Genomic DNA, 115343 nt, shown 5'->3' on the forward strand with positions numbered 1-115343 from the left:
TGGGGTGGATTACGCCACTTGGTTCCAGTGTCATCGGGCTTCTGTTCCAGATGCTGGATCGCAGTGGCCGTGACCTGCAGGAACCGTTTATTGCCAGCGTTCATGCCCTCCCGATGCACACGATGGCGCGGACAATCGAGCGTGACCTGCTTCAGCCGATTGGTGAGCCTGCTCCTGGCATCATTCAGTCCAAGCACGGCGTTCAGCCCTGATTGGACATGATAGTGCAGGACAGGAGGGGGTTTTTCTGGTATCATCCGTGGCTATGAACACCTTCAAGACCCCCCCGAAGGGCGGCATGACCGACGAAATGGCTCGTGCCGCAGCCAAGTACACCGCCCGTCAAACCGACCCTGAACACGGCACTGACCCGTTCAGCGAAGGTGACTCCATCGTCTATGCCGCCCATGGCGTAGGCCGCGTGGAAAAGATTGGTATGGTCGAAGTGGCCGATACCATGATCGAGATGATCCAGATCTCGTTCCCCGGCAATCAGATGATGCTCCGCATTCCGCTTGCGAAGGCCCGTAAGGCTGGCCTCCGCAAGATCGTGACGCGGGATATCGTGGACAAGGCGATGACGGTCATCAAGGGCAAGCCGCATGTCAGCAAAGGCATGTGGGCCCGCCGTGCTGTCGCCTATCAGGAAAAGATCAACTCCGGTGATCTGATCCAGATTGCGGAAGTTCTTCGTGACCTGCGTCGTAACGTCGACAGCCTTGATGGCAGCTTCTCCGAGCGTAAGCTTTTCGAAGCTGCACAGGAGCGCTTTGTTGCGGAAGTTGCCGTTCTCGAAAATACGGACCCCGCAACGGTCCTCGAGAGCCTGACCAAGACCATGAAGGCCGCCTGAGCCTTCCAGAATTCTGTGATGTTTTCGCGTAATTACGAAAACATCACAGTTTGAAAAGCATCCTTCAGGCCGTTTCCGCGTTGGCGACACGGAAGGCCGCTCCCGGATGCCCTATCCCATCTTTAAATCACTGACGTTCAAGGAGAGGTGAGGACCTATGCCCGCCCCTTACAGCAATCGTTTCGCCGGCAAGAAAGTACTCGTTACGGGTGCGTCCCAAGGTATTGGTGAGGCAACAGCCTTACGCTTTGCAGAAGAAGGCGCTCAGGTTGCGCTGAATGGCCGCAAGGAAGACAAGCTGATTGCTGTCCGCGACAAGCTTCCAAAGGTTTCTGGCGGTGAACATCCGATCGCCACGGGTGACATCTCCAAGGAAGAAGACGTCCGCCGCCTGATGCGCGAAAGCATTGAGGCCATGGGTGGACTGGATGTGCTGGTTTGCAATGCAGGCTATCAGATTCCTTCCCCGTCTGAAGACATCAAGCTGGAAGACTTTGAAGGCGTGATGGCCGTCAATGTGACGGGCGTAATGCTTCCCTGCCGCGAAGCCATCAAGTACTGGCTCGAAAACGGCATTCAGGGCGCGATCATCGTGAACTCCTCTGTGCACCAGATCATCCCGAAGCCTCATTATCTTGGTTATTCCGCCTCCAAGGGCGCCGTGGGCAACATCGTCCGCACGCTGGCTCTGGAATATGCAAGCCGTGGCATCCGCGTAAATGCTGTTGCGCCTGGCGCAATCGTGACGCCGATCAACATGTCCTGGATCAACGATCCAGAGCAGTACAAGAACGTGGCTGACCACATTCCGATGAAGCGCCCGGGTGAAGGACGTGAGATCGCGGATGCCGTCACATTCCTGGCCGCCGAAGACAGCACCTACATCACGGGTCAAACCCTCTTTGTTGATGGCGGCCTGACGTTGTATGGTGACTTTGAAAAGAACTGGTCCTCGTAATTTATGACATCTTCCCTCACTGTTCTCATCATTGAAGATGATTTTCTGATCCGGACCTGTCTTGTGGAGTTTCTGCAAGACAGTGGGATTACAGTGAGGGAAGCCAGTAACTGCGCGGAAGCCATTGCCTGTATTTCCGCTGAACGCAGCCTTGATGCTCTCGTGGCAGATATGTCTCTTCCTGATGGGGACGGCATGAGCCTTAGCCATCAGGCCAGAGAAAAATGGCCTGATCTCCCCGTGATTTACATTAGTGGTCATGGGGACCTTCGGCGGGATGAAGCCTCTGACAATCCGGCTCTGGCCCGTTTTATCTCCAAGCCTTATTCGCTTGCAGCCATTCTGAAAGCACTTCGGGAGATGGCTGAACCTGTTTCAGGATAACACTGTGACGGCTAGCCAAAGTACTTCTACGACGGATGGTGAGGCCCTCACCCGCGCTGAAAACGCCATACAGGCGGGCAATCCGAAACAGGCACTGGACATTCTGCGGCCACTCCCCCCGAGTGACGCCGTTCATCTGGCGAAGGGGCGTGCCTTTTTCCGTTCCGCTCAGTACGCGCAGGCTGCGATAGAACTTGAAGCAGCGAGCAAGCCTTTCGGCGGCCATGCCATCACTGCCCTCATTGAAGAAGCAGCTTCCCTTCGGCGCCGGGCTGATCTGCTCCTGCTTATCAAGGAGTGCCGTCGCCTCTCCCCGCAAGACACACGTCTTCTGGATGCCTACGGCACAATTCTGATGCATATGGGGCGCTTCAATGAAGCCGATGTCGCCTTCCGCGAGAGCCTGCAAAGACGCCCTAACGATAAAAATACCCTTAATCTTCTCGTCATGAACCTGACGGAACAGGGCCGGTTTGACGAAGCGTTGTCCATTATGGATGACCTGCGCCGCCAGCATCCGGAAGATTGGAAGATCGGCTGCAATACAGCTGCGATCCTCAACAATATCGGTAGGCTGGAAGAGTCAGCTAACGTCTATCGAGAGACCATTCCGCTCGCTCCATACGAACCAGCCCTGCGACTGAACCATTCCATTGCCATGCTCAAGAGCGGTCGAATGGCGCAAGGATGGACAGAACATGAGTGGCGCTTTGGCGTCCCCGGGCACACCAACCTGCCCAAAGACACCCTCCTGCCCAACATTTCCCCGACTCTCAATCTTCAGGGCAAGCGCGTGCTCGTCACGCAGGAGGAAGGACTGGGTGATACGTTGATGTATCTTCGGTACATCCCTGCGCTGGCACGAACAGGTGCAGTTGTGCACATCTGGGGATCTTCAACACTGGCAGATCTGTGCCGTCGCGTTGAAGGGGTAGCCGTTGTTCAGCATGGCGGCGAGGCCCCTGCTTTTGACTATCACTGCCCCTTCATCAGTCTTCCCCGCGCATTTTCGGCCACACCTGACGCCATGGGCGCTCCCGTTCCTTATCTGACGGCTGATCCAGGCAAAGCGTCTCAGTGGAAGAAATCCCTGAAAGCTGATCGTAATCTGCGTGTTGGTCTGGTCTGGGCCGGAGGGGCACGCCCGGAAAACACTGGCGCGCAGATGGTGGACCGTCAGCGATCAATGCCTCTTGTGGCGCTGGCACCCCTCGCGGATGTAGAAGGCGTTACGTTCTACTCCCTGCAGAAAGATGACGCAGCGCTTCAATGCCTGGATTTCCCGGCCCCGCTGGTGGACTTCATGCCCCAGTGTCTGGACATGGACGACACAGCCGCCCTGGTGTCGTGCCTTGATCTGATTATCTCCGTGGATACGTCCATGGTTCACTTGGCTGGGGCGTTAGGTAAACCGGTCATCATGATGGACCGCTTCAACAATTGCTGGCGTTGGCTCCACGAGCGCGAAGACAGTCCGTGGTATCCACAGATGCGGATCGTCCGCCAGACCCGTTTCCGGGAATGGTCGGACGTCGTGACCCGCGTGAAGGTCCTTCTGGAAGACGCCGTTCAGGCTCAGTAATCAAACCCGTAAGACAGACCCACACTTGAGCCGGGATCGTTCTCGGGCGTGGTAAAGCCTGTCACCTGGCCGCCCGTCCCGACTGTCGTATTGAGCTTCAGCCGCTTGGTCAGATCAATCTGGACCTGAGCCTGCGTACCGGAGCCAGAGGTGGCCTGTTTTGCGCCAACATACACGCCCTTCATAACGTATTTGCCCGCTTCCACGCTGGTCCCACCGTTATCAACGCCACCACCGCCACCGACAGCTAGTCGGTCCAGACCAAGGGCATTCCGCACCTTTCCAAGTGGATCAAATGATGACCCGCCGGCAAGCTGTGCGACGGCAGCAGCAAGCTCTGCAAGCTGCGTTGTAGAAAGTGAATGGGCATCCGTTCCGAACAGCAGAATAGCCATGACTTCATCGCGAGGCTGAGTCGGTACAGACGAGAAGTCGATCTTCGGCGCACTGGCATAACCCGTGACAAGAAGGCTGGCGAGCGTTCCCTTGGCATTACGGTCCGCGCGGAAATCCAGTGTCGGGTCCAGCTTGTGATTGACGCCCGTTCCGTTGAACGCGACGCGACCATGCGTGAAGTTCAGATTAATTCCGGCCAGATTGAAGTTGCCCCGCTTGAGATCGAACCCCCCTGTAATGGACGGAGCACTACTCGTGCCGCGCACATGCAAGCGGCCCTGCATTTCCGCATCCAGGCCATGCCCCTGGACCACAAACTGTCCCGGCGAAATTACATCAATCCCCAGCCCGATGATGAGGCTGCTAGTATTGTCCGGCGCTTTCTGCCCGGGCCGGACTACGTCAAGCTGCGCGACCGATGCTGGCATCGAGTTCGGAATATTGACCGTCACGCTTGGCAGGACAATCTTTCCGTCCACATCCACACGCGTTGTGGCCTGACCGTGGATGTGCAGGTCCGTGTTGATGACGGCTGTTACAAGATCACTTGAGACAGGGCGGGCCTTGTCGGAAATAACCTTGATGTCCACCGGCAGACCGGGACGGAAAATTCCAACCGTTCCATCAAGTGCGATCGTTCCGGGCCCGGCGTGAGCCAGAACGTGCTCCAGCGTGAGGCTATCTCCCGAAGCAACAACAGCACCATTGATGTCCGTCAGACGAACACCCTGTGCATAGTGGTCAAATGAAACGTTCTGGAGCTCAACACGTCCCGTTGCCCGTGGCTGGCTGGCCGTGCCTGCGACGTTCAGATTGATGCCAACCTGCCCTTTCGTTGCCATTCCACTCGCACCAAGCACGCCATTGGCAACGGAAAGATCGACATGACCTGTTGTGGCCAGTGCAATCGCTCCTTCCTTGGAAAGAGGCGCTGTTCCTCGAACAGCCAAGGCAACTTTCGGCCCGGCTCCAAGCGTCACATCAACTTTAGCCGTTTTTCCGGCAAGACCGATATTGGCCAGAATTTCGGCTGCTGGCAGTGATGCTGCGGGGCCTGTCTGCATTTTCAGGCCATGCGCCGTCAGAGCGACAGTCCCGGTAGGAGCGTCAATCGTTCCCGCCAGATTGGCCTTCGCAGAAATGACACCACTGGCAGCAAGTTCGGGGGCAAAAGGCTTGGCTATGGCAGGCGTCAGTCGGTCAACTGTCGCCGTCAGAGCCAGACGAGGTTTGATGGACCCGGCAATATCAATCGTTGCAGGCGCAACACCTTGTGGGGCCAGTGTCGCCCGCAGATGATCGACCCCCATGACATCTCCGAAAGAGACATTCGCAGGGCCACCCAGTCGGATATACTCTTCCTTGGCCATGGCCGTCAGACGGTCCACACGCACCGTCTTCTTGGGCAGGTTGAGCAGAACAGCTGTATCCACATTGGCCGGAGAACCCATGACGTTCTGAAAGGCGCCATTCAGGGTCACCGCCATGGCGGACTGAGGACCTTTGACTGTGGCATGAGCCTTGCCGGTGATGTCCTGAGAGCGGACACCCGTTAGATCCAGCGCCAGATCTGGAGCAGGATCATCAATCGGGTTGGAAATCGTTCCTTTTAGATTGAGAGCCTGCACACTGGCCTGAGCCATACCGAGTGCACCGTCCAGTCCCAGCTTAACCTGTGGAGGCGCGCCCTGCGGTTCAGTTGTATGAATGGACAGCGCCAGATGGCCTTTGATGGCCTGCCCGATCAGTCGCTGGAAATCCGAAAGATTTTTGATGCTGACGTCCAGATCACCCAGCGGCACTTTGGCGCCATTCGGAAGGCGGAGTTTTCCCTGCCCCGTCAGGCTGTTCCAACTCAATTTGTTCAGATCGAGATGGAAAGCACCGTCATCCGTTTTCTGAACAGCTGTATCCAGCTCCAGCGGGGCATGATCCAGTGTTCCATGTGCCGTCAGGGTACCTTGCGGCCGGCCGGGCAAATGCTGGAAATCAGCATCCAGCGCGACCGGGCCCTTGGCGACATCCTTCGTACCGAACTCACCCTCAAGCCCTGCTTTGACAGCCAGATCATCGGTAGGGCCATCGGCGGTTGCCGTCAGGGTCATGTTGCCCAGAAGCGCCGGGCTGGCCTGCCGCAGATCAGGAAGAGCAACCGTTGCTTTGGTTTGCATCGTGTTGCCATGCGCCAGATCAACAACGGCAGACACCAGAAGATGCAGCGCCTGACCGTCCAGACCAAAGCTCTTCACCGTTAGAACATTGGCGGATGACTTGCTGAGCTGAAGCGCCAGATGACCATCCTTGCCAATCAGATGGAGAGCCTGTGGCTGACCATCCGTAACAGAGATCGTGCCTGAGCTCTCAAGTGTCAGATCATCATGATCGGTCACTGGCATGGCGAAGTCAGCCGCAAGGGCCGCACTACCACTCAGATCCGTACTTCCGATCGCGGCAAGAGGATGCAGATCTGGCAGCGCCAGTGTCACATGGCCCTTGGCCGCTGGCTTGACATCAACATTGGCTGCGACGTGCATCAAAGGATGGTCAATCTTGGCGACAACCGGAAGTGTCGCTGCCAGAGGATGAGCCGTCACATCCAGTGTCAGAGGCGCCGAAGCCAGAAGTGTTGGCTGGCTTCCGGGAATCCGCAGGCCATCCAGAGCGGCTTGCAGATGGGCAACGGTATCTTCTGGCTTTGCGGTTTCCGTGCCATCGAACGTCGCGTGCAGATGGCCGATGGATGCGCCGCCAGCAGTCAGAGCATCAATATCCAGCAGCCCCTGTCCGGCAGGAGCCTTGAGCGGACCGTGCAGATCCGTGTTCAGGGCAATCGCATTCCAGCCAATGCCAGGCTTCAATGTCATCGCAGGGGCATTTGCCTTGACGTGCAGGTTTGCGATGTTGGTGTAGAGATTGATCTGCCCTGTTGAAGATGCCGTGATCGGTCCAGCACTCAGGCCGAAATCAAGGGCCGCCGCCGTGCGGGGGCCTGCAAGGTTCAGATGCATGTCCACAGGATCAAGCTGCGGAAGCTGTCCGAGTGTGGTTGCAAAGCCGTTGACACCTTCCTTGAAGGTAACGGCGAGAGCCAAACGATCTTTCGGTGTCTGGGCTGAAAGCGTAAGTCCCCCTGCCGCATCCAGACGGGCCAGTTGCAGGGCAATGTCCATCTTGGGCAATGACTGCATCGTCACGCCATTCAGGAATGGCGCGATAGACGCAATATGAGCGTGACCGTTCAGGCTGAATAGCGTTGCCTTGCCCGTGAAATCAGGACCAATTTCGATCCGACTGACTTTCAGGGCATCCAGATCAACTTGGATATTCAGCTTTGATGGGCTGGAACTGGCTTGGGTTTCAGTCGGCTCTGCCGTTGTGTCAGAAATTGGTTTGCGCAGAAGAGCGAGGCGCTCAGCGCTCAGAACCTTGACGTGCGCATCCATGCCCACAAGGGACAGGGGCGACCAGCGCAGTTCAAAGTTATCCAGCTCGAGCCAGACGCCCTTGCTGTCCTTCACTGCAAGCCGGACAAGCTTCAAATGCTGCGGAAGCGCACCGGACAGACCGGAGATCTGCACCATTCCACCTGTGAGTGGACTGACCTTCTGTTCAATCAGGCGTTGGCCCGGACCGATATTGATCCCGACAAGAACGACAACCAGCGCCAGAACAACCAGCCCGAGCGGAACGCCAATGACGAGAGAGACGATCCAGAGAATAATCCTGCGGGCGCGCATCAGAATGTCTCTCCAAGACCAATATACAGTTCCCATTTGTCGCCGTAGGCCGGTCTGTTCATCGGCAGCGCGACATCGACACGAATTGGCCCGATAGGAGTGAAATAGCGCACCCCTCCGCCATAACCCACGCGAAGTGTTCCCTGTCCGGGGCGAGAACCTGTGCCGACCTGTCCGGCGTCCACGAACCCTGCCAAACCGAGGTTCATGGGCAGTCTCTGCCTGAACTCAACTGTGCCGGCATCCAGTGACGTGCCACCGATCGCATATTTCGTATGACCGTATTGCGGGCCTACACCCTGATATCGGAAACCACGCACTGTCGCCGGTCCACCGGCATAGAGCCGTTGATCTGGCGGGATCTGATAAGTCGATGCGCCCTGCACAGACCCAACTGTTCCACGAACCGCGATAACGCTCTTGCCCGGCTTCGTCAGGCCGATCTTGGCCAGATCGAAATATGTAGAGACCTGCGCGGACAGTAGTGTGAAGAACGATGTTCCGTTCTCCAGCGACACAGAAGGTGTGGCAGACAGAGAGGCCCGAACGCCATGTGTGGCCGGGTCAATCGGATTTTCCAGCTGAGTGCTATCGTAGGCCGCACTGAGAGGCGCCGATACGATGAAGTAGCTCCGTGTATCGCCGAACTGCTGGATCTGCTCCTGCATGCCCATCAGGCCGCCGGACACATACCAGAACTTGCCGAGACGACGTCCGATGCCACCACGGATGAGGAAGGCGGTCTGATGATAGGAGTACAGAAGCTGACGAATAGCTTCGACACGTAGACTCAGGTTTTGGTTCTTATGCAGGAAGTCCGGTTTGCTGAAGTCCGCGTAAACGTCATAGCCCAGCCCCTGCTGCGCTGATCCTCCAAGACCCGTAATAAGAGCTGTGAGCTTGAGCTGCTCTGCATTGCCCAGCAGATTATGGTGCGTCCAGGTTGCACCGGCACGTCCACCGAGATCTGTCGAATACCCGGCCTGCACCGCAACAGTGCGTCTTTTTGCTTCCTTGAAGCTGAAATTGACCGGCATGGCCTGAAGAACGCCAGGCATGAGCGTCTGGCTTGCGGGAAGTGTGATGATGGGCGGCGCGTTATGCACCTGAACGGAAGAGAACACGCCGACTGCTGCCAGATCCTGACGGGCCGCTTCAATCTTGGAGGGCTGGTAAAGCTGCCCTTCCCGGATCGTCAGACGCCGCCGCAGAAAGGACTGATGCACACGCTTGAGGTCATCCATCCCGATTGGACCGATGACAACCTTCGGCCCTTTCCCCACACGGAAGACGATATCAAGGGTCTCATCATGCGGTTGGAGATAGGCCAGCGGCGTAGAGACATCCGCGACGGCGTAACCCTCTTCCTGCAACTGGGTCAGCAGGTTGCCTTGGGCAGCCAGAACGTCCGAAGCAATCGCAGGCTGGCCTGCCTTGAGCTTAAAGGCTTTCTGTTCATCAGATGTAAGCTCGACCGGCACTCCCTGCCCCGCGGCCTGCCCGGAAGTATCAACCGCCCCCATCTTATCGGCAGTCTGAGCTTTACTCGAGACCGGCGCCGCACTTCCTTTGGGGGATGGCGCTGTTTTCGGAGCGCCGGAAACGTCCGGTTGAGGCTCTACTTTCGATGGCGGTGTCGTCAGGATAATTTTACCAAGGCGGAACTGGTTCCCCTTGGTGACGGAAATCGTGATGGTGACTTTGGCGTCTTTGGGAAGAGTGTTCAGCACGTCCGGCACGGCCGGATCACGTCCGTCTAACTCTCGTGCTCCCGCCTTGATAAGAATTGTAACCGTCCCGGCATAATACCCCTGAGACTGCAGTGCCGTGTCCACACGGTCATAATCTGACCTGATACGACCAGCGAGAGCATAGGGCCCGACGGCATGCGTATTCTGAAGCGATTGCAGCTGGGAGGACGCATTTACAGCGGCATCAAGGTCAGCATTTTTCGTTGGCTGTATCGTGACCTTGTAGGGAACAGCCTGTTCAGCAGTTTCGCCGGCGACAGGCGCCGTATCTGCCTTGGCCCTGGGCGCATGGCAGCAGACTGCCATTGCCCCGATGGCAAGAGAAAGGGAAACAGCAGATGAGCGACCGCGTGACTTCACCGGAGGTCCTGATAATCCGTTTTGAGAAATGATCGACCCCGAAGAGGCCGAACCACGAAAAGCGAACCGATCGGATGTGGCCGCATACCCTTGTGGCAGTACCCCACGACGCACTGTCAAGTCCATGACAGAAAGACCTTTCGAGGCAGGTATACAATGTTCGTAAGACAAACGAGATTGTCTCCAGCGCCTGAAATCCTTATCACTCAGCACCCATGCCCCATCCTGATGCTCAGCCACCACTCGGCCGCCGTCGCCATAACCGACCGATCATTGACGAAAGTGTCAATTTTCCGGCCGAACAGGCAACGACCCAGTTCTCTGCTTTCAGCCGCACTGCCTGTGTGGCAAGGCTTGCAGCTGTTCTGATCTGGGCATTCTGGGTCTCTATCATCCAGTTCGTACTCATTCGCCTTCCTGGCTCCGGCAAGATTCGGGTGCCTCGGATTTTCTGGCGCATGATCAGCCGTATTCTCGGCTTGCAGATCCGCATCGTCGGCACGAGAGCCGGAAAAATCCTGAACGCCAAGGACGTCCAGCGCGGAGAGCGCCCTATCATTTATGTCGCGAACCATTGCTCGTGGCTGGATATCCCTGTTGTTGGCGGCACGCTTCACACTGTCTTTGTTGCGAAAGGTGAAGTTGGCTCCTGGCCACTGATTGGCACCATCTCGCGGCTGGGCAGAACAATATTTGTAAGCCGCAACAGGCAGAATACTGGCAAAGAGCTACAGGAAATGACCGAACATCTCTGGAATGGAGATGACATCGTTCTGTTCCCTGAAGGAACATCGACGGACGGCTCCCGTGTTCTGCCATTTCTGTCCTCGTTCTTTGCTGTCGCAAAGCCTGGACGGCTTGATCAGGCTGGCATGCCAAAGCCTCCACCAACGCTCGTCCAGCCTGTGTCTATCGTTTATGATCGCCTGGAAGGGCTGCCAGTCGGCCGCAGCCGCCGATCCGTTTTCTCCTGGTACGGAGACATGGATCTGACGCCTCACCTGTGGTCTTTCTGCCAATGGCGCTCGATGCGGGCTACAATTCTGCTGCATCCACCACTGGATCCGGAAAATTTCCGTTCCCGGAAAGAGCTGGCAAACGCCACCTTCCAAGCCGTCAGCGAGGGCGCTGCAAAGCTCAGACAGGGACTTGTTCCTGACGACCAGAACTGAGCCCGAGTTATCTTTGGATCAACCCAAGGTTTGTCTTGACTTGCAGGCGAGCGCCGCGTCACTTTCAGTTTCATTGATGGGAGCAATTCAGCGTCCATCCGGAGATGGTGATGCCGCTTCAGGCCAGTCTGACATGCCGGTCCAGTCTCATGTTTGACCTTTCCTCTGTCAGGATGGGCTTGACCCCGCTGCCCGCAGCCCTGATGTGTGTGCCTGATATTGCCAGCCCCGGATTGAAACCTTGACCACCGAGACTTCCGCCTCCGCGCCCGCCCCTGCCGAACGTGCCCGTCATGGCCTGCATGTCATTACATGGGGTTGTCAGATGAACGTCTATGACAGCGCGCGCATGGCCGATGTTCTGCGCCCTCTGGGATATGGTCCTGTCGACACACCTGAGGCTGCTGACATGGTGATTCTCAACACCTGTCATATCCGTGAACGGGCTACGGAAAAGGTTTTCTCCGAGCTTGGACGGCTGCGCAAAATTCGTGATGAACGAATTGAGAATGGTCAGGATCGCAGCATCATTGCTGTCGCTGGATGTGTGGCACAGGCCGAAGGAGAAGAAATCCTTCGCCGTGCGCCGTACGTCGATCTGGTGCTTGGACCTCAGACGTACCATCGCCTTCCGGAAATGGTGGCTCGGGCCGCACGCGCTGGTGGCGCTGTCATCGAAACAGACTTCCCGGCCGAACAGAAGTTTGACTTCCTGCCCGCCGAAGCTGCGCCGCAATCTTCAGGCAATCTCACTGCCTTTCTGACCATTCAGGAAGGCTGCGACAAATTTTGCTCCTTCTGCGTCGTTCCTTACACGCGAGGCGCGGAAACCAGCCGCCCCGTTGCATCGGTTATGGCAGAAGCCCGCCGGATGGTTGCTGCAGGCGTTCGGGAAATCACCCTGCTGGGCCAGAACGTCAACGCCTATCACGGTGACAATGGCCAGGGCGGAAGCGCAACACTGGCTGAGCTGGCTGCCGAGCTGGGCCAGTTGGATCGGCTGGATCGCATCCGATATATGACTTCACACCCGCGCGATGTAGACCAGAGCCTCATTGACGCGCACCGTGATAACCGTGCCCTGATGCCTTTCCTCCATCTGCCGGTTCAAAGTGGTTCGGACCGCATCCTGAAAGCCATGAACCGTGGCCACACGGCGGATGAATATCGCGAGAGTGTCCGTCGCCTGAGGGAAGCTCGTCCAGACCTGGCACTGTCTTCTGATTTTATCGTGGGACATCCCGGTGAGACAGAGGAAGACTTTGAAGCGACAATGCAGCTTGTCCGCGATATCGGCTTCGCCATGGCCTACAGCTTCACATATTCCCCCCGTCCCGGCACCCCAGCCGCTGGCCAGCCTTTTCAGGTGGCCGAAGACGTGAAGACCCGTCGGCTGGCAGAGCTTCAGGCCCTTCTGCGTGAACAGCAGGATGCGTTCAATGCAGACATGGTCGGCACGGTTCAGGATATTCTCATTACGGGGAAAGGCCGCAAGCCAGGACAGCTCTCCGGCCGGTCTCCGTATCTCCAGCCCGTTCATTTCGAAGGGCCGGACCATTTGATTGGCACCATCGCCAAGGTCGCCATCACCACTCGCATGACCAACTCACTTGGTGGAACCCTCATCCGGGAGACAGCCTCCGCTTGCTGACAACACCCCCGACGCGCTCCGTCGCCGCCCCTGGTGGTACCGAAGGCAATCGCACCGTCGCATTGCGCTTCAATGACAATATTCTCCTTCAGAGACTTCTGGGAGATCATGACAGACACCTCGTCCAGCTTGAGGAGGGGTTCAATGTCAGGCTTTCATGCCGCGGCAACAAAATCGCCATTTCAGGCGAAACGGATGCCGTAGGCCGCGCTCAGGCGGCTATCGTTGCGCTGTACAATCAGCTCGAACAGGGCGGCACCATCGACAGCTCGCAGGTTGATGGTGTGATCCGAATGACTGCGCTGCCTACACGGCATCACGAACGCCAACGCGCTGCTGTTCCCCCGGCCCCACCCTCCAGGCAGCAACAGCCTCGTCGCGAAGCAGGTCAGCACAAACCTGCTCCTCAAAATTTCCAGACCTCTCCGACGTCTGCTCCTCTGACCGATCTTCCGGCCATTCGCACCAAGCGCGGTGTGATTGCTCCGCGATCTCATGGGCAGGCCGCATACATGGAAATGTTGGGTCGGACTGATCTGGTTTTCGGAATTGGGCCTGCCGGAACCGGCAAAACCTATCTGGCTGTTGCTCAGGGCGTTGCCATGCTTCTTGCCGGACAGGTGGACCGGATCATTCTTTCCCGCCCGGCTGTTGAAGCCGGCGAGCGTCTGGGCTTCCTGCCCGGCGATATGCGGGAAAAGATCGACCCCTATCTTCGTCCGCTTTACGATGCCCTAAATGACATGATGCCGGGTGACCAGGTCGTGCGACGGATGGGCACGGGCGAGATCGAAGTTGCGCCCTTGGCTTTCATGCGCGGCAGAACGCTCGCCCACTCTTTCGTCATTCTGGATGAAGCCCAGAACACGACCCCAGCCCAGATGAAGATGTTCCTGACCCGCATGGGTGAAGGCACACGCATGGCTGTTACAGGTGACCTCAGTCAGATTGATCTGCCCAACGGGGTATCATCTGGGCTAAGGGAAGCCGTCGAGACCCTGGAAGGTATCAAGGGAATCGGCATCACTCGCTTTACATCCGTTGATGTGGTGCGCCATCCGCTGGTCGCCCGTATCGTCGATGCCTATGAACAGAAAGCGCCTGCCCCCCTGGATAATTTCCGGGATCGGCCGCGCCGGGATAACAATGGAACCTCCAAGTCGTCACGCCGGTACTGACATCATCATCGAGGACGCCAGATGGCGTTCCTCGGTCTCTGATACAGAGCGCACGATCCATCGTGCGCTCACCGCCGTCGCCCGTCAGGGTGGCCCGGATTTCAGCCGGTCTCCTGCTCCGTCGATTCTTCTCTCGACAGATCGGATCGTAAAGCGGCTCAATGCCCGCTTCCGCAACAAGAACAAACCCACGAACGTTCTGACGTTCGAGCCGGTCTCTCCCCTTCACGGCGGAGATATCATTCTGGGTTACGAGACAGTCCGGAAAGAAGCGGATGCTGCCCATCGCAGCATGCGCGCTCATCTGTCCCATCTCGTGGTTCATGGGGCCCTGCATCTTGCAGGATACGATCATTATCTTCCCGGCGAAGCCCGGGACATGGAAGGGGTTGAAACCCGCACGATGCGCCAGCTTGGTTTTGGCGATCCATGGCGACAGGCAGGAAGACGGGCATGAGCGAAGACATTACTGACCGTTCAGACGACGGTAGAAAGAATTCCCGCGGATTGTTCGGACTGTTTGGCCGCCGCAACCGTGATCAGGGTTTACGCGAGTCCATCGCTACACTTGTCCACGAAGCCGCCCAGCCGTTCGAAGAGACGGGAGATGAGCCGGAACTGGACAGGCAGGAACGTGCCCTCATCATGAATGTCCTGCGCCTGCGAGACATCACGGCGGATGACGTGATGATTCCACGAGCAGATATCATTGCCATGTCCGAAAGCATCTCCTTCAACGATGCCCTGGATCACATGCGTCGGGAAAACCATTCCCGTATGCCGGTCTATCGCGGCCAGCTCGACGATATCGCGGGCATGATCCATGTGAAGGATCTGGTGGCGTATGTTGATGATCCTGAGGCGTTCGACATCCGCCCGCTTCTTCGTCAGCCTCTGATGATTGCTCCGACCATTCCGGTGCTTGATTTGCTGCTACAGATGCGTCAGCGGCGGATGCACATGGCCCTTGTCATTGATGAATACGGCAGCATCGACGGCCTCGTCACGATTGAAGATCTGATCGAGACGATTGTCGGTGATATCTCGGACGAACACGACGACCCGGTAACGACCCCGTGGGTAGAGCGCGCGGATGGCTCTTTCGATATTGATGCCCGTCTGCCCGTCCGCCAGCTTGAGGAACGGCTAGGGGCTGTTCTCACGGATGCCGAGCGCGAAGCCGAGATCGAGACAGTTGGTGGACTTGTCTTCCGTCTCGCGGAGCACGTTCCGGCAAAAGACGAAGTTCTGACCCATGAGAGCGGGCTGGAATTCCGCGTTCTGGATGCGGATGCGCGCCATATTCGAGCCTTGCGGATGCGGGTGCCGGAAGGCTGGGAAAAGAAGCCCCTGCCCGATACGGGACAGCAGGACGACGAACGCGGGTCTTGACGTCTGAGCCAGATCAGCGTTGTGAGTAGGACATCTTGTCCGTAGTGGAGCCTTGTCCATGACCCTTGGCCGTCGTGCATTTCTCGTTGCCGGGCCTGCCCTTGCGGCAGTTGCGTCATTTTCTTCCGCGCATGCAGAAGAAAATGGACTTCCCTCGACTGATCCCCGGATGGGTCCGCGCGTTCTGGGATCGCCAGATGCCAAGGTTCAGGTCGATGAGTGGTTTTCGCTCACCTGTTCTCACTGTGCTCACTTCGCACAGACCATCTTTCCCCAGATCAAGACCAACCTGATCGATACCGGAAAAATCCGGTATCGCTATCATGACTTCCCCTTGGATCAGGTCGCGCTTCTGGCCGCAATGCTAGCCCGGTCTCTTCCTGCAGATCGCTACGCCCCTTTTGTGGACGATCTCCTGCGGACACAGGATCAGTGGGCATTCGCTCAAAACATCGATCCCATGCAGGAACTGAAAAAGCGCGCTGTCCTTGCTGGCATCTCAGCGGCTGAATTCGACAAGATCAATGCCGACAATGCCCTGCGTGAAGCCATTGTGAACCGTCAGGACCGCGATGGTGCTTTCCTTCAGATCCAGGGTACTCCTTATTTCCGCATCAATGACGTTCCGGCACCGGATGTCGTCTCCAGCTATGATGCGTTCGCCAAAGCAGTTGCAAAGGCTTCCTGAATGACCCGTCCCATGATTTCCCGCCGTTTCATCCTGTCCGCAGCACCAGCGCTGGCCGTTGCTGGTACGGCAGCCCGTGCAGCAGATGCGCCGCCGGCCCTGCCTGCCAATGACCCGCGCATGGGACCGCGCATCATTGGCAATCCGAATGCCAAGGTGCTGGTGCAAGAATGGTTTTCCCTGACCTGCACGCATTGCGCCCATTTCGGAACGGAAGAATTCCCGAAGATCAAGGAACAGCTCATTGATACCGGCAAGATCCGCTATCAGTTCCATGATTTCTGTGGCGACCGCGTCGGTCTGACTGCCGCCATGGTAGCCCGCTCACTGCCGGAAGACCGTTACGTGCCTTTCATTGGCGCCCTGCTCTCCAGCCAGATGCAGTGGGCGTTCGCTTCGGGTGGCGACCCGATGCAGCGGCTTCAGCAGATGTCCGCTCTGGCAGGCGTCTCAGCCTCGCAGTTCAAGAGCATCAGCGAAGACACGACGTTCATGCAGGCCATGTTCAATCAGGTGCAGAAGGATGCGGACACCTACAGCATCCAGGGCACGCCGTATTTTCGCTTCAACAACACGCACTACGATCAGGACCCGGAAACCTACGAGAAGTTTGCCGATCTGGTCTCCAAGGCGTCCTGACCTCTTTTCAGGGCGTTTCATAAACACCGATGTCAACACACACCACGACGATCAGCCGCCTGACGATCGGCGGCTTCAAAAGCTTCGCTGATGAGGTGCGCGTTGACATCCTTCCGGGCCTGACGGGCATTATCGGCCCTAATGGCTGTGGCAAATCCAACGTCGTCGAAGGCCTGCGTTGGGCAATGGGCGAGACCTCAGCCCGCGCCCTTCGGGGCGGCGAGCTGGACGATCTCATCTTTGCCGGAACAGGCGCACGTTCCGCCCGGAACATCGCTCAGGTCACGCTGCATCTGACCGGCGCGAAGGGTCTTGGCCCTGCTCCGTTTCAGGATGCTGAAGACCTCGAAATCACGCGTCGGGCAGAGCGTGGCTCGGGCAGCGAATACCGTATCAATGGCCGCGTCATGCGTGCGCGTGACGTACAGACGCTTTTTGCTGATCTGGCGTCCGGTGCGCGCAGTTCCGCCATCGTCAGCCAGAACCGTGTCGGCCAGCTTATCGCGGCCAAGCCGGAAGAGCGTCGCCTTCTGCTGGAAGAAGCCGCTGGCATCACCGGCCTTCATGCCCGCCGTCATGACGCGGAACTGAAACTCCGTCAGACCGAAACCAACCTGTCCCGTGCGGAAGACCTTCGCCTTCAGATTGAAGAACGCCTTGGCAGTCTCGAAGAACAGACCGTTCAGGCCCGGAAATATCGTGAGCTCTCCGAGAAGCTGCGGGAAGCCGAGGTTCAGCTTCATGCCCTCCTGCACGCCCGCGCCAACCTCGCCGTACAACGCAGCAAAGATGATCTGGCCAAAGCCCGCGAGGCTCTTCGTAGAGCCGAGCAGGAAGCCGAACACGCGACTATCGCGGAGTTCGAAGCCCGCAAGGCCACGCCACAGGCCAGAGAAGAAACAGACCGTCTTCGCAGTGCTCTGGAACGTCTGAAAGTCCAGTCCGAAACGGCACGAGTGGACGTCACACGTGCGCGGGAAGCAGAGGCCGAAGCACTGGCGCGCTTCCAGCAGGCCGAAGCAGATTTTACCCGAAGCACGGAACGGCTCTCGCAGGATCAAGCCGCCCAGGCGGCCGCTCTTGTTGATCTGGAAACGCAGGAAAAGGAACACGCCCAGCTTCCTGAACAGCGCGCTCAAACCACAGAAGAGCAGAACCGGCTCGCAGCACTTGAGCGAACTCAGGCAGCATCTCTGGAAGAAGCGGTCCGTCTGCGGGACGCAGAAGCGATCCGTCGCGATGGGCTGAGAAGTGCTCTGGATGCTCTGACAACGCGGCTTGATGCTGAAACAGGCGCTCTTCAGGCACTTGAAACAGAACTGACTGCGCTGGAAAAAGATCGGCCGGACGATGATGCTCTGGAGAGCCTGCGCCAACAGGTCGATGTCGCCATCAGTGAGGCTGAAGACGCCAGACAGATCGAAGCTGCTGCTCTTGCCACGCTTCAGGATGCGCGTCTGGCAATGGAATTGCAGGGCCGCACCCTCGAAGACGGACGGCAACGGCTGACGGTTTTGGAAAAGACCGAGGCGGATCTGAAGCGCCGCCTTCAGGCCGCGACAGACCGCCTGTCTCAGGACCGCACCGCTCATGCCCAGACGGCAACCGCTCTTCTGACGGATGCACAGCGCGCCGAGCTTCAGGCTCAGCGTGAAAAGACCATGCAGGCATTGGAAGATATTTCTGCTCGGGAACGCGCAGCGCGGCAAGCTCTGGATGAGGCCAATAGCGCATGGCTGGAAGCACGCGCGAAGGCTGAGGAAGGCGTTCAGCGCCATAAGGGTCTTCTGCGTGCGAAAGAAAGCGCACAGCAGGCCGCCAATCAGGCGACCCAGCGCGTAGAAACGGCTCTTCGAGAGCGGGATACCGCCGCGAAAGCTCTCGTACCGGACACTGACGTAGCAGCCCTTCGAGCAGCCGTCACGGATCTGGAAGCAAGACTGGACGCCCTTCAGCGCGCTCTTTCCGAGGCCGAAAAGGCTCTTTCTTCCGCGTCAGAAGCAGAGCGCTCTACCCGTGAGGCTCTGACCCGCACAGAAAACACGATCCTGCGCCTTCGTTCGGAATGTGAGGGGCTGGAACAGACACTCGCAGCCGTCGCCGCGCAGCCGGACCCGTTGGAAGACAGACTTGATATTCCGGCGGATCTGGCACGGGCCGTCGCTGCGGCATTGGCGGATGGGCTCGATGCCTCGCTCGCGCCCACGACCGTCGCAGCCGACCGTCGATGGCTTACTCTCACAGCACTAGCCAGCCCACAGATTGATTCCTGCCCGCCCCTCTCATCCCTGGTTGCGGCTCCAGATGCTGTTAAACGCTGTCTGGACGCTGTTTTCCTGCTGGATGATCCCGGTAGAGGTGCCGCTCTTCAAACGCATCTCCAGCCCGGCCAGGCGCTTGTCTGCCGGAATGGCGCCCTGTGGAGATGGGACGGTTTCATTCGCTCTGGAGACGCGCCTGATGCCGGAGCCGCCCGTCTGGAGCAGAGACAGCGCCTAACGGAGGCTCGTGCCCTTCTCACGGAGAAGGAAAAAGGTCTTACTGCTGCACAAAATGCTTTTCAGGACGCCCAGCGCACTCGGGTTGAAGCAGAGCAGACATTGCAGCGTCTGCGATCGGAACGTTCGGGGCTGGAGCCTGAACTGAGCAAGGCCCGCACGCAGCTCTCTCGTCACGCGAACAGCAGGCTGCACTGGCAAAAGGTCGATGGGACGAAGCAGAACGTCGTTTGTCAGACGCCGAGGCCGTTGCGAAAAGCGCACGCTTGGACGCTGACAAGGCGGCGGCCGATTATGACGCTCATCCTTCTCCGGCAGCTCTGACGGACACGGCTGAGCAGGCGGCTCAGGTCGTGGAGGGGGCTCGAACGGCTCTCACGGCACTGATGCGGGATCTCCAGACAGCCCGGACAGAGGCTGAACAGGCTGATCGCACGTTGGATCAGGCCGTTCTGCGTCATGAGACAGCGCAGACACGCCTTCAGGAACTGGAAGAGGCCCTGAAAAGGCTGGAGCGGGACATCGACGGTCTTCAGACTGAGCTTGAAACCGCAAGAACCACGATAGACCGGCCGGACCTTCCGGATCTGGAGCGCCGTGAAGCTGTAGCCCGTCAGCAGCATCAGGATGCCCGGCAGAAACTTGAAGCCGCGAGCAAGACCACGAGCGATCTCCGCAAAAAAGCGGATCGCCTTTCTGCCGAATTGCAAACCCTGGACCAGTCCGCCACGGCAGCCCTCGCCCGGCGCACGGCACTTGCTCCACGTGCGGCGGAGCTCAAAGCGCTCGTCGAGAAGCTCACAAAGGACCATCAGGCGCAGGACGCTGCCATTGCAGAGCGTCCAGACCCGGCGCTTCTGGAACAAAACGTACTAGGTGGCACTGCGGAACTGCAAGAAACCCGGAAGGCGCTTCAGGCGGTTCGAGAGAGCCTGTCTCGTCTTGCGCTGGAAGATATGCGCCTGAACGGGAGTATTGCGGCGCTCAGAGGACGACTATCCGACCTTGAGGGACAGATTTCTCTGGCCGTTCAATCCCATGCGGAACTGGAAGACCGCCGGAACACGCTCGAAAACGCTTGGAACAAAGCAGCCCATAGTCCGGTTCGCCTCGAAGCTGCCTTGAAGCAGCAGGATCTGGATCTCGATAAGGCTCAAGCGGCTTATGATGAAGCCCGCGCCAAAGACGAAGCCACCGATCAGGCTGGTCAGGCTGCGCAGGAGCGTCGTCGGGAGGCTGATCTGGCTCTTTCTTCCGCACGCGAAGCCATTGCCCGCCACACGGAACGCGCTGAACAGGCCGTGGCAGCGCGTGAGCGTCTGTTGACGGAAAGCGACCCGCCAGAAGGGGGCGTTTATCCCTCTGATCTGTCCGAGCAGGCTGAAACGTCCACGCGCCGTCGTCTCTCCCGACTCACCCGGGAACGGGATGATCTGGGGGCCGTCAATCTACGGGCCGAGACAGAGTATCAGGACGCCAAGCAGACCGCCGAGACCATCGCCCGCGAGCATGAAGAACTCACGGCCGCCATCAATCGGCTACGTGGCGGCATCGGAACCATCAACCGTGAAGGGCGCGAGAGGCTTCTGGCCGTCTTCACGGAAGTGGACCGGCATTTCCAGTCGCTGTTCTCACGGATGTTCGGAGGCGGTCGCGCGCATCTGGGTATGGTCGGCAGTGATGATCCGCTGGAAGCTGGTCTGGAAATCTTTGCCCAACCGCCGGGGAAGAAGCTCTCCACCCTGTCCTTGCTGTCCGGCGGCGAACAGGCTCTGACAGCACTGTCTCTCATCTTTGCGACGTTCCGCTGTAACCCTGCGCCAATCTGTGTGCTGGATGAAGTAGATGCTCCACTCGATGACGCCAATGTGGAACGCTTCTGTTCCCTTCTGGCAGATATGACCAAAGAAGCGGGCACGCGCTTCCTTGTCGTGACCCATCATCAGCTCACCATGGCGCATATGGACAGGCTTTATGGTGTTACGATGCAGGAACGTGGTGTAAGCCGGGTATTGTCGGTTGATCTGGGGCGTGCTGCCGCTCTTGTCGAAGGCTGAAGTCTTTTTTCTTCAATCGAAAATTGACGTTAAGGCGTTGAAGCCTTTTGATAGACAAAACGCCTTGAAAGACCGAACCCATTTTCGTCGAACCACCTCTCCCCGCCCCAATCATGACGCGAATCCGTGAACACGGTCTTCGTGTGGTGGGAGACGTGCACGGTGATCTCAACGCTTTCCGTCACGCGACAGCGACGGAACGTTTTATCATTCAGCTTGGGGATCTGGTGGATCATGGGCCGGACAGCGCAGGTGTGATGGAGCTCATGCTCGACCTGCTTGAAACACAGCGTGGCCTCTTCATTCTCGGCAATCACGATCGGAAGCTCGGTCGTGCCCTGGAAGGGCGGCGTCTGCGCCGAGACCCACCGCTTGAAGAAACGCTGCGCCAATTTGCCCTTCCCGAGTACGAAGGGCTTCAACAGCGCACTTATGACGCCATCGCGGCGGCCCCGACATGGCTTCAGCTCGGCCGCGCGCTGTTCGTACACGGCGGCTTCCATACAGCGATGCTCTCAGAACCCGCAGTCCCGGGACTGGGCGAAATGTCCGCGCCCCTGTCCCGCGCCCTTTTTGGCGAAACCACCGGCCGCATGCAGCCGGACGGATATCCCGAACGCCGCCTGACCTGGATCAACCGCATTCCGGACGGAATGACGGTCTATGTCGGCCATGACCGCCGCTCGACTGACGGACGCCCCTGGCGCCGGACGGGGCGTCTTGGCGGCACGGCTGTCTTCACGGATCTAGGCGCAGGAAAAGGCGGCCACCTTGCATGGATCGATATCAATGACTTCTGACAGCTCTTCCGCCCTCGCAGAACTTGAGCGCCTGCGTGCCAGCATCGACAATATCGACGCCGCCCTGATTCATATGCTGGCAGAGCGGTTCCGCTGCACCAAGGCTGTTGGCGAACTCAAGGCGCGTTCCAGCCTGCCCGCCGCAGACCCTAATCGGGAAGCCCGGCAAATCGAACGCCTGCGCCAGTTGGCACGAGACGCGCATCTGGACCCCGATTTTGCTGAAAAATTTCTCGCATTTGTCATTCGTGAGGTCATTCGCCACCACGAGGCCATCGCTGCCCAAGCCAACGGTACCCACTGAATGACCGAACGCCTGCTCCTCATCCTGCGGCATGCTGAAGCAGGCCCGCACCTTTATTCAGGATCGGGTGATATTGAGCGGCCACTGACACCAATGGGCCATCAACAGGCGGCCAGAATTGGTGCCCAGCTTGCAAAGCTGGAGTTACCAGGGCCTGTCCACGTGCTTTGCAGCCCTGCACGCCGAACACAGGAAACGGCAGAGGGCGTGCTCTCTGCTCTTCCAGACGCGGCTGTTCCGCAGCTTGAGAGCAACCTCTATGGGGCTGGCCTCGACACCCTTTATGGCTTCATTCACGCCACACCAGAAGATATCCGGACGCTACTCCTGATTGGGCACAACCCGGCCATAGGAACACTGGCTCACGACCTTGCTGGGCCGGCTCTCCAGAGTGATACTTTTGCGGCTTTGAGACATGGTTACGCACCCGCAACCCTAACCGTTTTTCAGACACAGGAAGACTGGATGAATATCCGGCCTTCCACTGTCAAAGCCAGTCAGGTTCTTATCCCTTGACTGGCGTACCAGCCTCGCTCAGGCGCAAAGAAGGCTGATGCGTTTTTCAGCGGCCTGAGGTTTTACATAGGGGCCAGCCTCAAGAATTTCGACTTCCAGAACACCGGCGTCAGTGGCCGAACGCGCCCCGAGTTCGAGAAGAGCATTGCCATTCGTCCAACGGATTCCTGACGGATCTGCTGGATACCATCCCTCAGCATCTGCGGGCTGGCGCGCCATAAGCTTTTGCATTCCATCTCCATCCCAAAGACGGATCGTTCGCGTCAGAACGCCGAGCATCCGGCGGTCATCCAGATAGGGACCAACCGAATCACACAGCCGAGACGCGCGTGACACCAGACGAACCGTGCGCGCACCCGTCGGAAGTGAAAAGAGGAGCCTTCCTCCGACCTGACGCATAGGAGCAATATGTTGCCCCGAACGTGTTTCAAGATGGAGATCATGTTCACCCGTGGTCTCAGATTCAGACGCCACGTTCAGGCCAAGCTGTTCAGAGCGCTGTGCCAAACGAGCATGGACAGGCTCTACGACTGCCCGATCCGTCTCCAGTGGTGCAGATGCGTCGTGCTCCCAGCTTTTTGCAACAGTCGAGAAGTGAGCAATGCTTCCTGGCTGAGCAAAGCTGTTGCGATTTCCTGTGTCGAGATAGCTCTCTGTCGTCAGACCGTTCGCCACAATCACATCATGGTTGGCTGTCTCGACATGGTAGTAGTCATAGGACGTGATGTCAGTTGCGTAGGCAATGCTGCCGCCATTCACGAGCATACGCACTGGAATGAAAACACCATTGAGATAAAGGCAATGCTCTGGCGTCAACAGCAGATCCGTATGAGGAACGCGCTCAGACACGGCCCCTTTGCAGATGCGGACCGGATAGCCAGCTTCATCCAGATGCGGCCCTTTACGAACCTGTGCTTTCTTGCGTCCCACCCAATTCAGACGCTCAACCTGCTCGGCGCCGTCCCGGATGACCACAACTTCATCCCCCGCACGCAGGTCTTCAACAACGACCTCACCAGTCGGTGTCTGGATAAGGCTTCCTCCAAGAAAGCAGACCGGGCCTAGCGAAGCGATTGTTGAACCGTCATCATCTTTCGTCAGGGTCACACCATTGCTGCTGTAATCGCCCTGCATCCGCGTGGAATAAACGACATTTCCACCAGAAGTGACGTTCAGATAATAAGCGCCCCCACTACTGACAAAGGTCGCTGTTTCCCCGTCTGAATAGCTCAGTCCATCCAGGTCAATCCGTCCGCCTGACGACAGGATCGTCTCGGTCAGGATGCCCCCGCTTTGCAGCGTCAGGACAGCACCGGACGAAATAACGGTCGTATCTGCAACCGCTCCGGATGCAACGTAGAACGACGCTCCACTGCGAACTTCAGCATGGTCAACAATCGAGCCAGACAGAGCCGAGAGGGTAGCGCCGGGGTTCAGCTGTGTATGGGTCAACTTACCGCCCGAAGACGTAACCTGCATTCCCCCGCTGCTGACGGCTACATTGTAGGCATGACCGCCGTTCGTAACAGCCTGAAGCCCCCCGGACAAAACAGTCGCGTTGTAGGAATTACCTGCGGACCCGACTGTCAGGGTTCCACCATTGCTGATGGTCAGAAAACGATCTTCCCCTGCGTTAGAAACAGCACCACCGCTCACAACGGTCACCCTTTGAATAGAGCCACCATTTTCAACGGTCAGAATGTTACCCTCTCCGCTGACGGTACCCCCGGAGACTGCCTGACCTGAAGAAACTATCTGAGACATGAAGATCCTGTTTTGACGGAAAAAGAAATCGTAGATTTTCTAAACCTGACGACGTGAAGAGCGCGGGTTGTAGCCGAAACGCATTCAAAAACACAATTTTATTAACAAAAACTTTAAGACGCGCAGTTTCACTGCTGCTTTTAGGTTTTTCCGCTTTTTTTGGGGCCATCGACAGCATGACAGATGGTGTCTCTGGACAGGGAAAACCCCTACACCCTAGACTTTAGTCCTTTCCGTCACTCTGCCAGACAGGCGCCTGTTCCATGCACGATCCAAAGTCCGAAACTGCTACCCTTCATGCTGGCGGCGCTTCCATGCAGGCGCCCCTCCTGAAAGGCACCATGGGGCCGGACGTCGCAGACCTGCGTGGAATCCAACAGAATCTGGGTATTTTTTCCTTTGATCCGGGCCTGACGGGAACGGCAACCTGCACCAGCAAAATCACATTCATTGATGGCGATGCAGGAACGCTTCTTCACCGCGGCTATCCCATTGAAGACCTCGCCCTGAATGCAAGCTTCACGGAAACAGCCTACCTGCTGCTTTATGGAGAACTGCCGACCACTCCGCAGTATCAGGCGTTTCAAGCTGACATGAACACCCATCGGCTGCTCAATGAGCAGATCCGCAATTTTTTCAACGGTTTCCGCCGTGATGCCCACCCGATGGCCATTCTATGCGGGACTGTTGGTGCGCTGTCCGCGTTTTATCATGATGGTCTGGATATTTCACAGGCAGAAGACCGGGATCTCTCTGCCCGCAGGCTCATTGCCAAAGTCCCGACGATTGCAGCGTGGGCCTACAAATATTCCATCGGAGAGCCTTTCATCTATCCAGATGAAGAGATGTCGTTCTCCGAGAATTTCCTGCACATGCTTTTTGCCCGCCCCGGCAATCACTACCGGGTCAATCCGGTTCTGGCGCGCGCCATGGACCGTATCCTGCTCCTGCACGCCGATCATGAGCAGAACGCATCAACCACGACGGTTCGACTTGTTGGTTCTACCGGCGCGAACCCTTACGCCTGCATCTCTGCCGGCATTGCTGCGCTCTGGGGACCAGCTCACGGGGGAGCCAACGAAGCGGCATTGAACATGCTTCAGTCTATCGGAACACGTGAGGGCATCCCTGCTTTCTTGGAGCAGGTTAAAGATAAAAATTCCAGCGTTCGTCTGATGGGCTTTGGCCATCGCGTCTACAAGAATTTTGATCCCCGCGCGAAAATCCTACAGGCGACGTGCCATGAAGTAATTTCCGAGCTTGGCCTGGAGCGCGATCCGCTGCTCGACTTGGCCAAGGAACTGGAAAGAGTGGCCACAGAAGACGATTATTTCGTCAGCCGTAAGCTCTATCCGAATGTGGATTTCTACTCAGGGCTGATCCTGAAAGCTCTCGGGATTCCGACAAGCATGTTCACCGTTCTATTCGCGGTTGCGCGGACAGTGGGGTGGGTCAGCCAATGGAAAGAAATGATTGAAGATCCGGCCGGGCGGATTACGCGCCCTCGCCAGCTTTATGTAGGGGAAACAAAGCGGGAGTTTGTTTCCATGAGTGACCGGGGCTGAAAGGCCCCTGTCACACGGGCTGGATTAGCAATCGCAGCCCGGAGTCTGGCCATCAGCCTTGCGGACAACGTGATGGTCGATCCATTCCGCAACAAGGCGACGTGCTTCCGTGATGGAAGATTCAGGATGATGGATGCGGTAAAGCGTCGTGCATGCAGCAAAGGCCTGCATGTCCGGCTGACCGACCTCACGCAGTTCCTGATAGGCTGTGACAACGGCACGTTCGCATTTCCGGCCGATCCGGCTGGTTTCGATGCTCACTTTTGATCCTGCTTCAGAAGAGGAAAAACGGTCTTACTCCTTAGGGGGCAAGGCCTGACTGCGCAAGCATAGATTGGGTCTCCCTATAACAGCAACAAGTGCGTACGAATTTGGCACTACCCTTTGTGTCTTGTGGCCGGTAAACCACAGAAAACGACGTCAGTGGAGAGCAGCATGACACAACATGGAGAGAGCCCGATCGCGGGTCGCACCCAGTGGGACCGGGACGCAGCCCTGACCACCGCCCGCATCCTTCTGGAGATCAAGGCCGTCAACTTCCGTCCGGAAGAGCCTTACACCCTGACGTCAGGCTGGAAGTCCCCGGTCTATATCGACTGCCGCAAGATCATCTTCTTCCCCCGCGCCCGGACCAAGATCATGGAACTGGCCGTCGAGAAGATCGGCCGCCACATCGGCTATGAGAGCATTGATGCGGTTGTCGGCGGCGAGACAGCAGGTATTCCGTTCGCTGCGTGGATCGCAGACCGCATGATGACGCCGATGGCGTATGTCCGCAAAAAGCCAAAAGGCTTCGGCCGCAATGCGCAGATCGAAGGTGATGTACCCGATGGCATGCGCACCCTGCTGGTCGAAGACCTGACGACAGACGGCGCATCCAAGATCCGATTCGCCAACGCTCTGCGCGATGCAGGCGCCATCGTGAACCACACCTTCGTCGTGTTCTTCTACGGAGTCTTCCCAGGCGCCCACAAAACACTGGCAGACATGGACATCTCTCTGCACGCGCTGTGCACCTGGTGGGATGTTTTGGAAGCCTGCGCAGGCGGCGATTATTTCTCTGAAAAGGACAGTGCCGAGGTTCGTCGCTTCCTTGAAGATCCCTGTGGCTGGTCCCGCAAGCACGGCGGTGTTGGCAGCGCCGAAGAAGCGCTGGCGCTCAAGGCCAAAGCAGAAGGCTGACGCCCGTGGGCTCTCCTGCCCTTTTGTCCCGATGCCTTGTTTTTGACTCGGGCATCGGAGGGATGGGTGTCGTTCAGGCTCTGCGCGACATCCTCCCCGCCCTCACGATCGACTATCTGGCTGACACCGCGCTGTTTCCATATGGGGAACAACCTGATGACCGCTTGACCGGCCGCATCGTCAGCCTGCTCGAAGCAGCCTGCCGTGACGTTCAGCCAGACGTCTTGGTGATTGCCTGCAATACGGCGAGCACCATTGCGTTGCCGGCGCTCCGGGAACGTCTCTCCATCCCCGTTGTCGGATGCGTCCCTCCTATCCGCTGGGCTGGACGTGTTTCCACAACACGGACCGTTGGCCTGCTGTCCACGTCAGCAACGGCCCGGCGCCCCTATGTTCTGGAACTGCATCGGCAGTTTGCTTCGGATTGCCGTCTCATCACTCACGGTGCGCGTGGACTGGCTGACCTGGCCGAACGCGCCTTTCTGGGCGATGCCATTCCGGATGCGGACGTCGAACGCGAACTGACCTGCCTGTTCGAACAGCCTCATGGCGAGGCCATCGATACGGTCGGGCTTGGCTGCACACATTACACGTTTCTGATGCCAGCTTTTCAGCGCCTTGCACGCCCAAACCTGAACTGGCTCGACCCGGCACCAGCCGTCGCGCGACAGGTTCGCACTGTTCTCGAAACCCTAGCACCCATCACAACAGACAAAGTTTCAGCCCCGCCCCGGCTTTTCATGACAAGCGCACCATTCAATGCGCCACGCCTGGAAGCCGCCGTAAGCCGTTTAGGTTTTTCGGAATGGTCTCTTTTCAGCCCGCTCGCACTGACGGCCTGAAAGCGAAGTCTGCGCCAGCCCTAAGCGGACTGCCGCAAAACAGAGCTTTTTAGCGGGCCCGGTTCACCGTGAACTGAACCGTCTCGATCAGGAGGCGACGCAATTCGCTATCCGGGAAAATGGACAGGGCTTCAACAGCCGCATCTGCATAGACCTGCGCCCGGGCGATCGTCGTATTGATCGCACCTGTTTTCGCAATCAGGTTCAGAGCATGAGGCAGATCTTCCTCAGTCTGCTCACCTTCCCCGATAACGCGCTCCCAGAACACACGCTCTTCCGGTGAGCCGGCCTCATAGGCGGCCAGGACCGGCAGAGTGATCTTGCCTTCCCGCATGTCATCGCCAACGGTCTTGCCCAGAACCTGCTGGTCCGCGGCATAATCCAGGGCGTCATCAACAAGCTGGAACGCCATACCCAGATTGGTGCCAAACTGCTCCAGAGCATCCTCTTCGGCATCGGGACGCTCGGCCACAACAGCACCGACGCGGCAGGCCGCCGCAAACAGTGCGGCCGTCTTGCCGTGAATGACTTCGAGATACCGCTCAACAGGCGTCGTGAGATCGTTCTGCACAACCATCTGAAGGACTTCGCCTTCAGCAATCGTTGCAGACGCATCTGACAGGATCGCCATGACCTTCAGGGAGCCGTCTGCCGTCATAAGCTGGAACGAACGGGCGAACAGGAAGTCCCCCACCAGAACGGACGCCTTGTTGCCGAACACGGCATTGGCCGAAGCCAGACCGCGACGCAGCGTGCTCTCGTCCACCACATCATCATGCAGCAGAGTTGCGGTGTGAATGAACTCCACGCAGGCTGCGAGCCCGACATGACGCTGATGATCAGGGCCTGGCTGATAACCACACAGCCGTGCTGAAGCGAGCGTCAGAAGGGGACGAAGGCGCTTGCCGCCAGCAGCCACCAGGTGAGCGCCAAGCTGCGGGATCAGGGGGACAGGGCTCTCCATCCGCGCGATAATGGCGCGGTTGCAAGCCAGCATGTCCTCTTCGAGATAGGCTGACAGCGCTGACAGTGCGCTTTCGCCACCTGTACCCTGAACCACAGCTTTATCAACGGTCACGGCAGCATCCGGTGCGGCAGAATCCAAGGGTCTTTACTCCAGTTCCTGCACACTATCCCAGGACTGCCCAGGACCGTGCAGGCACGATATGATGTGGCGTATCCCTGCTCGTTCTTCCTGTCTGGAAAAGCGACCAGGCCATATTAACGCCGGACGACAGGTTGGAATGACCATATGAGCGGCAGCAGGAAGGTGGTCAACCCATTGCAGCCCCCTAAGGCCCATCTGAAGAGCACTTCCCCCCTTTCTGAAAACGAAAGGGACGGAACATTGCTCAACGGACGACTCCACTACCGACAATTTCGGAAGGGCTATCGCACGGGGCTTGAGCCCGTCCTGATGGCGGCAGCGGTCCCTGCACGAGCTGGAGAGACTGTTCTGGAGGCAGGATGCGGTGCAGGAGCAGGCTTGCTATGCCTTGCAGCACGTGTTGCTGGCGTGAGCGGCATTGGGCTAGAGGCCGATGCGGATACAGTACAATTGGCAGCTCACAATTTCCTGAACAACCCGTTTCCAGACCCGCGAACATCGCTTTCGGCTCTTCAGGCCGTGCTCCCGACAATCCCATCATCCTTGCGAGCTCTGGCTCCGACAGCCAATGGTCGCTTCCATCACGTGATGGCCAATCCTCCTTGGCACAGCGCGCATGGTACGCCCTCCCCCGACGAACGGCGGCGGCTGGCCCTCAGCGCAGAAGACACCGACCCACAGGCCTGGATCCGCAGCCTCACCCGCTGGGTTCTACCCGGTGGAACACTGACGTTCATCATATCCGCAGCGATCACGGACAGAGCCTGCCAGACGCTTTTGGAAAACGGGTGCGGTTCACTCCAGCTCTACCCCTTCTGGCCCAAACAGGGACGGGAAGCGAAACTGGTGCTGATCCAGGCCATCCACGGCGGCAAAGGCATCTTTCGCCTGCGTCCGGGACTGATTTTGCATGAAGAGGATGGCCGCTTTACCGATGCGGCCGAACGGGTTCTGCGACAGGGAGAGAGCCTGCCCGAAAGCTGACTCCTCCCCCAAAAGCAGATTATTCGAAGACGCTGCCTTCGAAGGCTTCTTCCCAGGTGCCGGACGTAGAGGCACGGGAGTATTCCGTGGAACGGTTTTCGAAGAAGTTGGCGTGCTCAACAGCGTTCAGCATGTCATCAATCCATGGGAGCGGATTTTCTTCCTCACCATAAACCGGATCAAGACCAAGCTGCGTCAGACGACGATCCGCAATGAAGCGGATGTAACGCTTGACGTCTTCCGAGGACATTCCTTCAACCGGGCCCATTTCAAAGGCCAGATCAATGAACGCGTCTTCATGCTCAACGGTCGTGCGGCAGATTTCCTTCAGTTCTTCACGGAAATCTTCCGTCCACAGTTCCGGATTCTCACGAATGAACGTGCGGAACAGACGGATCATGGACAGGCAGTGCAGCGTTTCATCACGCACGGACCAAGAGACAATCTGCCCCATGCCCTTGAGCTTGTTGAAGCGCGGGAAGTTCAGCAGGATCGCGAACGATGCGAAAAGCTGAAGCCCTTCCATGAAGGCGCCAAATGCCGCCATGGTCTTCGCAATTTCACGCTTGTTGTCGATGTTAAACGACTGCATGAAATCGTATTTGTCCTTCATCTCCTTGTACTTCAGGAAGGCCGAATACTCTGTTTCGGGCATCCCGATGGTGTCGAGAAGATGGGAATAGGCCGCAATGTGGATCGTCTCGATGTTCGAGAACGATGACAGCATCATCAGCACTTCAGTCGGCTTGAAGACCTGGCTATAATATTTCATGTACGCGGAATTCACTTCCACGTCGGCCTGCGTGAAGAAGCGGAAGATCTGCGTCACGAGATGCTGCTCGGCTTCCGTCAACGTACGATGCCAATCCTTCACGTCATCAGCCAGCGGCACTTCTTCCGGGAGCCAGTGAACGCGCTGCTGGGTTAGCCAGGCATCATAGGCCCACGGGTAGCGAAACGGTTTGTACACCGGGTTCGCAGTCATCAGGTCATAATGCTGCTCGGTCGCTGGCGTTTCGCCAGCATTCGGGGTCGTGTTGCTCATGACCTTACTTTCCTCAAAGACACGTTCTTCCTGTGGCCGCGTTTCATCCGATCCGGACGAGACAGACACGTGAAAATTCGTGTTTTTCAATACCTTAGTCCGACTGAAGACCATCGCAGGGGCGCAGCGACGCACAACCCAGGTCATCCAGAATCATTCTGAGGCAGATCATAACGTCCGACGCTGCATCAGTCGACAATCCATTCGCTTGTGGGACGAAAACACGGGGGTTATGCAATCAACACAACCCTCCACCTGGAGCTTCCATGCCCCCGAAAATGCGTCGCTTCTGGCCTCGCTCTCACCTTCTCGCGCTGATCCTCCTGCCAATCTGCATCTATCTGCCGGAATGGCTCGGCTTACGCTCCAGCGACCCAATGATGACGACGTCACTGATGGTGCAGAATTCCGCCAGTGCCGCGAAGGGACTGATGCCGGGACACCCAGGCTGGATCGACGGTTGTGCGGGCGTTTTCGTAGAAGCCCTTGGCCGACTTGTGGCGCACGACTGGGTGCATGGTGTCATTCCCTGGTGGAACCCCTACAGCGGTGTTGGTATGCCTTTGGCGGGCGAATATCAGCCTGCCGCATTTTTTCTACCATTCGTGCTGTTTCTTGGGCTGCCGAATGGTCTCCTGATGATGAAGTGCGCTCTGCAGATCATTGCGGGTCTGTCCACATATGCATTCTTGAAACAGCTGCGCCTCGATCCTCGCGCCGCGCTGATCGGTGGCCTGCTCTATGCTTTCAACGGCACCTATGCATGGGCGTCCGACGGCCCGTCTGAACCCCTCGCCTTTCTGCCTCTCGCTCTCTATGGCGTGGAACGTGCCCGAACCGGGAATTGGGGCTGGCTTGCTCTAAGCCTGACCTATCTCCTGTTGGCAGGCTTCCCCGAAACTGCCTTTCTTTTAGGACTGATCGCGCTCGGGCTTGCCGTTCTGCGCTTTTTCCAGACTGCTCCTGACAGCAGGTCCCGCTTTGCCCTTCACATCTGCCTTGGGGGCTTCACAGCAGGTTTGATTGCCGCCCCGCAACTCCTCGCTTTTCTGACATTCCTACCCCATGCTGACATCGGCGTTCACGGCGGGATCAATGATGAGACCCTGCCGCATCAGGCATGGTCGATGCTGCTATTCCCCTACATCAACGGCCCCATATTCTACGGCTCCGAATTGGATGCATGGTATGCCCTAGGAGGCTATTGCGGGCTTACTCTTCCGTTTCTGGCTTTATGCGCCATCGGGGGCAACAACGAGCGAGGGCTGCGCTTCCTGCTGCTCGGCATTTTCCTTGCTGTCGTGGGAAAACAGGCCGGTGTTTCGGGGCTCACTCAACTCGTCGATCTGATGCCAGGACTTGGGCACACCGTATTCTTTCGCCTTTGCGAACCCATGGTGGAAAGCTGTCTGATCTTTCTTGCAGCCTTCGCCCTGGATGACATGTTCCGTGGTGTGTGGCACCGCAGAGCAATCATCCTGTCTGCTTGTGTGATGGGCGCCCTGATTGTCACGACCTATGGTCTGGATCATCAGTTCCTGACTAAACTTCGTTCAGTTTCCGAAGGACCAGTTTCCTCCCACATCTATGCAGTAGGATCGCTGACTTTTGGCAGCTTCTGCTTGGCTGTTGTGGTTTTTCTTGCAACGAGCAGGAAACATCCGAAAATTATTGGAACGGTTCTCTTTTGTGAGACCCTTTTATTGTTCGGATTTCCTCTTCTAAGCGCCTATTCGGAACAACCCCATCCAGACCAACGCCTTATTACGGCACTACAGGGTGAAGCCGGCCTACAGCGATTCGTGACCATTGGCCCGATTGAGCCAAATTATGGTGCTTATCTGCGGATCGCCTCTATCAATCACAACGCCATTCCCACGCCGAAAGCATGGATCAAGCGCCTGAAACAGGACTTCGGCTCAAAAGTCGACGCCGTAACCTTTAATGGCTCCTATCCTTTTGCTGAAAATGGGGATGCCTTTCTGGAAGCCTCCTTGGCCCGTCGTCCTGATCTGTTCGCCAAACTCGGCGTATCAGCCCTGCTGGTTCCTCCGGGTCATGGCATACCAAGCATCGCGCCCTATCCTCTAGAAAACCGCCAGCCAAACGGCTTTCCTCTGACGCCAAACGCCCCAGAAGTCACAATCGATATTTCATCATGGGAAAAGCCGGTCAGCCGCCTGGCAACGCTTCAATTGGGCACTTACGCTGGAAACTCGAACGGAATTCTGATCCTGTCCATTTGTTCCGACACGCAATGCGCAACGGGTCAGACACGGTTGAAAGAGGCAACAGACAACGGTCTGACGTCGATCGAACTGGATAAAATCATTCCTGCCGATGCCCATACCCTGACGTTAAGCCTCAAAGAGGCCACCACAGACGTTATGATCTGGTCCACCGTGAAGGATCATGTGGCTTGGCCGCGCATCCGCTTTGAAACAGAGGCTGTGCACGAAGCCATGACACCCGTCCTGCACACGGGAACCGGAGATCTTATCCGGCTGAAGAACGCTGCCCCCTATTTTGAGACTGAAGCAGCCTGCACCCTTACTCTGAAAGACCGGGAGACGCTTGCCGCAAACTGCCCGGCGCCGACTTATCTTATCCGTCGCGAGGTGATGCTGCCGGGATGGACGGCCGAGGTGAATGGCACTTTCATCGTTCCGGAAGTGTGGGACGGATTATTTGAACGTATCCCGCTTCCTGCAGGACCAACCCGGATCCACTTTCATTTTGCACCTCCCGGCGCAACATTCGGATGGATCGCTACAGCACTGGGGCTTATCCTGCTCTGGCTGGGTTTCCGTCGCGTTAGAGCGTCTGACACGCCCTGAGAACATAAAAAAAGTCCGGCTCCCAAAACGAGGAGCCGGGCTTTTCAAACCGATAGTCCCAACCTGCCTTACTGACAGGCGAGGCACTCGTCGTAATCGCCACTGCTCATTTTGCCACGCGGGGCAGCCTGCACGGTAGCTTCGTACTTCTCGTCGTCCAGAATGTCACTCTTCACGGCCAGCGTGGAGACCGCATCGGCACGCTGCACCGACAGGGAACGGCAATAATACAGAGACTTCAGGCCTTTCTTCCAGGCCTGGAAGTGGATCTGATGCAGGTCGCGCTTATGAACATCCGCCGGCAGGAAGAGGTTGACCGACTGTGCCTGACAGATGAACGGCGCACGGTCTGCGGCATGCTCGACAACCCAGCGCTGATCCAGTTCGAAGGCCGTCTTGAAGACGTCTTTCTCATCCTGCGTCAGGAAGTCCAGATGCTGAACGGAGCCTTTGCTCAGGGTAATGTCAGACCACACCTTATCCGTATTCTGACCGCGCTCTTCAAGGATCGTGGTCAGATGGCGGTTACGGACCGAGAAGGAACCAGACAGGGTCTTCTGAAGGAAGACGTTGGCACTGATCGGCTCGATGCCGGGGCTGGCATTACCCGTGATGATGGAAATGGACGCCGTCGGAGCAATCGCCAGCTTGTGCGAGAAACGCTCCATAAAGCCGTATTCTTCGGCATCTGGGCAAGGACCACGCAGTTCCGCCAGCTTCTTTGAAGCCGCATCGGCCTGAGCGCGGATGTGCTGGAAGATCTTTTTGTTCCAGACCTTCGCCATCACGCTCTCGAACGGGATCATCCGGGCCTGAAGGAAGGAATGGTATCCCATCACGCCAAGACCGACAGAGCGCTCACGGGCAGCCGCATACTTGGCACGCGCCATGTCGTCCGGGGCACGGTCAATGAAGTCCTGCAGAACGTTGTCAAGGAACAGCATGACGTCCTCGATGAACTGCGGATCGTCCTTCCACTCGTCCCAGGTTTCCAGGTTCAGGGAAGACAGGCAGCAGACAGCCGTCCGGTTCTTGCCATGGTGGTCGATACCGGTTGGCAGCGTGATCTCGGCGCAGAGATTGGAGGTCTTGACCTCAAGACCGGCCAGCTTGTGATGTTCTGGACGGGCACGGTTCACATGATCCGAGTAGATAACGTACGGCTCACCCTGCTCCATACGGGCCGTCAGGATGCGGATCCAAAGCCCACGAGCAGACACCTTGCGGATGATGCTGTGATCCTTCGGGGACAGCAGAGGCCATTCCTCGTCCGCCTCAACAGCGCGCATGAAGGCGTCTGTGATCAGAACGCCATGATGCAGGTTCAGGGCCTTACGGTTTGGGTCACCGCCCGTTGGGCGGCGCATTTCCGTGAATTCTTCGATTTCAGGATGCCAGACCGGCAGATACACAGCCGCAGACCCACGACGCAGGGACCCCTGCGAGATGGCGAGTGTCAGGCTGTCCATAACGCGGATGAACGGAATGACGCCGGACGTCTTACCGTTACGACCGATGTTCTCGCCGATTGAGCGCAGATTGCCCCAATACGACCCGATACCGCCGCCCTTGGATGCCAGCCAGACGTTTTCGTTCCAGAGGCCGACGATACCTTCCAGGCTATCTTCGGCTTCGTTCAGGAAGCAGGAAATCGGCAGACCGCGGGACGTTCCACCGTTAGACAGAATCGGTGTAGCTGGCATGAACCAGTGGCGCGAAATGTAATCATAAATACGCTGGGCATGGCCCTGATCCGCCCCGTAATAGGACGCAACGCGCGCAAACAGATCCTGATAATGCTCGCCCGGCAGAAGGTAGCGGTTGTTTAGTGTCGCCTTGCCAAAATCCGTCAAAAGCGAATCACGTGAACGATCCACACGGACGGCATGATGACCCGGAAGCTGCACGACATCATCGAACATGTCCGGCGTTTCTTCCCCCTCCCCAACAGCACGCTCGCCAACAGGATGGTCAACAGGCGGAAGCACGTCATGCGGGCGGTCGGCCGTATGTGGCGTGTCCATCGTCACGTCATGAAGTGTCATTGCGCTCTGCTCCGGCAGTCTGATTTTTTCGATTTGATGACCCTCCAATTCCACACCCGCGCCCGTCACTGCAAGCGAACTCTTCTCTTGCAAATTGGAAAGAGCTGTGAATTTGGAGTCATCCATATCTAGGGGCATAAACGATCCACACCCCTATATATTGGGGCAATCGCAGAAAACCGCCATAGGTTCCCATTCATCCCCAAGGGGGCTTTTCCTGAGTGGCATCACAACCACACCACACGGTTTTTTCACGGCAACGTTTCCTGTCTGGTCACGTTGGAGACAACATCCCCCAACACGCGGAGAGCGTCTCATGACCATCAACAAGAAAGCTTCGGCCCACTGGAGCGGTACCATCAAGGAAGGCAAGGGAACCATCTCAACGCAGAGCGGCGCCCTTCAGGACCAGCCTTATGGTTTCAACACGCGATTCGAAGACAAGCCCGGCACCAACCCGGAAGAACTGCTCGGCGCGGCCCACGCCAGCTGCTTCACAATGGCGCTATCTCTGATCCTTGGTGATGCTGGCTTTACAGCCGACTCCCTCGATACGGAGTCGACAATTTCCCTGGATAAGGTTGGTGATGGCTTTGCCGTTACGAAGGCCCATCTGACGCTTCGTGGCGTGGTTCCGAACGCAACTGAGGCCGACTTCTTGGATGCTGCCAACAAGGCTAAGATCGGCTGTCCGATGTCCAAGGTTCTCAATACAGAGATCACCTTGGACGCCAAGCTTGCCAGCTAAAATTTAAAGGCTGGGATTAGTTGTCCCAGCCACACTGGGCATGATTACGCAGCAGATGGTCTGCCAGAACGCAAGCCATCATGGCTTCCGCCACGGGCACGGCACGGATACCGATGCACGGATCGTGTCGTCCCTTGGTGCGAACCTCCACCGGATCCCCTGCACTATTAATGCTGGGCACTGGGGTCAGGATCGAACTGGTTGGCTTGATGGCGAAGCGGGCCACGATCGGTTGCCCCGTGGAGATGCCTCCCAGGATGCCACCGGCATGGTTCGATGCGAACTGCGGCCCTGGTGCGATCGGATCAGCATTTTGCTCACCGCGAAGAGCCGCGACGGCAAAACCATCGCCGATCTCAACGCCCTTCACGCCATTGATGCCCATCAAAGCACCAGCGAGATCAGCATCGAGCTTCCCATAGACTGGCGCGCCAAGACCCGGCGGCAGGCCTTCCGCAACAACCTCAACAGTCGCCCCGATGGATGAGCCATCCTTGCGAATGGAGTCGAGCAGCTCTTCCCAAGGACCGACGCTCGCAGCGTCCGGACACCAGAGCGGGTTGCGCTCCACTTCGTCCCAGTCCCAGCGGGTTGGATCAATGGTCTGACCGCCAATCCCTGTCAGGGCCGCGCGAATCTTCACGCCTTCCCCGACCAGAGTTTTCAGAAGCACACGGGCCACAGCACCAGCCGCGACACGCATGGCTGTTTCACGCGCGGACGAGCGACCACCGCCACGGTAATCACGGATGCCATATTTCAGATCGTAGGCAATGTCCGCATGACCCGGACGGTAGCTCTGGGCAATCTCACCATAGTCTTTCGACCGCTGGTCGGTGTTTTCGATCATGAGCGAGATGGGCGTGCCTGTCGTCTGGCCTTCAAACACCCCCGACAGGATCCGGACCTGATCCGGTTCCCGACGCTGGGTCGTGAAGCGGGACTGCCCGGGCCGACGGCGATCAAGCCAAGGCTGGATGTCCGCTTCGGACAGCTTCAGGCGGGGTGGACAGCCATCTACGACGCAGCCAATGGCTGGTCCGTGGCTTTCACCCCAGGTGGTAACGCGAAAGAGTTGCCCGAAGCTGTTGTCTGACATGTCAGTCCCCGGAGCTGACAGCTGCGATGTCCGGAGCTGCCGGGTTCTTCATGCCAACCGTATGGTAGCCGCAATCCACATGATGGATTTCGCCCGTCACGCCGCTGGAGAGGTCGGAGAGCAGGTACATGCCTGAACCGCCAACGTCCTTCAGCGTCACGTTACGCTCCATCGGGGCGTTGAGCTGGTTCCAGCGCAGGATGTAGCGGAAGTCGCTGATGCCGTTGGCGGCCAGCGTCATGATCGGGCCTGCGGAGATGCCGTTCACGCGGATATCGTCACGGCCGAGATCAGCGGCCATGTAACGCACGGAGGCTTCTAGAGCCGCCTTGGCAACACCCATGACGTTGTAATGTGGCATGACGCGCTCGGCACCGAGATAGGTCATGCTCAGGAACGAACCGCCAGCATTCATCATGGCAGATGCACGACGGGCAACGGACACGAAGGAATAGCAGGAAATGTCCATGGCCTGCAGGAACGCATCACGCGGCGTGTCGATGTAACGGCCGCGCAGGTACTGCTTGTCAGCAAAAGCGATGGCGTGAAGCACGAAGTCGATCTTGCCCCACACCTTTTCGATTTCATCGAACGTCGCATCGATTGCTGCATCATCGCTGACATCACACGGCAGAACCAGATCAGAGCCAACGCTTTCTGCGAGGGGACGCACGCGCTTGCCAAGAGCTTCACCCTGGTAGGTGAAAGCAAGTTCCGCGCCCTGTGCAGCACAGGCGCTCGCGATAGCCCAAGCGATGGAATGCTTGTTGGCGACACCCATGATAACACCGCGCTTACCCTTCATGAGGGTGCCGGTCACGGGAGCCGGGATGTTGTCTTCTGTTTCAGACATTGAAGGTTTCCTGAATCGCGTTGGCGTGTTAGCGCCGTGGTCGCACAAGAGATGCCAGCAAACAAGAGTAACACGACACTCAATGCCTCTTGGACGGCAGTTTCCAGCCGTAGTGTGGATTTCAGGCCCATGAGGCAGGTCAAGGCGACTGCTCCTGCTTCCTCTATATAATGCCTCTGACGCCATAATTCGGAACCGGAACCTGACAGGGTCTGTTCCGGGACCCGGACAGAGCCGCTATGGTTCTCACATCGCCCTTTCGGGCTGTCCCCGCTGCTTCAGGAGACTTCCATGCCCTCTCTGCCCCTCATCGATCTGACTTCTGATCCATTTGCCCTGTTTGCAGCCTGGATGTCAGACGCGGAAGCGTCTGAGCCCAATGATCCGAACGCCATGGCCGTTGCAACATCCACGCCAGATGGCCGCCCTTCCGTTCGCATGCTGTTGCTCAAGGGCGCGGACGAGGGCGGATTTGTCTTCTATACCAACGTGGAGAGCCGCAAAGGTGGCGACCTGCTGGCCAATCCGCATGTCGCCTTGCTGTTCCACTGGAAGTCCCTGCGTCGGCAGATCCGGATCGAAGGACCGGTTACGCAGGTCAGTGACGAAGAAGCAGATGCTTATTTCGCCAGCCGGTCGCCCATGTCCCGCCTAGGGGCTATTGCATCTGACCAGTCACGCCCTCTGGATGAGCGCAGTACCTTTGAAGAGCGCCTGAAGGCCGCAGAAGAAAAATATGGCAATGGCCCTATTCCGCGCCCGAACAACTGGACAGGTTTCCGCGTTGCTCCAGACGCCATAGAGTTCTGGCAGGACCGGCCTTTCCGCCTCCATGACCGAGCATTATGGACTCGTGATGGATCTGAATGGAACGTCACGCGTCTTTATCCGTAAAGATAGAGAACACCCTTTTCCCAAGGTGGGGAGCCTTACGTTATGCTTATCGAAATCAAGAACATCCTTCTCCCCCTCACCGGGGCCGACGATCTGGATTCAGTCATGTCGGTGGCCCTGGATTTTGCCCGTCGTTTTGATGCACACCTGTCTGCTGTCGTGGTCGGATCAGACCCGACCGAAGTTGCCACACTCGCTGGCGAAGGCATTTCTGCCGGAATGGTGACGGAAATGATTGATGCGGCGGCCACGGAAGCTCACCGCCGCGCCATCAGGATCCGACACAGCTTCGACAGCTTCGTGCATAATAACGGACTTCGCCGCGTCGAAGCCTCCAAGATCGGCATGTCGATTGGCGGTGGTGTCAGTGCCAGCCTCGAAGTGCTGGACGGCACGGAACATGATGCTCTGACATGGCGCTCACGTCTGGCAGACATGACGCTCGTGCCCAATCTCATTTCAGCCACTGACCCACGCGCATCAGAAACACTGCATGCCATTCTTTTTGACAGTGGGCGTCCTCTGGTCATTGCTCCGCCAATTGCTCCCAAAACGGTAGGCAGCCGCATTGCCATTGCCTGGAACGGAACGCCCGAGTCTTCGCTTGCACTCCGCTGCATCCTGCCATGGGCGCATACCGCGGAAGGCGTTCAGGTTTTGACATGCCAGGAATATCAGCGTCGCGGCCCTACGGGCGACGATGTTGTCCGTTATCTGCGTCTGCATGGCATTTCCGCTACGACACGCGCCTGCGACCCCATCAATAAGGATGTCGGTGCCGGCCTGTTGAAGGGGGCTGAAGATTTTGGTGCCGATATGCTGAGCATGGGGGCCTACTCCCACTCCCGTCTTCGCCAGATGATTCTGGGGGGCGTGACCCGTCATATTCTTGAGAACATGAAACTCACGGTTCTCATGAGCCGCTAATCATGCGTCCTTTTCGGGAGTTCTGCGTTGAAACAGTCATCTGACGTCACAACCAGAACCCCGGAAGGACACATTATGATCTCCCGACTTGCTGGCCCAGCTTTTTGCCTGAGTGCTTTGATCGCCATGCCGGTGCATGCCATGGATGTCCCGCAAGCGCCGGATATTTCGGCTTTTACACTTCAGGAGCCTGCCAAGCGTCTGGGCCTGCATCTTGTTCCGTCCACGACACTCGGCTCTGGCTACAACACAGCTTTTTATTCCCGTGATCAGCAGACAGGTGCCCTGACACTCACGACTGACGGCCTCCAGCCAGTCATTCGTGGAAAGGTCGCTCCGGAGACGCTTTTGCGAGAAAATACCGCATGGTATTTTCAGCAAACGAATTCTGACATGACGGCGGCCCTACACATTGATCAGCTTCCGCGAAATGGAAAAGTGGTCATTGGCCGCTTGGCAAGCACACAACACCCAGTCGCAGAGCTAAGTGTTCAGGGCGACCGGGTCTTTGCACTTGTGGATAATGGCACATCCAAGCAGAGCGTTGTGGTCGGCACGGTCTATCCGCATCAGACCATTCGCTACGAAATTCATACGTCTCTGAATGGTCTGATGCGCATCATCGTCAACGGAACAGAAAATCACTTCTCGTTGCCCTCTGCCGCGATAGCACAGGGTGTATGGTTCGAAGCTGTGGCTGGCGAACAGGGTTGGCACGCGCCAACTCACTCCGATATGGCCCGGGTAACCTTCACCGGCCTTCAGGTTCATCACGAAGCAGCCTGACAGTCTGTCACAAAGTTTTGCGAGCGCCATCTGACCATGCTACCCGACTGCTCATGATATCGCCCGCTCGCATGATCCATGTCTGGTTAGGTGCCTGTCTGCGCTCCACCCACTGGAATGTCGGAGGCACCAAACAGGCAAGAGCACTTCTGACGCAAGCTGATCACGGAACAGTTCTTGCCCTCTGGCACCGTTCCCTGACACTGGCTCCAGCGCTCTGGTTCTGGGCCCGGGCGATCGAACCACGGGTGAAGCTGCGGGTTCTGATTTCCCGCAACGCGGATGGACGCCTTATCGCGGACGCTATTCGTCCGTGGGAAATCATTGGCATTCATGGCTCCACGTCCCGCAAAGGGAAGGACAAAGGCGGCGCGGCGGCACTGAGAGTCGCTCTCCGGGAGCTGAAGCAGGGTGCTTTTGTCGCCATTACTCCAGATGGACCGCGCGGCCCGGCAGAGGAGGTTCAGCCGGGCATTCTCGTGCTATCGCGGATTTCCAGACGCCCCATTATTCCGCTGGGTATGGCCTGTAACAGCATTCGCCTGCCCTCGTGGGACGGCCTTACATTTCCACTTCCCTTTGGGCGCGGGTCTGTCGTGGTCGGTGAACCGCTTATTGAACCGGATACCGAGACGCTCCGTGTTGCACTCAATGCCGTTGCGAAGCAGGCGGAAGCTAACGTCCGCAATCAAAATCTTTCCGTCATGGATCGGTTGTGGGGGGGCGTTGGCAGCCTTCTGGCTCCTGCTCTGACGATCATGCTGCGGGTACGTCTGAAGCGAGGACGGGAGCTGCCAGACCGTCTTCGTGAAAGAATGGGTCTAGGGGGCGGTCATCGCCCAAAAGGCACACTTCTCTGGATACATGCTGCCAGCGTGGGGGAAACCCTGTGTGCGCGACCATTGCTTGATGATCTTCTGAAGAAGCGCCCGGATCTACATGTCCTGTTTACAACCGCCACGGTGACGGGCGCAGAAATTGTCAGCCGCCATCCAGAATTCGGGCGCCGTGTCTCTCATCGTTTTATTCCTCACGATGTGCCGCGCTGGTTTGGCCGATTTCTCAAGCGTTGGCAGCCGGACGGTGCTGTCTTTGTAGAAAGTGAACTCTGGCCCGGTATTATTGCAGCCTGCTACCGCAAGGCTATTCCCGTCATGCTGGTCAACGGTCGCCTCTCGGATCGCTCGGCTCGCCGGTGGAAAAAAGCCGCCAGCCTGACTGGACGCATGTTTTCCCGCCTTTCCTGGGCTGCAGCCCGAGGCCCGGAAGATGCGGCACACTTCCGCTCCCTAGGCACACAAGCCGTTTATGAAGATGGAGACCTCAAACAGGACGCTCCTCCTCTGTCATGCGACTTCGCGGAATTGGAGCGACTTCAGGCCGTGATTGGAAATCGTCCGGTTTTCGTCGCGGCTTCGACACATCCCGGTGAAGAAGAACTGGTGCTGGCAGCAGCAGCACTTGCCAGAGAAAAACAACCCGACCTTCTGACCATCCTTATTCCTCGGCATCCAAAACGTGGCGAGGAACTGGCTTCGCGCTTCGATCTGCCCCGACGATCCGTTGGGCATGAGCCGAACAACAAGACACATGGCTGGATTGCCGACACATTAGGGGAACTGGGCCTGTTCTACAGACTCGCGAATTGCTGCTTCCTCGGCAACTCTCTCGCGGGAAAAGGCGGTGGCCACAATCCTTTCGAGCCACTTCGCCTGGGCGTTCCAACGGCAACCGGCCCTCTTATGGAAAACTGGCGGGAAGCGGTTAGCCTGCTGCACGATTATCTTCACATCGTTAAGGATATCGATAGTCTGAGCCAGTGGATCACTGGACCTCATGTTACGCCTTCACCCGCAGTGCTTCAGCGCTCCGTGGTGTCCAGACTAAGCCCCCGCATTCTGGAGACACTTGAACGATGAGACTACGGGCTCCGCGATTCTGGTCCGTCCCGAGGGTAGGCCCTGCGGCCTTCATGCTGCGCCCTTTGGCAGGAGTCGCGACCCGTCTGACCCGTCGCCGCATGACCCGGGAAGGCTATCGAGCCATAGTCCCGGTACTATGTTGCGGCAACGTGACTGCTGGAGGCACGGGAAAAACACCCCTGACACTGGATCTGGTCCAAAGACTGAAAGATCGTGGACATTCTCCCCATATTCTCAGCCGCGGTCATGGTGGCAGAGAGAAAGGGCCGCTGGAGGTCAATCCGGGGCGTTCGAGCGCCCGCGATGTCGGCGATGAGCCTCTTCTTCTGGCAAAAGCCGCGCCAACATGGGTCGGAGCAGACCGTGCCCAGACCGCGAGACTGGCGGTTGGCCAAGGCGCTGATTGTCTTGTGATGGATGATGGTTTCCAGAACCCAGGACTTCACAAGGACCTCTCGGTGCTGGTCGTGGATGGCGTCGTGGGGTTTGGCAACGGGCAGGTCATGCCCGCCGGTCCTCTGCGTGAACCGGTGCTGGATGCTCTGAAGCGTGCGCAGTGTGTGGTCATCATCGGAGAAGACCGCCACGGCCTGCTGCTCACCCTTCCCCCATTTCTCTTCAAAGCTCAGGCCAGACTGGTTCCCGGCCCTGAAATCCGCGGTCTGCAAGGCCGGAGAGTTGTCGCTTTCGCGGGAATTGGCCGCCCCGATAAATTTTTCACCATGCTGCAGGACGCAGGTGTCTCCCCTGTTCGCTGCCTTCCCTTTCCGGATCATCATGCCTACTCGGCCAATGACATCCAGCGCCTTGAAACGCTGCGTCGGGAATCCGGAACCACGCTCGTGACCACAGCCAAGGATGCGGTCAAACTTCCTCCCGCTTTCCGGGCGCAGGTCACCGTCATCAACGTTGAGCTTCTTTGGGCGGACCCAAAAGCGCCGGACCATATTCTGGATCTTCTGTTCCCTCACTCATGACTTCAATTCCACATCGGGCGGAAGCCCTGCTTGTGCGCGTCCTGCTGGGCTGGCTGCGCATTCTCCCCCCTGCGGCCGCGTCCACACTGGGTGGCTCCGTCGCGCGCCATATCGGACCTATTATTCCCGTCTCCAGAGTGGCCGACCGAAACCTGCAACTGGCCATGCCACAGCTGACCAAGGAAGAGCGGCGCGGTATCGTCAAAGACTGCTGGGAAAACCTGGGACGCACCGTGGCGGAGTTTCCGCATGTGGGCCGATTGAAACAGAACACGCCGACCGGCCCAGGATGGCGTGTTGAAGGATCGGAATATCTGGAAGCCGCACGCGCAACAGGGCGCCCGGTCATTTTCTTTTCCGGCCATATTGGCAACTGGGAACTCATGCCCCCGGTCGTCGCGCGATTCGGGATGCCCTTTGCATCCTTCTATCGGGCAGCCAGCAATCCGATTGTAGATTCCATCATCCACGCCCTCCGCCGCCGAGCCATGCGCATGGATGTTCCAATGTTCCCCAAAGGAGCCCGTGGAGCTCGCTCTGCGCTGAAGCACCTGTCTCACGGCGGGCATTTAGGCGTGCTTGGCGATCAGAAAATGAATGATGGCATCGAGGCCAGTCTTTTCGGTCGTCCCGCCATGACAGCCTCTGCAACCGCCGTGTTTGCTCTGCGGCATAAAGCCTTGATTGTAACCGGACATGTGCGCCGCGAAGGGCCTGCCAGACTGGTACTCGTTGTGGATCCCCCCATTGATCCACAGCCTACCGAGAATCGTCAGGCAGATGTCCTGAAGCTGACACAGCAACTCAATGATCGCCTTCAGGAGTGGATAGAGCAGGAACCCGGCTCATGGCTCTGGCTTCACCGGAGATGGGACAAGGCGCTGTATCGGAATATGACAACAACATGTTGAGCCATGCAATTTTTGCATGGCAGATTTGTCACAGTGGGGAAAGTTTATGTCGCGGAAAGGGGTTTTGGCGTCATTTTAGATTGTGAAAGGGGCCGTTTGGATTTTAGCCTGACCTTATCGCAATCCACGGGCTCCCCCGCCCCGCTCTGATGAGGACTTTCCTGATGGCGCAGGCAACTCCCCTATACGATCTTTCACCCGTTTCGATGGGCGGTAATGTCGTGACGTTGAGGCAGGGTGTTCTCCCTCGTCATCGCGAATATCTGTCGCGGTGGCTGGAAGCCGGAATGCGGATGGGTCTCTTCGATGCAGAAATCACACCGACGGATTCCGGGGTCACGAATTTCGATGGAACAACGCCCATTGAGCATGTTCTGGTCTGGGTCCGTGAGAACCCGGATCCAGCCTACATGCTCCGCCCGCAGGGGATGCGTTGGGTCCTGATCGATCATCTGCGCAATCATGAACTGGGCAGCTACGCCAGCTTCGAACTGGCTCTTCACACTATTCGCCCGGTTCTGCCGCTGGCCGAGACCTACGCAGCCTGATCTGCGCGGTCAGGCTCCCCCCTGACACGCCAGTTGGCTTTCAAGAAAAGCCATAAAAAAACACGCGCCAATCGCCATGGACGCGTGTTTCTGTTTCTGAACCAGCAGTATTTTCTTAGCTTGGACGGACCGCAATATCCCGTGATGCTGGAACAACGATGCGGGCACCACCGCCACGCTGAATCTGGAAAATAGCCAGCGCGCGAGTGACATGACCGTCAGCGCGCAGGCGGAACAGGCCATCCACACCCATATAGCCGTCCGGACGGGTCAACGCCTGAACAGTCGGGCCTCCCTGCTTCATCAGGTTGCCGGCAAGAGCGGCTGCATCATAGGCGAAATCCGCCACAGGTGATGGCGCCTGATGATAAACCGCTTTGTATTGGGCAACGTACCCATTGCGATCCTTGGCATCGGGCGCAGCATACCAGGCACCATGCAGGGCACTGAGCTTGCCGTCGAACGCCTTCCAGAGTGCTGGTCCCATGATCTGCACCTGGTCTGACGTCACTTGGTCAGCATGTAGCGCAGTGATGATGCGCCCTAGCTCCACACCGGTATCTGCCAGCAGAAGAGCGTCAAACGGAGGGGGCGGCACCACTGGCGCAGCAACTGGAGTTGCTGGGGGCTGCGCAGGCGTTGTCGAGTCGGCAGGCGAATCGGCGGTAGGATCAACAGCCGATGGACCGGTCGGCGTCGAAACCACAGGTGTCGGCGGCTGGCGATTGGCAATATCTGAAAGGGATTTCAGGCCATCGTCGATGGTTTGGACATCCATGGAATGAAAAACGATCTGCGGATCTTTCAGGCCGTCATCCCGGCAGGCTCGCTGTAGTCCTTCCGCCATCGCATGCCCCAGCGCGCTATCAGGCAAAAAAGCTGCAAAACTCTTACGGCCCGTTGCGCGTGCAGCATCCACCATCCGGCGAACCTGCTGCTCCGGTGTCAGGCCCATCACCCAGACACCAGGACGAGCCTGCGTGGAATCGCTTGTAAACGCCAGCACGGGCTTGCCTGCTTCAACAGCCAGTGGCGCGAGAGCCGCAGTTTCTGTAGCCGTTAGCGGCCCAAGGAGCATGGCGTCGCCACGCGTCAGAGCGTCATGGGCAGCCTGAGCTGCGCCACCAGCAGCGTTGCTGTCATGAACGTCCAGCACAGGCGAGCCTTGTGAAGACAGGGCCAGCTTGGCTGCATCACGCATTCGCGCACCGATGGCACCGTAGCGTCCCGTCAGGGGAAGAATAAGGCCAACGTCATGCGCGCCAGGAGCCTGGCCAGAGCCGGGAATTCCACCCACGCCAGATGTCAAAGAGGAGTTTCCGCCGGAGCAGGCGGCCAGCGTCAGGAAGGTTCCTGCGGCCAGCCCAGTGCTTACACCCTTGCGCAGACGGCTCATCGGTCCAGAATAGACCCTTGAGTTCGTCACCGAGGATGCAGATGTCCGAAAAGTCATGTTCCGCTGAAACTCCCTTGAGCGATACGGCTGAAACGTTAACGGCCGCCCCGCCTTCGGAGCATGGCCCGAGAGTGGGGGGACAACTGATATTGGTTGCGACGCCGATCGGCAACCTGGCCGATATCAGCGAGCGCGCGATTGAAGCCTTGAACAGTGTTGAAGCTATTTTATGCGAAGATACACGCGTTACGGCAAAATTATTGATGTCGCGCAACATCTCCACTCCCACACGAACGCTTCACGATCATAACGAACAGGATCGCGCACCGTTCTTTGTGGAAAAAATGGTGGCTGGTGCCAGCTTTGCCGTGGTGTCAGACGCAGGTACTCCCCTTGTCTCGGACCCGGGCTATCGGCTCGTCCGGGCAGCGATCGCGGCTGGCGTTCATGTTACGGCCATTCCGGGTCCAAACGCTGTCATCACGGCTCTGACCCTTTCAGGCCTACCCCCTCTTCCCTTCATGTTTCTCGGCTTTCCCGCGCCACGAAGTGAAGCCCGCAAGACAGGCTTCGCGACGCTTCGGGCCGCAGAACAGGCTGGCGTTCGCTCCACTCTGATCTGGTATGAGGGGCCGCACCGCCTCGTCGAGACACTGGAAGATCTGATCACCGTCTTCGGCCCCGACCGCGAGGCAGCGGTTGGCAGAGAACTGACAAAACGCTTCGAAGAGATGGTGCGGGGAACGTTGGCGGAAGTGCTCGCCCATTTCCAGGAAACTGCACCGCGGGGTGAGATTACACTCCTGATCGGCCCCTCAGCAGAGGACGATAGCGGAGCAGATGATCTGGATACGCATCTCAGGGAAGCGCTGACCAGTCATTCGGTGAAAGATGCGGCCACTCTCGTGGCGGGAATTATCAAACTGCCCAAGCGCACGGTTTATGCCCGCGCACTGGAGCTTTCCCGCGAAACAAAGGACTGAACGTCAGTCCTCAGACTTCGGGAGCGTGAACAGAGATTGGGATACGCTCCCGCCCGTCCTGATGTCCGACAGTGCGATGCGCGTTGTTCGGCCCTGAGCATCCACGACTTCCCACCCCAGAAGAGCAAGTGGTGCTTCGGAGAACATGAGGGTCAGATTTCCCTCACCCGGGCTTTCTGTTTTTTCGACCTGAAGGTTGATCTGACCGTTCTTACGCTCAAATCCTGTTACCGTGACATCGCCCGAGAGCTTCAGATCAGGCCGTAGCAGCAAACCGAGGGGAGTACGGTCCAGCGGCATAACCGTTACCTGTCCGACGCTCCGATCCTGAAAAACGACCTTGCCATCATTGGCGACAAGGAGAAGCGGGCTGGGACTGTCATAGTCGAAGCGCATCCGTCCCGGACGATCAAGCGTCGCTGTCCCGGCAACAGCTTTCCCATCTGGCGCAATTTGTTGAAACCGCGCCTGAAGCGTTATGATCTGCGCCAGCGTATCCTGAACGCGCGCAACCCAGCCCTGATCCACAGGACGGAGTTGTGCGGGAACGGCCTGAGCCATGGCAGGCAGCGGAAGGGCTGCTAGGGATATGAAAGCGCTGGCCACAGCCGCGCGGAAGAAAAGACGGTTCATCATGCCTCTGGAACTGCCGATCAGGTCACGGGTTGCAAAAAGCTTCGCACCTGCATTCCATAACGTGTTCCTGCACAAACCGGAAACTGATCGCAGCAGGGCTTAACGCCCTACTCCAATACGTTTGACGTCAGATCGATGCTTCGCGGAACAGCGGCTTCACATTTCCGCCCCATGCACCTTCATACAGGGCAAGCCAGTACTCAGCCTGGTTGGGGCCACCATCTGCAATCAGATGCAGCGGGTCCAGGAACTGTGCTTCGTTGCGAACACGGGCACGAAGTCCCTGCTCCGCGAGAGCCACAACGCGCTTTGCCAGCGCTTTCAGGCCACCGGGGAAGTCAGCCTGCATGCCCTTGGTAGGAACATCCGCACGGAGTTGCTGATAAACCTCCCAAGGCTGTTCCAATACCAGCTTTTCAGCTGCTTCCAACGTTGCAGCATCGTAGAACAGGCCAACCCAAAGCGCAGACTGGGCAACCATCATCTCCGGACGACCGGCGTCCGCGCCACGCATCTCAAGGAACTGCTTGAGGCGCACGTCAGGGAAAACAGTCGTGAGGTGATCCTCAAAATCACCAATAGTCGGCGTCAGACCGTCCAGAGCAGGCTGCGCACTGCCTTCCAGCCAACGCCGGAAGGAGCAGCCGCTGGCATCAATGTTTTTCCCGTCCCGAGCGACAAAATACATCGGCACATCCAGCGCCCAGTCCACGTATTTCTCGAAGCTGAAATCTTCTGCGAAGAACAGAGATGGCTGCCCTGAACGCTGATTATCGGTATCAGTCCAGATACGGGCGCGATTGGAAAGGAAGCCGTTTGCTTTGCCTTCCACAAAAGGCGAATTCGCAAACAGAGCCGTAGCCAATGGCTGAAGCGCCAGCGATACACGCATCTTGCGGGCCATATCAGCTTCATCACCGAAGTCGAGATTGACCTGCACAGTACAGGTGCGCGTCATCATATCCAGGCCCAGCTTGCCAACCTTGGGCATATAACTGCGCATGATGGCGTACCGACTCTTGGGCATCCACGGCATTTCGTCGCGCGCCCAGAGCGGCTGGAAACCAAATGGCAGAAAGCCCAATCCGAGTTCAGCAGCAGGACCGCGGATCAGATCGAAATGCTCCTGCATCTCGCTCTGCGTTTCCTGCAAAGAGACAACCGGCGCACCAGAAAGCTCGAACTGTCCAGCGGGCTCCAGAGAAATGGACCGCCCTTTCTGGCTGTTCTGCCCTGCCAGACCGATCAGCGCCTCACCGTCGTGGATCGGAGCCCAGTCCGGCCCCTCCAGTTTCCGCAGCAGCGCACCAATACCTTTGGGTTCATAAGGAGGCGCTGACAACGGTGTACGCCCATCGTCCTGCCCCGGCAGTACAAAGCCGAACTTCTCGTGTTCGGTTCCGATCTTCCATTCGGACCGCGGCTTGGAGCCCCGTTCCAGAACCTCGACGAGCTGCGCCCGATTCTCGATCGTTGCGCTATTAGACGTGCCGGGATTGGACATGGCGGTTTTGCCTCGATTTGCGATCGTTGTTCGATATTGATTGAACTTGTAGCACCTCAGACTGTCCTGTCACCCTCAGGCGCCACGACGCAGTGCAAGTCGCGCCAGTCCGGCGCAGACAGCCGTCTCGGCGCGCAGTACCAGCGGCCCTAGTGTCAGCGCATGAACAGCAGGATGCTTCTGAAGCAGCGCTACCTCGGCATCGGAAAAGCCACCTTCAGGCCCAATGAGAAGAGCAGACGCGACCAAAGGACCATCTGCCCCGGGACGTCGCTCAAGAGCCGCAAACAACGGCTTGTCTTCCGGCCATTCCGCAAGAACGGATTTCAGGGGCTCCAGCGGCAGGATTTCAGGAATATCCAGCCGCTCGCATTGTTCAGCGGCTTCACTGGCAATCAGCGCAAGACGGTCGAGGTTCAGGCGATGCGTGTTTGTGCGCTCTGTTACGACGGGCCGAAAACACGTCACCCCGAGTTCTGTCCCCATCCGGATAACGAGTTCTGTCGCGTCACGCTTCAGGGGCGCAAACAGGAGTTCCACACCATCTGTGACCTGAGGTGCGCGCTCTCGCGTTCCCAGCCGCACTGTTCCCTTGTCTTTTCGCAAGGTCTGGATGATGGCGTTCCACTCTCCATCTCGCGCATTGAAGACACGTACCGGATTTCCAGTGCTCTGCCGCATGACATTGCCAAGATAGTGGGCCTGACTGGCGGGAAGAGGAAGTTCCAGCCCTTCCGTGAAGGGAACATCCGGCACTTCAAGATAAAGACGGGGATCAGATCGGCTCATCCTTTTCCGATAGCGCGCAACAGCCATTGACGGAAGCGCATCTGCCCCTCATCACGTGCTTTGATGAGTGAAACCCGCCCCCATACCGATATCAGCCTGACAGGCTGGACCGGCCGCCTGCCTGAACCATGGCGGTCCTACGCACTTTTGGCCCGACTGGATCGCCCGGTTGGGACATGGCTGCTGTTTCTCCCTGGGGTTTGGGGATTGTTCCTTGCACCTGATGCGCCACTCGGACTCCGCATTGTCTACACAGCGCTGTTCGCGTTCGGCTCACTCGTTATGCGCTCTGCCGGATGTGTGGTGAATGACATCTGGGACCGCGATATTGATGCCAAAGTTGCTCGAACCGCGGGCCGTCCGCTTGCCAGCGGTGCGCTCTCCCTGAAGCAGGGCCTTAAGCTGCTGGCCTTTTTACTTCTGTGTGGTCTGGGCGTTCTGGTGTGTCTGCCGCGCACATGCTGGCTTTTGGCGCCCTTTGCTTTACTGCTTGTAGCGCTTTACCCCGCGGCAAAGCGTGTGACGTGGTGGCCACAACTCGTTATGGGCTTCACGTTCGGTTTTGGTGCACCTATGGGCTATGCCGCAGCAGGAGGCGGCCTGGATGGAAATGGCGCGCTGCTGTATGGCGCTGTCATCCTTTGGCAGCTTGGCTTCGATACCATCTATGGCTTCCAGGACATGGAAGATGATGCCCGGATCGGTGTTCGCTCCACGTCTCGCCTGATGGAAAAGCGCGCTCAGCCCTTTATTGCCACCTGCTACAGCCTGATGCTTCTGGCGCTGGGACTCGTCGCCATTCATGCCCATCTGCATCTGGGGTTCTGGCTGTTCTTCCTGATCTCAGGGGGACTCCTTCTCCAGCAGGCTCGCACGCTGAACCCATACGATGCGCCAAACTGCCTGCGACAATTCAAGCAGAACGTTCCAATCGGTTTCCTTCTGGCTCTGGCCTTTATCTGCGGAAGACTTTGAACATCATGTCAGTCAGACTGCAGGACCGCGCGGCATTTATCCGCGAGAATACGGCGGTCGAGACCGCCAGCCTTGTTCCCGAAATTCCCCTGCATCTGGCAACAGACATCACCCCCATCTGGCAGGCCAGCGAAGCCTTCCTTGAAGCGCACGGTATTGAGCCCCCGTTCTGGGCATTTGCGTGGCCAGGCAGCCAACTTATTGCGCGATATATTCTGGATAATCCTCAGCGCGTCGAAGGCAAGAGAGTTCTGGACGTGGCGTGTGGATGCGGATTAGCCGCCATTGCCGCCGTAAAAGCGGGTGCGTCTATCGCAGAGGCCAATGATATTGACCCTATGGCTCTCGAAGCAACGGCCCTTAACGCCACGCTCAATGCCGTGACAGTAGTGCTTTGTCCGGGCGATCTTGTCGGATCGAAACCGGACTGTGATCTGCTGGTGATCGGAGATGTCTGTTACAACGAGGCGATGGCTGCACGCATCATGCCTTGGCTGCTGGAATGTGCCCGGCACTGCGAAGTCTGGCTCTGTGATCCGGGGCGCCATTATGCCCCAAAGCTGGATCTGGACATTCTGATTCAACAGAACGTCCAGACCACTCAGGAGCTGGAAAGTACCGATCAGCGAACGACGACGCTCTTTAGTCTGCGAGGTATTTCCGCCCAAGACTGAGGGCAGATCCCGTTAGCGCGGCAATCATCGCGCCTCCAAGGCAGATGAAGGCTGGATGTGGGAAGATCGTGAAAAGAGCTGCAACGAGCAGCGCACCCGTCGTCTGGCCACCCAGTCGAGCGACGGACAGCATGCCACTCGCCCCACCTTCCCGCCCAGCCGGCGCAGAGACCATGATAGCCCGATTGTTGGGTGGCTGGAAAAGCCCGAACCCACATCCCGCCAGAAGCGTCCGCCACGCGATAGCAGCGTTGCTTGCGTCCAGGGGCAACAACCAGAGCAACATAAAGCCGAATGCTGTCAGGAGCAGTCCGAGCGAGGAGAGAACTGAAGCGGGAAAGCGGTCAGCAATCTTTCCAACAACAAAAGACATCACCGCGACGCCAACAGCCCAAGGCGCAATCAGCAAGCCAATCGTGGAATCTCCACGATGAAAAGCCGATGCCAAGGTGAACGGCATGGCGACGATGTAGAGGTTGGAGGCTACAAAACCGAGAAAGCCGACCAGACACGCCAACAGAAAAGGCCGCCGCGCCAGCAGATCCACCGGGACAATCGGCTCACGCCGTCCCTTTTGGTACCGCAGAAGCAGCCACCAGCAGATGACGCCCGCTCCCGTGAGCAACGATCCTGGTAGAAAATCGCCGTGCATCAATCCGTCCAGCCCAATGCCGAGCAAAGCGAAGGACGCTACGGTCAGAAGGGAACCCGGAATGTCTGCCTGCGTCTCGCTGCGCGGTGTCTGTGGCAGGGCGAAATGGGCCATGACGAGAGCGGCAAGTGCGAGTGGGAGATTGATCCAGAAAATCCAGGGCCACGTCGCGACCGAAAGGACGATCGACCCAATTGTCGGGCCGAGAGCGACGCCAATCCCAACAAACAGACCGTTCAGAGCAATGCCCTTACCAAGCTCCGCATGAGGATAAATGAAGCGTACAAGCGCGATATTCACGCTCATGATGCAGGCGCCACCCACACCTTGAAGGGCGCGCGCCAATGTCAGTTCCAGCAGGTTCTGGGACAGGGCACAGCCAACGGACGTAATAAGGAATAGAAAAATCCCAATCTGGCTCATGCGAGCAAAGCCTACTCGGGAGCCAAAAGACGCGAGTGGAAGCAGACAGGACAGATTGGCGAGCTGATAAGCGTTCACCACCCAGATCGCCCGAGACGACGGGGCGTTCAGATCGTGGGCGATGGAGGGAAGCGCCACGTTTGCTATGGCGTAATCCAGAACGGAGAGAAGCAGCCCAAGAAGAACGGCTGACATTGCTTTGGCACGCTGGGCTCCGTAGAGCCCAGCGTGCCGTTGAGGGTCGACGCCGAGATCACTCTCGTCCGCCGCCTTGGCTTTCATCACGATTTAACGTCCCAGATTTCTAAGTTTCTTGCCCGAAAACAGATTGGCCTCAAGTGTCTCCAGGGAAACACCTTTCGTTTCCGGAACCATCATGAGGGTGACGAGAACAAAAAGTCCATTGAACGCTGCAAACATAATGAATGTTGATGCTGCCCCCATAGCCACCATGATCATGGGGAAAGTCTTGGAAATGGCCCAGTTTGCAGCCCAGTTCGTAACCGTTGAGCAGCCAATTCCAAAATCACGTCCGCGCGTTGGCTGAACTTCGGAACACAGTGTCCAGACCAGCGGCCCCTCTCCGATTGCGAATCCGGCGACGAACAACAGAACAAATCCACACAGTGCAATCTGTGCCTCAAAGCTCGACGCGCCCACGGCCAGCAACGCACCTACGCCCAGAAGCGCAAAGCCCGCGATTGCGCAGCTTAGAATAAGCAAAGGACGGCGCCCCCACTTGTCCACGCAGGCAATGGCAACACCCGTCAGAATCATATTCGTCAGACCAACGAGTGTCGTGGCCCAGATGGACGCGTTGACCCCGAAATGAGCGGCCTGAAAAACCCGCGGCGCATAATACAGGAGCGCGTTGATACCTGTGAGCTGCTGCATGACCTGCAGAAGCATTCCGAGATAGACGGAGCGCCGAAAGTTGGGATTGCTCCGGAAAAGGCCAAAGCCAGCGTCGCTGCTTTTGTGAAGACGCGCCTGAATATCTGCGAGCTCGGCTTCTGCCACTTCTTCATCAGACCGAAGGCTATTAAGCACGCGACGCGCATGATCCTTGCGTCCCTGCATCATCAGCCAGCGCGGGCTGTGTGGCAGGATCAAGACAATGCCCAGAAACAGGGTGGCAGGAACAGCCATGATCCCCAGCATCCAGCGCCAATGCTGACCTGTTGCCAGCAGACTGTCAGACACGAAGGCCAGGAAAATCCCGAGCGTGACCATGAGCTGATAGAAGGAAATCATGGAACCACGCGCAGATTCCACTGTGATTTCAGAGATATAGAGAGGAGCGGCAAACGCCGCCAAACCGACAGCAAGCCCCAGGAAAACGCGCCCGACAATCAGCACCAGAGCAGAAGGCGCCAGCGCGCACAGTAGCGTTCCTACGAGGAACAAAACCGCAGCCACGAGCATGGCTCCTGTCCGACCATAGCGGCTGGAAATCCGACCGGCAGCGAGAGAGCCGAATGCCGCCCCCGCCATCATCGAAGATACGATCCACCCCTGCAGGGCGTCACTCGCGTGAAAATCTGTAGCGATAAAGGGCAAGGCGCCAGCAACAACGCCGGTATCGAGACCGAACATCAGACCAGCGAGAGCTGCCATGATGCCCAATGCCGTGGCGCGCGCCGTGCTGCGTTGAGGCTCTCCTGAAGAGCCTTCACTGCGAACCGCAGCAATCCCGACCATAATCTGTAATCCTCATCTCTAACTCAGGCCTGATGTAGGGCTTGGCGGCTCTTCTAGGGCCGAACACCATGCACCGCCATAGGCTGACGAAGGATTAGGTATACGAAAATGGGGAGTTTTGCAGTCCTGTGAGAAGATTTTGTTCCGCTATGCGTTCATTGCATAACGGAACAAAAAACAACTCTTACTTATCCGCGTAAGGATTTGTCGTCCCGCGAAGCTGAATACGAATGGGCACACCAGGCATATGAAATGTCTCGCGCAGCCCGTTCACCAGATAGCGCTTGTACGCATCGGGCAGCATTTCTGCTCGGGTACCGAAAAGAATGAATGTCGGCGGACGAGCCTTTACCTGCGTCATATAACGCAGCTTGAGGCGGCGTCCATCAACCAGAGGCGGCTGATGACGGTCCAGCATTGCTTCGAACCAACGGTTCAGCTCACCCGTCGTGACACGTGAATTCCAGACTTCGTACGCTTTCCGGACAGCCGGAAGAAGACGGTTAACGCCAGCCCCCGTCAACGCCGAGAACGTGACGACCGGGATGCCACGAACCTGAGCAAGGGACGTCTCGATCCGGTCTGAAATGGCCTGACGTGTAGCAACGCGGTCTTCAACAGCGTCCCACTTATTGAGAGCCAGAACGCAGGCGCGGCCTTCCTTCTCAATTAGACGGGCAATTTGAAGATCCTGCTCGTGCACACCCAGTGTGGCATCGATCGTCAGCACGACGACTTCTGCCATTTTCAGCGCTTCGATAGAGGCGGAAACAGACATGCGCTCAAGGTGCTGCTCAACGCGGGCACGCTTACGCATCCCTGCCGTATCAACAAGCTTGATCGGGCCATGTTCGTCATGCAGATCGACGGAGATCGAATCGCGGGTCAGACCAGCTTCAGGGCCGGTGATCATCCGCTCTTCACCGAGAAGGCAGTTCAGAAGCGTGGATTTGCCCGCGTTCGGGCGCCCAACAATCGCCAAATGAAGCGGGCCAGCCGGACGTTCTTCAGGCTCTTCGCCCTCTTCCGGCTCCTCGTCACGACGACGACGGCGCTCCTGCTTCGGAGCACCGGGAAGACGATCGACGATCTCTCCCATGAGGTCACTGATGCCCTCACCATGCTCGGCAGATAGCGCCAGTGGCGTGCCCAGACCCAGCGAGTAGGCCTCCAGTGCGGAATTGGTCCCAGCCTGCCCTTCTGCCTTATTGGCAATCAGCAGAACCGGACGGTTCTGACGACGCAGCCAGTTGGCAAAATGAGCGTCAGTTGGCGTGATACCCGCACGAGCATCGATGCAGAACAGCACCAGATCTGCCATGGAGACGGCAGATTCGGATGACGCACGCATACGACCGAACAGCGTGTCCGGCGCAGCTTCTTCGAGGCCCGCCGTGTCAATCACACGGATGCGGCGACCACGCATGTGGGCTTCGCCCTCCTTGCGGTCACGCGTTACACCGGGCTGATCGGAGACGAGCGCCTGACGACGCCCGACAAGCCGGTTGAAAAGAGTGGATTTCCCGACATTCGGGCGCCCGGCAATAACAACTACGGGCAGATTCTCAGAGGTCATTCGTTCAGCCATAGGCCCGCAGAACAGCATCCTGAGACAGCGTCAGAACCAGACCGTCACAGACGATCGGCTGAACCTGGCATGGAGCCGTGGTTTTACGGGTCGATTCAATTTTGCCGGTTACGGCATCAACAATCACCATGCCTTCCTGCGGCAGGGTAGAGAAACAGACCAGCTTGCCGTTTACGAGCAAAGGCCCCACCCACTGGATGGCGTCCTTCTGCACTTCCTGTCGGCGGAAGCGGCGAAGCTGGGTAATCCAGCGTACGTGGCCGGACAGACGGTCCAGACAAGCAAGCTGCTGATCGGTGGACAGGACAAACATCCAGTCACCGCAGATTGTCAGGGGCGTCTGGCCACTGACTTCACGCTCCCACAAGCGACGTCCGGAGCGCATATCCACAGCCACAAGAACGCTGGACATAGAAATGGCATAGGCCGTGCCATCCTTGATGACCGGAGCCCCGCGGATGCAGGAGAAATCGAGCATGGCGCCCATACCGTTGGCACCGCCAAGGCTATCGCTCCACACCATTTCACCTGAAGCAGCACGCAGAGCAACAAGGTCGCCACTGCCGAAGCCTGCCAGAACCACACCATCTACGATTGCAGGAGCAGCCTGCCCGAAGATGACGGTGTCCGCACCCGTTGCCTGATATGTCCAGACCTGTCGGCCCGTGGCAGCCTCAAGTGCGTAAAGACGCTCGTCAATTGTCCCGAAAACGACAAGACCATCGGCAATCGTGGGGGCAGAACGCCCGGGTGTGCCGAGATCGACCGCCCACTTGATCTTGCCACTGGCAGCATCAACGGCCAACGCCTGCGCAACGCCATCCACGATGTAGAGGGTCTCTCCATCGAGTGCGACGCCGCCGCCAATATTGGTGGAGCGGGACTTTTTAGGAGCTGGCTGATGGGACCAGAGCTGCTTCATGCCCGGCCACGTCCAAGCCTTCACCACACCCTGTGCATCCGTGGTGAAAATCCGACCATTCCCGATCACCGGCGGGGACTGAATGGCCCCGCGGCTGTTCGGCATGATCGCCACCATGGACAGGAAGCTCGTCGGGTTCACCTCGGCGCCGATAGAGCGGCTCCACTTGATGTCCGAACCGTTCCAGACAGCATTGACGGCAACATGGTCCGGCGTACGGTCAGGCTGTAGCCATTCCGTCACGGACTGCGGTGCAGACAATGTGATGGGCGTATGATCTTCCGGATCAACGGTCAGACCTGCCCCAGTGGAGAGCACGTCAACGCGATGGCCGGCCAGCGTGGGCTTCTCATCATCGTTGAAGAGGCTGCATCCACCCATCGCAGTCAGAGCGGCGCCAGAACAGGCAACACGCAGCATCGAACGGCGGTTCATGGGCGCAGAAGAACGGTCAGGACGGCGCATTAACCAGCGTCTCCAAAAGTTTCGAGAAGAGCCTGTGCACGCGCACGAGCCCCTTCAGGTGCAGATACACTTCCAACAATCTGCGTCAGAAGGCGACGGGCTTCTTTCTGCTGGTCAGGCGTCGCATCCGGACGCAGATCCAGAGCAACCAGACCTTCCTGAGCCAAAGCTGACCAAGCGCCACCATTCTGCGCAAGCGCTTCATAGCCGGGACGCAACGTCTTCGGGTCCGCCGTGTTGGTCTGAGCATTCAGAACCATGTAACGGGCCATGTCCTTCAAGGCAGGCTCAACGACAGAATCGGACGCGACGCTGTTCCAGGCTTTCAAAGCAGATGCCAGATCATGATCCTGCATCTTCAGATCCGCCAGACGCAGCGCTGCATAAGACCGCACGCCAACAGGTCCATGATCTGCCAGATCCTGAAAAACTGTCTCGGCTTTCTGCGTGACAGTCTTGTCGTGCTTGGGATCAGCTAGCGTCTCAAGTGTATTGAAATACTGAGCTGAGGCAGCCTGCTGGGCCTGCTTCCGGGCGTGATTCTGCCACTCCCAGACACCGCCGCCAATCGCTCCCACGACGACGACACCTGCCACAACAGCACCCCATCGGCGCGCAGCTGCCCGTAGGCGCTGAAGCCGAATTTCCTCGTTCACCTCTGTGATGAAATCGTCCGCCACCTGGTCCCCTGCTGGATCGGTCTTGTAAAGTTCTGGCGGAACCATACAGGCGCCGCACGTTTGCGGCAAACGCTTCGCTTGAGAAGCTGTTACCGAAAGAAACCGGCCGTCAATTTAGGGCTTCCTTAACCCCTGCCGCATGATGCTGCCCAACATGAAAAAACCAGCTCTGCTTCTATCGCCGGTTCTGATGTTTTGCACACTGTGCGGCTGCGCGCCGGACCGGATTGCCTCTGCCATTACCGGAAAAGATTGCAATACGGCCTATCTGTATGATGACGAGAGCTTCTGCTCCCGCCCGGTTGGTCCACCCCCGCCCCAGCCATACTGCACCACCAGCTTTGAAGGCACGGATTGCTGGGCCAGGCCGGACCTGATGCCAAATGTCGCGCGCCAGACCTATGAAGGCCCAACGTCTCTAACGCCACAACAGAATCAGGTGCGGATGGGCCAGTGAAAACCCGTCAGTGATGACCGAGCTTACGTCCCGCGGCAGTCAGCTCGGAAGAAAGCTTCTGGAATGATCCCGCGATGTGAGTCTGAACGGCCGCACTGGCAGAATGAATTCGTGAGATTTTAGCGCTGGCTTCCTGGCTGATGGCCGTCTCTTCACGGTTTGCCTGTCCTGAAACGCATGCGTTATAGGCCCGCGCTTCTTTTTCATAGGCTGTCACTCGGTCCACGCTCTCGTTGTACTGGGCAACAGTCCCAGCCTTCACGGCCGGAGCGTCTGGCTCGGCACCACATTTGGGTGCGCTCCAACCGGATTCGGCGGCACTGGCTGTTCCAAAGGCGAACACGGACAGAAGGGACAGGCCGCAGAGTGCGGCGACGGGGCGAATCATAAAACTCTCTTTCATGGTCGAAGCGTCGCGCGCCCTACGCCCCGATCAAGGCGCAAATTTGGCAAACCGTCCCGTGGCTTCACCAATCACCTCATCGTCCTGCATGACCACCGTTCCACGCACGATGGTTGCCATTGGCCAACCCGTCACATGGGTTCCGTCAAATGGCGTCCACCCTGCAGGCGAGACGATCCAGTCATTGGTAATTTCCCGCTGTGCTTTCATGTCCACAAGCGTGAAATCTGCGTCGAAACCGACAGCCATGCGGCCCTTGGTCTGAAGACCGTAAACACGCGCTGGCCCGGCGGACATCAGATCGACCAGACGTGTCAGTGACAAACGGCCTGCATTCACATGATCAAGCATGACCGGAACAATGGTCTGGACGCCTGTCAGGCCAGCCGGGCAATTCGGCCAAGGACGTTTCTTTGCTTCCAGTGGATGCGGCGCGTGGTCCGAAGACACAACATCGACACGACCGTCCTGAATGGCTTTCCAGCTTGCCTCGTAGTGATAGCGATCCCGCAACGGCGGGTTCATTACGGCAAGCCCACCCAGCTTTTCATAGCATTCCGGGCCAACCTGCGTGAGGTGATTGACCAGCACTTCTACGGTTGAGACATCCCGAAAGTCAGCGAGATACTCCAACTCTTCGGCTGTGGACGTGTGGAGAATATGGGCCGGCCGACCCGTCTTGCGGGCAATCGCCATGATGCGGCGCGTTCCCAGAAACGCACATTCCACATCCCGCCAGACACTATGTGTGGCGTAAGGCTGGCCCTCATGAAACATCGGCTTACGTGCCTGAAGACGGTATTCATCTTCGGAATGAAAGCAGACACGCCGGTGGCCAGAACGCATGACGGCTTCGATGCCTTCGTCGTCCTCGATCATCAGGTTGCCGGTAGAAGACCCAGCGAAAACCTTGATCGCACAAACCCCTGGCTGCTGCTCCAGCATGGCGAGGTCAGGCGTGTTGTCACGGGTCGCCCCGATGTACATGCCAACATCGACATGGGCGACATTGCTGATGTGCTCGCGCTTCCAGTCCAGCATCGCCTTGTCCGTAACGCTAGGCGAGGTATTCGGCATATCGAAAACTGTTGCGATACCGCCCAAAGCTGCCGCGCGCGTTCCGGTTTCAAGAGTTTCCACCGCAGCATTTCCGGGGTCACGCAAGTGGACATGGCTATCGATCAGGCCCGGCAGGACATGCAGCCCCGTCGCATCAATCACCCTTTCAGCTTCATCGTCGTGCGAAACGGACAGAGAAGCGATGCGGCCGTTTCGGACACCCAGATCCGCCTCCGCTTCTCCCCACGGGAATACGCAGCGGCCACCCCGGATAATCAGATCGTAATGCATGGTCTGTCCTTGTCAGTCTGATGAAAACCGCACTTAGCGAGCACGGGAAAGTGTCTCGAAAACATCTCCGTCAGCCGGAATGCCTTCAACATGGTGTCGGAACCACAAAGCGTAGAACAACAGCGTCCAGGCTTGGCGGGCGTGACCGCGCTGGGTCGCAGTCGAGAAAATACGTTCGACCTTGTGCGGAGCCATGACGTTCTGAATACAGGACTGTTGCGCCACCAGCGGGCCCAGGCGTTGAGCCTGTTTCTCGATCCACGGCCCAACAGGCACAGTGAAACCCTGCTTTGGGGCGAAAGGCTTTGCCTGGGGAAGCGCATCCTGAAGCCAGCGGCGCAGAAGCCACTTACCGTATCCATCCCGCACTTTGAAATGATCCGGGAGAGACCAGACAGCCTTTGCCACAACAGGGTCCAGCAGCGGTGTGCGCCCCTCGGCAGAATGCGCCATCAGGCAGCGGTCCAACTTGAGCAATAAGTCATTCGGGAGCCATTCGGCGATATCAAGCGCCTGCACTGCAGGAAGACCCGTCAAACGCTGGGACAGTTCCATGGCCGCCAGCCCGGCGCGCCACTGACGCCCCTGTCCCGGCACACACCGACCAAATGTACCCGAACGCCAGGGCCCTCTTCCGCCGCGCCACCACGGCTTCATGGCCCGACGATAGCGCCCATATCCGGCAAAGAGCTCATCTCCCCCTTCGCCGCTCAGGATCACAGTGACGTCCTTGCGCGCTTCCTGCGCCAGAAACCACGTTGGGATAATCGCGTAATCTGCCGCAGGGTCATCCATGCAGGCCACAATGGCAGGCAGATGGGACCAGACCATTGCTTCTGTGACGGTCAGAACATGATGATCTGCACCAACCGAAGCCGCCAATGCTGCGGCATCGATAGATTCGTCTGCTTTTCCAGTGTCAAAGCGCGCCGTCCAGGTCATGGGGCGCGGTAGCCCGAGTTTATGAGCGGCAGCGAGAATGGCAGAACTATCAATTCCGCCCGATAGAAACAGTCCCAGAGGAACATCGGCCCGAAGGTGCGCATGAACACTGTCGGTCAAGGCGGCATCGAGCCTGCGCAGAGCCTGCTCGTCCGTCAGGTCAGCGGGGATGGTTTCCGTGGCTTCCTGCAAAGCGTGGCGACGACGCGATTCAACGATCCGTCCATCCACAATCCGCAGGGTTTCACCCGGCAACAGGCGCCGTATCCCCGGGAAAACTGTTTTTTGCCCAGTTGTGAATTGAAGCTGGAGCAGTTCATTCCGCGCCTTGCTCCTGACCCGCCGGATACCAAAGCCTCCAGCCAGCAAAGCCTGCGCCTCTGAGGCGAAAGCGATTCCACTTTCGTATTCCGCAATATAAAGTGGCTTGATGCCGAACGGATCGCGGGACAGCAGCATTTCGTGCTGGCCTTGCTCGTTCTCAACGGCGGCGATGGCATACATGCCACGCAGTTCGTGCGTGTAACCCGTTCCATCTCTCAGCCAGAGGTGCAGAGGCGGTTCACAATCACTCTTGGTCTGGAAACGATCAGCAGGAAACGTACTGCGAATGTCCGGATCGTTGTAAATCTCTCCATTGGCAATCAACGCCGCATTCCCGACCCGGAAGGGTTGGGTTCCGCCAGCAATATCCACGATGGACAGACGGCGATGTCTCAGCGCGGCGCCCGTAAGATCCAGGCGCCCTTCCCCATCCGGCCCACGATGAAAAATCGCAGCAGACATTCGTTCCAGCGCGGCTTGATCAGGCGCTTTTCCCGGCAGACAGGACAGACCGGCGATTCCACACATCAGGTCAGCCCTCCGTCTAGAAATTCGGACCAGCGGGCCATCACAACATCCTGTGCAAACTCGCGCTCGAACCGGGCACGACCATTGTGTCGCAAACGCTGGGCAAGAGCTTTATCTTCCAGAATATTCCCGATCTGGGCAGAGAAGGCTTCAGCATCTTCAACGGGAGCAAGAAGGCCATCTTCAGTCCCGGAAAGAATTTCCTGAGGCCCCTGAATAGCACTTCCGACAACAGGCACCGCTGCTGAAAGACCTTCAATCACGACATTTCCAAGCGGCTCGATCCGCGATGGGCAAACCATAACATCACAGGCCCGCAACCATGGCCCACTCTCCGCGACCCACCCCGGAAGATGAACACGGTCTGAGAGATTTTCGCTTCGGATCAGCGCTTCCAGCATCGCACGCTCCGGACCTTCCCCCGCAATGACGAGGTGCACGCCTGACAGACGGGTCATGGCACGGATCAGAACATCAAACGCCTTGTTTTCATGCAGGCGTCCTAGAGCCAGCACAAACGGAACATCGGGAGGCAGGAAATCCGGGCGTACCGGCGTCACAGAGGCAAAATCCGTCGCAAAATTCGGTAGGTAATGAACGCGATCCGCAGGCCATCCCTGAGCTTTCATCCAATCGGCCAAACCACGCGTATTCCCAATCAGATGCTCGCAGCGACTATAATTGGACAGATCGTAATATCCGCCCAGACGCCCTGCTGTCCGCCAGGGACCTGTCGGCAGTTTGCGCGCCGCACGACTCATCCAGGCCACAACGACATCAGGTTGAAACTCACGCAGGTTCCGCCGCAAATGCGACCGCGTTCTGACATCCAGAGCGCCGCCAAACCTGAATGTATGTGTTTCCACGCGAGCGGCACGCAGACGATCTTCCCGCGCGGCATCATGCCGGATCAGAGCGCGAACAGGACGCTCCTCCTGTGTTTGAGCCATGGAAAGGCGCTCAAAGAACAGTTCCGCCCCGCCTCGTGCCGACCCCGCCATGACATGGGCCACTCTGGCTTTGCGCCTGGGAAAAGAAGACGACACCGCAGGCGAAGGCTGGAAAGAAACGCTCATACTTTCTCTATCGGCCATGCAGGGCAGCGCTTCAAGGTCAGGTCCGGAAGGAACCAGCGTTTCCTGCCAGAATGGCTTTGGCAACATCCAGAACCGCTTCGACACTCAGGTCTTCCAACGACGCTTTTCCTTCCGGCCCGGGAGCCGCGATTGCGAACGCCTCAATCCCCGACGGAGCATATTCGGACATGCGGGAGGGCCCAAACAGACCAAGCGTGGGCGTTCCGGCAGCGGCGGCCAAATGCATGAGGCCTGAGTCATTGCCTACAAAGAGCGCACAACGAGCAAGCAGCGCTGCCACCTCTCCGAGAGACCTGTCTCCGCCGAGGTCCAGCGCCTCCGGGAGCGCTTCCAGAACAGGCCTGGCGCGTTCCTTTTCGGCATCTCCCGGCCCATAAAACAGAACAGGTCGCATCCCCTGACGACGCAGGCCCTCAGCAAGTGCGACAAATCGTTCTGGAGGCCAGATCTTGCCGTCCCAGTTCGCAGTTGGCCCCAAAGCCAGCCAAGGGCCACCCGCAAGCAGGTCTTCTGCAGTTTTGTCATGTTGGCTGGAGGTCCAGACACGCGGCATCGGGGTTTTGTGTCGACCAAGCGCGTCACGAAGCTGCTCGATTTTGCGTCCGTCCCGACGTCCCCCCTGGACGATCAACCTTCGACGCGTTCGCAGCGTGAGACTGAGAAGGGAGCCTCGCAGATCCACAACCATAAACCAGCGCGTTCGGACGCAGGCAGACCAGAGGTCCAGCCAGTGTCGATCGTGGCGGCGTTTTTCAAGAGTAATAACCCGCTCACAGCGAGGGTCTGGCTCGAACAACCCTGCCGCGACCGGCCCACAGACAACAGTAAATACAGCTGCCGGATAGCGTTTTTGCAGGGCATCCAGCACGCCGGTGGAAATAACGGCATCGCCAAGCCTGTTGGACGTGATGAACAGGATCTTCATCAGTCGCGGCGCCACACCGGATCCTTCAGACCATCCACAAAAGCTGTATGAGCCGCCAGCTCTTCTGCATTCGGGAGCGCCATTTTCCGTGGGGTCCGGTTCGCGAGCATATCACCCACTTCTGCAATACTGCGGCTCCGTGAAGGTCCAGCTAGTCCAAGCCCGCGCTGGCGGCCGCCCATCAGTTCGACATACACTTCCGCCAGCAATTTGCAGTCCAGCAGAGCGTTATGGGTGCCACGCTGGGACAGGTCGATGTTGAAGCGCCGACACAGCGCATCAAGGCTGGCGGGCATACCCGGATATTTTTTGCGCGCCATTTCGACAGTATCGATCGCACGACTGGCGTAATCCAGCGGCGCGCGGCCACATTTTTGCAGCTCGGCGTTTACGAATTTGAAGTCGAAGCGCGCGTTATGCGCGATCATCGGGGCATCGCCAATAAACTCCAGAAATCCGTCGGCGATTTCTGGAAACTTCGGCGCACCCTCCAGATCTTCAATCCGAAAACCATGCACCTTCGTAGCCTCGGCCGGAATGTCGCGCTCCGGATGCACCATCACGTGGTAATAATTGGTCGTTGGCAGATCATCGATCAGTTCGATGGCCGCGATTTCAATGATGCGATCGCCCTGATCCGGGTCAAAGCCTGTGGTTTCCGTATCGAACAGGATCGAGCGTTTCATGAAGCCTCGCGCAGACGGTGCAAAAGAGCGCGAACCTGCCGGGCAGCAGATCCGCGGGAAAGGCCGGTTCGTATCACGATGTGTGCCCGGCGTCTGCGTTCGTGGTCCGGCATTTGCCGTGCGATGAGGGAACGTGCTTGTGCTTCGCTCATTCTGGCACCCGTTTTCCCGCGCTGATGAATACGGGACAGGCGTGTTGCCATGGGGGCCTCAACCACCACCACCACATCGCATTTCTGGTCTTCCCCGATTTCCATCAAAAGCGGAATATCCAGGACACAGAACGGTTCTTTTCGCGCACGACAGTGGCGCAGGAACCTCCCTCGCTCGGCTTTTACAAGTGGATGCATGATGGCCTCCAACGCTTGAAGCGCGGCGACATTTCCAACCACAGCCTGACGCAGGGCCATACGATTCAGAGCGCCGTTCTGCACTGCAACAGGAAAGACGCGGGCAATGGCGGGGAGCGCCTTTCCTCTCGGCCCCTGAAGGGCCCGCACAACAGCGTCCGCGTCAAAAACCGGCACACCGGCCCGGCGAAACAGAGCGGCGACTGTACTTTTCCCCGCCGCCATTCCGCCTGTCAGACCGATGATTTTCATGGGTTAGCGCAGACTTGCAGCCAGCAGATTAAAGGTTGCCTCATCGGCTTCCGGATCTACTCCGAACCAGGATCGAAACCCTGCCCGAGCCTGATGAATCAGCATTCCGAGACCATCAACCGTTTGCAGATCGGCAGCTTTTGCCGCTTTCAGGAGCGGTGTCTCCCGCGGAGTATAAACAATATCTGTCACGCACAGGCTGGACCCAGCCTGCCGCAGCATTGCATCCCAGTCTATGTCGGCTTTGCCGTTCATCCCCAGCGACGTTGCATTGACCAGAAGTGAACAGCCCGGAAGTAGAGACGGCCAGTCATACCACTCGACAGCTTCCCCTCCCTTCAGGGCCTCGACCATCGCTTCGGCGCGCGCCATGGTTCGGTTCGCGACTACAACTTCGCAGCCGCGATCCAGCAGTGCAGCCGCAACAGCGCGCGCTGCGCCTCCAGCCCCAAGGATTAGCGCTCGGCCGGACAAGGTGACGCCATGTGCGGTGAGGTTGTCACAAAAACCCGTGCCGTCAGTGCAGTCACCGATAATCTGGCCATTCTCAAAACGCACAGTGTTAACGGCTCCCGCACGTCTGGCGGTATCCGTCATGCTGTCGCAGGCCCGCATCGCGGCTTCCTTGTGCGGAATCGTGACGTTCACGCCCCGAAAGCCCGCCGCAGCCAGGCCCTTGAGAGCAGCCTCAAAATGTTCCGGTCGCGTGGGGAGCGGCACATACGCCCCGTTCACATCGTGCACCCTGCACCAGTGATTGTGCAGCATGGGCGAACGGGAATGCTCTACGGGCCATCCCATGACACCAGCAAGTTTTGTGTGTCCGTCAATCATGCAGCCAGTGTCTCCCAGACCTGAGGCAGAAGTCTCGCGAGACGCTCCGCCCATGCACGTTGCCCCTCCTCATCCGCAATAAGGTCCTGTCGAAGTTCAATTTCCAGATAGGGCAACCCGTTTGCTTCTGCATGCCGGGGGACTGTGTATTCGTTGGTATCGGTCAGAACGTAAGGCTCGTTGTCTCCAACGCAAAGGTCACCTTCTGCCCGCAGAGTATCGATCATCACACGAGCCATCCGGCTATCCTTGTGATGAAGAATACCGATCTGCCAGGGGCGCCGAACACCCGCCATTTCCGGGGTAAAGCTATGCAGGGCAATCAACGCCGTCGGGCGCGATGCCCGTTCCGCCAGAACCTCGGCAATTGCATCGTGATAGGGATGAAGGATTTCGCGCTCGCGCCGTGCCCGGCAATGAACAGGTGCTTCACTGTTTCCTGGAACGTGGGTCCCGTCACTGACATGCGGCATGGATGTCGGGTGACCCGGCGCGCGGTTACAATCGATGACCAGCCGGGAATAGACCTGCTCGATCAGGGGAGAGCCCAGCAGGTCACGCAGAAACCGCCCTACCCCGACGATCCCGATGTCCCATGCAATATGCCGATGCCAGTCCGGTTCCCCAACGCCGAGAAACTCCAGTGCTTTGGGAACAGCTTTTCCCGCATGGTCACTCACCAGCACAAACGGTGACGGCTGGGTCTCGGGGAACAGGAGGAACGGTGCCGGATCATCGGCACCCAGCAGAGAAAGGGACATCGACTCTTTACGTTGTTAGCCTGCGAGGACGGACAGGGTATGGCGGACCGCATCGGCAGACCAGTCCATATTCCCAATGGCCTCGGCGACAACCTCACCCTTGGCGTTCAGCAGAAGGGACCGGGGCACGCCATGCAGCGCCATGACACTTGGCGTAAGATCTTTCAAATCGTCCGGACGTACATGCTTGATAGACGCTACCAGAGCATCCTGATCCGCCGTTTCCATCATTACAGAAGACGTCGGGTCCACGAGAAGCGGCAGGGCGTCAATCTTGTGTGCATCATAAAAGGCCCGGACCTTGGGCACCGTACTGCCGCGCACGGCTGCCGTCACAATCTGTGGCCCGTCTGCACCCAGAGCCTTGGCCGTCGCGTTAACGGACGGAAGTTCGCGAATGCATGGCGGGCACCAAGTCGCCCAGAAGTGCAGAACGAAGGGCTTGCCGAACCAATGCGACAAAGGGACTTCCTGCCCCTGCTCATTCTGGAAAGAGAGCACTGGCAGAGCACGAGGTTTGGCCAGAACGCCGAATGAATTCGGGACAAAGGGTATGCCTTTGTCTTCAGCTGAAGCGCTGAAAACACGGGAAGAAGCGAGCAGTCCGGCGGCTCCGGCGAGCGCGGCACGGCGGGTCAAAGAAAAAGTCATCAGTGGAATTCCTGGTGTCGTCAGAAAATCAAAAATCAGATTCCGGCAAGAACGTCGTGCAGTTGACGCGCGGCATCAGGGGCGGACCAGTTCACACCACCTTCGGCCGCAGCCCGAAGACGACCCGACGAATCAATCAGGTATGTGACTGGAATGGCGACATCGGATGTCTTCAACCATGCTTTGTAAGCAGCCTTGTCGATCGTCCATGCCGGAATGTGCTTCAGAGCTGCCGCATCCAGAAATGACGCAACCTTTTCCGGTGTGGCACTGGCTACAGCAGCGGGAATGATGGGACAGTCTGTCCCCAGGGACGCACAGAAAGCGTCGAGCTTTGGAAGCTCCTGTTTGCAAGGACCGCACCATGTTGCCCACACATGCAGCAGGAACGGCTTACCCCGCATTGAGGCCAGTGATTGCGTTGCCCCTGCTGGGCCAATCAGTTGCAGCGCTACGGGCTCAAGCTGCGGCTTACCCGGCGCCAAACTCCTGACCGAACGAAGATTTTCCTGCTTTCCAGCCCATGCGGCGCCAGACAGGCCGGCAGCCACACTCAAACCGCCTACGCCCGCAATAAATCCACGCCGACCAATCGTCACTGCCATCAAATCACTCGTTCTGCTGTCACTTTCGCCAGAACACCATTACTTTTTCAAAGCTGCAATAACTTTTCTGAACTGCGCCACACTCTCTGGCGCACCCCAGTCCGTTTCGCCTTCAATCACCGCGCGAAGACGACCCTCTGCATCAATCAGATAGGTAGAAGGAAAGCTCAGCGGCTTGTCACCCAGCCAGCTCTGGAACTCATGAGCATCCGCAGACCACGGATCAATATGGGTCAGATTTTGCGCCTTAAGAAACGCAGCGACCGCATCCGGCCCATGACTGGCCATAGCGACCGGGACGATAGGGCTGTCGTCTCCAAGCGCCTTCATAAAGGCATCCAGCTGAGGAAGTTCATGCTTGCAGGGCGCACACCAGGTTGCCCAGACATGCAGAACAAATGGCGTGCCACGCCAGGCGGACAAGGCACGACTGCCGCCCTCCGGCCGCTGAAGCTTCAATTCCAGCGGAGCAAGACGTGCCGCCGCCGGCTCCAGAGACGGAACAATCGGTTTCGGGCGATCTTCAGCACGTGCGGAATTGCGCAGGCTGGCCGCCGCAGCTAGGCTTAGGCCTCCTGAAAGAAGGGTTCGCCGGTCGATCTGCTTCTGTTTCATCCTGTTACGGTTATCATGAAAAACGTTCCTGTCGAAAAAGAAACCGATCCTGCCTCAAGCTTTGAAGGTACGGCTGCCAACCCGCAATGGGGTGGCCGTTTCGCCTCCGGACCGGCTGCGATCATGAGTGAGATCAACGCTTCCATCGGCTTTGATAAAATCCTCTGGCGTCAGGATATCCGCGGCTCCCTCGCACATGCAGCGATGCTTCAGAAGGTCGGCCTTCTGACGGAAACCGAACTTGCGGAAATCCGGCAGGGTCTGGGTGATATCGCACAGGAAATCGGCGAAGGACGCTTCGAGTTCTCCCCTGCCCTCGAAGACATTCACATGAACATCGAGGCACGCCTCTCTGAGCGGATTGGCGAAGCCGGCAAGCGCCTGCACACGGCACGGTCCCGCAATGATCAGGTGGCCACAGATTTCCGCCTGTGGGTGCGTGATGCGATTGACGGCCTTCAGGAACAGACTGCCTCTCTCATGCGCGCCCTTGCGACACGCGCACTGGAACATCACGCAACGCCGATGCCCGGCTTCACGCATCTTCAGGTCGCTCAGCCTGTAACGTTCGGCCATCACCTTCTGGCTTACGTCGAAATGCTCTCCCGCGACCGTGGACGTCTGCGCGATGCACGGGCTCGATTGAACGAATGCCCGCTAGGATCTGCGGCTCTGGCTGGAACGTCCTTTCCGATCGACCGTGCAATGACGGCAGCAGCGCTGGATTTTGATCGCCCGACGGCCAATTCGCTCGACGCCGTTTCAGACCGTGATTTTGCTCTGGAGTTCCTGTCAGCCCTGTCGCTTCAGGCCATGCATCTGTCGCGACTGGCTGAAGAAATCGTCATGTGGGCATCCGCTCCTTTCGGATTCGTAACTCTGTCGGACGCGTTCACAACCGGCTCGTCCATCATGCCCCAGAAGCGTAACCCCGACGCGGCTGAACTGGTGCGCGCCAAGATCGGCCGCATTATGGGGAATTTTGTCGGCCTGCTGACTGTTATGAAGGGCCTACCGCTGGCCTACGCAAAGGACACACAGGAAGACAAAGAGCCTGTCTTTGACGCGACAGAAGCCATGACGCTGTCCCTGGCTGCCATGGACGGGATGATCCGGGACCTTAAGCCCAATACGGACCGCATGCGTGAAGTCGCAGGCATGGGCTTCTCCACGGCCACAGATCTGGCGGACTGGCTGGTGCGTGAACTCCGCGTGCCTTTCCGGACGGCTCATCACGTTACAGGCCGTTTGGTCGGCTTGGCTGAACAGAAAGGCTGTGATCTGGCTGATCTGTCCCTTGCCGAAATGCAGGCAGTGGAACCAGGCATCAATGCAGGCATTTTTGATGTTCTGACGGTTGAATCTTCCCTCGCCTCACGCACCAGCTTTGGCGGCACGGCTCCGTCCAACGTTCAGCAGCAGGCTCAGGCTTGGCTGAACAAACTTGGAGAGACGACATGAAACGTTTTTTGATTCTCGGTCTGACTTTTCTCGCCCTCAGCACCAGCCTGAGCGCCTGTGGAAAGAAAGGCGCGCCACGCCCACCGGGCCCAGACTCTGACGTCACATACCCGCGGAGCTATCCCGCAGAGTAACACTTTTCCCCGGCAATCACTTTTCATGGGATGCCCCCACTCCGCTGGGTCATCCCATGATTTCAGCTTTCCGCGAGTGCTCTCAGCACAAGCGGATGAGCCAGAACCTGCTCGGCATTCCATCCAGCAGCACGCAGCGTCCGAATACCTTCCACTCCATTCCGTTTTGAGAGCTTCTGGCCACCTTCGTCTTTGATAAGGGCATGATGGCGATAGTGAGGTTCTGGCCATTTCATCAAGCACTGAAGAACACGATGAATGGATGTTGCGTCATACAGATCCCGACCACGCGTGACGCAGGTCACATCCTGTTGGGCATCATCATGCGTGACGCAGAGGTGATAGGAAACACCCGTGTCCCGTCGGGCCAGCACAACGTCTCCAAATTCGTCAGCGCGGCCAGAAATTCTTCCCTGCCCCACTTCGTACCAGGATGGCACCTCCTGAAGTTCATCAAGCGCGCGCTGCATATTCAGGCGCCAGGCTGGTATACGCCCGGATATTGACCGGTCCCCGCGGAGACATGTGCCCGGATAAACAATACTTCCGTCTGGAGCATAAGACGTAGAAGCCGCCGCAATTTCAGCTCGTGTACAAAAGCAGGGGTAGAGAAGCTCCCTGTTTCTAAGTTCAGTCAGAACATGGGCATATTCCGCCAGATGACGGGATTGCTGCCGCACAGGTTCCTGCGACCATAGCCCCAGCCATTGCAGATCCTCGCCCAGCGCATCGGTAAAAGCTGATGTGCACCGCGCGGTATCAATGTCCTCAATCCGAACAAGAAACCGGCCCTCCTTTCCGGCGGACGCGCGCGCGTGGAGGGCGGACACAACGTGTCCAAGATGTAGGAAACCAGTCGGGCTGGGCGCAAAGCGCGTTACAGGAGGCAGCGTCATCAAGCTTTCATCAGGGTTTTCTTGCAGTTCATGAAGTTTACTGAAATAGTCATCTCAAAGAAGCCGACGACGCATGTTTATCGGCGTTTGTCTTAAGTTTTCTACGCCGAAGTTCCCGCATGTGCCGTCCTTCAAAAAAGGAAGCGCGTGGTGTCTGTCAGTAGTCAGCATTTTCCGGCTCTTGTTCTGAATGCGGATTTTCGTCCGCTCTCATACTTTCCGCTGTCGCTATGGTCATGGCAGGAAGCCGTGAAGGCTGTGTTTCTGGACCGGGTATCCGTTCTATCAGAGTACGAAGACGCCGTCGTTCACTCTCCCAGCATGGCCATGCGCCTTCCCAGCGTCATCGCACTGAAAGATTACATTCCCTCAGCACGAAAACCCGCTTTCACACGGTTCAACGTTTTCTTACGGGACAATTTTTCGTGTCAGTACTGCCATGATCGATTGCCAACACATGAGCTGACATTCGATCACGTTATCCCCCGTGCGAAAGGAGGAAAAACAACCTGGCAGAACGTTGTTACCGCCTGCAGCCCCTGCAATCTCCTCAAAGGCTCCCGCCTCCCCAGCGAGATCGGCATGCACCCCCACCGAAAACCCGATCAGCCCAGCAGCCGCCTTCTTCAGGAAAACGGGAGGACCTTCCCGCCCCACTATCTTCACGAAAGCTGGCGTGATTATCTGTACTGGAACACTGAACTGGAGACCTGACACCACGTTTAGTGTCTCCAACTCCTGCAAGGATCACGTTCCATGCGTACAGGTCTCTTTGTTACCGCTCTCGCGCTAGGTCTCTCCGTTACGGCCCTGCCTGCTTCTGCTGAAACGATCCACCTTTTTGGTCCGTTCAAGGGCGAACATGGTGCAACATCCCCGATCAAGGGGTCTGCGTCTGCCATGCTAGACACAACCAAAAACACCCTGACGTATCGTTTCGAAGACAACGGTTTGACAGGTCCGGTCAATGCAATTCACCTGCATGGTCCGGCAGCCGAGGGTGAAGATGCAGGCGTAATTGCGCCGATCCCTGGCCCCTACCAGACCCGGATGACGGGAACCCTGACACTGACAGCAGATCAGGTGAAGGACGTGCTTGCAGGCAAAAGCTACATCAACCTGCACACGGAAAAATTCCCATCCGGTGAGGCCCGCGCCCAGCTCACGACTGAGCTGACAGGCCACAAGCACCATATGGAACACTAAGGTCTTTCCAGCTTAAACAAAGGCCTGCTTCGAAAGGAGCAGGCCTTTTTTCCGGATAGACCTTAACGAGCATTTATACCCGTTTCAGGTGACCATCCAGTTACCCGAGGCGTAGTTCTATGCGGATAAAGAGAGGATCTGCCTCCTCTATCCACCCTCCTTAGCTGCGATGAATTCGAGCCGACACATAAGGTCTCGGCGTGTACGTCAGATCCGGCACCCAGGGCCAAGTCGGTTTACGGCGATGATTACCGATATTGACGATATCCTGATTGATAGCCCCCGGCGAAAGCGCCATGAGTGCCGGATTGGCCAGTGGTTTCATGGTTGGGTTGAGATACCCGCATTTCAGAACGACAATGCTAAAATCAGTTGGCTCCAGCCCAATATCCCGGAATGCTTCCGCCGAATGATACAGACGCCGCCGAGCAGAAAGCGTCGCCGTGATCCCATTGAATTCAATGACAGCTTCACCTTCATCGGGATGCGAGACCGGCGTCAGATGTTTCACAGTCGCGCGGACATGCACAGGCTTGCACATCACGGGGTCTAAAGTCGCGCCGATAGATAACGGAAGAACTGCGCCAATACCCGCCTTGTAACAGGCATCCGTTGCAGGCCGATCCGTCATTCCACCCACCAGAACATTCTTCGCGCCAGCCTTTAGCAAAGCCTGAAGGAAAAAAGTCTGGTCAGAGTTTCCGCCACCGCCCGGATTATCTCCGGAATCTGAAATGACCACAGGATGCGTTTTTGACGACATCGCACGGCTGAGACACTCATCGATCGTCCCGGTTGGTGTGCCGAAATGAAAGTCGTGTCGCGCGTCCCAGTATCGCTGCGCCAGTTCCGTAGCGATGCGTTTCTGCTCTTCGACGTTCGTACCTGTGACAACCACAGATGCGGCCGAACGGGGCTCATCAGCCCAGACATATCCAACCAATTGGGAAACATCGAGAATACCCGGCAGCCGATTGTATTCAGCTAGATCCGCCCACAGGCGGCGTCCCGGTTCCCATTCTGTGCTGCTCTGCTCACCCGGAAGCAGCGCCGGTATGCTTGCCCACACAATTCCGGGCCGTAAGCCGTAACGTAGACAATGTGTAAGCATATCCGTAGCCCGCATGACATTCTCGATACGATCAACATGCGGCGCCGTGCGGTATGCCGTCAGAGCATCCAGCGTATCGACACTGCGCTGACTGAGATTGCCGTGAAGATCGTAATAGGCAGATAATAGGCAATCCGGCCCGACGACAGACCGCGTTGCAGCATACCAGTCCCCCTCCGCATCATCCATGCCTTCGACACTCAGGGCACCGTGCATAGCCAGATAAACACCGTCCAGCGGCAAGAGCTTGCGCAGACGCTCAAGATATTCTGCTTTCAAAGCCTCATACGTCTTCCGCTCAACGGGGCCGCCTGGTGGTGCGGATGCTTCCAGGGTCGGCAAGAGGTCAAAATCATAACGATGCAGCGGCTGGGACAGCGGCGCTCCAAAAATCTCATCACCTCGGAGCGTGGTGAACTCCGGCATGCGGGAGCGAATACGGCTGTAAGTACTGCATTCTGACGCAATCCCACCCACGGCAATCCGGGGCGTACCTTTAAAAGCTGGCATCAGCCCGTTTCCACGATCTTGGGCATACCCCTGCCCTCGTAATGCCAGTAGCCCCGCTGGAAGCATTTTCAAGATCAGTCTGCGACGCACGTCGTTAGCCCTCGTCCTATTGTCCAGATGTTCAAAAAGCAGGAATTGTCGCAGCTCTTTTAAAGTGGAGGCTCGCCCGGAGTACTCCGATGGAGGGGCCCCTGAGCAAAAAATGGACCGGCCTTCGAACTGTCACCGTGCCAGACACCGGCAATTCCTCACTTGTTTTGTCCGCCAGAAAATAGCGATGACACGAACATGCGAAAGTCTGAACGAGATCGATATTGTTTTGCTACAAAAACTAATGTCGCAATGCGCGTTAAATTGACGCGAGGCAAAACAAATGGCCGCCTTGATGGCAAGATCATAAAAAAAAGGCCCGTCCCTCTCGGGACAGGCCTTTCCAAATGACAGAGGTTTAGAACCTCATTCCCACTCGATTATCGTTTAGGAAAGAATGTTTCATAAAAACAGCACTCTAATTGCATTCTCAGCATTTAATACCATGAAAAATACCATCGATCATCAGAGCGGGAGCGGGGGTCCTTAGTATGGCTGTCGATGCTGACTACCGTTCTGGCACTTTACCTGCTCGCGGGACAGACCTTCGTCCCCTTACTGCATAGTTCAACCTATTCGCTGTCATCGTCCCCATCGGCAGCCAAACTCTGATCTTCATGACGCTCGACCAAGCGTCGATGGCCACCAAGCGAGATTGTCAGTTCATTGCCCTCAAGCCGCGCCTGCAGGTCCTGCAAGATGAGACTACGCCTGGTTGTATCACCCTCGATAACCCGCTCAAAGCTGGACACAGAAGCCACCGGCACGCGAACATAGCGTTCAATAAACGATGCCATCGTAGCCCCCGCCTCGTCTTCGAGGTGAGCCCAAGCAGCATCACCCACATAAGCGGCGCCGCCCACCTCTCGGTACGCGGCCTGGAGCCCAGTCAGCTTGTCATTTTCTGTCGGATCCAGCACAACAAGAATTGGCTTTGCACCCGAGCTACTGCAGTCGCGAGCAAATGAGAGCTCCTCGCCGAAACGCCCTTGCCCGCTAGCCGCAATCGTCACGCGCAACTTCAATTCGTACGCAAGTGGAGTTCCGTCCGGCAGCACTTTCCAGCAGTCGACTTGCCGGCCTTTAGTAGGGTCATCAGTGCGCCTCACCACACGCTCACGTGCCGACTTCGCCTCACCGCCGATGGCTGCAGCAAGGATGGGTTCGAAAAGATAGCCGGTTTCCTGTGCAGACCGATTGTCCAAGTCGTAAAAAAATTTGCGCCAAGTGAGCCATGAAGCAAGTGCTTCCGGAGGAAAATCCGGGCCGTATTCCATGAGCGCCCTAGGGGAGACTTGCACCATAGTCGGCAAAGGCTGCCGCTGAAGAATCAATCCATATTTGCGGCGGCGCTTATGAAGCTCGGTGAGGCATTTCAGATAGGTCATGAAGTCCTGATCCAGTGACGTGCCTGCATCAAGCATATCGACAACATCAAAGGACGTAACCGTCTCGTCGGGGATGGTAAACCAGTCAACTGCCGTGGCGTAGTACTCCTGTTGCGGAGAAATTTTCGGCCAGAGCACAGGAAATGCTCGCGCCATTTCATCACTCTTGCCGATGTCAACGGCCACAAGTGCAATTATCTTGGCTAGCTCGCTCGCCGTCATGAGCGCCCGCATGTTCGCTGTCTTCGTGATCGTAAGCAGACGGGTGAGCTGCTGCGATCGCTCTGCGCTGAGTCGTTGCCGTGTAGTCATTAAAAAACGAATCCCCCTTGGTGCATTTCTGCAAGCAGCGCTTCTGTTGATTTGAGCGCCGGGCTCATTCCAAGCGCTTCAGTAAGAACAAATCCTAATAGCTTTGCAGACATCGCACCTGCCGGTTGCGTATCTGCACCAAACGACCCATCAATCTCTCTTAAGTGTTTGGCCAAACGTTCAGCAGCGAGCGGTGGCACTGCGTTTCCAATTTGCTGAATGACGCTAGCATTGTTGCCAACCCACCTGTACTTGTCGGGAAATGTCTGAATGCGGGCGCACTCGCGAATGGTCAAAGGACGATGCTCTGTAGGATGAATAAATTCCCGAGCAGCAGCCCCCGTGATCGTGAGGCTCTGCAGATTGCCATGCAGACGTTTGATACCTGAAGGCGCGCCGCCCCGCTTTTCGGTTGGCGTACCGTCCGATACTCGCCGGTTTGCTCGCCGCCTGTAGCTCTCATGCCAAAGCTCGGGCGGCAGGTCTTTCATCGTCTGACCAGGTTTGAGCAGTTCGACTTGCATACGCTCCGCAGCCTCGACTCGAACGTGGTGAGTTACCACCTCTACGCGATTTCCCGCCCGCATTCGGGCGTCGAATGCATTGACAGGCTCCGCGCTCGCGTACGGAACTAGCGCATCCTTACCACTTGCAGCGGGACCGAGCCCTGCCACCGCTTCGGCCAAGCTCGGAGCAAGCGGCTTGCCGGAAGCCTTTTTCGCTTTACCACTGTCGAATGAATACAACTCCTCGGGAAATTGAAAATCGATCCCAAGTCGGTTGCCAATGATTAGCACCCGCTTACGCGTCTGTGGCACGCCATATGCGGCTAGGTTTACCTTTTGCAGCCGTACCGAATATCCCATGTCGACAAACTCTCGTACCAGACGCGCAAGGTCTCGCCCCCCACCAGACGTCAAAAGCCCTTCGACATTTTCGAAAATGAACCAACGCGGCGAAAGCCGCTCAACGATATTTAAGTAGTTAAAAATGAGCAGATTGCGAGGATCTGCGGAATTGCGCGGACCAGCAGTACTAAAGCCTTGGCACGGCGGCCCTCCAATAACGACGAAGGGCCTTTTGCCACCCGTGAGCATTTCAATATGAGACGGGTCAACCGTGCTCAGGTCAAGCTGATGGCAGGGACTGCCGACATTCTCTTGGTAAGTCTGGCAGGCATCAGCGTTAATTTCTACGCCAAATAAAGGCTTCAAACCAGCTTGGCTAAAGCCAGAGGAGAATCCCCCAGCCCCAGCAAACAGAGATACAACAACTTCGTCCTTACTCATGCCATATCCCATTGACGCGGCGCTATAACGCCAACGTGCTTGTAAAGAGTAGTTCGAGACACGCCATATCGACGAGCAACATCGGCAACTCGGATTTCAGGATCGCGCAAAAGCGCCTTGATCTCTCGCACCTGCTTCTCACCGAGTTTAGGTTTGCGTCCACCGGAGCGACCTCTGGCACGCGCTGCCGCAAGCCCCGCGTGGGTGCGCTCGCGGATCAGACTGCGCTCGAATTCCGCGAGGGCTGCAAAGACGTGGAAGACCAACTTCCCAGCCGCGCTGACCGTCTCGATTTTTTCAGTGAGGCTTTCAAAGCCAATACCGCTGCGCTCAAGATCACTTACGATCTGCACCAAGTCGGGCAAGCTGCGGCCAAGCCTATCCAAGCGCCACACAACAAGCGTATCGCCGCTGCGTAAGGCCTTGAGACATTGCTCCAGCTCCGGCCGAATGGCGTTCTTGCCGCTTGCGGTATCCTCGTAGATGACCCCACAACCAGCCAGCAGAAGCGCATCGCGCTGCAGCTCAAAGTGTTGGTCCTGCGTGGAGACCCGTGCATATCCGATACGCTGATTCATTGACCAAACCGGGACATTGAAAACTTGACGGCAATATTAACTCGGCGGAAAGCATCCGACTAGCCCGGAAAGGCCGTTTTCACGGTGTCAAGAAAGCTACTGTTTTCTGGACACTGTATTCATTAACTTAGCCAAGAGCCCCTATTTTACCTTAGCTGCAAAAGTCTCAGCCATTTCGTGAAAATCCGCGAGAAAGCCCCGAATGTCGTTTAACGTCGCCTCAGACATCTCAATGAGCGCCTGCGCGGAAGGCTGGGTAACTGCTTGCTCTGGAGCGTGACGGAACTCTAATTTCAGCAGGTCACAAAGCCTCGCAACCTCACCCCGCAAACGCATCAGTTCACGCTGCGTCAGTAAATCTGAAATGCTACGCGGCCGGTAACCCAACCCTAGCTGTCGCAGTAGAGCCGATACCGGCATATTGCAGGTTTCGGCAGTCTGGAAAATAACGGCTCGCTCTTCTTCCGAAACCTGAACCTTTATTGGTGTCCCGGCTCTTGGGCCAACATGTTTGTCGCGTCGTTTTACCGTAGCCAGATTTGAAGCCACTTCAGCCTCTCCCGTCGATCACGCAGTGAGAGTAAGGTCGTTGCCCCGTCCGGGGCAACACATCTTGCCTATCCCTTTTCGTTCTTATTCGTGCCGAGACGGCCCGAAAACTGGTGTCACGTTATTTTCGGGCCGTCTCGGGCCGTCTCGGGCCAACTCCGATCAAAAAACACTCATGGATTCAATAAAAATATGAACAAAATAGCACGGAGGTATCTTCCAAACGCCATGCTTTTAGCAAGGCCGATAAACTTCCATCCGAGCCCTGATCGTGAACTCATTGCCCACTGGCGGTCCCCTGCGGAGGGCACAGAGAAATAATGAATTGCATGCCGTTTAAACGCTATGGGCAAAACATTTAAACACTCTCGCCTCTCAACCGTCCCCGGCACGAAGAACGTCCCTGAAGACATATTCTCCAGCAGGAAGAGCCCCGTAGACGTTAAAAAAATATATTAAAGTTAAAATGCGCGCGCGTGTTACGGGTTGGAAAAACATATAAGTTTCAATATGTTATATACCATTCGTGTGGGTGAAAGTACGTGTAGGGGCGTGTGTAAAGGTACGTGCTAATCCACAGGGAAACGTGGGTGAAGGTACGTGTCATTCCACAAAGCTGTCACCACTTATCAACAGGGCATTTTTGGAGGATCAGGCCTTCAATATAGCGCTGCTACTGATGAAATGAGCGCCCCGCTCAGCGACAGTTTGCGGGCAGCCGCTTTTTAGCGATCTTCTCTATTGGCAAAGAAAGTTACGTGGTCACGCTCTGTATCGAGCGATATCTGATAATCAGGTAGCAGGTTGATAGCAGACATTTCCTTTATCTGCCGTCGAAACTCTCTCAACGTCGCGGTACTGCCGCTTTTCGCGTATAGGACCGTCACAGACACACGCCATTTTGGCTGAAGACCACAATGTTTACGGGCAAGTTCATATATGCGCCGCTCGAGCGGCTTGCGGAGTTTAAAATAGTCCCGTGACAGGGTCAGAACCCGCATGGTCGCAACAGAACGGAATAGCCAGTGCGGCAAATCCACCTCGATGGCTGTCACACGATCATCTGTTGGCGACTTTTCTACAATCCGCCATGAATCAATCAGTCCAAAGCCGCGTCGCTCACGCTGTCCGTTCGTCTCAATATTAGTCTCAATGCCAGTCCCTCTCAGCCTTGCAAGCATACCGACTACACGGCGGTAGCCGACACCCCCTGTTGAGCGGTTTGTACTACGGAGAAAATCATAGGCCGTAAAACGCACTGTTGGTGTTATGGGGCGCCCACGGTTCTTGGCCTCCACCAACTGACTGATGCAATAAATCCACAGGTCCTTGTCATGTATGGTCGCACAGCCATCCGACCCGGGCTTCACGGTCACCACGAGACCGTTGCGCTCATAGGTTCTTACACGCCTATCGCCCGCTTTTAACGCAAACAGTGGATGCTCCATGCTAACCGCGTCACCCTTGGGGGCAGCAGCAAAAATGTCTGCAACGAAAAAGCCTTCCCTATGGCAGAGTTCTGCCGAGGAACATTTTGTTGCCTTGCTGACGGCATGCTGTTCCCAGCGAATGGGAGACACAGGCGTTACAAACAAGCTCTGAAATCAGAAGCGCATACCAGGACGCTGCGCCTGAGCACCCTGCGCCTTGCGCGCCTCAATCCACTCTATGACCTCTTCGAGATCCCACGCCACGTTTCTGCTGGTGAGCGCGATACGGCGTGGAAACTCGCCACGCCGCTCCATATTGAAGATGGTTCTTTCGGCTAGCGGGATCATCGCGTGAAGCTTTTTGCGGTCAATAAGAACCCTAGCCGTATTTCCCATTTCTCTTCCCTCCGCACCCCTATCACAATGTGCTTGAGGTTACCTGCTGCTGCCTGCTGCGGCTGGGGAAAAAATTGAATTTAGTTGACACTTCGGACATAAATTGACCATGGCCAAAGATCACGAAACTTACCTTGCTTTCGATCCGATCCTCGAGAGCGTAGTTACCCAACGGGAAGCCACCGGGCGCATTGAGGCCAAGCTTGCAGATGATCTGACATGGTGTTTTTGTGAGCTTTGTGGAAATCTCACTGAATATTCAGCAATACGCTTCAATCCAGTTGTAGTGAAAAAACTAAAGAACCGAAACGCCAAGCTTGTTCCTCTAACAGAAAAAATGATTTCATTAGGACTTGAGAGAGCAAAGAGACTAGCTGAATATTATTCAGAGGCCTTGTCAGGAAAATATGGCCCTCATAAAGCAAGCCAAATGATCGCTCGTTATGGCGATCTAGTCGAGATACGTGCAGATCGTTCCGTAGAAAGTTTCCACGAATACATCGAACCAAAAATGAAGTTACGGGAGCATGCACGTCATGGTGACCTTGCGTGGACAACTCGCTTGGCAGGCTCTCCCTCTGCTAGCCCTAAACCTAGTAAGTTATATTGTGAGAAACACCATCCCAGCAGAAGTGTTTCTTCAAGAAGAGCCTATCAACGTGATCGGAGATTTATTTGGGAATACCGTGCCCTAATGGAACAAATTTGGTCTCATGGTTTCAACAATTCGACCCTCTCTGGCTGGGATATTGAAGAGCATGCTTACGTGCGGAGAGAAGCTTATAGACAAGTTAAAGCCTTACGATCTCCCACAAGCATGCTTGATGATTTTCTCTCAAAAAGCACAATGACGCAGGCTGAAATAGCTCGGCAACTCGGAATTTCTCGCCAAGCCGTTTCAGCAGCCATCAAACGACGCACCCTAAAAAAACGCCAAGAAAGCGATCGTTAACGTGGCTTGATCGTCCATTCACTAATCATATCAGCCCAGTCTTGCAGCATAGCAGTGCGCTGCTCACGATATTCAGCCTTGTTATAAACGGCTCTTACCCCTTTCTGTTCATGGGCAAGGCACTTTTCGATCCAGTCAGTATTATAACCCGCCTCGTGCAGCAAAGTGCTGGCCGTCCTGCGTAAATCATGAGGACCAAACTTTGCGAGCAACTTCCCTTCTTTCTGAGCAAGTTTGTAGGTCAGCGTGAGTACCTGATTAAGCGTTGCGCTACTCATCGGCTGATCAGTGTCGTACCGGGACGGCAAGATGTAATCTGATCCCCCGGAAAACGTCTTCAGGGCGATGAAAATATCGAGCGCCTGTCGCGACAGAAATACCAAATGGGGGTTACGTCGTTTCATCCGCTCTTTTGGGATCGTCCAAAGCGCCTGACTAAAACTGATCTCGCTCCATGTTGCGTTGGTTAGCTCACTCTTTCGGACCATCGTCAGCAAAAGCAGCTTGGCTGCGGCCCGGATCGATGGGGTAGTGCCGATGCGCTCGATGTACTGATACATCAGGCCGATCTCTTCAGGCGTCAGAGCGCGATCCCTTGGCTCAAATTTTGCTATGCTAGTCGGACGAACCAGTTCAGCCGGATTTTCGACCTTCTGCCCTCGTTCGATAGCCCACCGGTAAACTTGAAACATCACCTCCCGGGCATGCACAGCGGTCGCCGGAGCACCACGCTCGACGATGGCATCGGTCAATGCTCGCAGGTCCTCGTGAGTGATTTCGATAAGCTTCTGGCTGGCGAATTTGGGCTTGAGCTCCCGCTCGTAGACAGATTTGCGCATATCACGGGTGGAGTCCGCCATCTGATATCCGCGCAGCCACTTCTCGGCCCACGCCCCGAACGTTTCCACACCCTTGACCCGCGCCTTTTCGCGAGCTTTTTCCTTCGCAGGTGACTTACCTGCTGAGATTAGCTTTTTAGCCTCTCCCAGTTGCTCACGAGCTTCGGCCAGAGTGATGCCCCCAACGCCATATCGCCCGAAAGTCAGGGTCTCCTGCCTGCCATGGATCGCATAGTTATATCGGAACGAGATGCTGCCCGCAGGCGTCACGGCGACATACAACCCATCGCGGTCGTTCACCTTGTAGAGCTTATCCGTCGGCTTGAGGTTGCGCAGTTTGGTGTCGGTCAGCATCGGTTCGTGGCACTCCAAACATCGATACCATGATCGAAAACCATTAAAATAACTGGATAAAATCCTTATTATTCATATGGTTAATTCATTTCGATACCATGACACCCATAGAGGACCTGACATGGTATCGATAAAAATCATAGCACCAGACTCAGTCAGTGCCATGCACCATGCCATAAAAAGTTGCTGCTTGGCGATACCGTTCGGTGCCAGACAATGCCTAACCAAAAAACAAAAAAGCCCGCATTCCTGCGGGCTTTAAGGCACTTTCATGCCGGGTAATACCACCCTATGCCAGACGCGGGATCATTCCCACTCAATCGTTCCAGGCGGCTTGGACGTAATGTCGTAAGTCACGCGGTTAACACCCCGAACTTCATTGACGATACGGCCAGCAACGCGATTCAGGAACGCGAAGTCGAACGGATAGACTTCAGCGGTCATGCCATCAGTGCTGGTCACGGCACGCAGAGCGCAAGCCTGATCATAGGTCCGGCCGTCGCCCATCACACCGACAGTCCGCACAGGAAGCAGAACCGCAAAAGCCTGCCAGATGGCATCGTACAGGCCGGCATTGCGGATTTCTTCTAGGTAGATCGCATCCACCTTCCGCAGAAGATCCAACTTTTCCTTGTCGATCTCACCTGGAATACGAATAGCAAGCCCCGGCCCCGGGAACGGATGACGTCCCACGATGTGTTCCGGAATGCCAAGTTCACGCCCCAGTTCACGAACTTCGTCCTTGAACAGTTCGCGGAGAGGCTCGACCAGCTGCATGTTCATGCGATCCGGCAAGCCGCCAACGTTATGATGGGACTTGATGGTAACGGACGGGCCACCCGTGAAGCTGACGCTTTCAATCACGTCTGGGTAAAGCGTGCCCTGAGCAAGGAACTGTGCGCCACCAAGCTTTGCAGCCTCTTCCTCGAACACTTCGATAAAGAGACGGCCAATGGTCTTCCGCTTGATTTCCGGATCTTTGACACCTGCAAGTTCACTCAGGAACAGGTCAGATGCGTCGCGGTGAACCAGACGGATATTGAAGCGACCACGGAATGTCTTGACGACTTCGTCGGCTTCACCGGAACGCAGGATGCCCGGATCAACGAAAATACAGGTCAGCTGGTCGCCAATAGCATCGTGAATCAGCTTCGCAGCCACGGAGCTGTCCACACCCCCGGATAGACCACAAATGACGCGGCCATCCCCGACCTGCTTGCGGATACGGGCGATTTCCAGCTCACGGAAGCCAGCCATCGTCCACGTGCCGCTGCAACCCGCAACATTGTGCGTGAAGTTACGAATCAGCGCAGCACCATGCGGCGTATGCACGACTTCCGGATGGAACTGCACACCATACAGGCGACGGCCTTCATCGGCGATGATCGCGAACGGAGCCCCTTCCGAATAGGCAACAGCGCGGAAGCCCGGCGGAAGCTGCGTGACGCGATCGCCATGGCTCATCCAGACCTGTTCGCGCTTGCCGCGTGCCCAGACGCCACGGAACAAGGCGCAATCTTCAGCGATGTCGATATAAGCGCGACCGAATTCACGATGTTCGTGCGTTTCGACCTTGCCGCCCAGCTTCTGGCACATGGCCTGCTGGCCATAGCAGATGCCAAGAACCGGACGGTTCAGTGAAAAGACGATTTCCGGAATCGCCGGAGCATTTTCGTCATGAACGCTGGCAGGGCTGCCAGACAGAATGATACCGCGCGGATTGAATTCACGGATCTTCTCGTCCGTCGCCGTGAACGGCCAGATCTCACAGTAAACACCGCTCTCACGCACACGGCGGGCAATGAGCTGCGTTACCTGGCTGCCGAAATCCAGAATGAGGATACGGTCTTCGTGAAGTGTTTCGTCGAGTTTCGCGACGGTGCTGGCGTCCTGCTGGGTCAATGTGATGGCCTCGCGTTCCGTGTTCATGGTGCCTTTTGATGCTCTCCTATAAGGTGTTGTGTCGTCTGCGTCATCCATTCTGCATCACAGGACAGGCACAACATGCGTCCGATTGCTCTTTTTTCTCTTTCTGCCATGGCTTTTCTGGCAGCCTGCGCCACTCCTGATCCCGGAAATGATCCATCAGGCCGTTGGGTAGGCGCTCTCGTCACGGATCAGGGCTCCTGCCCGACAGAACGCACGTCCACACTTGATATTCGTGGGCGAAAGATTGTTTTCACACCGGGAGATGGCTCTGAAGTGCTTTCTGGCATCTATCAGCCCGGCGTGCATCACTATCACGCAGAGCTTGCCAGCAAGGACATGAACGGCCGTCCGACCGCTCTGGTTTTTAACGGATATCCCGTTGGTCAGGCGATTGGTGGCACTTTTGGTTCCAGTGCCTGCCGTGCTCACATCACCATGACAAGAAAGTAGAAATTAATTTTCAGAGGGGGGTTGTCAGGTTTTGAAACCGCCTGTAAAACCCCGCCTCAAGACGCACCCGTAGCTCAACTGGATAGAGCACCAGACTACGAATCTGGGGGTTAGAGGTTCAAGTCCTTTCGGGTGCACCATCTTACTTTGGCTCTGCCAAAAACATACAGTGTTCGCACCCGTAGCTCAACTGGATAGAGCACCAGACTACGAATCTGGGGGTTAGAGGTTCAAGTCCTTTCGGGTGCACCACACAACATCTTCACAAAAATCAGTGCTGCAGTGCTTTCAGAGCACGATAGACGTCTTCCCATTCGTACGGCTTGGGAAGAAACATCGCCTTCTTTGGCAAAGGTCGCTTTTCCTGAAGATAAGCACCTGACGTCAGTACAACGCCGATCTGCGGCCAGCGAGCCCCGACTGTCTCAGCCAGATCCAGTCCATTGAGCCGTCCGGGCATGTTCACATCCGAAAAGACGAGATCGACTGTCTCACCTTTGGAAAGAATATCCATCGCCTCATCGGCAGTGGCAGCAAGAATCGGGTTATAGCCGGCGTCTTCAAGCATATCCGCAGCCAGAAAGCGCAACAGGGCCTGGTCTTCAACAACCAGAACATTCTTGCGGTGCGTCAGATAGGCGTTGCTCGCATGCATGCCACGAGACTGCCCGACAGACGCCGTTCCTTTCCCTGCCATGACATACATAAGGTGCCCCTTTCCGGACCGAATAAAAAGTGGGGAACACCAAAGATGATGTTTCCCGATCCTTCAAACGCGTCATGCAGGCGATGTTTGCAGAATTATGAAAATTCTTCTGCCATCAACTAAGGAACAAGTGGAGCAGCCAACCCGCCAGGCCCCACATCTGCCGCGACAGCAAGCCCGCCGATACCCCACGTTCCGTCAGGCTTTTGAAGCAGAAGCGGAGCGCCGCTCACTCCCTTTGTCGCCTCGCAATCGTGATGGACAAGACCACTGACTGTCACTCCGTTGATATGACAGTCCAGATCGCCGAATGGCACTTCGTTTCTATCTTGCGAATACCCAACCAGCATTGCCCTTGCGCCATCCTGCACCGGAATCGCCGGAAGCAGGTCCCGCGTCGCGATGACTGGTTCCGACAGCAACAGTGTTGCCCGATCACTGGCCCCGGTAGCGGATTCGTTTTTCGGATCGTATCCAGGCGGGATAATGAATCGGACAACATGGGCGTGTTGGCGGTATGAGCCCCGCGAGTATCCCATCAGCACATGAACATCGCCTGGTCGTATATAAGTGTGCGTTTTCGGCAGCCAGAGACAGTGAGCTGCCGTCACGACCACATTGGGAGCTACGGCAAAACCCGTACATTTAACGCCGAGTTCAGTCTGTACACGCCCCAGAATTCGCCAGGGCGCCGCACGGACGTCAATCAGTTCACGTCTGGCCCCATCCCCAAGACCGGGCAGAGACGGAAGAGGCTGCGCACAGACCGTTCCCACCACCAGCAGTCCCAGAAAACAGGGCCAGTATTTCATTCCAGATTATCCGGACCGAATGCGTCAGGCAGCAATTCCGCGAGGGTACGTGTCAGGAGCAAGGTTCCTGCGGGCGAAATCATGTGCACTTTCAGATCAGACAGGCTGAATTCACGGAGTTTCTGCCGACAGCCACCGCATGGTGTGCAGGGCTGATCTCCACCCCCCACAATCACGATTTCCTCAATGCGCCTGCCCCCAGCAAGAATCATGGCCGAAATGGCCCCGCCTTCAGCACAGGTTCCAAGCGGATAGGCTGCATTCTCGACATTACAACCTGAATGAACCACACCTTCACAGCGCAGGGCCGCGCCAACCTGAAAGCGGGAGTATGGCGCATAGGCACGGGATCGGGCTTCAAGAGCCCGGGAGATCAGTTCTTCCATCATAATTCAGACACTAGCGCCTGTCTGAACAGCTTGGAACATCCAAGCGTCCACGATACGGTAGGAAGATCATGAATGCTCTCTCTTCCGAACCCACGCTCAACGACCTTCTGACAAGCCGCCCTCCGCTGGAGGTCAATGCGCGCGATGGTCTTCTTTTTGAAGGCGTGCCTCTGCATGTCATCGCCGCCGTAGCAGGAACACCCTGCTGGATCACGGGAGCAGGCACTCTGCGTCGCCGTGCAAACGCGCTCAAAGCTGCGTTTGAAGCCCGCAATTTGCCGGTGCATTTCCATTTCGCGATGAAATCACAGGATCATCAAGCCACACTGACGATCCTTCGCGAATGTGGCTATGGCGTGGACATCGTGAGCGGTGGAGAGATGACCCGCGCGCTACATGCCGGGATCAAGCCGGATGGAATCGTCTTTTCAGGCGTTGGAAAATCGGATCTTGAACTTCGCGCAGCAGTGGAACACGGCATCCGGCAGATCAATGTCGAAAGCGTCGAAGAGCTTTATCGCCTGAACGATATTGCACGGTCCTGTGGCAAGATTGCTCCGGCGGCACTCCGCGTGAACCCGGATGTCGACGCACAGACGCATGACAAGATCAGCACGGGCCGCGCAGGAGACAAGTTCGGGATTGAGCATCGCCGTGCGGTTGAACTGTACGCCGAAGCTGCTGCTTTGGAGCATGTGGAGCTTCTCGGCCTGGCGGTTCATCTTGGCAGTCAGATGCTAACGGCCGAGCCCTTCCGCCAGGGCTATTCCCGTCTGGCAGATATGGTTCGGGAAATTCGTGCCCTTGGGCATGCCGTCAAAACAGTGGACTGTGGCGGCGGCCTAGGCATTCGCTATCAGGACGAAATTGCTCCGCCACCGGAAATGCTGGCAGGTGTCATTGCCGAAACACTTGGAGACCTTGGGGTAGAGCTCAGCATTGAGCCCGGCCGCTGGCTCTCTGCTCCGACAGGAATTTTGCTGTCCCGTGTGATCGAAACAAAAGCAGGCAATCCGGATTTCGTCGTGATCGACGCAGCAATGAACGATCTCGCCCGTCCTGCGCTTTATGATTCTTGGCACGGTATCCTGCCCGTCGCTCCGGCGGCATTTAACGATGCACTCAAGCCGTGGGACGTGGTGGGGCCAGTCTGTGAAAGCAGCGATATCTTTGCCCGGGACCGGGTTCTGCCCGCTTCCCTGAAGCGCGGAGATCTTGTCACCCTTCTGGATACGGGAGCGTACGGATCCGTCATGAGTTCGACCTATAATTCCCGGCCGTTTGCTGCGCAGGTTCTGGTCGATAATGGTCGCTGGGAGATCATCCGCCAGCGACAGAGCGTAGAAGACCTGATCGCCGCAGAAACTATTCCGGACTGGCTCCTGCCCGCCCATGGCTGATTCGTTTGCCGCAGCAGCTCGCCTAGCTTCCGTCCGCCGTCGCGCTCGACGCGTTCTGTGGTGGGAACACGCCTGGCCAGCTCTGCGCTGGTCTTTGCTTCTCGCGGCATTCTATCTGCTGGCCTGTCTGGCCCGCATTCCCCAGTCATTGCCTGACTGGTTACACGCTCTTTTCGAGCTCACAGTCTTAGGGACTGCCTTCTGGCTGGGCATCAAAGGCCTGCGTGCTATCCCGCAGCCTACGGATGCTCAGGTTGATCGTCGGATCGAGCGCGACTCTCGCCTGGCCTATCAGCCCCTTCTGACCTTAGCAGACCGCCCCGCCTACGCAGCAGATGGCGAACAAGGCGCCATCTGGACGCAGCACGTTCAACGTGTAGTTTCCTCTCTAGGACCGCTTAAGGTCAGCCTGCCAAAGCCAGACGTCACGATGCAGGAAAAACTCGGGCTTGCCTCTATAGCCGCAGCCCTTGCCATTGCGGCCGTTCTGAGCGGCTCACATTCCCAATCCCGCTTGCACGCTGGCCTTGTGCCCGGTGTCGATGACGACAGTATTCCGCTCCCGTCCGTTCAGGCCTGGATCGACCGACCATCCTACGCTCCCGGCGCGCCAGTGTTTCTGTCGCAAACGCAGCAGGGCAATCCCATCCACGTTCCTCAGGGCGCCATTCTGAATGCGACCATCACAGGCACATCCGGGCGTCCGGTTCTTCGGGGGGCGACCTCCATCAGTCATGACCGTCTGGACGAACAGAGCTGGAGCGAAAAAGCCACGTTGCAGCAGACTGGCACTGTCACGCTAAAAGCCCGCGGCCGTACGCTGGGTTCATGGCGCGTGGACGTCGAGCCGGATCTGCCCCCAGTCGTAGCCTGGGACGGAAAACCCGCTCCCCAGAAAGATGACTGGCGCACCAGCCTTCCCTGGCACGTTCAGCAGACTTATGGCGTAGCCTCTCTGGAAGCGGAAATACGACTGCCTGACCTGCCCAAAGGCCGCGTCGTGCGTGTTCCAGTGCCACTGAATGGACATCCAAAAGATGCAAAAGGAGAGGCACGCCCAGATCTTTCTTCGGACCCATTTGCCGGAATGGAAGTCGAAGGCCGCCTTCATGCCGTTAGTGTTTCCGGCCGGGAAAACCACAGTGCTTTTGTGCGCTTCCACCTAGGTTCCCGGAAGTTTTCGGACCCACTGGCACGAGCCATTGTCGCATTGCGTCGCCGGTTGATGCTGGGACAGGAACGCCCGCAGCAGGCGGCGGACGAACTGAAGCTCCTGACGCAGACAACGGATGTCCTCGCCCTTCTCGCCCCGCTTGGACTCGATATTGCTTCCCTGCAGTCCAATGCTCCCGAAGGAGCGGCGGAACAGGTGCCGGGGCAGCTTTGGGCACTGGCTCTGTATCTCGATGATCTCCGCCGGGACGGGCCGGAAATTGCGGATGCAGCCGCGGCCGTCCGGGCAGCACAGCAGAGTGTTCAGCAACAGCTCGATCACATGCAGTCTCTGGGAGAGAAAGGCCATACTCTGGCTGAACAGGAAGAACTTCAGAAGCGCACGAAAGCTCTTAAGGACGCCCTTAACCACCGCATGCAGCTTCTTTTTCAGAAGGCAGCCCAGAGCGGCATCATGATGCCACAGTCCGGCACAAGCTCTGCTGATCCATGGTCAGATCAGATGCAGCGCCTTCAGAACGATGCATCGCAGGGGCATGGGGACGAAGCATTACGTAAACTCCAGCAGATGGAAGACATGGCCGAGCATATGCGTCAGGCCACGCCGGAAGATCTGAAAGCCCTCGCGGCTCAGATGAAGGCTCAGGAAGAGGCACGCGCACAACGTGCCGCCCTTCATGATCTGGTTCATCGGGAAACGACGCTGCTGGATCATGCACAGGCCCGTTTGTCTGCTGCCCGCAAGGCCGCTCTGCCGCCTGACCAGCAGGACGGCCATGAAGACATCAGCCAGATGTCCACAGCCGATTTGCTGCGCCAGCTTGGAATGCAGCCGCCGCCGAATATGGAACAGTCAGCATCTCCAAAACCGGCAGCGCCTGTTGATGCTGCGACAGTCGCTGCGCAGTCGCCTGAACGTCGCGCAGATCATGCCTTCCAGCGTGCACTGTCTCGTGTGGATGAAATTCTTGGCCGGCGGGTAAAGGACCTGACAGGCAAGCCCGCCACTGCGTTCGACAAGGCAAAAGCGGATATGCAGGATGCTCGCAAGGCCTTGGCAGACCGTAAGGATGATCAGGCACTTACGGCAGAACAGAAGGCTCTCGCAGATCTGTCTGAGGCCGGAAAGCAGATGCGCCAGAGCCAGAAGTCCGGCGGGTCTGGTCAGGGTAAAGGCGGAAGCCTGAGTTTCATCCCATCCATGGGCGGTGGTGGGTCTGGGCAACAGCAGCATGGCAAGGCTGGACAGCAGGGTGACGGAGGCGATCAGCCTGACGCCGGGGATGACGATGACGGGGACGAAGACCGCAAGGATCAGGATCCACTGGGCCGCAAGCTCGGCGAAGGCCAGAGCGGCAAGGATTCTGACGCCCATATCCCTGATCGTAACGCCCGTGACAGGGCGCGGGACATCGAACGTGAGCTACGTCGTCGCGCTTCCGACAGAACCCGCCCTCAGGGTGAACTGGACTATCTGGAACGTCTTCTAAAGTCGTTTTGAGGCCACAAAAAAAGGTGCTCAGGATTTTCTCCTGGGCACCTTTTTTATACCGAAAACAGATATGTCTCAGGGAACGCGATAAAACGGATTGGGGAGAAGGAAGCCCTTCTCTGCATGTCCGTCCGCAAGATCAGAAGGCTGATCTCCCAGGCTTGCAATGATCGTATACCCCTTGGCCTCGATGGCAGCGCGCGCTGGTGCCTTATAGTGCGCCGCATACCCATGAGATGTCATTGGGCGTAGATCCAGCCCGTCCCAATGCTTGATTCCAGCCAGATGAAGATTGCGTGCTGTCGCTTCACGCTCATCTTCATGACGGCCTGTGATAAAGAACACAGCGACATGATTTCGCTCAGCTTCATCAATCAGAGCCAGCGTGGAAGCGAACGCCGGAGCACGGCCGCTCTTTTCCCAGGCAATCGCCCCGCAAGGGCCTTTTGGCAGCGCGTCACAGGGACCATTGGCAATATAACCAAAATTGTCCGCACGGATCTCGTCCCAATTGGAGAGTGTCGTCTCATCAATATCGAGAACAATAGCTGGCTTGCGCACCTGAGGCGCCCGCTCGGCCACCCAGTGACGAGCCTGTGCGATCACCGTGTCAAAATCGTGCTGGTAATCACCACTGTCGTGATACGCGCTGGCAGCCATGACAGCGTCACCAACGTTGGCAGGCTGCTCGGCGTAAGCTGCAAATGGCATGAGAGCCGCACTGAAGAAAAGCCCGGTGGCGAGCAGAAAGGAACGGGTCATGGCGGGGCCACCTTTCGCGAAAAGAGAACAAGACCGACCCCGACGAGGGCCAGAGCCGTTCCGATAACGGAAACACCGGGATAACCCAACCCCATAGACAGGGCGACACCACCCAGAGCGGCCCCGATCGCATTGCCAAGATTGAAGGCACCGATATTGACCGAGGATGCCAGGGCTGGTGCATCGTGAGCAGCCTGCATGACCCGCATCTGAAGAGCTGGCATCAAGGCAAATGTCGCCGCGCCCCAAACGAGTGTTGCGATCAATGCACCTGGGACGGTTTGAGCCACCCAGGGGAAGAGCAGCATAACGGCACCCAGAATGGGAAAAAACATCAGCAGACTGCCATCCAGAGAACGATCCGCGCTGCGGCCACCAATCGCATTTCCGATGGAGAATCCAACGCCCGTCAGCATCAGGGCAACCGTAATGACCAGTGGGCTGGCATGCGTGATGTGCTGAAGAATAGGCGTGATATACGTGTAGAGCACGAACATGGCCCCTGCCCCGATGGCCGTCGTGGTCAAAGCGAGAAGAACATTGGCCCTTAACAATGCTTTGAGTTCGCTGGCAACGTCTGGAACAGGACCGGCCTCACGGGCCGGAAGAGCCAGTTGCACGGCAATCATGGTCAGAACGCCCAGAATGGCCGTCACACCAAAGGCCATGTGCCAGCCGAAATTCATGCCAAGCCACGTGGCAGCCGGGACGCCGATAATGTTGGCGACTGTCAGCCCCATGAACATTGTTGCAACGGCACTCGCCCGGCGCTCTGGCGCAACAACGGCAGAGGCTTCGACAGCGCCCAGCCCGAAGAACGCACCGTGCGCCAGACTGGTCAGAACGCGTGAAGCGAACAGAAGCTCATAGCTTCCTGCCACGGCAGAGAGGAGGTTCCCTGCAACGTAAAGCCCCATCAGAAGCGTCAGGGCAAATTTCCGACGAAGTCTTGCGAGAAGAAGAGTAATGAAAGGCGCGCCGACCATCACGCCCACAGCATAGGCCGTTACAAGTCCGCCCGCTTTCGGGACAGTAACCTGAAGGCCCTGTGCAATGACAGGCAGAAGACCCATCGGAGTGAATTCGGTGGTTCCGATGGCGAACGCGCCCACGGCCAGCGCCAATAAAGGCCAGTTCACGGGCAATCTCCGGGATTAACAAGTGTTCGAGGATGATCGAACCATGCCAGTCCCGGAGGCAGAGAACAAGATGGAGGGTTACATCATCCCGTTCATGTGCATGCCCGGCTCCATGCCGTCCATATGCATGCTCTTGTGTTTTGGATCATCAATCTTGCACTTGTGATCCTGAACTTCCTCACCGGAAGCACGGTCCAGAGCATGAGCGACATCGTCGAGAATGACGAAGCCACCATGATGGCCCGGTGTCACCACGATCGTATGATCGCCCATGTTCTCCGCACCAATCAGCCGGAAAGGCGACTGATCAAGGGTCTGCACCAGCTTGGCACGATACGGATGACCGTAAAGGGAGACCGGGGTCCAGTCCTCACCAATCATGTTCTTGTCAATTTCCCCACGGACATAGGGCGTCAGACAGTCAATATGAATGTGAAGTTGATCCTGCGTCCGGCCATCACGGGAATTGATAGCCAGCGAGAGGTGATCGTCTGAAACGGGGAAACCATATCCCTCAGACACACGGTGACGTTCGGCCCAAGCTTCAGAGAAATAGTTTGGCGTGTCAGTCTGAAGCAACGAAGGATCTTCGATGCCAGGCACTTTCCGTGTCGGGATGAGCAGATACTGACCATGCCCGGCCAGATCTTTCAGAAGAGCATAACCGTCCTGCGGATCATACACTGCACACGGATGATGCTGGGCATCCTTCGCGCAACGGCTTCCAACAAGCTCCCACAACTTGTTACGGTCATGCCCAGGAACCTTGCCACAACCGACAAGGCCGGCACCAATCGTGAGGGCCGCACACAGTCCCAATGCAGCCTTAGTCCCGATCTTCATTCTCAAACTCATTCTTCCCTTACCTGAGCCTCAAGCTGCATGGCTGCGGCCAATCGTTCAAAGCGTCGACGGACTGCACTTCCTGCTGCACGGACACTCCGTGCACCGAGGATCAGCACAAGCTGAGGTTCTTCCACCAGCAGGCGGCATTCTTCCAGCAACACTTCTGTTCCCGCGCACAGCGTATAGGCCAGACGCAGCGCCAGACCCAGCTTCACAGCACGATCAATTTCAGAGCGGGACAGAAGGCGGCGCGAGGGCTCAATCAGTGGAGAGTCCATCGCCACTTCATAACGCACGGCCAGGGTCAGGCCGATAAATGCACGGGCCGTGTGTTCGAACCCAACGCCGTGACAATGCATCACACGCTGATAGGTCTGTTCAGCACGATATTCCGGATGATCGTAGGATCCGATATCCGAGAGGGTACAGGTCAGTTGACGCAGACGCTTCTGGGACGGTGTTTCACCCCGGAAAATCGGTGTCGTCCAATCCACGAGCGCCTTTGAGAGGGTTACGCTTCGAGCCAAACGGTCCGCCATTTCCTCCGCCAGCGTCGTCATGGGGTCCTCCCCGGCGACAGAGGAGGCAACGTGCCGCATGTACCAGCCTTCTCGCAGGCCATCCACGCTGAACACCACTTTGGACGGGCGAACACGTTCCATCAGGCACTTGAGAACGACCGCGGCAAAAGGCGCATCACCCAACCGCTTGCGTGGGGCATTCGGCAGTTTTTCAAGAGTACGTTTTGAGGCGCCGATGACCCAATCCGACATCTCGCGTGCTTCACCCTCGGAAAGCGTGAAGAGATGGACAAGATTCAGAGGATACTGCGTCCGTGCAATCTGAAGACGTGCCAGAGCCCGGAACGCTCCGCCGACCAGATACAAGGGGCGGCCACTCATACCCGGAAGCCAGTTGACCTCCTGAAGCATTTCAGAGGCAATCCGCTCAGCTTCCAGCAGAACACCCTTCGCCCGATCCTGAAGACGAATGACGCCAAGCTTGGTTGTCAGGGCTTCATAATATTGTCCGTCAGCAACATGGATGAGCTCCAGTGAGCCGCCGCCGATATCCGCAACCAGACCATTGGCTTCCGGCAGCCCGCAGAGAACACCACGGGCCGCATAATCTGCTTCCTCAGTGCCTTCGAGCACACGGATAGCCACACCCGGCATTCTTGCACGGATGGCAGAAACGAAGTCAGGCCCGTTAGAGGCGTCACGCACAGCCGCAGTAGCCAGAACCTCGAAAGGTTCCGCTCCCATGGCCCGCGCGACGGTGTGGAACCGGCCCAACACGTCCATCGCCAGGGTAACGCCCTCGTCGTTCAGGCGACCCGTTGCATCCAGACCGCGCCCCAGCTTGAGTGTAACTTTCTCATTGAAGATGGGGAGCGGATTGCGCGCTACGCCTTCGAAGACCACGAGCCGAACGGAGTTGGACCCGAGATCGACGATGGCGGAGCGCTGTGCAGATGATGACATGAGGTTTCAGTCTTCCAGAATCCGGTCAGGCCGTTCGCGCGGGCGATGGGCCTCCGGAAGAGCTTTTTCCCGTGCGGCCGACCCACGGCCAGACAGGGAGGGATTGTTCATGAAGTACTCGTGTGCGGAGAACGGGTGTGCACCAGGAGACACCCGATGCCAACGCCCGTCCTTGGAGAGCGTCCAGCTCTGAAGGTTGTCCTTGATATTCATGGTCATGATCTGGCCGAGAATCTGCGCGTGGACGGTTGGGTTGGTGATAGGCACCATTGCTTCTACCCGCCAATCCATGTTTCGCACCATCCAGTCCGCGGAAGAAATGAAAACTTTTGCCTTATGCGACGGCATCCGGTGACCATTTCCAAACGCAAAGACACGCGCATGCTCCAGAAAACGACCGACAATGGACTTGATGTCGATGTTGTCAGACAGCCCCGGCACACCCGGGCGAAGGCAACAGATTCCACGAATGATCCCGACGATCTTCACACCGGCCTGCGACGCTTCGTAGAGCAGGTCAATCAGTTCAGCATCGACCAGACTGTTCATTTTCAGCCAGATCCGAGCGGGACGGCCTGCTTTCGCGTGAGCGATTTCATCACGGATGAGCTGTTCAAGGGTGGAACGGATCGTCATGGGAGAGAAGGCTAACGCGTCCATTTTTTCCGGCGTGGCATAGCCGGTCATGTAATTGAACAGCCGAGCAGAGTCGGACGCCAGTTTCGGATCACAGGTGAAGAACGACAGATCCGTGTAAATCCGGGCCGTAATGGGATGATAGTTCCCGGTCCCGAAATGGGCGTAAGAACGCAGTGTCCCGTTTTCACGACGCACCACAAGGCTCAGTTTCGCATGCGTTTTTAGATGCGCAAACCCGAAGACAACCTGTACGCCAGCCGCTTCCAGCGCACGCGAAAGACGAATATTGGCTTCCTCGTCGAACCGGGCGCGCAGTTCAACCATGGCCGTGACGGATTTTCCGGCTTCCGCCGCCTCTATCAGAGCATGAACGATCGGACTATCGCGTGAGGTCCGATACAGCGTCTGCTTAATGGCCAGCACATTCGGATCACGCGCAGCCTGCCGCAGGAACTGCACAACCACATCGAAGCTCTCGAACGGGTGGTGGACGACAATGTCCTTAGCCCGGATCGCTGCGAAGCAGTCTCCATCATAATCCAGAATGCGTTCCGGGAAGCGTGGGCTGTACGGTGGGAAAACCAGATCCGGGCGGTCATCCACAATCAACTGCTTCAGATCTACAACGCCCACAAAATTGGGCATGACCACGACATCTTCGTCACCAACACCCAGCTCTTCACCCATTTCGCGCCCGAGCGTTTCAGGGAGCTTGTGATCAAGAGCCAGATGAATACCGACGCCACGACGGCGCTGCTTCAGCGCTGTTTCATAAGAACGAACGAGATCTTCAGCCTCGTCCTCAAACTCGACGTCCGTGTCACGGATAATCCGCAGGACACCGGCCGCACCAATCATGAGACCGGGGAACAGGCGATCTGCAAACAGGCTGATCAGGTCTTCAAGCAGGATGAAACGAATGTCACCCGTAGCATCCTTGCCTTCACCAACCCGGGCCGGAAGGCGCAGGAAACGCGGCACCTGTGCGGGAAGCAGGATCAGCCCGTCCATGACGTGCTTGCCCAACGCGGGGTCTTTAAGACGCATCACCAGCGCCAGCCCCATGTTCGGAATAAACGGCAGCGGATGAGACGGATCAACGGCCAGCGGCGTCAGAACCGGGAAAACACGCTCATCAAACAGGGCTGAGAGCTGTGCGAGATCCGTAGCGTCTAGGCTTTCGGTCGACAGGATCGAAATACCGGCCTCTTTCAGCTCACCTTCAAGCTGATGCCAGACGCGCTGCTGCTCTGCGAGAAGGAACCGGGCTTTCTGACGTACCGCCGAAAGCTGCTGAACAGGCGTCGCTCCATCCGGGCTCCGCACAACCATGCCTTCACGGACCTGCCCTACCAGCCCCGCCACACGGACTGAGTAGAACTCGTCAAGGTTACTGGCGCTGATGGAGAGAAAGCGGACACGCTCCAGAAGCGGGTTGCGCGAACTTTCGGCTTCTTCAATGACGCGTTGATTAAAGTCGAGCCAGGAAAGCTCCCGGTTGATGAACCGCGCTGGGGATGTTGGCATGTCAGCATAGTCTTCAGCTGTCGGAACAACCATTCTGCGCCGCCGGGCCCGGGTTGCGGCTGGCGTCAGATTCCCCTCTCGCGGCTGGTTGCGCGAACGTCGACGGGGAGTTGGCTTATTATTTTCAGTCGTCACGATGGTCTCTTCCGGGAAGCTCGAACCAAAACCCGTTTAAGATCAAGGCTTGGGAGAAGTGTGTCAAACGTAGGTTTTATGTCATTCCTCTGACATATCAGGCATCAGAAGATCGGGAAGCATTTCTCGCGCAAGCGCCCGTGTAATTGCAGTTCCACGGGCGAGGGCCGCATCATCCAGCCGCTCAACCGCCGAAACCAGAGCATTTCCCGTGCGTGGCAGATGACGCCAAAGCCATTCCGTAACGGACTGCGAAACAACGAGCTGACGATCCGCCAGAAGAGAAAGCAGCAACGTTGCCCGCAGATCGTCTTCCGGCTCTCCCGTGGCCGTCGTTGCGGTCGCACGGAGCCGGCTTCCCAGATCTGGCAGGGAGACATGGCTGCGTGACGGTGGAAGGCGCCCAACCATCAACACCCGGTCTCCCTGCGTCAGCGCGTCATTCAACAGATGGAGCATGGTTGCCTCATCTCCCGGCGAATCGGCATTATCAATCGCAAGATTTCCCCTTACGCGAATGCGCCCTCCGGAAGAGGCGTGAGAAAACAGGCGCGCATCCAAAATGGTCGCATCGTGCTCTTGCGCCCAGACAGATAACAGATGGGTTTTTCCCGTGCCCGCTGGCCCCCAGAGCCACAATCGGCCATCAGGCCACACTTTGCGTGAAAGCCACGCGCGCGCAGGCGCATTTGAAGGGCTCGTGATGAAGCGTTCAGCTGTCATCGCGGTCGGACGACGCAGAGGAAAGGCCATCTGAGGTCCGGCATCGCTTATGGCGCGCCCTTCCTGTCCGTCCTGTTTTGTCATCCCTCATCCCTTTTCATGCCGTTACGCCTTCAATTCAAGCGTTCCGCCCGCGTGCAGGATGCTCTAGAACGGCGTCACGTCAACCAGCGGGAAGCTTCATCATGACCGATCAGCCCGACACCTCCCAGGGCGCCAGCTATGCACAGGCTGGTGTAGACATTGCAGCAGGCGATGCCCTGGTCGATGCCATCAAGCCCGCAGCCAAAGCCACGAACCGTCCCGGCACAATGGGCGGACTGGGCGGCTTCGGTGCCCTGTTTGATTTGAAGGCTGCCGGTTTCACCGATCCGGTCCTTGTCAGTTGCACAGACGGCGTGGGCACGAAACTCATGGTCGCGATCGAAGCTGGCAAGCATGATGAGGTCGGAATTGATCTCGTGGCCATGTGCGTAAACGATCTGGTCGTTCAAGGCGCAACCCCGCTGTTCTTCCTAGACTATCTGGCGACCGGCAAACTCTCCATTGAAGATGCCTCTACGGTCGTGAAGGGCATCGCCCATGCCTGCGCAGAGTCCGGCTGTGCGTTGGTCGGTGGCGAAACCGCAGAAATGCCGGGTATGTATGCACCGGGACATTATGATCTCGCCGGCTTCAGTGTCGGCGCGGCAGAACGCGGCGCTCTCCTTCCCGCGGGCATCCGCGCAGGCGACGCACTGATCGGGATGCCTTCCTCAGGCGTTCACTCGAATGGCTTTTCTCTGGTTCGGGAAGTTGTCCGTCGTTCAGGCCTCGGGTGGAACGATCCTGCTCCCTTCTCTGAAGGGCATACACTCGCCGAAGCCCTGCTGACACCAACTAAGCTCTATGTTCGCAGCGTGCTGGATCTGCACGCCAAGGGCCTGCTCCATGGCTGCGCACATATTACCGGCGGCGGCCTGCCAGGTAATCTGCCGCGCGTCCTTCCGGAAGGCCTGGGGGTTCGCATTGACGGTTCGTCGTGGGTCGTCCCATCCGTATTCCGCTGGATGGCAGAAACCGGAAATGTTTCAGCTGATGAAATGCTCCGTGTCTTCAACTGTGGCATTGGCATGGTTCTCGTCACTCCTGAGCCAGAGCGCGTTCTGGCTGAACTGGAAGTCCGCGGAGAAAGCGCTTTCCAGATCGGCGAAGTTGTCCGTTCCGACGAGGCTTATGCCCTGACGGCACCGGTCTCCTTCGCATGATGCAGAAAATGCCCATCGCTGTGCTTATCAGCGGGCGTGGCAGCAACATGCATGCACTGATCGAGGCCTGTGAAAGGCCGGATTTTCCGGCTCGGATCGTACTCGTGCTCAGTAACAAGCCGGATGCGGCTGGACTGGAGGTCGCTCGCGCGGCCGGTCTTCAGACGGCGGCCATTGACCACAAGGCGTTCGGGAAAGACCGTGAAGCTCACGAACGCAAGGTGGATGCCGCCATCCGCGCTTCCGGAGCCCAACTCGTCTGCCTTGCCGGATATATGCGTGTCCTGACGCCTTATCTCGTCAACGCCTGGGATGGCCGGATGCTCAACATCCACCCGAGCCTCTTGCCCGCATTTCCGGGACTGCACACACATGAGGCTGCCATTGCTGCCGGCGCAACCGAGCACGGCTGTACTGTCCACCTCGTGACTGCGGGGGTGGATGAAGGGCCTATTCTTGGGCAAGCGCGTGTGCCGGTTCTGAAGAGTGACACACCCGATGCACTTGCTGCACGCGTACTGGAACAGGAACATGTCCTGTATCCTTCGGTTCTACAGAACTACATCAACAGACAGTAATCTGGCGGCGGGATGACCGGGAATTTCTCCTTTCATTCCGCTCCTCATTTTATCTGGGCACTGTGTAGTAAAGACACCTCTCAGTTAAATGCCCTGCCGATAATGACCGCAAAAACGCTCAGCACTTCCAAAACTCAGTTTTATAATTTGCGGATTGCCTTACTCTGAGTGGGTGCATATGAGCCCGGATGGCAGTCGGTCATGTGCCCCAACAAGGAAATAAGCACTGATATGAAGTCCGTTTCGTCATTTTTTGCGTTCTGCAAAACAAACCTGCGGCTTCTTGAACTCGCTTATCTTCTCTCGATTGCTGTGATCGGCGTTTTTCTTGTGTACCGCGTCACGCCTGTTAGCGGCGTAGATGAAGAATTCCATTTTTACCGCGCGCAACAGATCGCTCAGGGAAATCTTCTGGCACAGCGTTATTCGGGGCACATGTTCGGGGGTGGGCTCGATACCAGTATGCTGACCTGGGTGCGCTATTTCAATTCAAACCGGGACCAGCATAAGCCTTCTGACAGCAATGTCGCTGCGCAGATCGCAAAGGATCTGGAGAACGCCAAAAGAGACCGGGAAGTCGTTCATTTCCCTTCGACCGCTTCATATTCCCCACTGATGTATATTCCCTCAGCCACCGCCATGATGATCGCCAATGCCGGACATGGCGGCGTGGATACAAGATATTACGCTGGTCGTTTAGGGAACCTGTTTGGATACATCGGGATGCTTGCACTCGTCCTTGCGGTGCTGCCCGTAGGGCGACTGGCCGTCCTTGCCCTGATGACCACGCCAACAAGCCTCCATCTAGCGACAACATATAGCGCCGATCCCGTCACCAATCTGGGATCAATGCTGTTCCTCGCCTGCTGCCTACGGGCCCGGATGGCCCCTCCCGAAGACCGGAAAATCTGGATCCGGCTGATTATCGCTTTGGCCGCTCCGCTGGGGCTTTTCAAATTAACCTGCAGCTTTCTAAGTCTCGGCTGCTTTCTTGTGCCGACGAACTCCTTTCCGACCCAGAGAAAATATATCCAATTCTGTATGACGGTCGTCGGATTGAGCCTTGTCTCTGCCGTTGTCTGGAACGGAATTTACCCATTCACGCCTGCGCATTACTGGAATACGGGAGGAGATCCTAAAGTCCAGATCCTGACCATGCTGAAGCACCCATGGTCTTTTGTTCGGGAAATCGCTGAAACTTACCGTGTTGGCTCGCACTGGTGGTGGGAGGACGCATGGGGACGTTTTGGCGGCGGTCCAGTGCCACTTTTCTTCAAGATTGGCGAAGGCACTGGGTATCTAGCTATAGCTCTGATTGTTCTGCTGGCTCTCGCTGACAAACGGCCCATTGCTAGTCCACGATCCGGAGCAATCCTGATTGCGCTTGGTGCGCTTTATTCGCTCTTAACTCTTCTGGCATTCTACGTTGGCTTCTCTCACCTTGGAGAAGACACTGTCAGCGGCCTTCAGGGACGTTATTTTTATATAAGCTGTGCTGCTATTCTAAGTGGCGTTCTGTTGTTCCTGCCGCGCCAGAACAAGACGTATCAAACAGTCTGTGCGGGCCTGTTAGGCGCCTATTTCGTTTGCGTTGCGCATGTCTGCATTGAAGCAACCGGCATTTATGCGCGTCTTTGGAATTAACCCATAGAAATCCAAGGGGTCGGCTACTTCTTTCGCGGAAACCGTCCCCTCACTATTAAATGGTCCCGGCAATTACCAATACCGCGCCAGTATCGTCTGAACGATAGCGCCAAATCCTACCCATAGCCCCACCGTAAGAAGCGCAATTTCCACGGCTTTTGCTTTAGCAACGGACAGAAAATGGGGCGTTGATACGAAAGGAAAGATCAGCACTGAGAAAATGGCCGAAGGGATATAATATCTCCCCTGAAGACCGCCAATATAACTGTCACCGACGGGGGTCCAGATAAGATAGAGAGAAAGGCTGACAGCGCTGACAGTCCCAATGGATACACAAAATATGAGCGCCTTTCTCAGCAGCTCTTCTCTTCCAATTTTTCCTGTCAGGTAAAGACAAGAGAAAATACCTGCGAGAATGAAAAACATGACTTCGAACTGGTAAAACCAGTCTGGAAGTCGTGCATCAAGCCATCCCAGAACACCGACAAACTGACCCATTAAGGAATGAACAGAAACCCTGACTGTGTGCAGGAGTACTGTGATTGTTTTGAACGGGTGAGAAAGCACGAAATGTAGCTGACGCGCCGCATCAACGTCATCTAACGAGCGAAAAGGGATCTTCGTTGAGTGAACGCCCATAACCGACCATGCCAGAGCAGCAAGTGCGGCAAACACACACGCACCCGCAGCCGAGCGCCAGGCTGCCCATGGAGCAATGATCAGCGGTAGAAAAGCGATAAGAATATAAGGCGGCTTGGATGCAATAATGCATCCCATCAGAAGCGCGAGTGTCGGCCAGAACCATCTGTTCTTGCAGAAATCATCATTTAATCGAGTCATAAGAGCCGTACAGACTGCACAGGCTGCGATCAAAGGCCCATCCTGAGAGCAGGACGCGAACAACGACAGCGACATCGGCATTGAGAGAAATGCCGCAATAATCAGTCGTCCCTGACGGACAATCGCAAGGGCGAACATTCCGGCAAGGACGCAAAAGACGGCGTTGGACATGCGCGCCAGATAAAAGGACTTTAGAATGTCTTCATGAAGTCTTTTGCCGACTTCAATCCCCACCACTGATGGAAAATAAAAGATCGGAGAATAGATCACCGTGTTTGGAAAGCCTGCTTCCCGCTTCGGACTTTTCCAGCTTAACGGTGCGCTGCCGAAGATACGGTTCCAGTCTACTTTCCGTTCATATTGACCTTTGAGATCATCATATCTGTAAGCGAATACAACACTGTCTTCTGGAATGACACCACCGCTATCAGAGGCGCTGAAACGATGGCCGATCAACTGTCCCTGAGAGATCTGTATGGCTCTCTGAAAATGATTTGGCTCATCTGCGACCTGTAATGGCGGGGTCGCGATCACCAGAAACATCAGGCAGGCAGAGACCAGAAGTCCCCAGACGATAGCCAGCGGATATTTGTAAAGGAAAGAAGTTGTAGCGTCGTTGCCCACAGATCGAACCATGCCTCTCTTCCATCATCATGCCGCAGAGTGGGCCTGGATGACAGCGGAACCGGGAACGTGTGAAGGCTGACCAGTCGGGGCGTTCAGATACCGTCCCAAATCATTGGAAATGGAGAGCCACAGAACCTGCGGCTCTCCATTGGCAGAACCCAGACCTTACGGCAGGATTTCTGTCTCAGCGAAAAAGAAAGCGATCTCGTTCTTCGCGTTCTCAAGGCTGTCAGAACCGTGAACGGAGTTTGCTTCGATGCTTTCAGCATAAAGCTTACGCACGGTGCCCTCAGCTGCATCAGCCGGGTTCGTTGCGCCCATGACTTCACGGTGCTTTGCAACAGCGTTCTCAGCCTGCAGAACCTGCACGACAACCGGCTCAGCGAGCATGGAGGACACGAGGCTGCCGTAGAACGGGCGCTCCTTGTGAACTGCGTAGAAAGCGCCAGCCTGCTTCTCGGTCAGCTGGATGCGCTTCTGAGCAACGATGCGCAGACCGGCTTCCTCGAACACGGCATTGATCTTGCCGGTCAGGTTACGCTTCGTGGCGTCGGGCTTGATGATTGAAAGCGTGCGCTCGAGAGCCATCTTTCTTCTCCTGTTGGACAAAGGGGTAAATCCCGCCGTTCCACTAGAGCAAATTCGTAGTTCCTGATAGGTCTGTCGCGGTTTTTTCACTCTTCCCGACTGATCGAGGCGCCCGTGAGCCTGCTCACCATCACTGACCTGACTCTCCGCATCGCCGGCCGTACCCTGCTGGATGGCGCATCGCTGACAGTCGACCCCGGTCGGAAAATTGGCCTCATCGGAAAAAATGGGGCTGGAAAATCAACACTTCTTGGCGCGATTGCAGGGGATATTGCCCCGGATGGGGGCACCATCACGCTTGCAAATCGGGCCACAATGGGCCGCGTGAAGCAGGAAACACCATCTGGTGACACCTCGCTGATCGACACGGTGCTCGAAGGCGACATCGAGCGGGCGGCTCTCCTTGCCGAAGCCGAGACTGCCACAGACCCTGCCCGTATCGCAGATGTGCATGAGCGCCTGATTGCCATTGACGCCTACACGGCCCCGGCCCGTGCCGGTGCCATCCTGTCGGGGCTGGGCTTCGATCAGGACGCGCAGCTTCGCTCGGTCTCGGACTTCTCAGGTGGCTGGAGAATGCGTGTCTCGCTGGCGACGGCCCTCTTCCTCAGCCCCGATCTCCTTCTGCTGGATGAGCCCACCAACCATCTTGATATCGAAGCCACCCTCTGGCTCGAATCCTGGCTCGCAAAATTCCCTGGTGCGGCTCTGATCGTCAGTCATGACCGATCACTTCTCGACAATACAGTCGATGCCATTGCTCATCTGGATCATCAGAAACTCAGCCTGACGCCCGGCGGCTACGACAACTTCGTGCGCATCCGGACAGAACAGGCCCTTCAGCAAAATCGTATGGCTGAGCGCATTGCGACACAGCGTGCGCATATGCAGTCCTTCGTCGATCGTTTCCGCGCAAAGGCCACGAAAGCCAAGCAGGCTCAGGCCCGCCTGAAAGCGCTTGAGCGCCTTCCGCAGATTGACAGCGTGGTGGAAGATACGCCGACGCGCTTTTCATTCCCGGAACCGCAGCCCCTTCCCCCACCGATGATCACCCTCGATAACGTCAGCCTTGGATATGACGGACGGGTGGTTCTCAAAGGTCTGAACCAGCGGCTCGATATGGAAGACCGAATCGCGCTTCTAGGCCAGAATGGGCGCGGCAAGTCCACATTTGCCAAGCTACTGGCCGGACGTCTTGATCCCATGGCGGGATCTTACAATCACTCGCCAAAGCTCAAGATCGGCTATTTCGCGCAGCATCAGGCCGATGAACTTGTCCTGTCTGAAACACCGATCGACCACATGGCCCGCGCCATGCCTGACGCGACGCCGGTTGCCGTACGCTCACAGCTCGCGCGCTTCGGACTGGATGTTAATCGTGCTGAAACCCGTGTTTCAGAATTGTCCGGTGGGGAAAAAGCACGCCTTCTTCTTGCGCTCTCCACTCGTGACGCTCCGCATCTTCTCATCCTCGATGAGCCAACCAACCATCTTGATCTTGACGCACGCGATGCCCTGATCCGTGCCCTTTCCGAGTTCGAGGGCGCGGTAATCCTCATCAGCCATGACAGCCATCTGGTGGAATCCGTGGCGGATCGGTTCTGGCTGGTTGAAGACGGGACCATTGCGCCGTTTGACGGCGACATGGCGGAATACAAGGCATGGCTTGTCGAACGTGCTCGCAAGGCTAGAGCGGAAAATACGGAGCGGAACAAAAACGCCAATCGCCCGGCCTCACAGGAGGCGTCTCAGGCGACAGCTCCCCAGAAGAAAATTGACCGCAAGGAGCTCACACGAGCGCTGGCCCCGCTCCGCCGAAAAATTCGTGATGCTGAAGCGAAGCTGGCTCAGATCAATCGGGAAAAAGAGAAAATTGAGACCAAGCTTGCCGATCCGGAGCTCTATCAGTCAGGGAATCCCGGTGAAATCGCGTCGCTGAATGCTCATCTTTCTGCTCTGAATGCGACACAGGAGAAAACAGAAGAGCTCTGGCTCGAAGCACAGGCGGAACTTGAAGATGCTTCTGCCTAACCAAAGCCGAACTTAACTGTAGCATGTGTACTCTCACGGATGTCAGCACTCCGTGAGAGTATCGTTAGATCACCTCAGCCAATTGACCCGCCTTCCCGAAGTCCATAAGCCAACACCGGCCTACAGATTCAGGATGGACCGGCTGATGCCTATTTCGTTTTCCGACCCGAAGGACCGAGACGAGAAGGAACCGCGCGCGCGCGAACTTTCAAAAATTGCCAGCCTGTTACGGATCGCCCTGACTGTGACGCTGATCCTTCTGGCCGTCTGGCTGATGAAGGATGTGCTGGCTGTTGTTTTCGCCTCGGCACTGATGGCCGTCGTCCTGCATGGCCTCGCCCGGATCGTACGGCGCCATGTCTCGTTCATCCCCTATCAGGGCGCTGTTGCTCTCGTCACAGTGGTTATCCTGCTCGCACTGGCAGGCCTCGTCTGGAGCAGCGGCCCGGCGATCGGGGACCAGTTCATTCGCCTCAAACAAGCGCTTGTCCAGCAGTCCGGCGATCTGAAATCGCATCTTTCAGGGTCTACTCTGGGCCAGCTTGTTCTGGATCATCTTCCAACCGCAGTTGGCGGAAATGATGCAACGTCTGGCAGCCTTGGATCACTGGGGTCTGGCCTTGCAGGGTCCGTGACTGGTATTCTCAGCAGCGCCTTTGGTGTGCTGGGCACACTGGCTGTCATTCTGATTGCGGGGCTGTACTTTGCCTTGTCGCCTGCAATTTACATTGACGGTTTTCTACGCCTCGTTCCTTCCCAGCACCGTGCGTCCGCACGTGAGTTACTCATGGCTGCGGGGACTACACTCTGGGCGTGGACAGCAGGTCAGGCCCTCGACATGCTCGTCGTGGGTATTCTGTCCGGGATTGGCCTCTCTCTGATTGGCGTCCCTCTTGCGCTTGCACTCGGTGTGGTCGCTGGTATCTGCAACTTCATTCCCTATATCGGCGCCATCCTTGGTGCGGTCCCGGCCGTGCTCCTGGGCCTTTCCATGGGAAGCAAAGAAGCCCTGTTCGTGGCCATTCTTTACAGCGTGATCCAGTTCTTTGAAGGCAATGTTCTTGCGCCCCTCATCCAGCGGCGTGCAGTCCATATGCCACCTGCCGTTGCCATTCTGTCCCAGACGGTTTTCAGCACCATTCTTGGTATCCCGGGCCTGATCCTGGCATCTCCAATCACGGCAGCCCTGCTGGCTATGGGAGACAAGGCAACGGCCCCTCTCGATGACGAAGAACAGACCCGCCGCGACGTCGGCGAAATTTCTGAAGACGAAGCCCGGAAAGACTGAATATTTCGCTTGCTCCTGACGTAACGTCATCATTGCAGATGATGCGTCAGGAGGAAGATCAATGACTGCAAAGACCCTGACCATTGGCGAACTTGCCAAAGCCAGCGCAACAACACCCCGGACACTTCGACATTTCGAAGCTTTGGGGCTCATCAAGCCAGGCCGGACTGAAAATGGCAGACGCGTTTACACGCTCCAGACAATCAGCACGCTGGCACGCATTTTTCTTTTAAAGCGCATGGGATTCAGTCTCGCTGAGATCCGCTCCCTGGAACTGAAGCCGGTATCCCCAAAAGATATCATAGGGACCCAACTTTCCCTGCTGTCAGCACGCATGACAGTATTAGAAAGAACAATTTCCCAACTCCGCACCACCCATAATTTAATTTCTGGCCACCTCTCCGGTTCAGAGAGCCAAATTTACGATGGTCCGATGGATCTGGTGGCATTTTGCCTTCTGCTGCGAGAAGGAGAAGCCATTCTACAACGGGAAAACCTTCAGCCCGTTTTTGAAAAATACTTTACTGTGGAAGAACAGATGGCGTGGCAGACGCAAATGGATCGTCACTTCCCAACTGAAGACAGAACATCCTATCAGGTTCTCTGGGAACGACTTATCGTGCGCTGTGAAGATGCTCTTGCCCGCTCGGTATCCCCATCTGCCCCAGAAGCTCAAAGCCTCGCAAAGGATTGGCTGGAGCTTCAAAAGCCTTTGCAAAAGGCCGTGGGCCCGGAACTCTGGCGCAAGACGGGGACAATGTACGAAGACATGCAGGACTGGCAGACACCTGAACGACAGGCGCCCTTCAGTCCTGAAGTGTTCAGCTTTATCCGTGAGGCTGCAATTCTGCGGGCTGGAGCGCCGTGAGAGACGCGTCTTCAAAGGCGTTCATGCGGTAGGGGCCGTTGTCCTCAAGCTGAACACCGACGATGTCTGCTTGATGCTTGTGCTTCCAGATTGAAATGATAACCGGATGATTGTCCGCGTTATTCATCCGCAGGATGACCTGCCCCTTCGCAGGCGGCTGCTCCCCGCTGGGGCCCCAGGCCGTTGTATGCGACTGAAGCCACAGATTAATGTCCTGAACTTCAGTTGCACTCAGATCCCGGCTGACAGGAGCGACTATCTTGCCTTCCGTCACCGGCGGGAATTTCCATGCGTGGATCAGTGGCCACGCCACAAACCAGACGATACCCACTGGAATGAAAACCAGTGCACAAAAAGCCAGTAACAGCTTCTGCTCGCGCCTCATAACGTGTCTCCTGCCCAGCTTTTCAGGGCTTCCGTGATACGACCCACTTCTTCATTCGTCAGCTCTGGCTGAATAGGAAGTGCGAGAATACGTGTTCCGAGATCTTCCGAAACAGGAAGAGCCGCGCCATCATGATGCTCGCTATACGCAGGCTGATGATGGAGAGGTTTCGGGTAGTACACTGCCGTCGGCACACCCGCGGCCTTCAGGTGCGCCTGAAGGGAATCCCGTTTCGCTGCATCTGGCAGCAACACGCTGTAAATCGCCCAGGCACTTTCGCTGTCAGGCACGCGCACAGGCTGTTGAATACCTTGCGGCATGGCATGGTCATATGCGCAGGCAATGGCTTCACGCTTGATCAGCTCATCTTCGAAAGCATCCAGTTTCGCCAGAAGAACAGCCGCCTGAATCGTGTCTAGACGACCGTTGATGCCAATCCGCTCCACTTCGTATCGCGTCTTGCCCTCACCGTGCGTTCGCAGGGAACGATAGAGGGTGGCCAGGTCCTCATCATCCGTCAGAATAGCGCCGCCGTCTCCGTAGCCACCCAGAGGCTTGGACGGGAAAAACGATAACGTCGTAGCACGCGCCTCGTGCCCCAAACGGCGTCCGTGATAGGAGGCTCCGAAAGACTGCGCGCAGTCTGCAATGAGCGTCAGATCTTCCTGGACAGCAAAAACTTTCAGTTCATCCCAAGGCGCAGGCTGCCCGAAAAGATCCACCCCGATCAGAGCTCGCGGCTCCAGTTCTCCAGCATTCCGCACAGCCGTCAGCCGCTCCGCGAGAGATGTCAGACTGATCTGGAACGTATCTGGTTCCACATCAACGAAAAGGGGTGTTGCTCCCAAAAGGAGGACAACTTCAGCCGTCGCCGTATAGGTGAAGGCCGGCAGAAAGACCGCATCGCCCGGTCCGATCTCTTCTGCCATCAGAACCATCAGGAGTGCATCGGTGCCCGATGAGACGCCGACAGCATATTTCGCGCCCCCGAACTCGGCCAGCCGCTGCTCAAGTTCCTCGACCTCGGGGCCCATGACAAAGCGACAATGCTCAAACACTGCGTCAACACGGCTCTTGATCGCGTCTTTCAAACGAGCCTGCTGTTTGGGCAGATCCAGGAAGGCTATCGGGGTAATCATGCAGTGACCTCCGCATCAGGCTGTGAAAGCGCGACCGCAGACGGCGCCTTTCCATCCCGGTTATGGTTGAATTCCGGCACCAGCCGGTGAAATATTTCCATGACAGCTGAAAGATCTTCGCGGTGGCACGCCGCTTCCAGCGCATTCATGGCATCAGTCGCGATATTGAAATCCACTGTCCGGGGAGACGCCATTCTCAGACCTGGCGCATCTGTCGGCACTGGGGCTTCCCGGCCATGAAACAGCTCTTCAAAAAGCTTCTCGCCAGGGCGCAGGCCCGTAATCTGGATTTCCACGTCTGTTTCTGGTTTGAGGCCAGCCAGACGGATCATCTGACAGGCAAGATCCATGATCCTGACCGGATCGCCCATATCCAGAACGAAAATGCCGCCCTGCCGGAGACGCTGATCCGTTGTATCTTCCCCGGAAGCATCCTGAGTGCCACGGACGGCAGCCTGAAGCACCAGACCCACGGCTTCAGGGATCGTCATGAAGTAACGGGTCATGTCCGGGTGGGTTACGGTCAGCGGGCCGCCATGTTCAAGCTGGCGGCGAAACAGGGGGACGACTGACCCTGTAGACCCCAGGACATTCCCAAAACGCACGGTCACACACCGCAAACCGCCTTTACCAGCACGCGCACGCATATCGAGCGCCTGTCCATAGACCTCAGCACAGCGCTTGCTGGCCCCCATGAGGCTGGAAGGGTTAACGGCCTTATCCGTCGAAATCATCACCATCGCCTGCGCCCCTGAACGCTCGGCCTCGTCCAGAACAATACGGGTACCCACGACGTTGGTCAGCACACCCTCGATCGGATTTGATTCCACGATCGGTACATGCTTGAGCGCGGCGGCATGGAAAATAAGTGCTGGCCGGTATTCCATGAAAATTTCGGAGATCCTGCCGCGATCGCGCACATCAGCAATAATCTGATGCCGGTGAACCGCAGGATATCGCTCTGAAAGATCCAGGTTGATCTGCCACAGCGCATACTCGCTGTTTTCAATCAGCAGAATGGTAGCAGGTCTGAACGAAGCGATCTGTCGCGCCAGTTCAGATCCAATGCTGCCGCCAGCCCCCGTTACAGCGATGACCTGACCAGCAATCAGGCGGCTCATCCCTTCGCTATTCAACGCTACCGGAGGTCTGTTCAACAGATCTTCAATGGCGACGGGACGAAGCTCAACACTGTCTGCGGGCTTCAGATCAGTCAGAGAGGGCGTTCTCTGAACATCAACACCATAGTCACGCGCCACTTCGAGGATACGGGACAACGGAGCGCCCCGCAGTTCGGACGTGGTGATAACCAACGTATCTGGCAGACGCCCCGAGGCTGACATCTGCTTCAGAATTTCAGGCGTTTCATCAATCGTTCCAAGAATGGGACAACTGTGAATGCGTCGCCCTGCCTGCTGCGTTCCCCCCGTCAGAAGCCCGACAACGCGACGTCCCGCCTGATGATCCCGCTCCATTGCGCGAATGAAAAGATCCGCTTCGTGATCAGCGCCAAGTAACAGCACGCGCTCACGCTCAGCGACCATAAGGCGACGGCGCGCTGTGAGCCGCCAGAACATGCGTAAAGCGCCCAGGCATGTCAGGAGGACCAGCGCATGAATGACGGGGAATGTTGTGCTTGGAAGCCGGTAGCCAGCCAGGTGCAGCAAAGTTGAGAACAGCGTGGCACTGACAACTGACGCGCAGGCAATATTAAAGAGATCGGAAAGACCGGAAAACCGCCAGTATTGCTGTGCCATACGGAAAGGCAGCCCGCTGACGAGGAGCGTAATCCCCCCGCCCGCCACAAACCACAGCGGATGCAGCAGTCCTCCGTGAGGGTCAGCCAGCCAACGTGCCACAGGGGCTGCCGCTGCGGACACGACTCCATCCAGAAGAACATTGAGAGCGATGCGTCTCGCCTGTGCGGTCGTGCGACCTGTACGGCTGATAGCGCTAGACGGGGCCGGAAACTGAGGGCCAGAAGATGGTGTGACTTTCACGTCTCCCTTATAACGCCAAAACCACTGTTCCCATAAAGTCCGTCCATGCCCTTTTCTTTGTCGTCCTTTCTCTCCGGTCTTACGCTGCTGGACTTGTGTGCCGCAGTCCTGTGCACGGTCCTGATCGTCCTGATGATTCAGGCCGGAATTATGGACACTCCCGTGCACCGCAGCTCCCATACGCGGCCAACACCCAAAGGCGGAGGCATCGGCATTATCGGAGCTTTTCTGCTCTGCGCGTTACCAAGCCTGTTTCTCAAAGGGCAGCCCATCCTAAATCCGTCCGTCATCGGGATACTGGCCGGCGTTATTCTACTCGCTGCCGTTTCTTGGCTGGACGATCTGTATTCTTTCAGGGCGCGTTACAAGCTTGGTGCACAGTTCATGGCCGCCTTTTTGGCCGCGGCTGGAACGGGCGCATCTCTGCCAATGATGGGGATTTTCATCCTGGGGGCCGTGTTTATCACCAATGCCCTCAACTTTATCGACGGGATTAACGGGCTAGCCTCAGGCACGATGATGATCGCCGCAGCCCTTCTGGCGTCAGCAGGGATACAGCCTGTTATTTTCGTGCTGTTCGCGGTGTGCCTTGCAGCATTTCTGCCCTGGAATTTTCCCAAAGCCCGCATTTTTATGGGAGATGTTGGCAGTCAGGCAGGAGCGCTTGTCATCGCCTGGGGGGCCATGCAGCCTCTCCATACTTCGGCGCTCATCGTACTCGCAGTGCTCTCAGGCGTGCTGTGGGATGTCCTCTTTACGCTGGCTCGCCGCACGCGCGCAGGTGATCGACTGACCGAGGCCCACCGTGGGCATCTTTATCAGCTCGCGATCCGCTCAGGACTGCCAATGCCGCTTGTAACGATTGTATATTGGGGATTTGCACTCTGGGGTGCAGTGGCCTGTCTGGCCAATGAGTGGCTCGTAACTGCCCTGCTCATTCTTCTGCCTCAGCTTTGCTGGACAGGATATATCTGCACGCGAGCCAGAGCCCGCGTGCAGGATCGCTGGTAATCAGCCAGCGCGACGTGTGCTGATACGCTCGACAGAAGCAGCTGCGCGCTCTGCACGAACCGGACGGGTGCCGGAAGCTTCAGCCATGACAGCGCGCATTTCACGAAGGAAGGAAGAACCCTTCAGCGTGCGCTGCACGAGGACGGAACGACGATCCAGCGGATCAACCTTACGACGTGCCAGATCCAGCTCACCCAGACGGTCCAGAGCGCGTGTAATAGCAGGCTTGGACACCTTGAGCTCTGAAGCCAGACCACGAACAGTGTGTGCACCGTCACGCAGGTAGCAGGTCAGGAACACAGCAAGCTGGCGGGCAGACAGATCAGGACCATCACGGCGCACCATGGAGACGACGGTGTCGCACAGAAGGTGAAGCATCTGGTCGTTGTTAGCCTGAGGCATTTCTCTCTCCTTAACGGTCTGCCCTGCCTGTTACCCGATCGAGTAACAGGAAAAAGAACATTCGAGCCTTGCCGGCCCGAGGGGTTGCATCTGTGGCTCACCCCATCATGGGATTGAGCGTTAGTCTTCTACATCTGGTGTTTTGAAACGCATCCGCAAGTATGCGGGTTTCAAAACGATTTATGCTGCGGCTAGCAGCTTTCGAACATGGAAGGCCGTATGCCCTATCAGAAGCAGATTTACACCCCATAGTTTTAAGACAATCATATTACGGTTCGTTAAGGATCACCTTCCCGTCAGGTTCTTCACTTCACGAAGACCTGCCAATGTTTGTTATCATTTTAAGAAGCGCACGAAGTGCCAGCGTCTCGCCGCCCTCTGGCCGCCCCGGAGAATTGGCGTCATTCCACGCGTAAGTGTCTATATGCAGCCAGTTTTGTCCGGCAGGAACGAAGCGCTGAAGGTACAAAGCGGCTGTAATAGCGCCCGCCATGGGCTTGGATGTAATATTTCCGACGTCGGCTATTTTACTATCAAGCCATGCGTCATAGCCATGCCAGAGTGGCAATCTCCACAAAGCATCTGCAGTATCTGAGCCCGATTCGAGCAGTAATTGAGCCAGTTCATCACTGTTACTGAACACAGCTGGAAGGTCTGGACCGAGAGCTACGCGCGCAGCGCCGGTCAGGGTTGCAGCATCCACAATGTAATCTGGGGCAGATTCAGCGGCTTCCGTTATCAAATCGCACAACACCAAACGCCCCTCTGCATCTGTGTTGCCAATCTCGACCGTTTTTCCGCTTCGCGTCCGCAGAACATCGCCAGGGCGCATGGCATGGCCAGACACACTGTTCTCAACACATCCAAGACGCAGTTCCAGATCAACATCCAGTTGCAGATCAATCGCCGCGCACATCACGGCCAGAAGCAGAGCGGCGCCACCCATATCTTTTTTCATCCGCAGCATGCCTGCTGCGGGCTTCAGGTCGTATCCCCCCGTATCGAAGCACACGCCCTTCCCAACAAGAGACAGACGCGGCGCGCCTTCACGGGCTTTCCAGCGGGCCACAACAACAGCAGGCTTGCGCTCAGACCCCTCACCCACCTCTGCCAAACAGGGATACGCGACCTTCAGGTCATCGCCCTCAACAATGCGAACGTCTGCACCACGATTTTCCAAAGCCCGATAAGCCGACAGCGCCAGATCTTTCGGACCAAGTAGATTGGCGGGCGTATTGATCAGATCCCTGCCAAACCAGTTTGCTTTCGCATAGGCAATAACGGTAGTCGCGTCATCCGGCACAACCAATCGCGTGGTGAATGACCGCACGACCCCGACACGATATTGATATGTTCCCATGGCGAACCCGAGAAGAGCAGTCTCCTGAACGGCGCTTTCCATCCCGTGCAGCAGAAGGCTCCAGTCACCCTCCGGAAGGATCGTTCCCAGCACGCCAAAGGCTGTCGGGTCAT

105 protein-coding genes and 2 tRNA genes (2 of these 107 running past the window's edge) are annotated in these 115343 nt (G+C 57.1%); 51 read left to right on the top strand and 56 right to left on the bottom strand.

Annotated elements, in window-relative coordinates; translation table 11 throughout:
- The 5 genes from M2305_RS01595 to M2305_RS01615 all read left to right on the top strand — a co-directional run.
- On the top strand, positions 1-212 hold the end of the coding sequence (locus M2305_RS01595) for a bestrophin family protein (RefSeq protein WP_064274069.1). It extends 664 nt beyond the left edge of the window; 212 of the gene's 876 nt are visible here — the last part of the coding sequence; the start codon falls outside the window, past its left edge; it ends in the stop codon at positions 210-212.
- Between the two features lie 53 nt (positions 213-265).
- Positions 266-853 carry a CarD family transcriptional regulator gene (locus M2305_RS01600; RefSeq protein WP_046899564.1) on the top strand — a complete coding sequence of 196 codons (588 nt, stop codon included), beginning with the start codon at positions 266-268 and terminating at the stop codon, positions 851-853.
- Between the two features lie 157 nt (positions 854-1010).
- Positions 1011-1811, top strand: a complete 801-nt coding sequence (locus tag M2305_RS01605; protein WP_064274068.1) for an SDR family NAD(P)-dependent oxidoreductase — start codon at positions 1011-1013, stop codon at positions 1809-1811.
- A 3-nt stretch (positions 1812-1814) separates the two neighbouring features.
- Entirely contained in the window at positions 1815-2195 is a 381-nt protein-coding gene (locus tag M2305_RS01610; protein WP_099210234.1) for a response regulator, read from the top strand.
- A gap of 4 nt (positions 2196-2199) precedes the next feature.
- Positions 2200-3777 (top strand): tetratricopeptide repeat protein, encoded by a 1578-nt coding sequence (locus tag M2305_RS01615; protein ID WP_264648390.1) that lies wholly within the window; start codon positions 2200-2202, stop codon positions 3775-3777.
- Here the strand turns inward: M2305_RS01615 and M2305_RS01620 are convergent.
- Both M2305_RS01620 and M2305_RS01625 read right to left on the bottom strand, forming a co-directional pair.
- Entirely contained in the window at positions 3771-7910 is a 4140-nt protein-coding gene (locus tag M2305_RS01620; protein ID WP_264648391.1) for a translocation/assembly module TamB domain-containing protein, read from the bottom strand. The two genes, M2305_RS01615 and M2305_RS01620, sit on opposite strands and share 7 nt — an antisense overlap.
- Positions 7910-10021, bottom strand: coding sequence for an autotransporter assembly complex protein TamA (locus tag M2305_RS01625; RefSeq protein ID WP_264648392.1), 2112 nt, complete (start codon positions 10019-10021; stop codon positions 7910-7912). Before M2305_RS01625 ends, M2305_RS01620 begins: the two co-directional genes overlap by 1 nt.
- Before the next feature lie 215 nt (positions 10022-10236).
- Here M2305_RS01625 and M2305_RS01630 point away from each other — a divergent pair, with 215 nt between their 5' ends.
- The 12 genes from M2305_RS01630 to M2305_RS01685 all read left to right on the top strand — a co-directional run bounded on the left by M2305_RS01630 (position 10237) and on the right by M2305_RS01685 (position 22916).
- A complete protein-coding gene (locus tag M2305_RS01630; RefSeq protein WP_264648393.1) occupies positions 10237-11193 on the top strand; it encodes a lysophospholipid acyltransferase family protein in 957 nt (318 codons plus the stop codon).
- A gap of 241 nt (positions 11194-11434) precedes the next feature.
- Positions 11435-12844 (top strand): tRNA (N6-isopentenyl adenosine(37)-C2)-methylthiotransferase MiaB, encoded by a 1410-nt coding sequence (miaB, locus tag M2305_RS01635; protein ID WP_264648394.1) that lies wholly within the window; start codon positions 11435-11437, stop codon positions 12842-12844.
- Complete coding sequence (locus M2305_RS01640; protein ID WP_046899571.1) at positions 12838-14022, top strand: PhoH family protein; 1185 nt, start codon at positions 12838-12840, stop codon at positions 14020-14022. Before miaB ends, M2305_RS01640 begins: the two co-directional genes overlap by 7 nt.
- Complete coding sequence (gene ybeY, locus M2305_RS01645; protein ID WP_064274062.1) at positions 13991-14479, top strand: rRNA maturation RNase YbeY; 489 nt, start codon at positions 13991-13993, stop codon at positions 14477-14479. The genes M2305_RS01640 and ybeY overlap by 32 nt, the downstream gene beginning before the upstream one ends.
- Positions 14476-15414 (top strand): hemolysin family protein, encoded by a 939-nt coding sequence (locus M2305_RS01650; protein WP_064274061.1) that lies wholly within the window; start codon positions 14476-14478, stop codon positions 15412-15414. The genes ybeY and M2305_RS01650 overlap by 4 nt, the downstream gene beginning before the upstream one ends.
- A gap of 58 nt (positions 15415-15472) precedes the next feature.
- Entirely contained in the window at positions 15473-16102 is a 630-nt protein-coding gene (locus tag M2305_RS01655; protein WP_211507516.1) for a thioredoxin domain-containing protein, read from the top strand.
- Positions 16103-16741 (top strand): DsbA family protein, encoded by a 639-nt coding sequence (locus M2305_RS01660; RefSeq protein WP_264648395.1) that lies wholly within the window; start codon positions 16103-16105, stop codon positions 16739-16741.
- A gap of 29 nt (positions 16742-16770) precedes the next feature.
- Positions 16771-19563: an AAA family ATPase gene (locus M2305_RS01665; RefSeq protein WP_264648396.1), complete on the top strand. Its 2793-nt coding sequence runs from the start codon at positions 16771-16773 to the stop codon at positions 19561-19563.
- Positions 19506-21296 carry a coiled-coil domain-containing protein gene (locus M2305_RS01670; protein WP_264648397.1) on the top strand — a complete coding sequence of 597 codons (1791 nt, stop codon included), beginning with the start codon at positions 19506-19508 and terminating at the stop codon, positions 21294-21296. The genes M2305_RS01665 and M2305_RS01670 overlap by 58 nt, the downstream gene beginning before the upstream one ends.
- Before the next feature lie 113 nt (positions 21297-21409).
- Positions 21410-22096 (top strand): metallophosphoesterase, encoded by a 687-nt coding sequence (locus M2305_RS01675; protein ID WP_046899576.1) that lies wholly within the window; start codon positions 21410-21412, stop codon positions 22094-22096.
- Positions 22086-22400 carry a chorismate mutase gene (locus tag M2305_RS01680; protein ID WP_046899577.1) on the top strand — a complete coding sequence of 105 codons (315 nt, stop codon included), beginning with the start codon at positions 22086-22088 and terminating at the stop codon, positions 22398-22400. Before M2305_RS01675 ends, M2305_RS01680 begins: the two co-directional genes overlap by 11 nt.
- A complete protein-coding gene (locus tag M2305_RS01685; RefSeq protein ID WP_264648398.1) occupies positions 22401-22916 on the top strand; it encodes a SixA phosphatase family protein in 516 nt (171 codons plus the stop codon). It abuts the gene before it with no gap.
- A gap of 18 nt (positions 22917-22934) precedes the next feature.
- Here the strand turns inward: M2305_RS01685 and M2305_RS01690 are convergent, their stop codons facing one another.
- A complete protein-coding gene (locus M2305_RS01690) occupies positions 22935-24680 on the bottom strand; it encodes a Hint domain-containing protein (protein WP_264648399.1) in 1746 nt (581 codons plus the stop codon).
- Positions 24681-24943: 263 nt separating this feature from the next.
- Between M2305_RS01690 and M2305_RS01695 the strand changes: the two genes are divergently transcribed.
- Positions 24944-26245, top strand: coding sequence for a citrate synthase (locus M2305_RS01695; protein WP_211496451.1), 1302 nt, complete (start codon positions 24944-24946; stop codon positions 26243-26245).
- Between the two features lie 24 nt (positions 26246-26269).
- On the opposite strand, the gene M2305_RS01700 is transcribed toward M2305_RS01695, so the two are convergent.
- Complete coding sequence (locus tag M2305_RS01700; RefSeq protein ID WP_046899580.1) at positions 26270-26506, bottom strand: hypothetical protein; 237 nt, start codon at positions 26504-26506, stop codon at positions 26270-26272.
- 174 nt (positions 26507-26680) lie between these two features.
- Here M2305_RS01700 and M2305_RS01705 point away from each other — a divergent pair, with 174 nt between their 5' ends.
- Entirely contained in the window at positions 26681-27427 is a 747-nt protein-coding gene (locus tag M2305_RS01705) for an orotate phosphoribosyltransferase (RefSeq protein WP_016737749.1), read from the top strand.
- Between the two features lie 62 nt (positions 27428-27489).
- Entirely contained in the window at positions 27490-28269 is a 780-nt protein-coding gene (locus M2305_RS01710; RefSeq protein ID WP_408871455.1) for a glutamate racemase, read from the top strand.
- A gap of 49 nt (positions 28270-28318) precedes the next feature.
- On the opposite strand, the gene M2305_RS01715 is transcribed toward M2305_RS01710, so the two are convergent.
- Positions 28319-29374, bottom strand: coding sequence for a polyprenyl synthetase family protein (locus M2305_RS01715; protein WP_086634068.1), 1056 nt, complete (start codon positions 29372-29374; stop codon positions 28319-28321).
- A gap of 312 nt (positions 29375-29686) precedes the next feature.
- Between M2305_RS01715 and M2305_RS01720 the strand changes: the two genes are divergently transcribed.
- Positions 29687-30361 carry a tRNA1(Val) (adenine(37)-N6)-methyltransferase gene (locus M2305_RS01720; protein ID WP_264648401.1) on the top strand — a complete coding sequence of 225 codons (675 nt, stop codon included), beginning with the start codon at positions 29687-29689 and terminating at the stop codon, positions 30359-30361.
- A 19-nt stretch (positions 30362-30380) separates the two neighbouring features.
- Here M2305_RS01720 and M2305_RS01725 read toward each other — a convergent pair whose 3' ends face one another.
- Positions 30381-31406: a ribonucleotide-diphosphate reductase subunit beta gene (locus M2305_RS01725; RefSeq protein WP_046899852.1), complete on the bottom strand. Its 1026-nt coding sequence runs from the start codon at positions 31404-31406 to the stop codon at positions 30381-30383.
- Positions 31407-31672: 266 nt separating this feature from the next.
- On the opposite strand from M2305_RS01725, the gene M2305_RS01730 reads away from it, so the two are divergent.
- Positions 31673-34243 (top strand): glycosyltransferase family protein, encoded by a 2571-nt coding sequence (locus M2305_RS01730; RefSeq protein ID WP_264648402.1) that lies wholly within the window; start codon positions 31673-31675, stop codon positions 34241-34243.
- Positions 34244-34311: 68 nt separating this feature from the next.
- On the opposite strand, the gene M2305_RS01735 is transcribed toward M2305_RS01730, so the two are convergent.
- A complete protein-coding gene (locus M2305_RS01735) occupies positions 34312-36165 on the bottom strand; it encodes a ribonucleoside-diphosphate reductase subunit alpha (protein WP_232309134.1) in 1854 nt (617 codons plus the stop codon).
- Between the two features lie 439 nt (positions 36166-36604).
- Here M2305_RS01735 and M2305_RS01740 point away from each other — a divergent pair, with 439 nt between their 5' ends.
- The gene (locus tag M2305_RS01740; RefSeq protein ID WP_086634066.1) at positions 36605-37036 is read left to right on the top strand and encodes an OsmC family protein; all 432 of its coding nucleotides are present in this window, start codon (positions 36605-36607) and stop codon (positions 37034-37036) included.
- 16 nt (positions 37037-37052) lie between these two features.
- Here the strand turns inward: M2305_RS01740 and aroC are convergent, their stop codons facing one another.
- Both aroC and fabI read right to left on the bottom strand, forming a co-directional pair.
- A complete protein-coding gene (gene aroC / locus M2305_RS01745) occupies positions 37053-38135 on the bottom strand; it encodes a chorismate synthase (RefSeq protein WP_264648403.1) in 1083 nt (360 codons plus the stop codon).
- Between the two features lies 1 nt (position 38136).
- On the bottom strand, positions 38137-38988 hold the full coding sequence (gene fabI / locus M2305_RS01750) for an enoyl-ACP reductase FabI (protein WP_015074825.1): 852 nt from the start codon (positions 38986-38988) through the stop codon (positions 38137-38139).
- A gap of 291 nt (positions 38989-39279) precedes the next feature.
- On the opposite strand from fabI, the gene pdxH reads away from it, so the two are divergent.
- The 7 genes from pdxH to M2305_RS01785 all read left to right on the top strand — a co-directional run bounded on the left by pdxH (position 39280) and on the right by M2305_RS01785 (position 45953).
- Positions 39280-39882, top strand: a complete 603-nt coding sequence (pdxH, locus tag M2305_RS01755; RefSeq protein ID WP_264648404.1) for a pyridoxamine 5'-phosphate oxidase — start codon at positions 39280-39282, stop codon at positions 39880-39882.
- 42 nt (positions 39883-39924) lie between these two features.
- Positions 39925-40809 (top strand): universal stress protein, encoded by an 885-nt coding sequence (locus M2305_RS01760; RefSeq protein WP_046899585.1) that lies wholly within the window; start codon positions 39925-39927, stop codon positions 40807-40809.
- 75 nt (positions 40810-40884) lie between these two features.
- Complete coding sequence (locus M2305_RS01765) at positions 40885-41595, top strand: polysaccharide lyase family 7 protein (RefSeq protein ID WP_264648405.1); 711 nt, start codon at positions 40885-40887, stop codon at positions 41593-41595.
- A 53-nt stretch (positions 41596-41648) separates the two neighbouring features.
- Complete coding sequence (locus M2305_RS01770) at positions 41649-43514, top strand: glycosyltransferase N-terminal domain-containing protein (protein WP_264648406.1); 1866 nt, start codon at positions 41649-41651, stop codon at positions 43512-43514.
- Positions 43511-44494, top strand: a complete 984-nt coding sequence (lpxK, locus tag M2305_RS01775) for a tetraacyldisaccharide 4'-kinase (RefSeq protein WP_264648407.1) — start codon at positions 43511-43513, stop codon at positions 44492-44494. Before M2305_RS01770 ends, lpxK begins: the two co-directional genes overlap by 4 nt.
- Positions 44491-45405, top strand: a complete 915-nt coding sequence (locus tag M2305_RS01780; protein WP_264648408.1) for a lysophospholipid acyltransferase family protein — start codon at positions 44491-44493, stop codon at positions 45403-45405. Before lpxK ends, M2305_RS01780 begins: the two co-directional genes overlap by 4 nt.
- A 164-nt stretch (positions 45406-45569) precedes the next feature.
- A complete protein-coding gene (locus M2305_RS01785) occupies positions 45570-45953 on the top strand; it encodes a hypothetical protein (RefSeq protein WP_174694759.1) in 384 nt (127 codons plus the stop codon).
- Between the two features lie 115 nt (positions 45954-46068).
- Here the strand turns inward: M2305_RS01785 and M2305_RS01790 are convergent, their stop codons facing one another.
- Positions 46069-47349, bottom strand: a complete 1281-nt coding sequence (locus M2305_RS01790; protein WP_264648409.1) for a penicillin-binding protein activator — start codon at positions 47347-47349, stop codon at positions 46069-46071.
- Between the two features lie 149 nt (positions 47350-47498).
- Here M2305_RS01790 and rsmI point away from each other — a divergent pair, with 149 nt between their 5' ends.
- Positions 47499-48332: a 16S rRNA (cytidine(1402)-2'-O)-methyltransferase gene (gene rsmI / locus M2305_RS01795; protein WP_099211074.1), complete on the top strand. Its 834-nt coding sequence runs from the start codon at positions 47499-47501 to the stop codon at positions 48330-48332.
- Positions 48333-48335: 3 nt separating this feature from the next.
- Here the strand turns inward: rsmI and M2305_RS01800 are convergent, their stop codons facing one another.
- From M2305_RS01800 to M2305_RS01810, 3 genes are all read right to left on the bottom strand, one after another.
- On the bottom strand, positions 48336-48968 hold the full coding sequence (locus M2305_RS01800) for a LolA family protein (RefSeq protein WP_264648410.1): 633 nt from the start codon (positions 48966-48968) through the stop codon (positions 48336-48338).
- Positions 48969-49095: 127 nt separating this feature from the next.
- Positions 49096-50472, bottom strand: coding sequence for a glutamate--cysteine ligase (locus M2305_RS01805; protein WP_264648411.1), 1377 nt, complete (start codon positions 50470-50472; stop codon positions 49096-49098).
- Positions 50473-50547: 75 nt separating this feature from the next.
- Positions 50548-51288 carry a 16S rRNA (uracil(1498)-N(3))-methyltransferase gene (locus M2305_RS01810; RefSeq protein ID WP_264648412.1) on the bottom strand — a complete coding sequence of 247 codons (741 nt, stop codon included), beginning with the start codon at positions 51286-51288 and terminating at the stop codon, positions 50548-50550.
- A 36-nt stretch (positions 51289-51324) separates the two neighbouring features.
- On the opposite strand from M2305_RS01810, the gene ubiA reads away from it, so the two are divergent.
- The gene (gene ubiA, locus M2305_RS01815; RefSeq protein WP_264648413.1) at positions 51325-52236 is read left to right on the top strand and encodes a 4-hydroxybenzoate octaprenyltransferase; all 912 of its coding nucleotides are present in this window, start codon (positions 51325-51327) and stop codon (positions 52234-52236) included.
- 5 nt (positions 52237-52241) lie between these two features.
- Positions 52242-52910, top strand: coding sequence for a class I SAM-dependent methyltransferase (locus tag M2305_RS01820; RefSeq protein WP_264648414.1), 669 nt, complete (start codon positions 52242-52244; stop codon positions 52908-52910).
- Here M2305_RS01820 and M2305_RS01825 read toward each other — a convergent pair.
- The 5 genes from M2305_RS01825 to M2305_RS01845 all read right to left on the bottom strand — a co-directional run bounded on the left by M2305_RS01825 (position 52879) and on the right by M2305_RS01845 (position 59386).
- Positions 52879-54267, bottom strand: coding sequence for an MFS transporter (locus M2305_RS01825; protein WP_264649916.1), 1389 nt, complete (start codon positions 54265-54267; stop codon positions 52879-52881). The genes M2305_RS01820 and M2305_RS01825 overlap by 32 nt on opposite strands.
- Positions 54268-54273: 6 nt before the next feature.
- Complete coding sequence (locus M2305_RS01830) at positions 54274-55686, bottom strand: sugar porter family MFS transporter (protein WP_046899598.1); 1413 nt, start codon at positions 55684-55686, stop codon at positions 54274-54276.
- A 184-nt stretch (positions 55687-55870) separates the two neighbouring features.
- The gene (gene der / locus M2305_RS01835) at positions 55871-57262 is read right to left on the bottom strand and encodes a ribosome biogenesis GTPase Der (protein ID WP_046899857.1); all 1392 of its coding nucleotides are present in this window, start codon (positions 57260-57262) and stop codon (positions 55871-55873) included.
- Positions 57263-57266: 4 nt separating this feature from the next.
- The gene (locus M2305_RS01840) at positions 57267-58661 is read right to left on the bottom strand and encodes a PQQ-binding-like beta-propeller repeat protein (RefSeq protein ID WP_086634052.1); all 1395 of its coding nucleotides are present in this window, start codon (positions 58659-58661) and stop codon (positions 57267-57269) included.
- Positions 58661-59386 (bottom strand): tetratricopeptide repeat protein, encoded by a 726-nt coding sequence (locus M2305_RS01845; RefSeq protein WP_211511317.1) that lies wholly within the window; start codon positions 59384-59386, stop codon positions 58661-58663. Before M2305_RS01845 ends, M2305_RS01840 begins: the two co-directional genes overlap by 1 nt.
- 109 nt (positions 59387-59495) lie before the next feature.
- Between M2305_RS01845 and M2305_RS01850 the strand changes: the two genes are divergently transcribed.
- Positions 59496-59798: a hypothetical protein gene (locus M2305_RS01850; protein WP_046899858.1), complete on the top strand. Its 303-nt coding sequence runs from the start codon at positions 59496-59498 to the stop codon at positions 59796-59798.
- A 7-nt stretch (positions 59799-59805) separates the two neighbouring features.
- Here M2305_RS01850 and M2305_RS01855 read toward each other — a convergent pair whose 3' ends face one another.
- Genes M2305_RS01855 through M2305_RS01910 form a run of 12 tightly spaced genes read right to left on the bottom strand, consistent with a single transcriptional unit; the run spans position 59806 to position 70121 of the window.
- Positions 59806-60186: a hypothetical protein gene (locus M2305_RS01855; RefSeq protein WP_086634050.1), complete on the bottom strand. Its 381-nt coding sequence runs from the start codon at positions 60184-60186 to the stop codon at positions 59806-59808.
- A 45-nt stretch (positions 60187-60231) separates the two neighbouring features.
- Complete coding sequence (locus M2305_RS01860; RefSeq protein WP_264648415.1) at positions 60232-61551, bottom strand: dihydroorotase; 1320 nt, start codon at positions 61549-61551, stop codon at positions 60232-60234.
- A gap of 33 nt (positions 61552-61584) precedes the next feature.
- The gene (asnB, locus tag M2305_RS01865) at positions 61585-63345 is read right to left on the bottom strand and encodes an asparagine synthase (glutamine-hydrolyzing) (RefSeq protein WP_264648416.1); all 1761 of its coding nucleotides are present in this window, start codon (positions 63343-63345) and stop codon (positions 61585-61587) included.
- Positions 63345-64421: a glycosyltransferase gene (locus M2305_RS01870; protein ID WP_264648417.1), complete on the bottom strand. Its 1077-nt coding sequence runs from the start codon at positions 64419-64421 to the stop codon at positions 63345-63347. Before M2305_RS01870 ends, asnB begins: the two co-directional genes overlap by 1 nt.
- A 37-nt stretch (positions 64422-64458) precedes the next feature.
- Positions 64459-65367 (bottom strand): glycosyltransferase family 9 protein, encoded by a 909-nt coding sequence (locus tag M2305_RS01875; RefSeq protein WP_264649917.1) that lies wholly within the window; start codon positions 65365-65367, stop codon positions 64459-64461.
- Complete coding sequence (gene dnaQ / locus M2305_RS01880; protein ID WP_264648418.1) at positions 65367-66053, bottom strand: DNA polymerase III subunit epsilon; 687 nt, start codon at positions 66051-66053, stop codon at positions 65367-65369. Before dnaQ ends, M2305_RS01875 begins: the two co-directional genes overlap by 1 nt.
- Positions 66050-66655, bottom strand: coding sequence for a dephospho-CoA kinase (gene coaE / locus M2305_RS01885; protein WP_264648419.1), 606 nt, complete (start codon positions 66653-66655; stop codon positions 66050-66052). Before coaE ends, dnaQ begins: the two co-directional genes overlap by 4 nt.
- A gap of 3 nt (positions 66656-66658) precedes the next feature.
- Entirely contained in the window at positions 66659-67489 is an 831-nt protein-coding gene (locus M2305_RS01890; protein WP_099210300.1) for a shikimate dehydrogenase, read from the bottom strand.
- Complete coding sequence (locus tag M2305_RS01895) at positions 67486-68250, bottom strand: N-formylglutamate amidohydrolase (RefSeq protein WP_264648420.1); 765 nt, start codon at positions 68248-68250, stop codon at positions 67486-67488. The genes M2305_RS01890 and M2305_RS01895 overlap by 4 nt, the downstream gene beginning before the upstream one ends.
- Positions 68251-68265: 15 nt before the next feature.
- Positions 68266-68901, bottom strand: a complete 636-nt coding sequence (locus M2305_RS01900) for a TlpA disulfide reductase family protein (RefSeq protein WP_086634042.1) — start codon at positions 68899-68901, stop codon at positions 68266-68268.
- A gap of 35 nt (positions 68902-68936) precedes the next feature.
- On the bottom strand, positions 68937-69506 hold the full coding sequence (locus tag M2305_RS01905; RefSeq protein WP_264648421.1) for a TlpA disulfide reductase family protein: 570 nt from the start codon (positions 69504-69506) through the stop codon (positions 68937-68939).
- Positions 69507-69545: 39 nt separating this feature from the next.
- Complete coding sequence (locus M2305_RS01910; protein WP_211500120.1) at positions 69546-70121, bottom strand: TlpA disulfide reductase family protein; 576 nt, start codon at positions 70119-70121, stop codon at positions 69546-69548.
- 15 nt (positions 70122-70136) lie between these two features.
- Between M2305_RS01910 and argH the strand changes: the two genes are divergently transcribed.
- Positions 70137-71582, top strand: a complete 1446-nt coding sequence (gene argH, locus M2305_RS01915; RefSeq protein ID WP_046899611.1) for an argininosuccinate lyase — start codon at positions 70137-70139, stop codon at positions 71580-71582.
- Positions 71579-71716 carry an LPS translocon maturation chaperone LptM gene (gene lptM / locus M2305_RS16345; RefSeq protein ID WP_408735626.1) on the top strand — a complete coding sequence of 46 codons (138 nt, stop codon included), beginning with the start codon at positions 71579-71581 and terminating at the stop codon, positions 71714-71716. The genes argH and lptM overlap by 4 nt, the downstream gene beginning before the upstream one ends.
- A 62-nt stretch (positions 71717-71778) precedes the next feature.
- Here lptM and gluQRS read toward each other — a convergent pair whose 3' ends face one another.
- Positions 71779-72612 (bottom strand): tRNA glutamyl-Q(34) synthetase GluQRS, encoded by an 834-nt coding sequence (gene gluQRS, locus M2305_RS01920; protein WP_264648422.1) that lies wholly within the window; start codon positions 72610-72612, stop codon positions 71779-71781.
- A gap of 147 nt (positions 72613-72759) precedes the next feature.
- Between gluQRS and M2305_RS01925 the strand changes: the two genes are divergently transcribed.
- Entirely contained in the window at positions 72760-73326 is a 567-nt protein-coding gene (locus M2305_RS01925; RefSeq protein WP_408871456.1) for an HNH endonuclease, read from the top strand.
- Positions 73327-73368: 42 nt separating this feature from the next.
- Positions 73369-73818, top strand: a complete 450-nt coding sequence (locus tag M2305_RS01930) for a CHRD domain-containing protein (RefSeq protein WP_211502105.1) — start codon at positions 73369-73371, stop codon at positions 73816-73818.
- Positions 73819-73978: 160 nt separating this feature from the next.
- Here the strand turns inward: M2305_RS01930 and M2305_RS01935 are convergent, their stop codons facing one another.
- The 7 genes from M2305_RS01935 to M2305_RS01965 form a co-directional block, all read right to left on the bottom strand.
- Complete coding sequence (locus M2305_RS01935; RefSeq protein WP_264648424.1) at positions 73979-75529, bottom strand: M81 family metallopeptidase; 1551 nt, start codon at positions 75527-75529, stop codon at positions 73979-73981.
- 572 nt (positions 75530-76101) lie between these two features.
- Entirely contained in the window at positions 76102-77151 is a 1050-nt protein-coding gene (locus M2305_RS01940) for a hypothetical protein (RefSeq protein WP_264648425.1), read from the bottom strand.
- 77 nt (positions 77152-77228) lie between these two features.
- Positions 77229-78518 (bottom strand): DNA cytosine methyltransferase, encoded by a 1290-nt coding sequence (locus M2305_RS01945; protein WP_215754317.1) that lies wholly within the window; start codon positions 78516-78518, stop codon positions 77229-77231.
- Positions 78515-79096 (bottom strand): recombinase family protein, encoded by a 582-nt coding sequence (locus M2305_RS01950; RefSeq protein WP_215754318.1) that lies wholly within the window; start codon positions 79094-79096, stop codon positions 78515-78517. The genes M2305_RS01945 and M2305_RS01950 overlap by 4 nt, the downstream gene beginning before the upstream one ends.
- Before the next feature lie 141 nt (positions 79097-79237).
- A complete protein-coding gene (locus M2305_RS01955) occupies positions 79238-79645 on the bottom strand; it encodes a plasmid mobilization protein (protein WP_215754319.1) in 408 nt (135 codons plus the stop codon).
- Positions 79646-80370: 725 nt separating this feature from the next.
- Positions 80371-81225, bottom strand: coding sequence for a replication initiator protein A (locus M2305_RS01960; protein WP_264649918.1), 855 nt, complete (start codon positions 81223-81225; stop codon positions 80371-80373).
- A gap of 24 nt (positions 81226-81249) precedes the next feature.
- Complete coding sequence (locus M2305_RS01965) at positions 81250-81471, bottom strand: helix-turn-helix transcriptional regulator (RefSeq protein WP_146890708.1); 222 nt, start codon at positions 81469-81471, stop codon at positions 81250-81252.
- A 109-nt stretch (positions 81472-81580) separates the two neighbouring features.
- On the opposite strand from M2305_RS01965, the gene M2305_RS01970 reads away from it, so the two are divergent.
- Positions 81581-82423 carry a MarR family transcriptional regulator gene (locus M2305_RS01970; protein ID WP_215754321.1) on the top strand — a complete coding sequence of 281 codons (843 nt, stop codon included), beginning with the start codon at positions 81581-81583 and terminating at the stop codon, positions 82421-82423.
- Here the strand turns inward: M2305_RS01970 and M2305_RS01975 are convergent.
- Positions 82420-83616, bottom strand: coding sequence for a tyrosine-type recombinase/integrase (locus M2305_RS01975; protein ID WP_215754322.1), 1197 nt, complete (start codon positions 83614-83616; stop codon positions 82420-82422). The two genes, M2305_RS01970 and M2305_RS01975, sit on opposite strands and share 4 nt — an antisense overlap.
- A gap of 306 nt (positions 83617-83922) precedes the next feature.
- Positions 83923-85545: a glutamine-hydrolyzing GMP synthase gene (gene guaA / locus M2305_RS01980; RefSeq protein WP_174694761.1), complete on the bottom strand. Its 1623-nt coding sequence runs from the start codon at positions 85543-85545 to the stop codon at positions 83923-83925.
- Between the two features lie 75 nt (positions 85546-85620).
- On the opposite strand from guaA, the gene M2305_RS01985 reads away from it, so the two are divergent.
- The 3 genes from M2305_RS01985 to M2305_RS01995 all read left to right on the top strand — a co-directional run bounded on the left by M2305_RS01985 (position 85621) and on the right by M2305_RS01995 (position 86247).
- The gene (locus M2305_RS01985) at positions 85621-85995 is read left to right on the top strand and encodes a hypothetical protein (RefSeq protein WP_086634037.1); all 375 of its coding nucleotides are present in this window, start codon (positions 85621-85623) and stop codon (positions 85993-85995) included.
- 63 nt (positions 85996-86058) lie between these two features.
- Positions 86059-86135 (top strand) — tRNA-Arg (locus M2305_RS01990).
- Positions 86136-86170: 35 nt separating this feature from the next.
- Positions 86171-86247 (top strand) — tRNA-Arg (locus M2305_RS01995).
- Positions 86248-86266: 19 nt separating this feature from the next.
- Here M2305_RS01995 and M2305_RS02000 read toward each other — a convergent pair.
- The 3 genes from M2305_RS02000 to M2305_RS02010 form a co-directional block, all read right to left on the bottom strand.
- Entirely contained in the window at positions 86267-86692 is a 426-nt protein-coding gene (locus tag M2305_RS02000) for a response regulator (protein WP_264648426.1), read from the bottom strand.
- A gap of 128 nt (positions 86693-86820) precedes the next feature.
- Positions 86821-87513 carry a trypsin-like serine peptidase gene (locus M2305_RS02005; protein WP_264648427.1) on the bottom strand — a complete coding sequence of 231 codons (693 nt, stop codon included), beginning with the start codon at positions 87511-87513 and terminating at the stop codon, positions 86821-86823.
- Positions 87510-87902, bottom strand: a complete 393-nt coding sequence (locus tag M2305_RS02010; RefSeq protein ID WP_264648428.1) for a cytidine deaminase — start codon at positions 87900-87902, stop codon at positions 87510-87512. Before M2305_RS02010 ends, M2305_RS02005 begins: the two co-directional genes overlap by 4 nt.
- Positions 87903-87970: 68 nt before the next feature.
- Here M2305_RS02010 and lysA point away from each other — a divergent pair, with 68 nt between their 5' ends.
- Positions 87971-89302, top strand: coding sequence for a diaminopimelate decarboxylase (gene lysA / locus M2305_RS02015; protein ID WP_264648429.1), 1332 nt, complete (start codon positions 87971-87973; stop codon positions 89300-89302).
- Positions 89295-91976, top strand: coding sequence for a DUF4175 domain-containing protein (locus M2305_RS02020; protein ID WP_264648430.1), 2682 nt, complete (start codon positions 89295-89297; stop codon positions 91974-91976). Before lysA ends, M2305_RS02020 begins: the two co-directional genes overlap by 8 nt.
- Before the next feature lie 66 nt (positions 91977-92042).
- Here M2305_RS02020 and M2305_RS02025 read toward each other — a convergent pair whose 3' ends face one another.
- The 6 genes from M2305_RS02025 to M2305_RS02050 all read right to left on the bottom strand — a co-directional run bounded on the left by M2305_RS02025 (position 92043) and on the right by M2305_RS02050 (position 99306).
- A complete protein-coding gene (locus M2305_RS02025; RefSeq protein ID WP_264648431.1) occupies positions 92043-92729 on the bottom strand; it encodes an HAD family acid phosphatase in 687 nt (228 codons plus the stop codon).
- Positions 92726-93868 (bottom strand): MFS transporter, encoded by a 1143-nt coding sequence (locus M2305_RS02030; protein WP_046899622.1) that lies wholly within the window; start codon positions 93866-93868, stop codon positions 92726-92728. Before M2305_RS02030 ends, M2305_RS02025 begins: the two co-directional genes overlap by 4 nt.
- A gap of 78 nt (positions 93869-93946) precedes the next feature.
- Positions 93947-94711, bottom strand: a complete 765-nt coding sequence (locus M2305_RS02035) for a CDP-diacylglycerol diphosphatase (protein ID WP_099210322.1) — start codon at positions 94709-94711, stop codon at positions 93947-93949.
- An 8-nt stretch (positions 94712-94719) separates the two neighbouring features.
- Complete coding sequence (locus M2305_RS02040; RefSeq protein ID WP_046899624.1) at positions 94720-96198, bottom strand: Ppx/GppA family phosphatase; 1479 nt, start codon at positions 96196-96198, stop codon at positions 94720-94722.
- A gap of 6 nt (positions 96199-96204) precedes the next feature.
- Positions 96205-98397 (bottom strand): RNA degradosome polyphosphate kinase, encoded by a 2193-nt coding sequence (locus tag M2305_RS02045; RefSeq protein WP_264649919.1) that lies wholly within the window; start codon positions 98395-98397, stop codon positions 96205-96207.
- 183 nt (positions 98398-98580) lie between these two features.
- On the bottom strand, positions 98581-99306 hold the full coding sequence (locus M2305_RS02050; RefSeq protein WP_264648432.1) for a DnaA/Hda family protein: 726 nt from the start codon (positions 99304-99306) through the stop codon (positions 98581-98583).
- Positions 99307-99407: 101 nt separating this feature from the next.
- On the opposite strand from M2305_RS02050, the gene purM reads away from it, so the two are divergent.
- The 3 genes from purM (at position 99408) to M2305_RS02065 (ending at position 102691) form a co-directional block, all read left to right on the top strand.
- Complete coding sequence (purM, locus tag M2305_RS02055) at positions 99408-100469, top strand: phosphoribosylformylglycinamidine cyclo-ligase (protein ID WP_264648433.1); 1062 nt, start codon at positions 99408-99410, stop codon at positions 100467-100469.
- Complete coding sequence (purN, locus tag M2305_RS02060) at positions 100466-101047, top strand: phosphoribosylglycinamide formyltransferase (RefSeq protein ID WP_264648434.1); 582 nt, start codon at positions 100466-100468, stop codon at positions 101045-101047. The genes purM and purN overlap by 4 nt, the downstream gene beginning before the upstream one ends.
- A 231-nt stretch (positions 101048-101278) precedes the next feature.
- Positions 101279-102691: a DUF2142 domain-containing protein gene (locus M2305_RS02065; RefSeq protein WP_264648435.1), complete on the top strand. Its 1413-nt coding sequence runs from the start codon at positions 101279-101281 to the stop codon at positions 102689-102691.
- 72 nt (positions 102692-102763) lie between these two features.
- Here the strand turns inward: M2305_RS02065 and M2305_RS02070 are convergent, their stop codons facing one another.
- Both M2305_RS02070 and ndk read right to left on the bottom strand, forming a co-directional pair.
- The gene (locus tag M2305_RS02070; RefSeq protein WP_264648436.1) at positions 102764-104167 is read right to left on the bottom strand and encodes a DUF2142 domain-containing protein; all 1404 of its coding nucleotides are present in this window, start codon (positions 104165-104167) and stop codon (positions 102764-102766) included.
- A gap of 156 nt (positions 104168-104323) precedes the next feature.
- Positions 104324-104746, bottom strand: coding sequence for a nucleoside-diphosphate kinase (gene ndk / locus M2305_RS02075; protein WP_046899630.1), 423 nt, complete (start codon positions 104744-104746; stop codon positions 104324-104326).
- Positions 104747-104860: 114 nt separating this feature from the next.
- Here ndk and M2305_RS02080 point away from each other — a divergent pair, with 114 nt between their 5' ends.
- The 3 genes from M2305_RS02080 to M2305_RS02090 all read left to right on the top strand — a co-directional run bounded on the left by M2305_RS02080 (position 104861) and on the right by M2305_RS02090 (position 108933).
- Entirely contained in the window at positions 104861-106777 is a 1917-nt protein-coding gene (locus M2305_RS02080) for an ABC-F family ATP-binding cassette domain-containing protein (protein ID WP_211500105.1), read from the top strand.
- Positions 106778-106922: 145 nt separating this feature from the next.
- Entirely contained in the window at positions 106923-108065 is a 1143-nt protein-coding gene (locus tag M2305_RS02085; RefSeq protein WP_099210338.1) for an AI-2E family transporter, read from the top strand.
- 61 nt (positions 108066-108126) lie between these two features.
- Complete coding sequence (locus M2305_RS02090) at positions 108127-108933, top strand: MerR family transcriptional regulator (RefSeq protein ID WP_264648437.1); 807 nt, start codon at positions 108127-108129, stop codon at positions 108931-108933.
- Here M2305_RS02090 and M2305_RS02095 read toward each other — a convergent pair.
- The 3 genes from M2305_RS02095 to M2305_RS02105 are packed head-to-tail and all read right to left on the bottom strand — an operon-like array spanning position 108893 to position 112406.
- On the bottom strand, positions 108893-109318 hold the full coding sequence (locus M2305_RS02095; protein WP_046899633.1) for a hypothetical protein: 426 nt from the start codon (positions 109316-109318) through the stop codon (positions 108893-108895). The genes M2305_RS02090 and M2305_RS02095 overlap by 41 nt on opposite strands.
- A complete protein-coding gene (locus M2305_RS02100) occupies positions 109315-110457 on the bottom strand; it encodes a DegT/DnrJ/EryC1/StrS family aminotransferase (protein ID WP_264648438.1) in 1143 nt (380 codons plus the stop codon). Before M2305_RS02100 ends, M2305_RS02095 begins: the two co-directional genes overlap by 4 nt.
- The gene (locus M2305_RS02105; RefSeq protein WP_264649920.1) at positions 110454-112406 is read right to left on the bottom strand and encodes a polysaccharide biosynthesis protein; all 1953 of its coding nucleotides are present in this window, start codon (positions 112404-112406) and stop codon (positions 110454-110456) included. The genes M2305_RS02100 and M2305_RS02105 overlap by 4 nt, the downstream gene beginning before the upstream one ends.
- 96 nt (positions 112407-112502) lie before the next feature.
- Between M2305_RS02105 and M2305_RS02110 the strand changes: the two genes are divergently transcribed.
- Positions 112503-113468, top strand: coding sequence for a glycosyltransferase family 4 protein (locus M2305_RS02110; protein ID WP_264648439.1), 966 nt, complete (start codon positions 112503-112505; stop codon positions 113466-113468).
- Here M2305_RS02110 and M2305_RS02115 read toward each other — a convergent pair whose 3' ends face one another.
- Both M2305_RS02115 and M2305_RS02120 read right to left on the bottom strand, forming a co-directional pair.
- Positions 113469-113870 (bottom strand): MarR family transcriptional regulator, encoded by a 402-nt coding sequence (locus M2305_RS02115; RefSeq protein ID WP_046899636.1) that lies wholly within the window; start codon positions 113868-113870, stop codon positions 113469-113471. It lies immediately after the preceding gene.
- Between the two features lie 310 nt (positions 113871-114180).
- A protein-coding gene (locus M2305_RS02120; RefSeq protein ID WP_264648440.1) for a M17 family metallopeptidase crosses the window boundary here: on the bottom strand, positions 114181-115343 show its 3' portion. Its footprint extends 229 nt past the window's final position; 1163 of the gene's 1392 nt are visible here — the last part of the coding sequence; its start codon lies beyond the right edge, outside the window — the gene reads right to left on this strand; the stop codon is at positions 114181-114183.

The sequence above is a fragment of the Gluconobacter cerinus genome, from assembly GCF_025961355.1.
GTDB classification, from domain to species: Bacteria; Pseudomonadota; Alphaproteobacteria; order Acetobacterales; family Acetobacteraceae; genus Gluconobacter; species Gluconobacter cerinus.

What these genes read in the sequence shown, in the direction of transcription:
- fabI (WP_015074825.1), bottom strand. Translation starts at nt 38,988, where the DNA reads ATGTCTGAAACAGAAGACAACATCCCGGCTCCCGTGACCGGCACCCTC.
- M2305_RS01965 (WP_146890708.1), bottom strand. Translation starts at nt 81,471, where the DNA reads ATGGGAAATACGGCTAGGGTTCTTATTGACCGCAAAAAGCTTCACGCG.
- M2305_RS01790 (WP_264648409.1), bottom strand. Translation starts at nt 47,349, where the DNA reads ATGAGCCGTCTGCGCAAGGGTGTAAGCACTGGGCTGGCCGCAGGAACC.
- dnaQ (WP_264648418.1), bottom strand. Translation starts at nt 66,053, where the DNA reads ATGAAACGCTCGATCCTGTTCGATACGGAAACCACAGGCTTTGACCCG.
- lptM (WP_408735626.1), top strand. Translation starts at nt 71,579, where the DNA reads ATGAAACGTTTTTTGATTCTCGGTCTGACTTTTCTCGCCCTCAGCACC.
- lpxK (WP_264648407.1), top strand. Translation starts at nt 43,511, where the DNA reads ATGAGACTACGGGCTCCGCGATTCTGGTCCGTCCCGAGGGTAGGCCCT.
- M2305_RS01805 (WP_264648411.1), bottom strand. Translation starts at nt 50,472, where the DNA reads ATGTCCAATCCCGGCACGTCTAATAGCGCAACGATCGAGAATCGGGCG.
- aroC (WP_264648403.1), bottom strand. Translation starts at nt 38,135, where the DNA reads ATGTCAGACAACAGCTTCGGGCAACTCTTTCGCGTTACCACCTGGGGT.
- M2305_RS01970 (WP_215754321.1), top strand. Translation starts at nt 81,581, where the DNA reads ATGGCCAAAGATCACGAAACTTACCTTGCTTTCGATCCGATCCTCGAG.
- M2305_RS01825 (WP_264649916.1), bottom strand. Translation starts at nt 54,267, where the DNA reads ATGAAAGCCAAGGCGGCGGACGAGAGTGATCTCGGCGTCGACCCTCAA.
- M2305_RS02065 (WP_264648435.1), top strand. Translation starts at nt 101,279, where the DNA reads ATGAAGTCCGTTTCGTCATTTTTTGCGTTCTGCAAAACAAACCTGCGG.
- M2305_RS01770 (WP_264648406.1), top strand. Translation starts at nt 41,649, where the DNA reads ATGATATCGCCCGCTCGCATGATCCATGTCTGGTTAGGTGCCTGTCTG.
- M2305_RS02040 (WP_046899624.1), bottom strand. Translation starts at nt 96,198, where the DNA reads ATGTCATCATCTGCACAGCGCTCCGCCATCGTCGATCTCGGGTCCAAC.
- M2305_RS01665 (WP_264648396.1), top strand. Translation starts at nt 16,771, where the DNA reads ATGTCAACACACACCACGACGATCAGCCGCCTGACGATCGGCGGCTTC.
- M2305_RS01695 (WP_211496451.1), top strand. Translation starts at nt 24,944, where the DNA reads ATGCACGATCCAAAGTCCGAAACTGCTACCCTTCATGCTGGCGGCGCT.
- M2305_RS01870 (WP_264648417.1), bottom strand. Translation starts at nt 64,421, where the DNA reads ATGAGCGTTTCTTTCCAGCCTTCGCCTGCGGTGTCGTCTTCTTTTCCC.
- M2305_RS01845 (WP_211511317.1), bottom strand. Translation starts at nt 59,386, where the DNA reads ATGGTTCCGCCAGAACTTTACAAGACCGATCCAGCAGGGGACCAGGTG.
- M2305_RS01860 (WP_264648415.1), bottom strand. Translation starts at nt 61,551, where the DNA reads ATGCATTACGATCTGATTATCCGGGGTGGCCGCTGCGTATTCCCGTGG.
- lysA (WP_264648429.1), top strand. Translation starts at nt 87,971, where the DNA reads ATGAATGCTCTCTCTTCCGAACCCACGCTCAACGACCTTCTGACAAGC.
- M2305_RS02095 (WP_046899633.1), bottom strand. Translation starts at nt 109,318, where the DNA reads ATGAGGCGCGAGCAGAAGCTGTTACTGGCTTTTTGTGCACTGGTTTTC.
- M2305_RS01950 (WP_215754318.1), bottom strand. Translation starts at nt 79,096, where the DNA reads ATGAATCAGCGTATCGGATATGCACGGGTCTCCACGCAGGACCAACAC.
- M2305_RS01945 (WP_215754317.1), bottom strand. Translation starts at nt 78,518, where the DNA reads ATGAGTAAGGACGAAGTTGTTGTATCTCTGTTTGCTGGGGCTGGGGGA.
- M2305_RS02000 (WP_264648426.1), bottom strand. Translation starts at nt 86,692, where the DNA reads ATGGCAGGGAAAGGAACGGCGTCTGTCGGGCAGTCTCGTGGCATGCAT.
- ubiA (WP_264648413.1), top strand. Translation starts at nt 51,325, where the DNA reads ATGAGTGAAACCCGCCCCCATACCGATATCAGCCTGACAGGCTGGACC.
- M2305_RS01725 (WP_046899852.1), bottom strand. Translation starts at nt 31,406, where the DNA reads ATGAGCAACACGACCCCGAATGCTGGCGAAACGCCAGCGACCGAGCAG.
- M2305_RS02100 (WP_264648438.1), bottom strand. Translation starts at nt 110,457, where the DNA reads ATGATTACCCCGATAGCCTTCCTGGATCTGCCCAAACAGCAGGCTCGT.
- M2305_RS02090 (WP_264648437.1), top strand. Translation starts at nt 108,127, where the DNA reads ATGACTGCAAAGACCCTGACCATTGGCGAACTTGCCAAAGCCAGCGCA.
- M2305_RS02005 (WP_264648427.1), bottom strand. Translation starts at nt 87,513, where the DNA reads ATGAAATACTGGCCCTGTTTTCTGGGACTGCTGGTGGTGGGAACGGTC.
- M2305_RS01985 (WP_086634037.1), top strand. Translation starts at nt 85,621, where the DNA reads ATGCGTCCGATTGCTCTTTTTTCTCTTTCTGCCATGGCTTTTCTGGCA.
- M2305_RS01630 (WP_264648393.1), top strand. Translation starts at nt 10,237, where the DNA reads ATGCCCCATCCTGATGCTCAGCCACCACTCGGCCGCCGTCGCCATAAC.
- M2305_RS02045 (WP_264649919.1), bottom strand. Translation starts at nt 98,397, where the DNA reads ATGGTTGTTCCGACAGCTGAAGACTATGCTGACATGCCAACATCCCCA.
- M2305_RS01605 (WP_064274068.1), top strand. Translation starts at nt 1,011, where the DNA reads ATGCCCGCCCCTTACAGCAATCGTTTCGCCGGCAAGAAAGTACTCGTT.
- M2305_RS01680 (WP_046899577.1), top strand. Translation starts at nt 22,086, where the DNA reads ATGACTTCTGACAGCTCTTCCGCCCTCGCAGAACTTGAGCGCCTGCGT.
- M2305_RS01710 (WP_408871455.1), top strand. Translation starts at nt 27,490, where the DNA reads ATGGGTGTCGTTCAGGCTCTGCGCGACATCCTCCCCGCCCTCACGATC.
- ybeY (WP_064274062.1), top strand. Translation starts at nt 13,991, where the DNA reads ATGGAACCTCCAAGTCGTCACGCCGGTACTGACATCATCATCGAGGAC.
- coaE (WP_264648419.1), bottom strand. Translation starts at nt 66,655, where the DNA reads ATGAAAATCATCGGTCTGACAGGCGGAATGGCGGCGGGGAAAAGTACA.
- M2305_RS02050 (WP_264648432.1), bottom strand. Translation starts at nt 99,306, where the DNA reads ATGACAAAACAGGACGGACAGGAAGGGCGCGCCATAAGCGATGCCGGA.
- M2305_RS01685 (WP_264648398.1), top strand. Translation starts at nt 22,401, where the DNA reads ATGACCGAACGCCTGCTCCTCATCCTGCGGCATGCTGAAGCAGGCCCG.
- M2305_RS01800 (WP_264648410.1), bottom strand. Translation starts at nt 48,968, where the DNA reads ATGATGAACCGTCTTTTCTTCCGCGCGGCTGTGGCCAGCGCTTTCATA.
- M2305_RS01850 (WP_046899858.1), top strand. Translation starts at nt 59,496, where the DNA reads ATGAAAAAACCAGCTCTGCTTCTATCGCCGGTTCTGATGTTTTGCACA.
- purN (WP_264648434.1), top strand. Translation starts at nt 100,466, where the DNA reads ATGATGCAGAAAATGCCCATCGCTGTGCTTATCAGCGGGCGTGGCAGC.
- M2305_RS01610 (WP_099210234.1), top strand. Translation starts at nt 1,815, where the DNA reads ATGACATCTTCCCTCACTGTTCTCATCATTGAAGATGATTTTCTGATC.
- M2305_RS02020 (WP_264648430.1), top strand. Translation starts at nt 89,295, where the DNA reads ATGGCTGATTCGTTTGCCGCAGCAGCTCGCCTAGCTTCCGTCCGCCGT.
- M2305_RS01905 (WP_264648421.1), bottom strand. Translation starts at nt 69,506, where the DNA reads ATGGCAGTGACGATTGGTCGGCGTGGATTTATTGCGGGCGTAGGCGGT.
- M2305_RS02025 (WP_264648431.1), bottom strand. Translation starts at nt 92,729, where the DNA reads ATGACCCGTTCCTTTCTGCTCGCCACCGGGCTTTTCTTCAGTGCGGCT.
- M2305_RS01650 (WP_064274061.1), top strand. Translation starts at nt 14,476, where the DNA reads ATGAGCGAAGACATTACTGACCGTTCAGACGACGGTAGAAAGAATTCC.
- M2305_RS01910 (WP_211500120.1), bottom strand. Translation starts at nt 70,121, where the DNA reads ATGAAACAGAAGCAGATCGACCGGCGAACCCTTCTTTCAGGAGGCCTA.
- M2305_RS01900 (WP_086634042.1), bottom strand. Translation starts at nt 68,901, where the DNA reads ATGACTTTTTCTTTGACCCGCCGTGCCGCGCTCGCCGGAGCCGCCGGA.
- ndk (WP_046899630.1), bottom strand. Translation starts at nt 104,746, where the DNA reads ATGGCTCTCGAGCGCACGCTTTCAATCATCAAGCCCGACGCCACGAAG.
- M2305_RS01840 (WP_086634052.1), bottom strand. Translation starts at nt 58,661, where the DNA reads ATGCGCCGTCCTGACCGTTCTTCTGCGCCCATGAACCGCCGTTCGATG.
- M2305_RS01975 (WP_215754322.1), bottom strand. Translation starts at nt 83,616, where the DNA reads ATGCTGACCGACACCAAACTGCGCAACCTCAAGCCGACGGATAAGCTC.
- M2305_RS01735 (WP_232309134.1), bottom strand. Translation starts at nt 36,165, where the DNA reads ATGTTCGATGATGTCGTGCAGCTTCCGGGTCATCATGCCGTCCGTGTG.
- der (WP_046899857.1), bottom strand. Translation starts at nt 57,262, where the DNA reads ATGACCTCTGAGAATCTGCCCGTAGTTGTTATTGCCGGGCGCCCGAAT.
- M2305_RS01760 (WP_046899585.1), top strand. Translation starts at nt 39,925, where the DNA reads ATGCTTATCGAAATCAAGAACATCCTTCTCCCCCTCACCGGGGCCGAC.
- M2305_RS01780 (WP_264648408.1), top strand. Translation starts at nt 44,491, where the DNA reads ATGACTTCAATTCCACATCGGGCGGAAGCCCTGCTTGTGCGCGTCCTG.
- M2305_RS01765 (WP_264648405.1), top strand. Translation starts at nt 40,885, where the DNA reads ATGATCTCCCGACTTGCTGGCCCAGCTTTTTGCCTGAGTGCTTTGATC.
- M2305_RS01855 (WP_086634050.1), bottom strand. Translation starts at nt 60,186, where the DNA reads ATGATTCGCCCCGTCGCCGCACTCTGCGGCCTGTCCCTTCTGTCCGTG.
- M2305_RS01810 (WP_264648412.1), bottom strand. Translation starts at nt 51,288, where the DNA reads ATGGCTGTTGCGCGCTATCGGAAAAGGATGAGCCGATCTGATCCCCGT.
- M2305_RS02070 (WP_264648436.1), bottom strand. Translation starts at nt 104,167, where the DNA reads ATGGTTCGATCTGTGGGCAACGACGCTACAACTTCTTTCCTTTACAAA.
- M2305_RS01785 (WP_174694759.1), top strand. Translation starts at nt 45,570, where the DNA reads ATGGCGCAGGCAACTCCCCTATACGATCTTTCACCCGTTTCGATGGGC.
- M2305_RS01895 (WP_264648420.1), bottom strand. Translation starts at nt 68,250, where the DNA reads ATGTCCCTTTCTCTGCTGGGTGCCGATGATCCGGCACCGTTCCTCCTG.
- argH (WP_046899611.1), top strand. Translation starts at nt 70,137, where the DNA reads ATGAAAAACGTTCCTGTCGAAAAAGAAACCGATCCTGCCTCAAGCTTT.
- M2305_RS02035 (WP_099210322.1), bottom strand. Translation starts at nt 94,711, where the DNA reads ATGAAGATCGGGACTAAGGCTGCATTGGGACTGTGTGCGGCCCTCACG.
- M2305_RS02115 (WP_046899636.1), bottom strand. Translation starts at nt 113,870, where the DNA reads ATGCCTCAGGCTAACAACGACCAGATGCTTCACCTTCTGTGCGACACC.
- M2305_RS01675 (WP_046899576.1), top strand. Translation starts at nt 21,410, where the DNA reads ATGACGCGAATCCGTGAACACGGTCTTCGTGTGGTGGGAGACGTGCAC.
- purM (WP_264648433.1), top strand. Translation starts at nt 99,408, where the DNA reads ATGACCGATCAGCCCGACACCTCCCAGGGCGCCAGCTATGCACAGGCT.
- M2305_RS01730 (WP_264648402.1), top strand. Translation starts at nt 31,673, where the DNA reads ATGCCCCCGAAAATGCGTCGCTTCTGGCCTCGCTCTCACCTTCTCGCG.
- M2305_RS01740 (WP_086634066.1), top strand. Translation starts at nt 36,605, where the DNA reads ATGACCATCAACAAGAAAGCTTCGGCCCACTGGAGCGGTACCATCAAG.
- M2305_RS01820 (WP_264648414.1), top strand. Translation starts at nt 52,242, where the DNA reads ATGTCAGTCAGACTGCAGGACCGCGCGGCATTTATCCGCGAGAATACG.
- M2305_RS01890 (WP_099210300.1), bottom strand. Translation starts at nt 67,489, where the DNA reads ATGATTGACGGACACACAAAACTTGCTGGTGTCATGGGATGGCCCGTA.
- M2305_RS01705 (WP_016737749.1), top strand. Translation starts at nt 26,681, where the DNA reads ATGACACAACATGGAGAGAGCCCGATCGCGGGTCGCACCCAGTGGGAC.
- M2305_RS01655 (WP_211507516.1), top strand. Translation starts at nt 15,473, where the DNA reads ATGACCCTTGGCCGTCGTGCATTTCTCGTTGCCGGGCCTGCCCTTGCG.
- pdxH (WP_264648404.1), top strand. Translation starts at nt 39,280, where the DNA reads ATGCCCTCTCTGCCCCTCATCGATCTGACTTCTGATCCATTTGCCCTG.
- asnB (WP_264648416.1), bottom strand. Translation starts at nt 63,345, where the DNA reads ATGTGTGGAATCGCCGGTCTGTCCTGTCTGCCGGGAAAAGCGCCTGAT.
- M2305_RS01875 (WP_264649917.1), bottom strand. Translation starts at nt 65,367, where the DNA reads ATGAAGATCCTGTTCATCACGTCCAACAGGCTTGGCGATGCCGTTATT.
- M2305_RS01830 (WP_046899598.1), bottom strand. Translation starts at nt 55,686, where the DNA reads ATGGTCGGGATTGCTGCGGTTCGCAGTGAAGGCTCTTCAGGAGAGCCT.
- M2305_RS01620 (WP_264648391.1), bottom strand. Translation starts at nt 7,910, where the DNA reads ATGCGCGCCCGCAGGATTATTCTCTGGATCGTCTCTCTCGTCATTGGC.
- M2305_RS02110 (WP_264648439.1), top strand. Translation starts at nt 112,503, where the DNA reads ATGCCCTTTTCTTTGTCGTCCTTTCTCTCCGGTCTTACGCTGCTGGAC.
- M2305_RS01690 (WP_264648399.1), bottom strand. Translation starts at nt 24,680, where the DNA reads ATGTCTCAGATAGTTTCTTCAGGTCAGGCAGTCTCCGGGGGTACCGTC.
- M2305_RS01940 (WP_264648425.1), bottom strand. Translation starts at nt 77,151, where the DNA reads ATGCGGGCGCTCATGACGGCGAGCGAGCTAGCCAAGATAATTGCACTT.
- M2305_RS02085 (WP_099210338.1), top strand. Translation starts at nt 106,923, where the DNA reads ATGCCTATTTCGTTTTCCGACCCGAAGGACCGAGACGAGAAGGAACCG.
- M2305_RS02010 (WP_264648428.1), bottom strand. Translation starts at nt 87,902, where the DNA reads ATGATGGAAGAACTGATCTCCCGGGCTCTTGAAGCCCGATCCCGTGCC.
- M2305_RS01660 (WP_264648395.1), top strand. Translation starts at nt 16,103, where the DNA reads ATGACCCGTCCCATGATTTCCCGCCGTTTCATCCTGTCCGCAGCACCA.
- gluQRS (WP_264648422.1), bottom strand. Translation starts at nt 72,612, where the DNA reads ATGACGCTGCCTCCTGTAACGCGCTTTGCGCCCAGCCCGACTGGTTTC.
- M2305_RS01720 (WP_264648401.1), top strand. Translation starts at nt 29,687, where the DNA reads ATGGCGGCAGCGGTCCCTGCACGAGCTGGAGAGACTGTTCTGGAGGCA.
- guaA (WP_174694761.1), bottom strand. Translation starts at nt 85,545, where the DNA reads ATGAACACGGAACGCGAGGCCATCACATTGACCCAGCAGGACGCCAGC.
- M2305_RS01600 (WP_046899564.1), top strand. Translation starts at nt 266, where the DNA reads ATGAACACCTTCAAGACCCCCCCGAAGGGCGGCATGACCGACGAAATG.
- M2305_RS01930 (WP_211502105.1), top strand. Translation starts at nt 73,369, where the DNA reads ATGCGTACAGGTCTCTTTGTTACCGCTCTCGCGCTAGGTCTCTCCGTT.